Genomic DNA, 115,343 nt, shown 5'->3' on the forward strand with positions numbered 1-115,343 from the left:
CGTGGTGCAAAAGGGCAGCAACTGGTATCTGACCAGCTTTATTCCTGCTCCGCCGGATCCGGAAGAGCCGGACCCTGTCGATCCGGACCCGGTTGACCCTATTGACCCAGATCCCGTTGACCCGGACCCGGTTGACCCTATTGACCCTATTGACCCAGGTCCTGTTGACCCGGACCCGGTCGATCCTGTCGACCCGATTATCCCTGAGCCGGAAGAACCTGTTGAGCCCCCTGTCACTGAGCAGCAGTACCGCCCGGAAGCAGGCAGTTATCTGGCGAACAACTACGCTGCTAACACGCTGTTCATGACCCGACTCCACGATCGTCTGGGGGAAACGCAGTACGTCGATATGCTGACGGGCGAGAAAAAAGTCACCAGTCTGTGGATGCGTAACGTCGGGGCACATACCCGCTTCAAAGACGGTAGCGGGCAGTTGAAAACCCAAAGCAACAGCTATGTCCTGCAGTTAGGCGGTGACCTGGCGCAGTGGAGTAGCGATGGTCTCGACCGCTGGCACCTCGGCGCGATGGCTGGTTATGCCAACAGCCAGAACCGCACGCAGTCCAGTCTGACCGGCTACCATTCACGTGGTCAGGTCACCGGTTACAGCGTGGGGCTGTACGGCACCTGGTATGCCAATGACGCTGACAAGACCGGCACTTATGTAGACACCTGGATGCTGTACAACTGGTTTGATAACAAGGTGATGGGCCAGGAGCAGGCGACGGAGAAATATAAATCCAGCGGGATCACCGCTTCTGTTGAAGCCGGTTACAGCTTCAAACTGGGTGAAAATGAGCGCAACAGCTATTGGCTGCAACCGAAAGCTCAGGTGGTGTGGATGGACGTGCAGGCTGACAGCCACCGGGAAGCGAACGGTACCCGCGTGAAGGACAACACCGATGGCAACCTGATGACCCGTCTGGGGGTAAAAGCCTTTATCAACGGTCACAACGCCATCGACGACGGTAAATCTCGTGAGTTCCAGCCGTTTGTTGAAGCCAACTGGATCCACAACACGCAGACCGCCAGCGTGAAGATGGACGATGTGAGCAACGACATGCGTGGCACCAAGAACATTGGCGAGCTGAAAGTCGGCGTTGAAGGTCAAATCACTCCGCGCCTCAACGTGTGGAGCAACGTGGCCCAACAGGTTGGTGACAAAGGCTACAGCGATACTCGCGGTATGCTGGGCGTGAAATATAACTTCTGACGTAACTGCAGGTGACAGAAAGCCGCTGATTAACCGATCGGCGGCTTTATTTTTTGTGGGGGGGAGGCCGGATAAAGATTTCAGCAATCCCCCCACCTGTTGCGCCAAAGCCGTTTTTTTCTGTGGAGTTCCTTAAAGATATAGAAGAATAATTTAAGGAAAATGGTATGTATAAATCATCAGGACTATTTTTTTACTTTCAAAGCAAACTGCTTCGGTGTAATGCCAAAGAACTCTTTAAAGTTACGAATAAAATAAGATGTACTGGTGTAGCCCACTTCATTGGCGATTCTATTAATATGCTTCTCGGTAGTGGTGATGAGTTTTGCCGCCTGATGCATGCGAATATCCAGCACTAGCGTATTAAAATTATTACTCTCTTTCTCCAGCTTTTTACGAATCGACACCTCCGACATATGTAAAATGCTCGCCAGATCTGCCAGCTTCCAAGATTTAGAGAGATCAGCTTCAATGATTGACTTCAGCCGCTCAGTAAAGGTGGTATCCGTTGATACTGACAAGGAATAAACTAACGATTCTATATCCCTCATTTTAGAAAGAAGATAAGTTATTTTATAAACTTGTCGGTGTTGTGGGACATCGCTTCCAGTTAATCGTTTGAAAATTTTTGTATCTGTTTCATCAACAGGACAAGTAAATATTTTACGTCGCATCTGGTTAACGCTTTGCGGATCCAACAGAAGCGGTTCCATCACTTTACAGATACAACTCAATACATCACTGTCAACTTGATAGAGCTCATAGGGAACACCTTTGCCTAACACTTTTAATGTAATATCAATCACGGTGTTTTTTTCGACGTAACAAAGTGATTCAGGGGGAACATTAAAGGACTGCCCATCTTTTGTTTTTATAAGCAGTTGCGCATCCCGCAGATAGATAATCGCACAGTTATAAAAACGGATTTTTTTCAGCACCAACAGATTGTTGTGTGCAAAATTTTCCTTAGCCGGGAAAATAAGGTTACTTAAAGCACTTTGGCTATTCATACAGTCACCCCCATGCTTTGCATGCATATAATTTCATGGGTTATCAGCCATGTAAACTCGGAATTTTTTAATAATAGGAAAAATGTATAATTCTAATTATTTGTTTTTTAACTATGTATTTCTTTAAAATACAAAGAGTTACCCAGTGGCTTTGGTGAGATAATTAACAATTTTAATATTTTCAATGAGAAATAGTGCGAAAATATGGCAATCACACATTCGGTGCAAGAAAAAAATTCTTAAGCAATATCGGAAGCTTTCGGCTGGATTCTGCCCCCAGTTTGCGTTTAATAGATTGTATTTTATAATAAATACTGCTCTCTTTTAGCTGCGTTAGCGTCGCGATTTCTCCGATTCTCTTCCTCTTAAAAAAATACAGATAGACTATTTTTCGTTCATCATCCGTCAAGCCATTGAACACTGAAGCAGGCGAAGGTGTTCGGCTTGAGAACACACGCAGCTTCTCATTCTGGTATGATACCTGCTTAAAGCAGAGGCAGGTTACCGGGAATTTTTCCATCAAAAAGCAGTAAGATAAGTAATCATCCCTGTCACAAACCAAATAGACTTTTTTATATTTATTCAGTATTTCATGAGCAGAATAAAAATTCCTGTACTCGTAACATTTAATATCTGAATTGTCATTGGCGAGCAATGATAATCCGTAATTGAAAAAAGCATTTTTACTTGCCAATAAAAAAGCAATGGACATAAGAACTCTTCGCTATCAAATGTATTAGACACCTTAACTAAAAGTGACTATAAGGTATGAAAAGTACAAAAACCACCCTAAAAAATAGTCCATTGCGATAAAATTATGTACCACAACTTATAGTGTAAATGGATTTAATTATCACTTGCAATTAATCCATAAAAAAACCTGAACTATCGATTCAGGCTTTTACTTGCTCAAAATTTAAAATCAAAATGAATAACGAATATTGGCGTTAATTGCCTTATCAATATCGTAATGACCAAACGCCGAACGCTCAAAATTAAGACTAATCCTGGTGTTTTCTTTTATTTCAGCATTGACACCGAAATTAAAGTTTACCCGGCTATCTTTACCATTTCTGATGGACGTTTTCCCGGCAAAATCACGAATGACCGTCTTCGCAGGATTAAACAGGTCATACTGATAATGAACGCCCGTCAGCGCGGTCAACTTCCAGTCTTTACCTGTGAAGGTTTTACCGATATCAACGCCGGTACGACCTATCAATGGATTATCCTGCTTACGCTGCATACGGATGTCTGAGCCTGCAGACTGCCAGTCAAACCGGTTTCCTGACACCGAGCCATAAACCAATTCCGTCTGCGGCTGAATAAAGGTTTCGTCAGGTAACGAGAAGCGCCAGCCGGTTTCTGTGCCCAGATACCAGGAATGTGAGCGGTAATCCTGCTCCGGCATTTCGATTTCGCTTGCCGAATAGTGGTTATCGTGGCGGACATATTTACCGATTGCATCCACATACAGCCCGGAGTCAAACATCGCGGAAGCATAGAAACCGATACCGGTTGATTTTGTCTGACCGGACCAGCCATCACCATGGCTGCTATTGTGAGTGAACGTTGCCGTCACACCGGTAAACAGATCACCGCCGTCAAACGCGTGCTTTCTGTCGGCTCCAATCTGCAGATGTGTCCAGCTGTTGGAATTGCCCGCCTCAGCGGAACCCGTACCGCTGAAGATTCGCGCCCACGCCCCGGTTTCACCGTGGGTGTTGTGCAGATCGCCCATGCGGTAGTTCAGGTTGTTCATCTCTGTCAGGAAGTTTTTATATCCCGCATTCATAACTGATTTGCTGGCCTGCAGCGCCGCGTTGTCCTGCTGCACGTCAAATCCTTCCAGCCGCCATTGTTTACTGTTTTCGCTCTCCACGATGCCCAATTGCGGCGTGAAGGTATGAATACCCGCGCGCAGTGTCACTGGTTTGAGCGTGAACACATCGGCAGCCGTCGTTTTCGGTGCTGTGACTAACGCTACGGATGACATTCCCTGGCTCACTGAAGCCACAGACGGGACAACAACCAGCGCATTGTTTTTACCGGACAGCGACTGCTTAACCGTTACCGTATCTGCCGTTTTACCGTCAGTGTTCAAGATGAACTGGCTGTTGCTGGCCGTCAGAGTGTTCACCGTCAGAGAACCCGCTGCGCCGGTATTGCCAAAGCGCACCTGTGAACCTTTCAGGTCGAGAGATTTCACCACGGACTGCCCGTTCGCCTGCCAGAGGGTATTCGTCATCACCGCGCCTGCCAGTGGCGCACTCAGGTTGCCACCATAAGCCGTGAACAGATTCTCACTGGCTTCCTCTGCTGTACCAAAATTCAGGCTGGCAGTATCATTCGCCTGAATATTTCCCGTTATTACGCTACCCGTGCCGACATACAGCGTGGTGCCTTGGCCGTTAAAGCGCCAGCGCTCAGCCGAGTACTGTCCGGACAACAGCGAAAGTGTCGATCCCGCACCGGCAGCCACTTCACTGTCAGAAATCAGACCCAAGGTTGCCGTCAGCTTCGCGCCATCCGCCAGCGACAGCGATGAGTGGCTGAAGCTGCTTTTCTGGTTGAGAACGGCATCGGTGGACGCCACCGTCACCGAGCTGTCTGCGCTGTCAATCCCGCCGGTAAAATGCTCATTAATGTTAAGAGTAGAACCGTTATTCAGCTGTACGCGGCCGGTGAAACGGCTCCGATCGGCGTCGTTTGTAGCTTTTGACTGCCCGAATGACGGCGTGGTTTTCACACCGTTACCGTCATTGAGATCGATATAGAGATCTTCACTACCCAGCGTCACGGCAGAATGGTCTGCAAAAAGCGTTGTATTGAGGCTGGCATTCCTCGCCAGACTGAAATCAGTATTGTAAAGATTAAGCTGTTTCAGGCTGAACTGGCGGGTCTCCCAGTCACTTTGGGTAAAGTAAACCGGCTGAGTGAGGACAGAATTGTCGCCAAGCGCCTTCAGCTTATCCGCGACAGCCTGAGTACTGACGGCATGTACAACCGGATGCCCCTGAATAAACAGGCGGCCATTATGCTGGGTGAAGTTTCCCTCCGTGTTCATCCCACCATCCATGACAAAGTCGTTCTGCGTTCCGGGCGTCATGGTATTTTTAACATCAACATTACCGGTAAAATGGCCGTGCCAGATGTTGGCAACCGCCGTCGTGGCATCTGGCTTGTTGAAATCCAGGTTAACGGAGGCCTGACTTCCGCTGTTGGTCAGAATCGCCCCATCGTCGGCGCCGTTCAACTGATGGAAGGTGAGGCTGTTACCGTTGATATCGAGCTTACCGCCGCGATAGCCCCATTTGATATTATCGGGATTAACCTGTTTGTCATCGCTTAAAACAACGGTTGGGCGACCGCTTACAATACTGACATTATTAAAGGCCTGAACATTACCATCGCTATCCGGCCGTTGTGCCAGGACGACAGTTCCTTCGCCAACATTCAGCCCTCCGGGGTTGATTCCCGTGCCGTTAACTTTTAATGTCCCGACACCAAGTTTGTGCAGGTTATCGCCCTGAACACCATTAACTTGCCAGTCAACGCTATGATCGCCGTTGATAATGATCCCACCACCTTCCCAGGTCTGAGAGTCGAGTGGTTTGACCGTATAATCGTCATCAAAAGTCAGCGTTCCTGCACCTTGGTTAACGGCATGTTCTAATACAACGGTGCCACCGCCCTGGAAGGTGAGATCTTTACCGCTGTTTAATGAGGTTGGCGCAGTAGGGCCGAAATTGCCATGCATTGACCATGAGGCTGCACCTTGGGTTAATGTGCCAACGCCTGTGTTATCATCATATGACCAGCGAATATCTCCCTCATTTTGTTGTGATTTAATGGGAGCATCAGCGTCCTGTTTCATGGTATCAGCCACATCTCCGACAGGGATGATCGTATACCAGTTAGTTTTTCCATTCACACCCGCGTAAGAATTGAGCACGGCAGTGACAACCCATTTGTTTTGCTGAGCATCCCAGGCAAAAAGTGGGGAACCACTGTCGCCAGGTGTGCCATAGGTGGAAAGTGGCGTATTTGTTGTATTAGTGACAAAACTCCAGTCCGAAATAAACGGATGATTTACGATCCCCCCGGTTTTATACGAGTATGCCCCTGACAGCTTAGTCAGTTTACCGCTCTCATCTTTTACATATTGCGTTCCCGTACCGACCCGATAGAAAACGGGGAACCGCTCCTGATTCTGATATGTGCCTTTGGCCGTTCCCGCGTCAGTCATATCCAGAGCGCTAACCTCTGTCACAATTTTGTTTAGTCGGGGGGTATGGAAGTCTCGATTGTGGTTATTTCTGTCAACCAGGGTGTAGGTAGTATCGTCGTTGTAACCAAACTTCACCTTTTTATAGCCCACATTGTGCTTAACGCTGACGATATATTGTGGCGCAACTAATGTAGCAACTCCAGTCCTGTCATTAGAACTGAAATCTATCATGGGCGCTTTATTTAACGTGGTGACGACATTTCCATTTTTATCATATAGCGGGATGTTTTCTGCATCTGGTTTAAACGAGCCTTTATTTTCAGCGAAATCGCGATATGTTTGATAATTAACCCCACTGCTGACAACAGAAGCATTTGATGCAGCAGAACATAATATCCCCAACATACTCACTAGCAGTACGCTTATTGATACTCGTGGAGTGATGTTCTTCCTTATACCTTCACTGACTTCTGAAACGACAACCGCCTCACCTTTAATGTTCTTTTTTATCGCGTATATCTTATTCACGTTTCCCCCAGTCACTATCCGCTTAAATAAATGACATTTAAATGAAAATCAGATCCAGTCAATAAAAAAAAGCGTCTTTTTATTTTTTTATCCTGAAAGAGCATTGTAATGAGGAATTTACTGCCACCTTTTTCTATTTTTATCATCTCTATTGAAAATAAAAGAGTTGGTTATAAAAATTGAAATAATAAAACTGACCTAATCGCAAATAAAAAAAACCGATAAAAAAGTAATGATTACTATTTTTGGGTTTGCCAGCGAGTTTTTAGATCAATATATTCCGTTTCGCTCATTAAGATTGTTATGAGCTGAATTATGAATTAAGCCTATTAATGGAGTATAAAATGAAAAAGCTGATTTTAGGTTCGGCAATTGTGGCAGTTCTGGGTGTAGCGTCTAATGCTATGGCTGCGCCAAACAGCGGTACTGTAAACTTTACGGGTAGTGTTTCGACTGCTACCTGTGATCTTTCTTTGAAAGATAATGCTGGTGGGGATATTTCAAATGTTAATTTAGGTGTTCTTTCAAATACAGCAACGCAAAATGGTACCCCTGTCCAATTTAAGTTGGTACCTCAAGATGCGACTTGCCTTGCTAAAACTTCTGCTAATGTAGCCTGGACATCCTCCACGCTGGCTGCGGCAGGTATTAATAACGCCGCTACTGGGGGTACTAACGCTTATTTGTTGGTTGCAGCAACCAACGCCACCCAGACAGGTACTAATTCTTATATCAAACAAGGGCAAACCTCTTTTGATTATACTGCTGCGGGAGGTGTTAAATCTTTTGATTATAGTGCAGTACTTGCAAAACCGACCGCAGCTCTGACTGCAGGCCCATTCAATGCATCTGCAAGCTATGTCGTAACCTATAAATAATTATCTTTTGATTAAAAGGGAGTTACCGCTCCCTTCTTAAATAAGATACATGTCGGCAAGGTTTTAAAATGAAGATAAAAGTATTATGTGTCGCTATCATTTTTCATTTATGGTCGAATGAAATTCTTGCCGACGATTTTAACTACAGTTTTATCCGTGGTGGCAGTAAAGATGTACCTGAGGTGTTGAAGAATACCGGGCAAAACATACCCGGAAACTATGTTGTCGATTTACTATTTAATGGCTCCAAGACAGCGGCCTCTGTAGAATTAGCTATCAGCAATGATGATGCTGAGCATATTTGCCTTTCTGATAAATGGTTACAGGAACAAAATATTCATATTAATAAAGAATTCTATAAACAGTATCTTAATCCCGCACGCAACTGCTATCTTATCGATAAAGAAAAGAACAGTCGGGTAAAATTTGATCCTTCCTTGCAGGAGTTATCAATCGATATGCCTCAGGCTGGCTTTATAGATTCAAAAAAGGAAGGCGGCACCTGGGATTATGGCAGTACCGGTTTCAAACTCGCCTATGATCTTAATACGTCAAAATCTACTGACCAGGATCGGACAACATACGGTAATATCGAAGGCCAGATCAATATCGGCGAATGGGTCCTGTTGGGTAGGGGATATGCATATCAGGGAGAAAAGTTTGAGAGCAATAACCTGCTGTTAACACATGCGATAAAATCGATTAAATCAGATATTCTTATCGGTAAAACCCAGTCCTACAATACCCTGAACGATGGTTTTACCTTTTATGGCGCGCAGTTAAAGTCTAATCAGGATATGTATCCCTGGGACTCGCAGTCTTATGCTCCGGTCATTAATGGTATTGCCAGAACACATGCCCGTGTCACTGTCGAACAAGGCGGATACACATTAAAGTCGTTCGTGGTTCCACCGGGTCCTTTTGTGATTAACGATCTGACCGGCGTATATTCTGGCGACATTATCTTAAAAATTTATGAAGAGGATGGTTCGGTAAAAGAACAGCGATTCCCCGTCGCCGTGCTGCCAAATTTATTAAAACCCGGAAATTATAATTACAATATCGCGGTGGGGAGTAAAGTTGACCAATACAGTAACAAGCGTGATGATGACAGCTTATTCGCGCAAATCACTTATGATTACGGTTTTGAGCCCTTTACGCTCAATACCTCTGCACTGGTCGATAAAAACTATAACAACATTGGTCTGGGTCTTATCCGCTCTTTCGGCTGGTTTGGCGCCGTGGCAATGAGTGGCAATCTGTCACAGGCAAAATACCATAATGGTAAAGCCATGAACGGCTTTAGCGCATCGGTGAAATATGCCCGCACCTTAGGGGAAAACGCAAATTTACAGTTGATTGGTTATCGTTTTAACTCAGAAAACTATATTGATTACACGGATTTTAACTATCGCTATTACAGCCTGTTAAACAACAGGCCTAAACAGCGATACGAATCGATTATCACCTATCAGCTTCCGGAAATGAATGTGTTCTTCAACATGTCGGCCTGGAAGGAAGACTATTGGGACAGTTCCAGTGAGGTAGGTGCAAACCTGAATCTCAGTAAGAGCTTTAATAATATTTCTGTCTCTCTGAATGCCGGGTATTCCCGACTGCAGGGGATGGATAACGATTATAACACCGGTATTTCACTGAGCGTGCCCTTTAGCGTGTTTGATAAATCGCACTATAGCTTCTCTGGCATAAATTACGATCGCCGTAATGGTACGAATTTCAATACCGGTGTTTCGGGAAGCATTAATTCTCGCCTGAGTTATAACGCATCCATCAGTCAGTCACGCAACAACACGGGAAGCGCGATTTCAGCTTCTTATCTGTTTGATGAGGTTCAAACCTCGGCCAGCTATTCGCAAACGGGGAGCTCGTCCAGCTCTTCCTTCCAGGTTGGCGGAAGTGTTATCGGACTGCCAGATGCAGGTATTCTTTTTACGCCAGTGAAAAATGATGAAATTGCCGTTGTACAAATGGAAGATGTTCCAGGCGTCAGATTTAATGGTTCCATGCCTGGCGATAAAAAAGGGCGCGCTGTCATACCGTTAACCGCGTATAACAATAATACCATCACCGTCAATGCGGATAACTTGCCACAGAGCGTTGAGTTAACAGAAAACGCAATCAATGTGACGCCGACGGAAAACGCGATTATCTATAAGAAAGTGAAATACAGAAAAATTAACACGTATATCGTAAAAGTCATCAGCAGTAATGGTTTTGTTATTCCAATGGGAAGCATCGCTAAAAATGCAGAAAATCAGGAAATTGGTTACGTCAACAACGGCGGGATTCTGTTAATGAATCTTGAAGATAAAGATGAAGGGATCATTTCTGTTGGTGATTGCAAATTCGATTCACGATCGCTGCAGAAAGATATGGGTAAAGTACAGGAGATTAAGTGTGGCTAAGAACAATAAACTGAGAAAGTTTTTCATTTCTGCATCACTGTTGTTATTTACAGCATCAAGTCATGCGGCGTTTGTCCTTAACAGCACACGTTATGTGTTTGATGAAAAAAGAGAGAATATCTCTGTACAGGTTGATAACCAGTCTACTCAGGAATATGGCGGACAGATATGGATTGAAAACCAGGACCAAAACGACAAGAACGTCTATTTTGTACCCAGCCCGACGTTCTTTAAAGTGGCCGATCAGCACAAACAGATCCTGCGTATCCTGAAAATTAATGATGCGCTACCAAAAGATAAAGAATCGCTTTTCTGGATCAACATCCAAGAGATACCCAAAGCACCAAAAGACGGCGTGAATGCATTGTCTATCGCCCTTCACACTCAGGTGAAAATGATATATCGACCTGATATATTGAAGGACAAAAGAGAAAATGCAGAAAAGAACATAAAACTTATTAATGATGAAAGCAGTACGGTGTTGTTCAATGACTCTCCATATTATTTTGCGCTAATCAATGTTAAGCAAAATGGAAAAAATGTAAATCTGGGAGATGATGTTAAAAATAAAATAGCTGTATTTTCTCCTTTTGAGAAAATATCACTCAACAAAAAACTAACTGGAAATATTAGTTTCGTTGCTTTTGATGATTACGGTGTTGATAGAGAATATAATATTTCTCAACATTAATTAGTAGATGGAATATCTATATGCTTAAAATTTTTTTATATCTCCTGATACCATTTTCATTATTGATACATCCTGCCAGTGCAAAAAATTGTGGGACAGGACTCGGCATCGTATGGAATTTAGGAAGTGCAGGTTCAGAATATTTAGCATCAGGTTATTATACCTCCGTGGATAGTTACTATGCAGGGGAGCTTATAGCTACCATTAATGGTGATATGTATTGTGACGCCGATTACATGGATGGAGTTACAGGGATTAGCCGAATGATAATGAGGTTAAATGATGGGCTACAATGTAAGGATAGTAGTACCATCTCAATAGATGGAGTGACCGGCGCGGAATGGAAATTAACTGGAATGGTCTGCGAGAATAATAAGATACGCTCGACCACGACAAAGAGTACACCTTGGGATCAAAAAGCTAAGTGGCCTAATGGAACAACTATTGGATCAGCTAAATTACTTATAGGTTCAGCATATTGGAAAAACTATCATGTAGATGATCATCGAAGTGTAATGATACCCTCTCCAAGTTTCGGGTTGGGAGTTTTAGACAATAGCCCAACTATCAATGTTGGTTCCGTTATTGAAAAGGGGAGACAAATGAATATATATAATCAAGGTACCTGTACGATGTCTTTATCTACTGAGAACTTAAACTTTGGACGCTTATCCCCGCCAGATATTAATAACGGAAATATTAAAAAGGATTTCTACTTAGATTATTCCTGTAAAAATAAAGGTGCAGTAAATGGTGTATATATCAAGTATGAACCAGAACACACAATAGATGCTTCCCAAGGCACGTTTAGTGCCAAAGACAAGAGTGGGAATAATTTAATTTTTAAAATAAGCACACCTTCTTATTCCAATCGCACTATTCCTCTTAACACATTATGGCCAATGGTTTCCCCATCGGCCTCAGATACATCTGGTAGAGTCTATTATGACGTACAAGTTATGCCTTCTACGCCACTACCTTCCGGTGCTGTATCTACTTATTTAAATGTTTCTCTTGTTTATAGATAATTGGTGGCTGTATGCAAAGGTGGTGTTTATATCTGTTCTTGATAATGCTCCCTTGTTGTAAAGGATTTGCAGTAACAATACCGAAGAAAGTAACTATTAATGCAGAAATAGCATTAAATACATGCGCGGTAACACTATCACCTGCAAATATTAATTTTCAGCAAGTGAGTGTAAGCCAACTTGAAAACAACGCAACTACACCACAGGCAGTTGATTTGAATATTGCTTGCAGTTGGCCCGCAACCGGGATCTCACTAAAATTCTCGCCTGCTGCTGGCGTTTCCAAGAGCAGCACTAACCTGATGAATACGGGGTTATCCGGCGTTGGGCTTGCGTTGTCATGGAAAGATCCAGCCGGCAAAGATTTTAAGTCGCTAGAATTAAATAAGCCTTTTGCGCTCCCAACTGCATCAAGTAACAAAAATGAAACGCTTGGTCAGTTTCAGCTGTTGCCTAAACAAATTCCGGGTGAAACGCTCCAGGCAGGGAATATTTCCACCAGTCTGACTGTCGAGGTGACCTATGATTGACAGGAGATGTCTTTTTTTCCCATTGCTGGCGGGACTGTTAAGCACATTAACGGCGTTTAATAACCAGGCCGCACAAAAGGCAAGCGTAAGTCTCCCCATTGCAATGCAGGTCACTAATCCTCAGTGCCAAATCAATAAAGGGCTTGGCCTGCCTGAAACCGTGCAACTTCCGCTGATCACAACTTCAGGTGCCTTATTAGGTGATAGTAACGTTGAAGTTCCCATTGTGATTGACTGTGCCAGTGATATCACCAAATTTGAAGTTACCCTGGCAGGGGGCAGTAATTCGAAACTCAGCACGTCAAATAATAAGGTTGATATCACCTTGTCATGGAAGAAAGGTGGAGGATCCGTAGAATTCGGGAAGCCGGTCGAGCTGAGTAAAGCACCGTTTCTTGTGAGCCAAAAGCAATTTGATGGCTCCTTATTGGCCAGAGTGTCTCCACATACAGGGACCATACCGGCAGGTAATTACACAGCCAGTTTACCGGTGACGTTTACTTATTATTGAGATAGCATAACAAAAGCTGGGGAAATTCCCCGGCTTGTTAATCAATTAATCAAACACGCCATTGAAAATTGCGGTCACTACTGAGGTGCTCAGTGCAATAAGAACGAAATCATTCCTTACTATTTTCCATTCATAGCCAGGATAATAAGGTCGTTGCCCCAACATCGATGCCGGAACCGTTTTTTTCGCAATGCCTGGTGGTAAGGAGCCACACCCCTTCAGGCCATAATTCACCGCCAAATGTCGGGCAGCCGAAAAACTGATATCAGAATCGACATGATCCGGTTTGCCATAGTTTTTACGGTGATCGGATGATGCGTTATTTTTCTGACCCGCATTACCTTTCTGCACATTCCCTTTATTTCCGTAATTATCACTATTATTGCCATGGTTGCCACTATTACCATTGCCGTTCCCATTGCCTGTTCATCACCCGTGCTGAGTGGCAGGTGCAGCGCTGAATCATCCAGTTTTCGGGTCGCCACCAGCAACACCCGGAATCCTTGCGCGTTGTAATCTTTCGTTTTCGCCAGCAGTAACTCACGACGGTTTCATTCAGCGTGACCACCTTGTCACCATCAGCATCTCTTCCACTGCGCCTTTGCAAATCAGACTATTATCACCGTTACGTACATCCTCTACCGACGCAGATACTAGGGTTATTTCTCTTTTTTTATCAGGTATTACAGGGGTTTTGTTGACTTCGAGGGAGCTCAGGAGAGGCATTTTGGCGGAGATCACAGGAGTCGTATTTGATACTTAACTCATTGATTTAAAATTGATATTTTGTGTTGGATAAATGAGTAACCCCCATAAGCACCCCCAAATGATTTTGCTTGTGGAGAGCAGAGGCATCCAGAGCTACTTTTTGGCCTGTAGTAAAGTGGCAATATCCTTTTCGCCTCCGGCTTCTGTTTAACGCCGAGTTGTTTGGTAAAACCGAACAACTGAAGTTTCGCATATTCAGTTTGCCAGCGTCTGGCGATGCTCTCCCTGCTGAACTTGTAAATTAGACTTACAGGTTACGTAGTAGCCTGTTGAGAGTTCTTGGCCGCAATGATTATGCCAGAAACCCATAATCTACTCAGGTTATCTTGCAGGTAGCGCTCCAGGAAAATGTTTTGCCACGATATCATTCATCCTCTCCACCAGATCAAGGCGTTTAAATGTGATATGTCCGCTGCCTTTCTGAAAATAACGAATGCTAAAGAAATCATCCTCGAAGACCTGTTGATGTGGATTATCGCGAACAAAATCCATGAACCGAATGGAGATATCGTGCCGGTTATCAGGGATGGTTTTACCATCCAGCAAATACAGCATACGTTCCAGATCGGCTAACTGATCGCGCCGCCAGCCCCAGTTCAGGCTGTAGCCCCATCGGTCATGCTTCACCAGATTGTTGACGATAATCTTCTTGCCAAAACAGCAAGGATTGTTGGTTTTGTAGTCCCAGCTTAGCCCTTTAAATACGTTGATAATTCCACGTTCGAAAACATCCTGTTTATTGTGGTGGAGTTGTTCAAAGGTGCTCAGGATGTTGGCTTCACTGATTGCCGGGAGATCACCCTCTTCGAGGTTCTTCGCCCACTGACTACGCGCCTCTGCGTCCATTAACGTCAGCATCCCGGACTTCAACATTAGATCGCGCCAGATGCTGCGATCGATATTGTGGGCGATCACCGGCATTGCCCTGTCTACAGGTTGTACCAGCCAACAGTCAAAGGAATGCCCTTGTCTCATTGCCCAGTGATCTGCCACGTCACCGCCAATGCTGGAGGTCAATCGGGAAATATCATCAAGCTGGCGGATTAGCGCCTCTATTTGTTTTAGCGCAGCATCACGTCCTGTGACGATACGTTCAATACTGGTCGAGCAAATTAGCTCATTATGATCGGTTAAAACTTCAGCTTCAGTTTGCATTATTTTTGTCCGTATAAAAGCAAACGCGCCTGCCGGGAATGGCAGGCGCATTATGCAATGAGTGAATAAGGAATAAAGATCGGGAATGTAAATCGGGAGGTTGTACGCAATATTCACCGTACTGCGTTGTTACGGCTTTGTCGCAACAGGCCAGTTGCCTGTCTTGCCCGTAAAATATCTACAGCCCGAAGATAAGGCGATTGTTCCTGCCAGCTAAATCCCTTCCTGTCGATACGCACCAGTTCGTATTTCTCCACCAGAAAATTCACAGCATCGGCCAGCATGATCCCGGCATCAATGTGTTCCTGAATAACGGTTTCATCACTAAATGGCGTGTCGTTCAGTGTCAGGCCATAGTGCTGCTCCAGCAGGCGTGTCAGTAGCATTTGCCACACCGCCACTGGCGACAGATATAGCTCAGCCGCCCGCGAAGTTGTTGCAGGTTGAGGTTTCATGTTTGCTCTCGTGAAATTAGTTAGCGTTGAGTGGAATAGACGACTACATATACGTAGGCGCAACTGCCAAGGGTATCGGCTTCGCAGGTGAAACCGTTGTGGTAAATGGTGATGCAGTGGGCATGACGGGGATTCAATTCACCAGTGGTCAGCATAGACTCGATCCGGCTGATAAAATGTGGAAATACCACATCCAGCTTAAGACATTCGTCGTCACTAAACTTACCGGTGATACTGGCCCGGTCAGCCAGATAGTGCAGCCGGTTACCCTCCTGCACCAGACGTGCTCCCATGCACGGCGTGATATCCCGCTGCAGGCCCCATGTGATGTTACTTCTCATCAGGCTTCTCCTTTATCGTCATTTCAGGGTAATACTCATCAGGCAGGCATAGGGCCCGTTGCGGTCCTGGCGGCGTTCGGCGTATACCGCCAGCACGCCGGGAATGTCAGGAACTACCTTACCGGTGTAATGACAGACGCTACCGTGCCACTGATATTTGCCGGTGCAGTAGCGAAAGATTCGGGACTCAGGATGCTGGCGGTATATCGTCATTGCCCGGCGTTTACTGATAATTTTCATGTCAATACCTCACAGCAGACCGTGTTCTGCGAACGAATAGATTTGCCTGCCGCCGACAATCAGATGGTCAGGTACGCGGATATCCACCAGTTGAAGTACCTGAACCAGCCGCTGCGTGAGGGCTTTATCAGCCTGGCTGGGCGTCGTCTCGCCGGAAGGATGGTTATGCGCCAGTATCACCGCCGCCGCATTGAAATACAGAGCACGTTTGACTACTTCCCGGGGATGGACCTCGGTGCGGTTAATCGTGCCGCTAAAGAGCGTCTCATGGGCAATAAGCTGATTCTGGTTGTCCAGATACAACACCCGGAACTCTTCCCGCTCAAGTGCGGCCATATGCAGTCGTAACCATTCCCGAACGGCATGAGTGGAGGTGAAGGCTACCCCGGGCTCATGCAGATGCCGGTCCAGAATCCTGAGGGCACGCTGGATGAGACGCCGGTCCTGTGGCGTTATCTCGCCGGGCAAAAAGGAAAGCTGTTTCATTCGTTGTACCTCCGGTCAGTCGATGATGCGCAGAATGGCGTGAGCTTCAGGATGCTGCAGGGCATAGTCCCGCAGGCGATAATAGTGTGCGGTCATAGCGTCACATTCTGTACGACAGGCGTGATGGCTGTATTCAATAAGGCAGACAGCGATACCTGCAGCTTTTGCGCTCATTTCCGCACCATTGCCGTTCATGCCGTTGAGCAGATGCCATTTATCGTCACCGTCTGCATCAGGGGCCATAAACGCGCCGCCATTGCTGAGCGTGTAAAAGGACCAGATACCACCGCTGTACTCATCACAGAAGCGGTCCATCCAGGCGAAAATACGGGGTTCCAGCGATATCCACTGCGGGATAGCGCCAAAGTACAGCGGCCAGAAATCGAGACGCTGTTCGTCAGGTACGGGTGTTGCAGTAAGGTCAAATTGAGGTTCATTAGCGGACATCAATTCGCATTGCGTTTGTGTCGTCATGGATATTCTCCGTGAATAAAAACGCCAGCGACGATGGCTGGCGTATGGGAAGGACATACAGGGATGATGAATGGGTGTAGTCAGCAGGAGGATGCTCTGAGGATGCCTGACTTGCGGATATAGCGGTTAAGTCCTTCACCGGCATCCGTTTCAAAGCTCCATGCCCGCCAGACCATTCGACCTTCGGAGTCACAAACTACCAGGCGAAAGTGACTGCACTGGTCATCTTCTATAGCGACGTTTTGATACCGGCTGGTAATAGCGTCGGCCTGCTGTCGGGTGAAAGGGTCCGACGGCAGTAATTGAGATTCAGGCATTCGGTGCACCTTAAAAGCAAAAACCCCTGACGCAGATGCGTCAGGGGTTTTGAGAGAGTGTTGTTATGCGGATTCAGTCAGAACCCCGTCTGTACCTTATACAGGCGCAAAGTTTTGCTGCCCCGGACAATCTTCACATACAGGGCATTATCTTTTGTGCCACGCACAAATCCGGCCTTTACATCTCCCTTGCAGTCACCACCGTCATAAGAGATGTTAAGTCCAGTGTTAAATACCAGGTCAATAACCCCGAAGCTTAAATCTTCACAGGCTGGACCAGGCAGGTCCTGAATCAGGGCAAACTTACGGTCATCGCTGACATCGGTCAACGAGCAGATGGTAGTGTTGATGTCGTTCCCCTGGCACCAGTATTCCTGGCCGGGGTTGTCTTTGTCCATCAGACTTTCCGGAAGCTGCGCGGCACTGGCACTGAAGGCAGTAAGTGAGAGAATGAAAGCAGGGATAACAGCGATTATTATTTTTAGCATGATCTTCCTAATAAATGGGAACTGGATTGCGCCAGATATGCATGTAAACCATCTGGCGTGGTTTAAAACATCTGTAATCAGATCCTCAACAGTTACCGGTTCGGCGGCAGAGTTCAGCCATACTCTGCTTTGCCACCCATTGCTGCAGCTCCCTGTCTTTTTGAGAACGCTTAGCCTCCAGCGCGGCCTGTTGTTTGGGATTGACGCAGTTATCAGGCACGACCATCAGGGTGTTTGGTTTAAATTTTATCCGGGCTACTCGCACTGTCTCTGCCGGGTCATCAGTTCCACTCGCTCGCTGCTGTGCCTCGTCAAGCAATGCCGCCTGCGTATCAATCAGAACGAAACCACATGCCTTTCCCTCACCCTGGTAGACAGATGTCAAATCTGAGGAAGAACCACTGGCTGTTTTAAGCGACAGTTTGCGTACCGTTTTAGTATTTTTATCGGCTATAAAATAACCTCCATTGTATCCCTGACGTAGCAGGAATTGCCGAGTCCAGGGATAATTATCGATCACTCTGGCACCATACAGCGCATTGCTAAGGGTATGGTTGTCCAGACCATCAGCTGATTTCCAGCCGTCTGCCTGCATGTATTGCCAGGCCTTAACAGTACCCACAACATTTTCAGCGGCTACTGGCAAAATTGTTCCGACGCACAGACTGAGCGCCAGTGTGGTTGCAGTGAGTAATTTCATCTTTGCTCCTTATAGGGTGAAAAACCGTCGTCGCCGACAACGAGAAGTGAATGGAAAGTTTGAAAGTGAGGTAAAACCCGAAGAAAATCGGGATGTGACAACAGATTACGTACCTGTGTATCCGGGACAAAAAGCGCAGGATTGAATGTCACCGTGTGAATATCACCCAGTGTGAAAACCGATATATGTCCTTCATGTTCACCGGTCAGGTACCAGCAGCCGTCGCTGCACACCAGTCGATAGGGGGCCAGACCTGTGCAACGATGACCTTCTGCCAGTAGCGTAACCCGACGGTGTTCAGTGATGGCGCGGATAAGTCGCGTAAAAACTTCAGTCCGTGCCTGTGTTCTGGAGTTGGTGCTGTGCCAGATAAGGCAGGGAGACTCGCTGGCACTCAATAGTGAGTTGATCAGTTGGTTGTCAATATCCGGAAAAAGAGCCTCCACACCGGACTGACGGACAAAGGTCTGCACCGTCAGCTCCCTCTGACGGCTGCCGGACAGTAGACGACATTGCCCGTTACGGAACTCCAGGTCGAGATAGGCCAGACGCTCGCGAAAATCCCGACGCAATGTGCGCACTGACACGCCAAATTCGACGGCCAGTGTCTGTATGGCCAGCGTTTCCCCCGCCACAAGACGGCTGATAATCAGCGACAGGCGAACCGCAAGGCGCTCATGGCGGCGCTCAGACTGAGACATGAGAGGCGTTCCCCACTCTGTTAATGGACTGAAAATTAAGTGATTAGTGTAACGAGAGTGCCGGACAGGATACGGACAGCTGAAGCGGTATTTTTTCTGCAGGATGAATGCAATCAGAATGCGGCTTCATAGTCTTTTGAGGAAAAGCTGCCTGGAAATTAATCAGCAAACGGACAGGAGGTGTCCGCATACTGCCGGAGTTAACATCTGTTTGCCTCAAATCCGGAGAGCATCGCTTCCGCCATCACCCACAGTGCACGGTTAAGCTTCACATCACCGTCAATACCGCGCACCGAACGGGTATGCGTTCCTCCGCCTTTCGCACTCCTTCCACTGAGCCCGCCCTTAATCAGGTTCTCCTGAATACGTTGGTATGTGGTCCACAGATCATTGCTCTCATCCTGCCAGCGGCGTGGGGAGAGTATCTGAGGTGCTGTCACCGGCTGGTGGTCCTCACCGAAACGGTACGTCAGTGCAGCCTGTGCCAGAGCCTGTTGTGCAGGTGGCGGCAAAATCAGCGACTGCATGGCATCCCGTTTCTCTTCCACACGGTCAAAAATCCCCAGCACTTCATACGCCCCCTCTATCACCTGAGTCACCACATCTCCTTTGTGCGGCACCCGCACCTCGCCAAACGACTCACCGCAGACGAGTCCGTTCTGGCATACGGCACGGAATAATCCCGGCAACATCTGATACGAGCTGGAGCCATCATGAGAGTTGAGCAGAATAATTTCCGGGACCTGTTTGCCGGTAATTTGCCCCTCCCTACGCAGGCGCAGCATGTGCTTTGTATGCTCGCGACGCCCAGGGTCACGAACACGGGTCTGGCAGGCAAAGAAAGGCTGAAAGCCCTCACGCTGCAGATTTTCAAGAACGGTAATGGTTGGTATCCAGGTATACCGAGCGCTGCGTGACGCATGCTTCTCCTCACTGAAAACGCTGGGTACCACACGAAACAGCTCTTCGCGGGTTAACGGACGGTCACGACGAATAAGGTTTGCTGCGCCAAAGCGCGAAGCCAGACGGGTCATAAGAGACTCCTCATGATGGAAAAAGAAAGACAAAAAAGCCCTGACGCACAATCGCGACACGGCTCAGAGAACAACGATGTAAGGGGCTAAATATTCAGAAGAAGAAATTCCAGACGGCACGGGCGACAGATACCACGGTGTCGCGTGCAACCTGAATGATTGCCCGTATTGGGGGCGGTATCAGTGGCATGGAACTTATTGTGTCCAGTACCGAGCCTACCGTTTCACCAAAATCATCACGGGCTTTTTTATTAACGGTATCGGTACGAAGCGGCGTACTGAGATGTACCGCCACCGGGCTACTAGCCTCACGCGGAAGGCAACGAATCATCCGTTCAGCCATCACCCGCAGCCCCCACTGCAAACGTACCGATACCGCACAGACAGGGTTTACCGGCTGGAACAGTTCATGTAACAGGCAGATTTTGCGGCTGATATTCTGTTTCTGCTCTGTAGACAGCTTTTCACCACCGCTGGTGGGTTCGGCCTTATCCGACTGACTGATAACAAACAACACCTTATGCCGGTATGCCTCACCAATCACCTCCCGGTAAAAATGTTCATCCACTGCCAGCGCCCGGTCATCGGCCTTAATCAACCACAGCACCAGGTCCAGCCGGGGAAGCTGTTCGCTGTAAAGCGCAGCATATTCTTCATCGTGCCTTTCACTTTCACCGACACCGGGCAGATCCACGATGGTCATAAAGTGCTCACCCACCTGAAAACGGAAGCGTAGCGGTTTACGGGTACAGGCTGCAACATCACTGACCGGCGAAACGTTCCCGGCAAAAAGCGCATTACACAGGCTGGATTTTCCGGCTCCGGTCTTACCCATAATGCCGATCACTGGCTCATAATCCGCAAGCCTGCTAATATTCGAAAGTATTTGTTTTCTAATAAAATCAGGAAGAACAGCCACAGACTGCGTGATATCTTGCAAACCTTCATGTATCTTCATCAAATAACCTCAGACAAATAAAAGAAACTCGCCTTAATGTCTATAATTCAGGCGAGCTTTCGGGGATGATCATTGTGATAATATCTGTCTGAAATATTTTTAAATGCTTCTGATATTCTTCGGAAGTTTTAAATATGCAGAATTAATGCATAACTCTAACATCTCTTGCCGGGTCATTTCACTGGCTTGTGATAAATCAGACAATTTTTTTTGTAATTCAGGCGTCAAAATGGCAAGAACCGTATTCTTGACTTTGTCTTTTTTATTTTTCCCAGATAATTTGAAATTCCTCTGAGCATATGCATTCTTTATCTTTTTACTAAAATTAATAATGGTTTCATCAAGTAAAACAGTGGAAGTACACCATATATCAAATGCTGCATTGACAGCCAGATAAACGTCATGTGGGTTATCCATTATGGGCGTAATGTATTCACCAATCATTTTTCTTTCACTAAGATAATTCCATGCCCACAGACAATCATCTTTTTTCTTGGGCGACAGAAATGATAGTGCGTTTTTTTTACAAGTAATCTGTCTGTAAGAATTTCTCATTTCATTTAAAAATCTACGTTTGCCTTGAGGGTTAATCCATCGATCAAAAAAATTCACAATATTAAAGAATCGTGCCCTGCTATTTCCAGGGAGGGGATCACAGCCCAAAAAAATATAAGGAGTTACGCCTGGTTTCTTAATAGGTGGTGAAAAAAAGAGCGCAGGCATTGTGTAAATGTTACACCACATCCAGTAACAAGCCCGGTCACTGTCCTCAATCCAAGAGAAATCACTGAATTTATATACATTTTCTAATGCGGAACTAACTATGTTATCCAGTAATAATTTTGTTTGTTCAACATCAATGTCGGTATTAATTTCGGGTATTTCTTTATGTAGAAACCTTATCCAATTGTCCACCCCTGATTTCATTAAATGGCTCGTGAATGTAATGGACTGGCTTTTCAACGCCTGACTGATGTAGCCGCATAAGCGACTATCGTAATCTGAATCTGAGCTAAATCGTCCTTTCATCGTACCTTCTACACACTCATCATTGAAGTAATTAAAGGATAATAAAACAGTAACCAAATGATAATCAATAGGTAATAAAATGGTAATGAAAAAATCCAGGAAAGGCTTGTCCGTAGCTGTTAAAAAATCCTATCACATGCTTACAGTTTAAGAAATTGATGAATCATGTACCCTGCATCATCGTCTGCACATACCAGTGGCTATCTACACCCAATCGATTTAGAGTTACAGGACGATGACCAGCCCGCGAGTCCCCAGGAGCATAGATAACTATGTGACTGGAGCGGGTGGGCGCAACCAACGCACCTGTATAGTTATTATCGGAATGGTCCAGTAGGTTACCTCTTATTATACAAGGGAGAATAGAGTACGGAGGATGATAAAAAGTCTTAATAGCCAAGAGTAAGTTCATAAAATTAATAATTAAGGTTAATTGGTATTATAGAGAGTAGATCCCAATTGATAGACATCTAACATCCCAACCTCGGGATGATACATATCCGTCATAAGTGATTGAACCCTGCTTGACAGAAAAAACAGATGCACTAGTTCCTTTGAATTCATCCAAAGGAACAGAGCAATGCAAAGACATTACCCACATTTAAAGAAAATAATCCCTAACGACTTCCTGCTGAATTTGATTAATCACCATCTCAATCAGATCCTGGCATGTCACGCCAAGATACTGGCGTTTCGAATGGATTTTGATTATCAGCGTGGTACGAATCGATTCATTCGTAACTCCTCGATAGAAATACAAGATGACCTCAGAGAGCTTACTCAGGCAATGATCAGCCTTCCTGGCGTTATCGGTAGCTTCTGGGTACTGGAATGGACATCAGAAGGGGCAGTTCATGCCCATGCTATTTTTTATCTTAATGGCCGGGAACATCAGAAATCATTCCCATTCATTTCACAGGCAGGAGAACTGTGGCATCAAATTACTTATGGCGAGGGAAAATACCAGCGATGCAAACCAAAGGAATATCATCAGGACAACATTAACAATGTTGTTGAATATCACAATAACGAAGCCATAAACAGTCTCAGACGTATAGCCAGTTATCTAACAAAAGAAGACCAAAAATATGGTTATCTAATTTGGGGATGTAATGAGGTTCCCTCGCCTGCAAGGCAGGGTAGACCAAGAAAGTTTTGTTAGTTTTTAACAGCAGCACCGGTTGCTATGCCGGAGCGGGCAGCAGAATAACCCCGACTTCGGTTTCCATTTAGCTACCGGAGAATCAAATCATGACAGTTAAACCAACCCTACTTGAAGATCGCTTTGTTGATATGGCTTTTATCACACGTCTGACCGGGTTAACCGATAAGTGGTTTTACAAGCTCATCAAAGACGGTGAGTTTCCTAAACCGATCAAACTTGGGCGAAGCTCACGATGGCTACAGAGTGAGGTGGAAGCCTGGCTTCAGGAACGTATTAACCAGTCCCGTATGTAATTCACCCTACCCGCGTTAACTAAACCGACAGCATAAAAATGATTATCCGGTTGCTCCGGAGGTTTTCTGCTGTCTGCAATTTAAGCCAGAAGAAATATGGACCATGAAAGATTACAAACCTCGTTACAAAGAGCTTTATAAGTATTACCAGGTCTGGTTGACCGATTTTACGAAGCTGACGGTAAGATCGGGTATGTGCCACCAGAATATCTACCACCATCATACCCTGACGGTTGGCAGCCTTAAGTTTCCGGGAGAGGAAGAGGTTATTGCTATTGTCCCCCAGTGCCTGCACCGGATTATTTATGGCAGAGCAGCAGCATCGCTGGCGGTCAATGATGATCTGAGCGTCAGCTTATTTACCCAGGAACATCTGCTGGCTCACCATCCCATGCTGGAAGGTATTCTGCTGTCTGAGTGCGTGCGTTTAAAACAGCGTCCTCTGGCAAACAGGCTCATCAGTTTGTTCCGCCAGTTCAGCGGTAGCGAGCTGCGTCTGAAGCTGGTCTGGCTGTGCTGGTACGATTTGATGCTTGGTAATTGCCTTGATGACTGGACCGACAATCTCAGGTTCAAAAAAGACAAAGAGATGGATAGCTGGGTCAATGACCGACAGGCAGAAAACCCTGTACTGACCAGTCTGATGGACGAGTACGTCTGCTTTGCATGGCGGACGACTGCCGAACCACTGAATCAGGTCTGATGCCTTGCCCTGCAAGGGTTCTGAAGGCAATAGTGAGTGTGAATATTAATATCGGTTATTAGTATTATTAATAGGCATTCCTTCTTAATCCTTCACCCTGATTAATCCCACCATTACCAAATCTTTCAAAAGCCCTGTCAGTAACTGCGTCATGCCTTCCCCTACGGAGGCTTCCTCACATCTGCTGATCTTTGTCAGCACGAAGGAATCTGTTCTATGCAAAATAAACCGCAATGGGAGCCAGACTGGTATCTGGAATCTCTCCTTAACATCCATATTTGCGAAATGGTTGATCGCTATGCCTGCCTGCGGGCACTCCGAGTCGACTTGTTCTATCAGCATCACACCGCTAAGTACTACCTGCAAAGTCACCATCATCTTGAGAGGGATCTCCGGTTACTCATGGATCACATGATGCAAATAGGCGCAGTCGTGGGTTATTTCTGGGTTATCGAATGGACAGAAGACCATCACTACCATGCGCACGTAGTCTTCTGGGTAGATGGCAACCGTAGTCGGAATGTTTATCCCTGGGCTGAGAAAGCCCGTGAGTTCTGGACGTTAATTACCGAAGGTGAAGGGGGCTTACATCGCAGTGAATACAAAAAACATTACAGAGCCAATATCAATATCCCGGTGCGTTACAGCGAACCAGACAGTATCGACAACATCCGACAGGTGTTGGCGTATATGACCAAAATTCAGCAGAAACATGGCCTGCTGCTGTTCGGCTGCAACGATGTCCCTGAACGACCAGCAACCGGGCGACCACGCAAGACTGACTTCTGAGTAAGGCAGTTTTTTACGCCAGCAATTCATAGTGTGACTACCACACCGTTATTTACCTCGCAACACCTTTAAACCTTCCAACCGCATGGCTTCTGTCTGCCCTTCAGGGACGGCTTATGCCTGCGTGTTGGCTGGCTGGATCTAGAATATGTTTGCCAAATCCTTTCTCGCTCTCGAAGGTAACGGTGGTCTGAGCGATGCCCTTACAGCCCCTTATGATCGCTACACCTGCAAGTGTGCAGCAATATCCGTGGTAATTTATATTGCGCCTCTGAAGCGGAAAAATCACGCTGGTCGATAGCAAAGGCAAAATGTGTTTTGTCATAAGGCCATATGTTCCAATTTCGCGTATCATAACGGAGTTTTTAAACCCTGACCGTGGAGCCATTATGACCGCCAAAGAATATCTGGGTGACATCATTGGTGGCAGCCTGATGTTGCGTGAGAGCAGAGTCATCGCGGAGCTGCTGATATCCTCACCAAATGATGATCAATGGCTTAATGCTATTGTAAATGACAATGTGCTGCAGAAGACCTCAGTGCACAGTGTTAAACGCATGGCTTCAACCCTGCGTAAAAGAATTCAACCGATGGGTGAGGCATTCTGGACTGAGCTACTAAAGGCCCCTGATGATGCAGCCAGACAAATGTTGCTAATGGCGACAATGTGCCAATCCCCAGTGCTGACCGATTTCATGGCAACGACACTGTCTGATGCCCGACAGATGTTTCGTGAATCATTGCGCAGCGAAGACTGGCAGGAATTTATTCTATCCCGCCAGCGTGCCATTGTCGGCTTGGATCAATATTCCGAAAGCTCAATCCAGAAAATGGGCAACAATGTATTTAAAATCCTCGCAGATAGCGGGTATCTGGAATCAGGCCGCAGTAAAAAGCTGAAAAATGTCTTCCTACTACCCCAGATAAGAGAGTGGGCAAACAGTCTCGACTGCCAAAAAGTCTACGATGTGATGGAGTCAGTCAGATGAGAGCGAAACTGGACAGTAAGCCGCAATTGTCAGCTCGTCTGGAACAAATCGAAGACCGGCTTAAAAGTGAAGGCTTCCTGAAGAACCAAGAGCTCGGTGGTGAGATCGGTTTTTATATCTTTGATTACCCACCTCAATTTGAACTTACCGTACGGGAATATCTGAGATTGACTCTGCCTCGCCTAGCTCGGCAGGGGCTGAATTTCGCTCATCTCAATCTGTTCGAAGAGGTACTGGCAATTTTGCAAGAGCGTAAATTGTTAGATAAAGCTTTTGATCTGGAACGCAAAAAAGGTACCGATGAGCTAGCCAAAGCACTTAAAGGACCTCTTGAACAAGGTCGAATTGCTAAGCATCTGATAGATAAAGTGCTTCCGGCCTCGCCTCAATTTGTATTGTTATCAGGTCTTGGCCAATGCTGGCCATTGCTACGTGGTCATAGTTTGCTTAATGCATTACATGCCCATATGGGGGCGATACCATTGGTATTGTTTTATCCGGGCAGTTACAACGGCCTCGAACTTTATCCTTTTGATCTGGACAGCGCAGAAGTGGCAACAGCCAACTACTACCGAGCTTTCCAACTGGTGCCTCACGCATCTAAGTACTGAAATTTAAACTGCTGCCGAAGCTTGTTTTTTGAGAGAATTCAAACCACTAACTTGGCCGCGAAAGAGTCATCACGTTATAGCGAGCAGAAGCGTCTCGCTGTATGATAGAGACGGAATTTTTAATGCAGATAAGAGAGCTGTTTACCAAACAACTGGATCGCCCAATCAATGGTGTGGTGAAAGCCGAGCAGCTGGATGAGCAAATCATCTGGACTGAGCTTGACGAGTATGTGGTGACCCGTGAACTTGACCGCCACCTTCGTCACTTTTTTGAGACCTACCTGCCTGGTGTCAGCCATCCAGATGATCCTAGTGTGGCGGGTAAAATTGGGATTTGGGTATCGGGTTATTTCGGTTCCGGTAAATCTCACTTTATAAAGATCCTCTCTTACCTGCTCGGTAACAAGAAAGCTGTTAACAATGGCCAAACAAAAGCTGCCATCGAGTTTTTCAAAGAGAAAATCAGCGATCCCCTTCTTTACGGTGATATCCACGCTGCAGTTAACCGCAATACTGAAGTAATTCTCTTTAATATCGACAGCCGCGCAGATACTGAAGACAAAGAAGATGCCATTCTCAAAGTTTTCTTGCGCGTCTTCAATGAGCGCCTGGGATATTGCGCTGACCATCCTCATATCGCACATCTGGAACGTGAGTTAGATTCCCGTGGCCAATACGAGCCATTCAAAGCAAAATTTGCTGAACTCACGGGCTCAAGCTGGGAAGAACAGCGTGATGCCTATGGTTTCTGTCGTGATGAAATGGCAAAAGCCTGGGCCTATGCTACCGGCCAGTCAGATGCCTCATCGGTGCAGAGTATGGAAAATCTCGAATCCATGTTTACTCTCGACATTGCCAACTTCTGTAAATGGGTGCGGGAGTATCTCGATCGTAGCGATCCATCTGGTGACAGTAAACGCATGGTCTTTCTGGTAGATGAGGTCGGACAGTTTATCGGCAACAACACCCAGATGATGCTCAAACTGCAGACGATAACAGAAAATATCGGTACCGCTTGTGGAGGCAGAGCTTGGGTAATCGTCACTTCACAAGAAGATATCGATGCCGTACTAGGAGATCTTAGCGCTAAAAAAGGCCAGGACTTCTCCAAGATCCAAGGGCGTTTTCACACAAGGATTTCCCTCTCCTCGTCCAATACCAATGAGGTAATACAGAAACGTCTGCTCGAAAAAAGTGAAGACGCTAAAAACTGCCTGGCAGAATTGTTCAGTCAAAAAGGCGACATTCTTCGCAACCAGTTGACCTTTGATACCAGCACTACAGCTGAGCTTGCTAACTACAGTGATAATGTTGAGTTTGTTGATCACTACCCTTTCATTCCCTATCAGTATCTGCTGGTACAAAAGGTCTTCGAAGCAATCCGCAAAGTGGGGGCTACCGGTAAACATCTCTCCCGTGGTGAACGTTCTCTGCTGGATGCATTCCAGAATGCCGCACGCCAGCAGATGAACAAAGATATCGGTGTATTGGTGCCTTTCCATGCCTTTTATCCGGCAATCGAATCTTTCCTCGATACCAACGTTAAACGCATCTTCGAACAAGCGGCTGAGAAAGCAAGCCTCGATCCTTACGACATTAATATTCTTAAATCGCTGTTTTTAATCCGCTATGTCGATCTGATCAAATCCACCATTGATAATCTGGTCACACTCTCTATTGAAGAAATAGATACCGATAAAGTGGCACTGAAAAGCCGAATCGAAGCCAGTCTACAGCGTCTTGAAAACCAGCTATTGATTGTCAGAAATGGCGATGAATACGTATTCCTGACTAACGAAGAAAAAGAAGTCGAGCAGGAGATCAAACACACTCAGGTTGAAGCAACTGAAGAGAACCGGCAACTGGCCCGGTTGGTGTTTGAAGAGGTAATGGGCAATCGCCGTCAGTATCGCTATCCGGTAAACAAGCAGGATTACCCTCTGACTCGCTTTTGTAACGGTCACTCTATAGACGGCAGCCAACAAACAGATCTGGTGCTCAAAGTCATTTCCCCACTGGATGCCAATTTTGACAGTTATAACGAACAATCCTACAAGGCACTGAGCCAAGAAGGGAATGGTTGTATTCTGGTACGCCTGTCGAGTGAGAAGCGGATCTGGGCTGAATTTGATACTTGGTTGAAAACCGAGAAGTTCCTGGCAGGGATACGAGGTAAACGACCTGAGCAAGAGAAATTGCTGGCAGAAAAAGCACTCGAAAACACCCAGCGTCGCAGCCGTCTGAAATTACTATTCGATGATCTGGTGAAACAAGCACAGATATTCGCACTAGGTAATGAGCTGCAAAGTAAATCGGCTAGTGTCAGCAATATGCTTGATGAAGCTTGTGCCTACGTAATCGAAAACTCATTCCAAAAGCTCTCTTTACTACAAAGCTGTGGTAACAACCCGGTGCAAGAGCTGAAGTCGGTGATCATGGCCGATGACATGGCACAGCTAAATATAAATCTCGGTGAACAAGACCCCAATGCTGCTGCAAAAAAGGAGATTGAACTCTTTTTAAATGTCGCAGATGAAAAAAATCAGCCGGTCTACCTTAAAGAATTGTTAGAGCGATTCAGTGCTCGTCCCTTCGGCTGGAACCGTGACGAAGTAATGCTACAGGTGACTCATCTGGTCTTGCTTGGTAAGGCTGCGCTATCTACACCGAATGGTGATTTGCCCCTCAAACGCAGCTACGAACATTTTACCTCGGTACGTAGCCACAGCACACTGCGTATTCGTCGAGTACGTCAGCATACAGAACAGCAAGTAGCTAAAGCGGCTAAACTGGCGAAAGATATTTTTAATAAACCCTTCGAGAGCAGCGAAAAAGAGCTGGCGAATAAGCTTCTTGACGTACTAGGCGAGTGGCAGCGATTAATTAAAGAATTTGATTTTAAAGCTAAAGATGGGAATTGCCCTGGCAAAAGCACCCTGCTTACCGGCAGTCGATTGATCGCCAGCCTGCTTGAGCTGGGCAACAACAGTTATGCCCTAATCGATGGACTCTGCCAGCAGAGCAACGAATGGCAGGATTTTGCCGAAGATTTTGAAGAAGTCGAGGAGTTTTTCACTCGTCAGTTTGATATCTGGCAACAGTTGCGTCGAGCCCTCAACGATCAATTCAAATCCAATCGCCATGCACTGGAGCAAAACCCAGAAGCGGCTAAAGCATTATCTGCACTGCAGGCTATCTACGATGATAAATCCCCGTATAGCAAACTGCGCCAGGTGGGATCGTTAATTGATCAACTCATCGCCATTAACCTGCAACTGGTAGAACAGAAACGTGCCGCGGCTTTGGAAGCGATCAATGCAACCCAGCAAGGTGTTGCACCGCTGGTTACTGACTTACCAGCTGAGTTACAAAACCAGGCAATGCGTCCCTTTAATCTGTTAAAAGAACGGGTCAGTAACAGCTTATCCTTACATGAGATTGTTAGCCTGCAACAAGAGGCTGATGATGAAGAAGATAAGGTCTTAGAACTGATCAACCGCTACAGCGCCGAACTTCAAGCTCGTCTGGAAGCGGAGCAAGCCGCAGCACGGAAAAAAGCGGCTGAACCGCCTAATAGCGATGCGGGTACTTTGCGAGAACCGGATCCATCAGGCTCGCCAACTACTATTGCGAATAACTCTGCTGCGACAGTGGTTAGCCACAAACCAATACCTAAACCTATCGAACTGGTTTCACCCGCAGAATTACTCGGTGCCAGCCATATCTTTATAGAAACGGAGCAGGATATCGACACCTATCTCGCGACACTTCGCAGCCGTTTACAACAGGCAATAGGTCAGGGTAAAAGAGTGCGGATCAAATAGTGTTGCGCCCAAAAGCAAGGATGTAAAACGCTCGGCCCCTTTTCTCATCAAAAGGGGCGTAAAGAGTGCTTCGAACACAACCATACGGGAAGAGATAAAACATGTACCAAACCGGTGGCACCATCGAAACGCTGCTGAACAAAGTTGAACAGCATGAATATATTTTGCCTGCAATCCAGAGAGAATTTGTCTGGCGGCCAGATCAAATCTGCCAGCTGTTTGACTCTCTACTACAAGGCTACCCGTTTGGTACCTTCCTGTTTTGGAAAATTAAAACTGAGAATCTGCGTCAGTATCAATTTTATGATTTTATGCGTGACTACCACCAGCGTGATCAAGTCCACTGTAAAAAACTAGATATCATCGGTGAAAATGATCGCATCGCGGTTCTAGATGGCCAGCAGCGAATGACAGCACTAAACATCGGGTTACGCGGTTCCTATAGTTGGAAAACTCAGGGTAAATGGTGGTCCAGTGCAGACGCCTTTATCGAACGTCGCCTCTATCTCAATCTTTTTGAATGCACAGACCCTGACAGCGGAACTCGTTATGAGTTCGAGTTCTTGAATGAGGATGAGGCAAGCCACAACGATGAACAACACCATTGGTTTTTAGTCTCCCGTATTCTCGGTATGAATGCCTATGACGTAATGATGTCAGTCATGGAAATGAAAATGCCAGATGAACGCAAACCAGCAGCAGGTAAAGTGATTTCCCGTTTTCATGACATCATTCACAATAAACCTTTGATCAGTTACTACCTGGAAGAAGGTCAGGAGCTATCCAAGGTTCTCAATATCTTTATCCGTATGAATAGTGGCGGAACAACACTCTCCTATTCAGATCTACTGCTCTCCATCGCCGTAACGCAATGGAGCACGCTGGATGCGCGTGATGAGATTCACAAGCTAGTAGATGAAATGAACCAAATAGGTAATGGTTTTTCCTTTAGCAAGGACCTGGTGCTCAAAGCAGGTCTGATGCTGAGTGATATCGGCAGCGTTGGGTTTAAAGTCGAGAACTTTAGCAAAGAGAACATGCGCAAGCTGGAAGATAATTGGGAATGCATCCGTAAAGCTTTACTTCTTGCAGTCAATTTACTCAGCAGTTTCGGCTTCAACAGTTACAATCTGGGAGCAGACAGTGCCCTACTCCCCATAGCCTATTACCTCTACCATCGAGATCTGGATAACCGCTACCTATCCCGTAGCGAGTATGCTGCTGATAGGCAGGGGATCAGAGGTTGGCTAATTCGCTCTATCCTTAAACAATCCGGTATTTGGGGAAGTGGTCTTGATACGCTTCTGGCTAGCTTGCGAAGCAAGATCAAGGAACATGGTCAGCAAGAGTTTCCTTTGATAGAAATATCGATTGCAATGACAGAACGTGGCAAGAGCTTACGCTTTGATGAAGAAGAGCTACAGTCGTTGGTTGAACTCGACTATGGTAACCGTCGAACTTTTGCCTTGCTATCTCTGCTCTTTCCGGGACATGACTTCTCCCATCACTTCCATGTTGATCACATATTCCCTAGAGCCCGCTTTACCAAAAGCCAACTGAAAAAGATAGGGATGACCGATGAAACACAGATTGAAGAGTGGATGATCATGGCTAACCGGCTACCTAACCTACAGTTGTTAGAAGGGGGCCAGAACAATGAAAAACGTGAGAAGTTACCGCATGAATGGTACGAAGTGATGTGGCCGGAGCCAGCTGCCCGTGCCAATCATCTTCACTTACAGGCAATCGACTCACTTCCAGAGACTTTGGCTGGATTTGAGGCGTTCTATCATAAGCGTCGTGAAATATTATTGGCGCGTTTACGTCACCTTCTTAGTGAACCTCTTACGGCATAATTTCTTTTTCAGGTGAGTTACAACTCATCCAACATTGTATTCTGAATGGTGGGATACCGCCCGGATAAACCAATTTGTGAGCCTTAATGAACACTGCCAATTTAAAAAAAATAGCCCCTCGGGCTCGTACAGCATTTATCACAGCGATCAAAGCACGCGCTGCTGAATTTGGAATCACTGCCAAGGGCCATATTGAGCCGGTAATTAGCGGTGAAGTTTTGCAAGTTGCTGGATTTACCCATCCAGCCAGTTGTGCCTCTGCCCTTAAGCGCCTGCAACAACAGCTTGCAAACGATAGTTATGAGACTTTAATAGAGCATGTCGCATACACTTGGTTTAACCGCTTCTGTGCCATCCGCTTTATGGAGCTGAAAAGCGAAGAGGGATATTTAGAACACGGTGTACGTCTGCTATCACACCCTTCTCAGCCACAGGGTTTTGAAGTGTTGGATCGCGCCCCTGAGGTGATCGATTCCCTGATAACAGAAGGTGTGGCTTTGGATAAGCCCGCTCTGTTGGACTTGTTACTGGCAGGTAATGAGCAGGAGACTCTCTTCCGTGAGCTACTTCTCGGCCAATGTCACCGACTGCATCAGGCAATGCCATTTTTGTTTGAAGCCATTGATGATGAAACAGAACTCCTGTTGCCTACAGGCCTTACCCGCACTGATGCCTTCTGGCGCGAACTGGTAGATGAGATCCCAGAACTTGACTGGCAGCAAGTAGAGGTTATCGGCTGGCTTTACCAATTTTACATTAGTGAGAAAAAAGAGCAGGTCATTGGTAAGGTGGTCAAATCCGCAGATATTCCTGCCGCTACTCAGCTGTTCACGCCTAACTGGATAGTACAATATCTGGTGCAAAACTCGGTGGGACGTTACTGGCTGCAAACCTATCCTGAGTCCACACTCAAAAGCACGATGCCCTACTATATCGACCAAGGCGAGCAGGCTTCCGAGGTAGTGGCACAACTGGTTGAACTTACAACCGCCAGCATCGAACCTGAATCAATACGCGTACTCGATCCAGCCTGTGGGTCCGGCCATATTCTGGTGGAAGCCTATAATGTGCTCTATCGAATTTATGAAGAACGCGGTTATCGGAGCCGCGAGATCCCAGTGCTAATACTTAAGAATAACCTCTTTGGACTCGATATCGACGACCGCGCTGCACAGCTGGCGGGTTTTGCTTTGCTAATGCGTGCCCGTCAGGATGATCGTCGTCTGTTTTCTCGTAACAATGGTTGTGATATAGACCTGAATATTTACGCCCTACAGGAAAGTCGACACCTCAACATTCAGAAACTTTGGCAAGCACTTAATCTCAATGCTGATGCGCAGCATGGCCAGACTCAAGATCTACTTACAGTAGTCCAAGCTACAGATGACCCCCGTCTGACGCTTCTAAAAGACCTGCATCAGCGTTTTCTTAATGCCAAAACACTGGGTTCCTTAATTAGTATATCTACTGAACAAGCCTCAGCTATTGAGGAGCTCTATTCCACGATTCAGGAACTCAGCAAAAATGGCGATAATATGCAACGACCTGAATCTAAAAAACTATTACCGCTACTAGCACAAGCTCGCCTACTAGCTAAACGCTATGATGCGGTGATCGCAAATCCACCGTACATGGGCAGTAAGGGGATGAATGCGGATCTGAAAGAGTTCGCTAAGAAGCAGTTCCCTAATAGCAAGTCAGACCTGTTTGCCATTTTTATCGAACGAAATCTGGATTTAACCAAAGAGTCAGGTGTGGTAGCGATGATCACCATGCAAAGCTGGATGTTCCTTTCTTCATACGAGTCATTGCGTACCCGAATTTTGAATCAACACACTATCCTGAGTATGACCCATCTTGGGGCAAGAGGATTTGATAGTATTGGTGGAGAAGTCGTCTCAACTACTGCATTCGTATTAGGAAATTTTCACCTTTCAAGCTATCAGGGCACTTATCTCCGTTTAGTGGATGGAAACTCTGAAGCAGAAAAAGCAGCCATGTTTAAAGCAGCTATTGCTTAAAGAAATAGGGCTTAAGCAGATAATGTCAAACTCTAACCTCCACAAATTGACTCGCGCCGAGTTAGCCGACATCTATGAAAAATTGGTGCTCTATTACGAGCAGCACCAGGGGCTAACATCTGAACTGTTATCAACCCAGGTTAAAGGATATCGCAAGTTAAAGAGTGGACTTAGTCTACAAATCCAGCCTTTCTCGACTGAAAAAGAGCTGGCGACATCAACCCTACCTACTGCAGATAACAAGCAAAATCTGATCTGGTTCCATAACGCGAAGAGTAACATTTTAAAGAGTATTTTTTACCATCTGCGAAATGCAGCTGCTCATGCCGATATTGAACGAGTTGCAGGAAATCCAATCCGGTATCACATTGAACATCGTTATAAAGGCCAGCTAAAACTCTTCTGTCAAATGAAAAAAGACTGACTTCTGGTGCTTTGTTGATACAGCTAAAAATCTGAAAAAAAAGCAGTAGCAAAACGAAAATAGGGAAAGGAGACACGATATGGGTTTTACATTAGAAGATTTAGGGCTCGCTTATCGTAGGGCTAAAGTAGACCTCTATTACTCGACAACTCCGTCGCTATTTGCCATTGCTGACTACGAGGATAAGCTGCAGATTAACCTCACCGATTTGCAAGAACGAATCAATGGAGAAGCTCAAGATTGGATACACACCCCAGATTTTCTAGGGGGTTGGTCTCTGGTCCCAAAAGCCATTAAAACGGAGAAAACAGATGACAGCACAGGACTAATTTTCGCATCACCTGATGATGAATGGCAGAAGATAATAGAAGCTGGAAAAGAAGTCACAGCAGAATTTCGTTTGATGGCCTGCTGCAGTTTGGACTTCCATGTCCTTTCAGCTCTTTGGATGCTCAAGGTGGGTTCGCTTTTTGATAAAAAACTCAGTAGCAATGTCTATGGCAGCCGATTACGCCGTAATCGCCATGATCAAATTAACGAACTAGCACTGGGATCATTTACCCCTTACCTCAAACCTTTTCGCGACTGGCGTGATGGCGGCATCAACGCTATGCGTTCAGCACTGCAAGATAAAAAAGAGGTCTTAGCCCTTACAGCTGATGTGAGCAGTTTTTTCCATGAACTAAATCCTGGCTTTATGCAAGAGCCTGCCTTTTTACAACTGATCGGCGTCGAATTGGATCAGAGTCAGACGAAACTGCACCAATTGTTTATTACTGCACTGGAAATCTGGGCAAAATTGACACCTCTCGGAAAAGGCTTACCCGTTGGTTTGCCAGCCTCTGCTATTGTTGCCAATGCAGCACTCTTTAAGCTCGATCAGTTTATCGAACAGCAGCTTGTTCCACTCTACTATGGGCGCTATGTGGATGACATCCTGTTGGTGATGGAAAATACCAGTAAGATAAAAAATACGCATCAGTTCTGGGATTGGATCTTTAATCGGGATGGCGGTAAAGAGTTATTTAAGTGGGAACATTCTGATAACTCAAAAGAACAGGCTATTCTTTTCAAGCCTGATTACCTTGAAACATACTTCAGTCGTATCGTGTTTACAAACAACAAAAATAAATTATTCGTTCTTTCTGGCGCGGCTGGTATCGCTTTAGTCAATGCTATTACTGAGCAAATTAATCAACGAGCAAGCGAATGGCGCTCGTTACCTAACCTTCCTGATTCAGCTGACTCAGTGGCAACCGATCTGCTTAAAGCAACCAGTCATATTGGTGAACAAGCCGATAATCTGCGTAAAACTGATGCTTTGACACTGCATCGCGCCAGCTTCGCTCTCAATCTGCGTGATTATGAAGCTTATGAGCGCGATCTTCCGCCTGATTCCTGGAAAGAACACCGCCATGCTTTTTTTGATGCGGTAACAGGTCATTTGCTTACGCCGATAAAATTCTTCGAACTGGCTCAATACCTGCCACGTATCATTCGCATGGCTGTCGCATGTGAAGATTTTAGCTATCTTGGGAAAATGATTAAGGCTCTTAATAAGCTAACGGAAACGGTCAAAGATCATTGTACTATATCGATTAAGGCTCTGCAGTCTTCTCTTCAATATCAAGAATATGAGTGGTGGAAAACACTTTTCGATGCTGTTGCTGAAAGCATTATTTCATCTTTTCCACACAAGCTATGTGCTGAAGGAAAGAATGCCTGGGATGAATTCCGTAATACTTTGCAGTTTAAAAAACACTTAGAATATAGTCTGTTAAAACTTGTCAGCCACAGTGGTCTACAGGGAGCTCATACCCGACTATTCAGTTACGATCTAGCGCATATTCCACTTCGCTTCATCGGCCTGCCCAAAGAGATGGTGAGTCAGCGAGGTATCATTGCACGCAGCAAATTAATCACCTCAGATGCACATGAGTTACTTCATGGTGACATAGTGGAAGGTATCCGTATTCTCGTCCAGTGGCTCAAATTTAAAAGAGGGATTCCAGCAGGTTTAATTTTTGCTACTCGCCCTTTTAGCCTTAATGAGTTGTATTTGATAGCACCAGACCCGTTTAATTCGCTTCACTGCGCTAAGCTGAGCCAGGTGATGCAGGCTCTACGCGGTTTTGAGCTGACTGAGCACAAAATGCCGCATTGGAATAAAGGTAAGAAAATACTTCAGATCCCTGATGGCGAACCTAAACCTAAGCATACAATCGCGGTATCTAGCTGGGAAACTAGTGGGACGAGTTTTGTCGCAGCGGTGATGGACAAACCCGACCCTGATAGTCGTCGCCGTTATCAGCGACTTAGTCGTCTGATCAATGAACTGATCTCCAGACCTGATAATAGTGGATATCTCATTTTACCGGAGCTGGCTTTACCGCCGCAGTGGTTTATCCGCATAGCCCACAAACTTAAGGGACGTGGTATTTCATTTATCAGTGGTGTGGAATATCTGCATGCTCCGAAAAAGCGCGTACGCAATCAGGTTTGGGCCTCGCTGAGTCATGATGGTCTGGGCTTCCCGTCTCTGATGCTCTACCGACAAGATAAGCAGCGACCTGCATTACATGAAGAACAGGAACTCTTCCGCCTTGCAGGTCTTGAATTAAGCCCTGCCACACAATGGACACAACCCCCGATTGTGCAACATGGCGATTTTCGTTTTGCATTGATGATCTGCAGCGAATTGACCAATATTCGTTATCGGGCAGATCTGCGCGGTAAAATCGATGCGTTATTTGTACCAGAATGGAACCCTGATACCGACACGTTTAATGCATTGGTAGAATCCGCTGCACTTGATATCCATGCCTACATCATCCAGTGTAATAATCGCCTTTATGGGGATAGCCGTATTCGTGCACCATACAAAGAACGCTACCAACGCGACTTAATGCGCGTGAAAGGTGGTAATCACGATTACTGTGTCACCGGTGAAATTGACATCACGGCCTTGCGCCAGTTCCAGTCCAGCCACCGTTCACCAGGAAAACCCTTTAAGCCTGTTCCGGATGGATTTTCTCAGGATATGGCCCATAGCAGAATAGAATTACCGAAAGGAGACTCATAATGAGCCTAAAAGAAAAAAACACTGTTAACAAGTGTTTTTATCGTGCATCTTCGAAGGATTTTAAAATAATCCCAGGGAGTCCTATTACATATTGGATTAGTAAAGAAATATCTAAAACATTTGAAGGAAAAACACTTTCTGACTTGGTAATAACCGAGGGGCAAAATAAAACCGCCAATAATGATAAATATGTCCGTTTTTTTTGGGAAGTAGACACAACCACAATTGGAAAAGGGCTACACTGGTTACCTTATGCTAAAGGTGGTGAGTATCGAAAGTGGTATGGAAATATCCAACACATCGTTGATTGGACTGACTTGGCAAGAAATCACTTCCGGAAAGATAGTTCTTGCAGGATTATCGCGGAGGCTTTCTGGTACAAAGAAGGGATTACATGGACCGATATTACATCAGGGGGAGCGGCATTTAGATTTCTTCCTGGAGGAACTACATTTGACATGTCTGGCCCTACAGCCTTTTTCGAAAATCATGATGAAATTTATAAATGTATAGCTTTGCTTAACTCTTGTTATACTGAGTACTTGCTTCCAGTGCTGAATCCAACACTTCATGCCCAGCTTAGAGATATCAAATCAATCCCTGAGTTGGCTTTAGCAAAAAATAATACTCGTTGTAGTATTGTTAGCAAAAAATGTATTCAAATTGCAAAAGACGATTGGGACTCCTTCGAGACATCTCTAGAATTTAAAGGGTTAAGCATTCTCAAAAAAATATCCCTTGGAGCAAAAATCATTACCACTTTCCAGAATACATACGCTCATTGGATCAAGATAACAAACGAACTAAAACAGTTAGAAGAAGAAAACAATCATATATTTATTGATACCTATTGCTTACAAGATGAACTAGTAGCGGAGGTTCCGCTTCACAAAATAACGCTCACCTGTAACCCGTACTATCGCTATGGCAGTAATCTGACCGAAGAAGAACGGAAAGCCAGACTTCAATCGGATACCATCGCAGAACTTATCTCTTACATCATCGGTTGTATGATGGGACGCTATTCACTGGATCGCGAAGGAGTGGTTTATGCCAATGGAAGAAACGAAGGTTTTAAAACACTAACCGAAGAAGGTGCTTATACCCGTTTCCCTGCAGACGTCGATGGTATTCTGCCGCTAACTACCGAAGCTTGGTTTGAAGATGATATTGCCGCTCGAGTTGTAGAGTTTGTCCGCACAGTCTGGGGTGTTGAGCATCTAGAAGAAAACCTGCAATTTATTGCCGATAGCTTGTGCTTAGCTGCGATCAAGCCAGTGAAAAAAGGAGGAGAAACCTCACGCGAGACTATTCGGCGCTATCTCTCGACCCAATTCTTTAAAGACCACCTGAAGACCTATAAAAAACGCCCGATCTACTGGCTATTTAGTTCAGGTAAAGAGAAAGCCTTTGAATGTCTGGTCTACTTGCATCGCTATAATGAAACTACCCTCCCGCGCATGCGTACCGAGTATGTCACGCCTCTGCTCGGCCAAATGGATAGCCGTATTGACCGCCTACGTCTGCAACAGAATGAAGCAGAAACAGCCGAAGCCAAACGCATCGGTAAAGAGATCGATAGCCTGACCAAACAGATTACCGAGCTGCGTTCTTTTGACGACCAGCTCAAACACTATGCTGATATGAAGATCCAGCTCGATCTCGACGATGGCGTTAAAATCAACTACGCCAAGTTCGGTACTTTATTAGCTGAAGCGAAAGCTATTACTGGCGATAAAGCCGAGTAATTTCAAAAGGATAAAGCGGGTTCGCTTATGTCTCCGCTTTATCACTTTGTTCTCAATATTCCCCTGTACAAATCAGTTAGATTAGATATTGAATCTTTAGCATGTGGGATTCAGTCACTCACCAACGTTCAGAGTTGGTATAATCATCTTCAACATTACACGCTACCGCCGATTCACAGCCATGGTGCTGATGGCTTAATTATTCCGAGACGTACTGATGGATATCACTCAGCTTCAAACCGGGCTTAACAACAAATTCACCGCAGATCGGATTGTTTTCTGGCACGACCCAGAACAGAGCTTTACTGCACAGCTTACAGAGCTCACCATACTGTGGAACGGGTTGCCAGTAACAGTGCTCAATATGGCAGAGCAGTCACAGCTTCAAACTCGCAAACGCATTGAAATCGATGAACCCATGCAGGGGTTCCTTCTCTACTGGCCCAGTTCAGAACCATCACCAGCTAAAGACTGGTTGCTCGATATACGTCGTTATAGCACCACTTTTTATGCTGATGCAGCCTCAATTCTGCTTAATGACCTCGGTCTCGCCAATATGGCGCTCCGCGACCACATCGCGTCACGTAAAAGCTTTTTCGCCAACAAAGAGCGTACTGCTGCCTTTAAACGTCGCCTGGACGGCCGTGGCGGTATAGAAGATCCGCTATCACTTGATATGAAGATGATAAGTGTCGTGCTGGCCTGTCATGCTCAGATTGCCGAAATAATGAAAAGCATTGGCGATCGGTTACTTGAGAATGCTGAAACCGCTCTTGCTCCGCTAGAACAGCATGGATTGCTGCCTGGATTTTGGCATTTAATGAACCTTGAATATGGATACCATACAGCTGAAGGGACAGAACCGTCACTACGCGAACTGATTCGTAAGTTACTAGTGAGTGAATGCTACGAACAGCTTGATACCAAAGAGCGCCCTGTCTGGCTACAGTCACAACTATTAGCCACTCCCACCGGACGTGCGAATGCTATGGCTCTGCTATCTGGTTGGCGTGATTCTAACCAGTACAGCAGCAATTTTGCCGACATATCTGCACAGGTAGCGGATCAGCTCGAACTTGCTTCACGCCTGACAGCGCAAGATATCTGGCTCTGGGGAGAAGTCGAAGGCTTTGAAGCGGTCGAACAAGGTTTGATCCGTGAGCTGATTTCTGGATTAAATAACGGTGACTTGAAACTGAATCGAGTAGAGTTTGCCCAACTAATCTCTCGTCGTCGACATGGATTCTGGGCCAGAACTGTACCTAAATATGCATATATTTACCAGGCGCTGCAACAAGCTGAATTGTTGCTAGAACTACGCCGTTCGAAACCGGATGGTTTTCATTACACTTCAGCGCAAGAAATGTATCTTGCCTATGAAGCTGAATTGTTCCAGTTTGATGCAGCCTATCGCCTGTTTAATGAAGCGCTATTACATCTGCAAGGACAGTCGGTAGAAGTGCTGGCAGTACTGGCCAGTAAAATCGAAGATTTGTATGTGAACTGGTATCTGTACCAACTGGGACTGACATGGGATGGCTTGCTAGTTAAAGAGCAGTTGCTTGATAACTGGCAACTTGGCCTCCCTTCTCAGCATCGCTTCTATGATACAGTCATAAAACAACGCTTTGCCCAAAGCGGCGTCAAGCGCCAGTTTGTTATTATCAGTGATGCCTTGCGCTATGAAGTTGCTCATGAGCTCCAGGGACAGATAAATGAAGCCAAGCGCTTCACTGCGCAGCTCAAGAGCCAGCTCGGGGTACTACCTACCTACACGCAACTTGGCATGGCCGCCTTACTCCCACATCAGCAACTAGACTATGCCGCTACCAACTCAACAGTATTAGTAGATGGACAGAGCAGCGCGGGTTTAGAAAATCGCAGCACTATTTTAAGTAAGGTAGGTGGTATAGCGATTTCGGCCAAAAGTCTGCTGAGCTGGACCCGGGCAGAAGCTAACGAGGCGGTTGGTGACGCAAAGGTAATCTACGTCTATCACGATGTCATCGATGCTCAGAGTGAATCTCAGAAAAGTGAGCTCAAGACATTCATTCATGCCCGCCAGGCTATAGACGAACTGAATGGACTCATCAACAGAATTATCAATGGGTTTGGCGTTACTCGCGTAGTTATCACAGCCGATCATGGATTCTTATTCCAACAGGCCTCAGTTGAAAACGGGGTAAAATCGCCTCTGAAACACGAACCATCTGGAACTCTGGAAGCTTCAAAACGCTATCTCCTTGGTCGCAATTTACCAACAAACGAAGATGTCTGGCATGGGCAATTGCGTAATGTTGTTGGTGGTAACTCTGATGTGGAATTCTGGCTTCCGAAAGGAGTGAGTCGTTTCCATTTTGTTGGTGGAGCCCGCTTCGTCCATGGTGGTGCAATGTTGCAAGAGGTCTGTGTTCCAATACTTGAAGTACAAGAGCTGCGTGGCAAGAAACAAACTCTGCATGAAAAAACCAAAGTCGACATAGTTCCGGCATACCAACCCATTAAGCTGGTAAATGTGATCGATAAAATCCGCTTCCTGCAGACCGATGCCGTCGATGAACGTCATAAATCAAGAATGGTTCGTTTCTCGGTGGTAGATAGTTCAGAACAAACCGTGTCAGCTATTGAGAAGCTACTCTTTGAAGCGACCTCAAGTAATCTGGATCAGCGCCAGCAAGACGTGCGTTTAAAACTGACCGGTGCTCAATTTGACCGCAAGGCGCAGTACCAATTGCTGCTCGTTGATGATGAGGATGGTATTGAAATGGCACGCTATCCAGTCACTATTGATTTGGCAATCCAGGATGAATTCGGTTTTTAATGGCTCGCAAAATAGCGATCCTGCGGATGTGAACAGTAAATTCTAATGTTGGGTACCAGCTAATCAGTACCCGGGAGCAATACCAGATGCCACATGATGAGATAAATCCTACTGAAGGTGAGTTTGTAGGAAAGGAAACCGCGCAAGAGCCAGCGGTGAATGTCACACATATCACGAACAATGTAGTCATCCAGCAGATGGACGTTTACACGGAGAAGCTTGCCCAGCCGAGCGGAACTACTGTTGATGAGGCTTCTATGCTCAGCATTGACGATGAGTTATCTCAGCATGCCAGCATGGATCTTGATGCCCGTCTGAATCGTTACTTTAAGGGTAAAGTTGTCCGTAAGGATTTGACCAAACAGCTAAAAGAAGGGGCTAATGTCCCTGTCTATGTACTGGAATATCTGCTCGGTATGTACTGTGCTTCAGACGATGATGAAGTGGTACGCGAAGGTCTGGAAAACGTCAAAAAAATCCTCGCTGAGAACTATGTTCGCCCGGATGAGGCTGAGAAAGTAAAATCTCTGATTCGTGAGCGTGGTAGCTTTAAAGTGATCGATAAGATCGGAGTAAAACTCAACCAGAAGAAAGATGTCTACGAGGCTCAGCTTTCGAACCTCGGTATCAAAGATGCCGTGATCCCCGCCAACATTGTTAAAGCTAACGAGAAGCTGCTCACCGGGGGGATCTGGTGTATTGTTACTCTTAACTATTTTTATGAAGAAGGGCAAAGAATTTCGCCCTTCTCAATTTTCAACCTTAAACCTATCCAGATGCCCTCTATGGATATGGAAGAGCTTTTTGCCGCCCGGGCTAATTTCTCAACAGAGCAATGGCTGGATACCCTGATCCGCTCTATCGGCATGGAGCCAACCAATCTGAAGCAACGGGTGAAATGGCACCTGTTGACGCGGATGATCCCCTTCGTTGAGAACAACTATAACGTCTGCGAACTCGGCCCACGTGGTACCGGTAAAAGCCACGTCTATAAAGAGTGCTCGCCTAATTCATTACTAGTCTCAGGTGGCCAGACGACAGTCGCCAATCTGTTTTACAACATGAGTTCCCGGCAGGTTGGGCTGGTAGGCATGTGGGATGTGGTAGCTTTTGACGAAGTGGCTGGTATTACCTTCAAGGATAAAGATGGCGTCCAGATCATGAAGGATTACATGGCATCGGGCTCTTTCTCCCGTGGTCGTGATTCTATCGAAGCCAAAGCTTCTATGGTGTTTGTCGGCAACATCAACCAAAGCGTCGAAACGTTAGTCAAAACCAGCCACCTGCTGGCTCCTTTCCCAGAAGCGATGATCGATACCGCCTTCTTTGACCGCTTTCATGCCTATATCCCAGGCTGGGATATTCCGAAGATGCGACCTGAGTTTTTTACCAATAGCTACGGTCTGATTACCGACTACCTGGCCGAGTATATGCGTGAAATGCGCAAGCGTAGTTTCTCTGATGCTATTGACCGCTTCTTCAAACTCGGGAACAACCTCAACCAGCGTGATGTGATCGCAGTACGTCGCACCGTGTCTGGGTTGCTCAAGCTGCTCTACCCTCATGGTGTGTTTGGTAAAGAGGAGGTGCGCCCTTGCCTTACCTACGCACTGGAACTTCGCCGTCGAATCAAAGAGCAGTTGAAAAAACTGGGTGGTATGGAGTTTTTCGATGTGCATTTCAGCTACCTCGACAACGAAACTCTGGAAGAGTTTTTCGTCAATGTACCAGAGCAAGGCGGAAGCCAGTTAATCCCTGAAGGTCTGGGTAAACCAGGAGTTGTACATATGGTTACCAAGGGTGGAACTGGCCAACTGGGCTTGTATCGCTTCGAGACTCAGATGACACCCGGTAATGGTAAACACTCGACATCTGGCCTGGGCTCCAATACACCAGCCAAAGAAGCCATCCGCGTAGGTTTTGATTACTTCAAAGGTAATCTGAACCGTATCAGTGCTACCGCCAAATTTTCCGAGCATGAATACCATCTGCATGCCGTTGAGTTGCATAACTCCGGACCTAGTACTAAAACTAGCATGGCAGCCCTGATAGCGTTCTGTTCCATTTTGATGGGTAAGTCAGTGCAGGAACAGATGGTAGTATTAGGAGATATGACACTGGGAGGTGTAGTGAATCCAGTTGAAGATCTGGCGGGAAGCTTGCAGTTAGCAATGGACAGTGGTGGTAAACGTGTATTGCTACCGATGGCATCTGCTTCTGACATTCCGACTGTACCGGCAGAGATTTTCTCTAAGTTCCAGATCAGCTTCTATGCCGATCCCGTGGATGCGGTTTATAAGGCATTGGGTGTTCACTAACGAACTGAAAATCATATGTATTAGCTCAGATTCGAGCTGACACTGTTACGGCGCTGGGCAAATCTGACAAGGCAGATCGGTGTCAGGAGCGGACGTAGCTAAAACTAGTCTGGGGGCTGATCAGGGGGAATTGCGGGTAATACCGCTACATTTTTCCGAGCCCCCTCATGGCATGTCGGTCACATTGGTCGGTATCTAGTATGGGTAAGAATGCGGAGAACATTGAATATAAGGGTTACTATTCAGAAAAATAACAGTGGTGAGTCCGCTGACCATCAATAAAAAGCCGCCAGAGACTGCCCTGAGCGGCTCTAAGCATGAGCAGTTTTCCTGTTCACACCAGACGGAGGGAGGCCCTTGAACGTGAGGTTCCGCTACTGCCGCCGCTGATTGGTGCCACACCGTAAAGCAGACTACTCAATTCATCAAGTGGCACGTTAAGCTCTTCACTCATCTGAGTCAGATTAATACCGTTGCCCGCCAGAGCAGCCATCATTTTTTCAATAATGAGCGATCTTTCACGTTCAATTCCTCCAGGCTCACCGGTCCGATAACCCTTTGCAGTCGCATCGCGCATCAGGCTGTTATACTGCCATTCCGTCAACACGTTCAGATTGCGCATTCTGACAATCAGAGCCATCGCCGAGACTTTCCAGAGCGATTTCAACTGCACAATTTTATCAAACGTCGGAAACGCCATATTCACGCGCTAAGGCACTGACACTGGTTCCATTATTCTTTTTCTCGATAATCGCTCTACGGGCTTCTGGGGCGATTTTCGACGGTCTTCCCAGCTTCTTACCTTCAGCTTTTGCCCGCGACAAACCCGCCTGCGTCCGCTCAATCAGTAGATCACGTTCCATCTCCGCAACCGCTGCCAGCATCGACAACAGAAGCTTACCCGCTGCGGAGGTGAGATCAGTCGTGCCAAGCTGGTGGACAATAACCTTGATATTACGGTCAGCCAGCGCCCTTACCGTTTGCAGGACGTCAATCGCATCACGCCCCAGACGGTCTAGTTTTGCAACTACCAACGTTTCACCATCGCGGATTTTATTGAGCATTTCAGAAAATGCTTTACGTTGCATTGCCGGAACCTTCCCGCTAACAACATCGGTAAACCAGTAATCAATTTGCCACCCAGCCTGCCCAAGCTCCAGCCGTTGGTTCTCAGTATCCTGCTGCGATGTCGAAACACGTCCGTAGCCAAAAATCGCCATAGTCATCTCCTCATCCGGCCCCCGCCAGAAAACGAGGCCAACATTAGGATGGCCTGCCAGAAAAGCCAAGGCTATTTTTCCAACAGTGTGAAAGCGTGCGATTGGGAGGTGTCAGAAAACGGTCGTTTGTTGGCAGCAACTTTTTGAAGAATCGAAAATACTTAGCCTGAATGCGAGATAATGGCGGTATCATTAATAAACCCAAGCGCCTGAACTACTTGTCGTCAGAGTATTTATCCTGCCATTCCGATAGCCAAATAGTGCGTTCTCTCATCCAGCTAAACAGTCTCATACAAACAAATACCCCGCACAATCCGCCTACAACTAACGCAGCGCCATTGATGGTGTAGTAAAGTAATGGTGAAGTGAAAAAATATGGATTGAATGGTTCAACAACTGAAACAAACAAAAGTGCGAACATAACGGGGAAAATCCATCCCTTCTCCCTGACAAATAAAGTCAAAGAATACTTAAACCTTACTGGTCTACGTTTTTTGTCGTTTCGATATAATTCCGGGAAAGCGTTCATATGTGCACCAATACCAAAAAGCAAGGAGGCAATTCCAAGAACACCAAACATCAGGAATCCCGATATCTGCAAAAGAAAGCAAGAAAATGAATGCTCCCACGCCCTATCAACCCAGTCCAAAAACTCACAGCGGGCCCTATAGAACTTCTTATGTGTTTGGATGCTTATCCAGCGTTTATGGTTCATACGCCCCCTCAATGCCTGCCTGATCATTATGTCACTATACTGGTGAAGAATACGCGGCGAAGTATGCTCATTTCGACAGATCTCTCCAGACTCATTGAGATAGTGCCACAAATTTCGAGCCAGTAAATCCACTACCCCTGATAAAAAACACGCCACAGGGCTTCCCAGCGCGTTGAATGCGCATGTCACCGCATTTGCAACACTATGTGCTTTACCTTGAAAGTTACAGGGGAATCGAAGCACACCCTTTCCATGTAAAAATCACCTTGTTTTTATATACTTACCATGCACATAGCGACTGCGTTCAGAATACGAACGCAGTTATCTGATATATAACTTTTCTTGAAAAAAACGGTGTGTTAGCTTGTCTCCCGACACCTACCACATACGGTAAACCGGTCCGGGTTGGTGGAGCTTTACCGCGCATCTGCGGATAACGTTAGGACGGGAACTCTGCAAAACGTTGATTGTGGTAGGTAGGGCGCGAAAGCGTTTGATGCAGCCAAGCAGAGGGTGAAAGTAGCTATCGGCGGATTCTTGAGTAGCTACTTTTGCGCATAATGCATCTTTCAAGAAAGGTCGTCACACCACGAGGAAGACTTGATCTTCATCTGGCAAGGGGAACCGAGCAAACCTACAGGCTATCTTCTCAGATGGCCTTAGGGTTGATATGTCCGGCTTCCCCCCCCGAGGAAGGGTTAAACATATAAAAACAAGTTGTGTTTTAACATCTTTAAAAATTGTGGTTTTCTATGCTTTAAACCTTTCCCTTCAAAAGTAAACATGTCTCTTCTATCTCACCTTCGAGACAAACAAATCCGAACCGAACGTTGTTAACGCACAAAGTGCTCGCGGTGTAAATGCAGCCGGATAAGTTGGGCGCGGGAAAGTCGATCTCCTAGATCGGCAAGCGTCCCTCTATGGCGTTGCGTTCAAAAACTTCGGCAGAGGCAGAATCATCCTTATAGAGGCAAACAGCCTCCAAAGTTGAGTTGCGCGGCAAAGCTAAAGCTCGCCCAGATTTCTCATTGATTGCTCGATCTCCGCAACCCATTTATCAGGGCAAGGATAAACCCGGCTTTCGATGCTGATCCGATTAGGTGATACGCGACGGGTTAGCCCATGCAATGACTTAACATGCGCTATCCAGCATGTTTTGACTGTTCTCCCTGTTCGGGATTTAACATCATCAGCAATCTGCCGGTAAGTCGCCATAAACGTCCGTGCTCCTTTGGTTGATATCTTTTCTACACGATAGCAAGTGGCTATATGCTAAAAGTTACTTTTAGTGTATTGTTCAATATAGGTGTTAAACATATCCACCTTACTGTTTATCAAGATTATACAACTCACATTGTGCATCAACGGCTTGCTGTAATGCTTTAATTGTTTCGCTCGATAAATTCGGAGATAAAGCCAATGTGTTTATTGCAACCTTTTCTCCATACTCTTGGCATTGAAGAACAAAAGAATCCCCAAAACTAATCCCAGAATTCGTAATCGTAGACGTAATCAAAGAGAGATCTTCTGTCGATACATCTGGCGCACTCTTTAAAAACTGCAACGCCTGTTGCTTGCGGTTAATGGCATCAATACGTAAAGAAGCATAGGCCTGAGACTGTTGTATATCCAGTTCGCTGGGTTTTGTTATATAGCTAACTAGCTTGGCACTACCATAAATTGCAACCATCACGACCAGAATTACCAAGGAATTTCTGATAACACTTTTACGACTTTTTTCTTTTTCCCTATCCTTTTCATCCATTGCGATCGATAGATCTAGGTAGCGATCCGAAAGATAAATAAAGAAATCATTATGTGAGAAACGAACATGTTCAATGTTAACCTCAATCAATTTATATACTTCAATAACTTCATCGTCGGTCAGCGATTTTCCATCCTCAACCGAAAATTTAAGAACCTTCTCCAATTCCACTTTATCCTCCACAACATTAAGTTTATTTATTTTCAATAAACATCTGACAGACGGTTATTGTCAGCTTATAGCAGAACAACATAAACCATCAATTACTCAATATCGTTTTACTTCAAAAACCTCCTCACTTATATTACAGATCCAAGTGGAATGAAAGAGTAATACACCAGCGCCACGGGATCGACATTGTTTCGTTTGGCAACTCGCTTCATGACCCGGATTGCTACTACCCGATTCGCGGCTTTGATAGCGCCGAAAGCATGGCAATGGTTCTCGGTTCTTTCTACGCAAGCGCCGACTGGCGCAACGGCCCACGCCAAGACATCGTTGGCAGCATAGAAACCAGCATGAAAACAGTGATCAGCCTACCATCAGAAAGCGTGGAAGGGCTGCGAGTGCAATCATAGGTCATATGGCTTCACCAGACGCGTTTTGAGCGTCTCCAAATGATGAAACTTTTTTATTAAATGGTTGGGAGTTGAAAGATTTAAAAGACATAGCATTTATCCAAACTGGACCATTTGGAACCCAGCTTCATAAGGAAGATTATGTTGAAAATGGTATACCACTAATTAACCCTACAAATATTAAAAATGGTATTATCATTCCCAACTTTAAACTATGCGTAGATCGCCACAAATATGACAAACTAAAAGAATATCATTTAAAAAAAGGTGACATTATAATGGGCCGAAGAGGAGAAATGGGTCGTTGTGCACTGATTAATGATAAAGAGGATGGATGGTTTTGCGGCACAGGAAGCCTTTTTATTAGATTAAAAACGCCAAATGAAATACTTTCTTTTTATTTGAACGAATATTTATCTAGCGATTCGATTAAGAACTTTTTACAGAAAGAGTCTCGTGGGGTTACGATGGCGAACCTGAATAAAGATATAGTTGGGAAGATTAAAATAAACATCCCCCCAGAAAACGTACTGACTTCTTTTATGAAGATAAAATTAAAAGTCGATAGCATTAAGAAAAAAATAAACCATAACGATTTGGAAGAATTACTGTCATCATTAAGGAAGGTGCGAATAAGTACCCTCCGCAACGAAAATGAAACTTTTAGTCAATTAAATTCAATCACTTACATAGGCGTTTTTTTGCGTTTGGTGACTTATTCGCACCTTCCCTAATTGTCCTTCTTTAGTATCCCACCATTTCTCAGCGTATGCCGACACTAATAATTGTGCATATTCGGGTAAGTCACCATTAGATTTTGTTTTTAATTTTATATGATTTTCCCCAATCGCCTCAGCAAAATGCTTCAAAAGGTCTTGCCAACATGGCACACCAAGGTAACGACGAGACACTCCGGAGCCAACAAATAACACAGGGGATGCCTCAAACTGCTTAAAATGCTCTTCGAGTTTTTTCTTGAAATTCATATTGGTATTCCCTATCAAAAATCCTCAACTGAGACAACGGTAAGACATTGCGGTTGCCATCTCCAGTGCATGATTAAAAAATTTTGCACCTTTAAAATTCATTTATCTGTTCTGGCAATTTGGCCCATTATCTATAGATCTGTGGCCAGTATCCGCTACACAGTGCCTGCGTTATGATACGGTGGTGCAGTAATCTTGCCCCTTTACTTCAGGATAAACAATGCCTTTAGATTTAAGTAACACCTTAGTTATTGGCATCAGTGCAACTGCGCTTTTTGACATGAGTGAATGCGATCGCATGTTTCGGGAAACCTATGCGACCGATCCTGATAGCGCCATTGAAAAGTATCGCGCCTACATGCTGGAACACGAAAACCAACCTTTGCAGCCTGGTACAGGTTACCCCTTGGTCAAAGCGCTTCTGGGTCTGAACCAGTATCGTCAACCGGATGATCAATCACCGTTGGTTGAAGTCGTTGTTATGTCGCGTAACAGTCCTGATACAGGTATCCGTGTTCTAAATACCATTCGCCATGACAAACTCGATATTACACGTTCAGCTTTTACCGCAGGCGAAACCGTTGCCGATTACCTTGATGCCTTTGATGTGGATCTGTTTTTAACAACTAACGTTGAAGATGCGCAAAAGGTGATTGATTCCCGATTCTGCGCCGCTGCAATCCTCAAAGATCCTCCCTCCGACGCCTCAAATATCCCGGAAGGGCAGGTCCGCATTGCGTTTGACGGTGATGCCGTGCTTTTCTCTGATGAAAGTGAGTTAGTTTATAAGACTCAAGGCATGGCTGCTTTTCATGCGCTGGAGGATGCACAACAAGATATCCCAATGGCTGAGGGTCCATATGCCACTTTGCTAAAAAAAGTAGCCAGGCTTCAGGAGCGACTACCGACAAGAGTTGAGTATTCCCCTGTCCGTATTGCACTGGTGACCGCCAGAAACAGCCCATCGGAAATGCGCGTCATTAAAACACTGAGAAGCTGGGGGGTGTATGTCGATGAAGCTTTTTTTCTTGGCGGTGTAGAGAAAACAAAAGTTTTGAAGGCATTTAAACCGCACATTTTCTTTGACGATCAGGATGTGCATTTGAATACTGCTGCAAAGGTGGTTCCTTCCGGGAAAGTACCTTACGCCAGCAATTCAGAGCTTTTTGAAAACAAAGCGTCATGAAACCTTAAATAAATAGCCATCTTTACTGCTAGAAGGCTATTTATTAATTTATGCCGTCTTCCCAAACATCCCTTCTACCACGGCCCCAGCTCTCCCTAACTCATCGATATAATCCGCATACCACTGCATCATTTCCCTACGCCCATCAAGATACTGAGCATGGTTATACGTCCCGCGAATCGCGTTCTTATCGACGTGTGCAAGCTGCGTTTCAATCCACGCGGAGTTAAACCCCTGCTCATGCAGAATGGTGCTCATCGTGTGGCGGAAACCGTGCCCCGTCAGCCTGCCTTTATATCCCAGCAATTCTATAACCTGATTAATGCTTTCCTTGCTGATCGGCTTGCGAGGATCATTCCTGCCGATAAAAACCAGCGGGTGATGCCTTGAGATCGGTTCAAGCTGTGCAAACAGCGCAATGACCTGCTCTGAGAGCGGCACAATATGAGGCCGTTTCATCTTCATCACTTCTGCCGGGATTTCCCACAATTTCTTCTCAAAATCGATATCTTCCCAGCGAGCGAAACGCAGCTCTTGTGTACGCACGCCGGTTAACATGATGATCTGTGTGGCTGTTTTGGTGATAATACTACCGGTGTATCCGGCCAGATCTTTAAGGAAGTGTGGTAACTCTTCGACTGTGAGGAACGGGAAATGTGTTTTCTTAGGCGTTGCCAGCGCTGTAGCAAGATCTGACACGGGATTATATTCAGCTCTCCCGGTAACGATAGCGTAACGGTAGACTTCATTACAACGCTGGCGGACTTTGCGCATTTTCTCTAAAGCGCCGCGCTTTTCAAGGCGACGAAGGATCTCAAGCCAGTCCATCGGCTTAATATCGACGATAGGGCGTCTTCCCGTATGAGGGAAGATATCCTTCTCGAAGGTGTCGATGATTTCATCGCGGTAGCGTAATGACCAGCGATCGGCTTTCGTCTGATGCCATTCGCGGGCAATGGCCTCGAACGTATTCTTTTGGCTCATTTGCTGGGCGATTTTTTCTTCTTTCTTTACTTCACCCGGATCTCCTCCAGCGGAGAGAATTTTTCTGGCCTCACTGCGCTTTTCGCGTGCGTCAGCCAGGGAAACATCAGGGTATACGCCAATGGAAAGCATCTTTTCTTTACCGGCGAAGCGGTACTTCATACGCCAGTATTTGGAACCATTAGCGTTAATCAGTAGATACATGCCGCCGCCATCGGTCAGCTTATAGGGCTTTTCTTTTGGCTTTGCGGTTTTCACTTTTACATCGGTTAGCGCCATTACATCCTCCGGCTTTTGATGAATCCATCCTCCAGGGGACTTCCGCTAATGATTAACCTGATACCCCCATGTACCCCTTATATAACAAAGATGTCTTTGAAACCTGTTGTTATATATCACATTTTTACCATTATGGGGGTGCTGATATTTTAAAGGAAAATAACACCCCCTAATGTACCCCCAAAAAGGACTTGATGCCGATTACCTTCAGGCGACAATGGTGGGGTTATTTCTCTTGTTTTATCAGGTATTACAGGGGTTTTGTTGACTTCGAGGGAGTTCAGGAGAGGCAAATTGGCGGAAGATCACAGGAGTCGAACCTGCCCGGGAACGCTGGCGTCCCCAACTGGATTTGAAGTCCAGCCACCTCACCGGAGATGACGATCTTCCGCGCCTCGATTGCTACATGGAGGCGGGGCGCATTATAGCTACTTCCAAACGTTTCCACACCCCCTCACTCACTTTTTTAACTTCCGTTTCTCTATACCATGACCAGTTTCAAATAAATCCCCGCAAAATCCATTACTTACACTTAGACACATTTTTAGACGCTACGCTGATCACAGAAAACAAGAATCGTAATTTGATAACGAGATATCGGAATACCCGCGCTCACAGGGATGGTTTACAAGAACTGTAACCGGTATCAGGGCGTGTGAAAGTGCTAACAAGGATGCGTAATGAAAAGTGAAATTCTGTCTGTTAAAGAGAAGATTGGCTACGGAATGGGCGATGCGGCTAGCCACATTATCTTCGATAACGTCATGTTATATATGATGTTCTTCTATACCGATATTTTTGGTATCCCAGCCGGATTTGTCGGCACCATGTTCTTACTGGCCCGCGCGCTGGATGCCATCTCAGACCCTTGCATGGGGCTGCTGGCCGACCGTACCCGTTCGCGCTGGGGGAAATTCCGTCCGTGGGTGCTGTTCGGCGCACTGCCGTTTGGTCTGGTTTGCGTGCTGGCCTACAGCACGCCGGATCTCAGCCTGAACGGCAAAATGATTTATGCCGCAATCACCTACACGCTGCTGACCCTGCTTTATACCGTGGTCAATATTCCCTACTGCGCGCTGGGCGGCGTGATCACTAATGACCCAACGCAGCGTATCTCCCTGCAATCATGGCGCTTTGTGCTGGCGACGGCGGGCGGCATGCTCTCCACCGTGCTGATGATGCCGCTGGTGAATCTGATTGGTGGCGAGGATAAAGCGTTCGGCTTTCAAGGTGGGATTGCGGTGCTCTCCGTGGTGGCGTTCCTGATGCTGGCGTTCTGCTTCTTCACTACCAAAGAACGCGTGGAAGCGCCGCCGAGCACCACCTCTATGCGTGAAGACCTGCGCGACATCTGGCAAAACGACCAATGGCGCATCGTCGGCCTGCTGACCATCCTCAATATTCTGGCTGTCTGCGTTCGTGGCGGGGCGATGATGTATTACGTCACCTGGATTTTGGGTAAGCCGGAGGTGTTTGTCGCCTTTCTCACCGCCTATTGCGTCGGCAACCTGATCGGCTCTGCGCTGGCAAAACCGCTGACCGACTGGAAATGCAAAGTCAGCGTCTTCTGGTGGACCAACGCTGCGCTGGCGGTGGCGAGCCTGGCGATGTTCTTTGTGCCGATGCACGCCAGCATCACCATGTTTATCTTTATTTTTGTCATTGGTGTACTGCACCAGCTCGTTACGCCAATCCAGTGGGTAATGATGTCCGACACCGTTGATTACGGCGAATGGTGCAACGGTAAACGCCTGACGGGGATCAGCTTTGCGGGCACGTTGTTCGTGCTCAAGCTGGGTCTGGCGCTCGGCGGGGCGCTGATCGGCTGGATGCTGGCGGGCGGGGGCTACGACGCCGCCGCGAAAACCCAGAACAGCGCCACCATTAGCATCATCATCGCCCTGTTCACCATTGTCCCGGCGATTTGTTACCTGCTGAGTGCCGTGATTGCCAAACGCTTCTATACCCTGAAAACGCCGTATCTGACGGAAATTATGAGTCAGTTGGCTCAGGGCGCGCGCCGCAACCAGCAGGATTTCACGACGAAAGAATTACAGAACTAAGGAACTGACGATGAAAATTAGCGATGGAAACTGGCTGACTCAACCTGGACTGAATTTAATACACCCAATTCAGGTGTTCGACGTTGAACAGCAGGGTAATGAGATGATTGTCTACGTTGCGCCGCGCGATGTGCGTGAACGTACCTGGCAACTGGATACCCCACTCTTCACCCTACGCTTTTTCTCGCCGCAGGAAGGCGTGGTTGGCGTGCGTATGGAACACTTCCAGGGCGCGCTGGATACCGGCCCGCATTACCCGCTGAACGTGTTGCAGGACGTCAATGTTGAGATGCGAAACACCGCTGAATTTGCCGAACTGAAGAGCGGCAATCTGAGCGTTCGGGTGACCAAAGGTGAGTTCTGGTTGCTGGATTTCCTACGTAATGGTGAACGTATTACCGGCAGTCAGCTAAAGAATAGCGGTTACGTGCAGGATACCCACAGCGGGCGTAACTATATGTTTGAGCGTCTGGATTTGGGCGTGGGGGAAACGGTGTACGGGCTGGGCGAGCGTTTTACCGCGTTGGTACGTAACGGCCAGACGGTGGAAACCTGGAACCGCGATGGCGGTACCAGTACCGAGCAGTCTTACAAGAACATCCCGTTTTATCTCACCAACCGCGGCTACGGCGTGCTGGTGAACCATCCGCAGTGCGTGTCGTTTGAAATCGGCTCTGAGAAAGTGTCGAAAGTGCAGTTCAGCGTTGAAAGCGAGTATCTGGAATATTTCGTCATCGACGGCCCAACGCCGAAGGCGGTGCTGGATCGCTATACCCGCTTTACCGGCCGTCCGGCGTTGCCGCCAGCCTGGTCGTTCGGTCTGTGGCTGACCACGTCATTCACCACCAATTACGACGAAGCGACGGTGAACAGCTTTATCGACGGCATGGCCGAGCGCAATCTGCCGCTGCACGTCTTTCACTTCGACTGTTTCTGGATGAAGGCCTTCCAGTGGTGCGACTTTGAGTGGGACCCGGTGACCTTCCCGGACCCGGAAGGTATGATCCGCCGCCTGAAAGAGAAAGGGCTGAAGGTGTGCGTATGGATAAACCCCTACATCGGTCAGAAATCCCCGCTGTTCAATGAACTGAAAGCGAAAGGGTATCTGCTCAAGCGCCCGGACGGTTCCCTGTGGCAATGGGATAAATGGCAGCCGGGCCTGGCGATTTATGACTTCACTAATCCACAAGCCTGCGAGTGGTATGCCAACAAGCTGAAAGGTCTGGTGGATATCGGCGTTGACTGCTTCAAAACTGACTTTGGCGAACGCATCCCCACGGATGTGCAGTGGTTTGACGGTGCCGATCCGCAGAAGATGCACAACCATTATGCGTACATCTACAACGAACTGGTGTGGAACGTGCTGAAAGAAACCGTTGGTGAAGAAGAGGCTGTCCTGTTTGCTCGTTCGGCCTCCGTGGGCGCACAGCAGTTTCCGGTGCACTGGGGCGGCGACTGCTACGCCAACTATGAATCGATGGCGGAAAGCCTGCGCGGTGGTTTGTCTATTGGCCTGTCCGGCTTTGGCTTCTGGAGCCACGATATCGGCGGCTTTGAGAATACCGCTCCGGCGCACGTCTACAAGCGCTGGTGTGCGTTTGGGCTGCTCTCCAGCCACAGCCGCCTGCATGGCAGTAAATCCTACCGTGTGCCATGGGCGTACGATGACGAATCCTGCGATGTGGTGCGCTACTTCACCGAACAGAAATGCCGCATGATGCCGTACCTGTATCGTGAAGCAGCGCGCGCTAATGCGCAGGGCACCCCGATGATGCGCGCGATGATGCTGGAGTTCCCGGACGATCCGGCGTGTGATTATCTCGACCGCCAGTACATGCTGGGCGATAGCGTGATGGTCGCGCCGGTGTTTAGCGAGGCGGGCGATGTGCAGTTCTACCTGCCGGAAGGACGCTGGACGCATCTGTGGCGTAATGATGAGGTGTCTGGTAGCCGCTGGCATAAGCAGCAGCATGACTTCCTGAGTCTGCCGGTTTATGTGCGTGAGAACACCCTGCTGGCGTTGGGCAGCAATAACCAGAAGCCGGACTACGCCTGGCACGAAGGGACAGCGTTCCAGCTGTTCCATCTGCAGGAGGGGCGGGAAGCAATCTGTGAAGTTCCGGCTGCTGACGGCTCGGTTATCTTCACGCTGAAGGCGACGCGCACGGGTAATACCATCACCGTGCAAGGTAGTGGAGATGCGCGTAACTGGATGCTGTGCCTTCGAAATATTCAGAAAATTGGCGGCATTAAATGCGGTTCGCATATGGGCAGCGAGCTGGGTGTAGTTATTACTCCACAGGGCAGTGAGCTGACGATTACCTTGTAAGCATGTGTCGACGTGGTGCCGGATGCGTCTTATCCGGCCCACGCCGCGAGCAGCGTTCCAGATCTAAAAATCAAAAACATCCCGACTTAAATTTTTACCTCCCCATATTTGCGAGCGCTATCACTCTAATTCCCGCGAAAAATGTGATCTGCGCCGTAAATATTCACTATTTCCTCTTTTTGTCTTATTTCTGTCCGGAATACAGGACACGATTTAGTATTGTTGGCGCATCGTAGTCCTCTTATATTTATCATCACGGATTACACGTGGAGCATAAACGCTTCTTTATAACCTAAATAATTCGAGTTGCAGGAAGGCGGCGACGCAGCGAATCCCCTGAGCGTACATAAGTACGTGACAGGGGTGAGCGAGGAAAGCCAACGCACATGCAGCTTGAAGTATGACGGGTATAGATATTTAATCTGGTATGTAATAAGGGTAAATAATGCAAATGATTACCTCGCGACAAAACAGATTATTAAAGTTTCTTCTGTCCCGGAAGGAATATGTTACGCTGCTAAAAATTGCCGAGTATTTATCTGTTTCAGAGAAAACCGTCCAGCGCGATCTGCGGTTACTGGAACAATGGTTATCGGAATGGAAAATATCCATCGATAAACGTGCCGGTGCGGGCGTGATATTAAGTGCCGATAACATTACTGACCTTTTATATCTGGATCAGTTATTAGGGGCGGAGGGTGATGATGCTGACGGCATGATGAATAATTCACGGCGGGTTAAGATAGCCTCGCAATTATTAAGTGAAACGCCGCATGAAACATCGATCAATAAATTATCCGAACGTTATTTTATTAGTAGTGCATCGATTGTTAACGATCTGAAAGTGATTGAATCCTGGATTACCCCGCTGGGTCTGTCACTGATTCGCAGCCAGAGTGGTACACACATTGAAGGCAGCGAGAGCGGGGTGCGCCAGGCGATGGCGTCGCTAATTAACGGTGTGATTAACCATAATGAACCTGGAAGCGTGATTTATTCACGACTTGATCCGGGCAGTTATAAAGCGTTAGTGCATTACTTCGGCGAAGAAGACGTTTTATTTGTCCAGACGCTGTTGCAGGAAATGGAGAACGATCTGTGCTGGTCGCTGGGCGAGCCTTATTACGTCAATATCTTTACTCATATTCTGATCATGATGTACCGCATTACGCGAGGCAATGCGCTACCGAGAAAAGAAGAAAGCATCACGTCATGTGATGAGAACATCTTTTCCATTGCCAGTCGCATGATTCAGCATATCGAAAAACGCATTGCCCACCCGCTGCCGGAAGACGAAGTCTGGTTTATTTATCAATATATTATCTCCTCCGGTATGGTGATTGAAGAGCATAACGATGTGAGCGTAATTGGCCATATGCACTCCAGCGACGAAGCACGCTTGATCACCCATCGGCTGATTGCCACCTTCGCCGAAATGGTTGACTGCGATCTTAGCCAGGACACTGCGCTGTATGACGGATTGCTGATCCATATTAAGCCGCTGATTAACCGCCTCAACTACCAGATCCGCATTCGTAATCCGCTGCTGGAGGACATTAAAGGCGAGTTGCAGGACGTCTGGCGTCTGACTCAGTGCGCGGTGAATCGGGTGTTTAGCGGCTGGGGCGAACGGGCCGTGTCGGATGATGAGGTGGGATATTTAACCGTGCATTTTCAGGCCGCGATGGAGCGTCAGATAGCGCGTAAACGTGTGCTGCTGGTTTGCTCAACCGGTATCGGCACCTCTCACTTACTCAAAAGCCGCATTCTGCGCGCCTTTCCGGACTGGACCATCGTCGGCGTGGTGTCGGCAGGCAGCTTGCCCTCCGTCCTGACGGACGATATTGAACTGGTGGTATCGACGATCAATTTACCTGCCGTTGCCATTCCGGTTGTGTATGTCACCGCCTTCTTCAATGATGCGGATATTAAGCGGGTAACAGAAACGGTTATTACGGAAAAATTACATCGGGCGACGTCGCTGGTCGTTGAAAATTAATGTCTGAACTCCATGAGGTATGATTTATGGACATCACGAAAATACTCAATACAAATCGCGTTATTTTGGACATGAAGGCCACAAACAAAACGGAGGTTATTGAGGAACTGACGGATATTCTGCAAAAAGATGGGGCAATTAGCTGCCGGGAAACGTTTATTCAGGATGTCTGGCAGCGTGAATCAGAAGGCTCGACCGGCTTCGAAAATCATATTGCGATTCCGCACGGGAAATCCTCGGCGGTGGTCAATACCACGCTGGCGATTGGGCGTACCCGCCAGGATATTCCCTGGGAAACCCTGGACGGCAGCAACGTGCGCTGCATCATTCTGTTTGCCGTACGCCTTGAAGATCAAAACACCACCCATATTCGTCTGCTTTCGCAGGTTGCCGGCGCGTTGGCGGATGACGACATTATTGAACAACTGTTAGTCGAAAGCAGTCCACAGAAAATTATTGAGCTTTTTAGCCAATATGCTGAATCCAATGTCTGCTAAATAATACGTGGAGCATGTTATGAATATTGTTTGTGTTGCCGCCTGTACGGCGGGTATTGCGCACACCTATATTGCCCGTGAGAAGTTAATTAAAGGTGCTAAAGCGCTTGGTCATAATATAAGAGTCGAAACCCAGGGGACTATCGGCACGGAAAACGAACTGCTGACAGAGGACATTTCTGCTGCTGATGTCGTGATTCTTGCTGTGGATGTGAAAATAAAAGGGGAGGAACGATTTTTAAATAAACGTATTGTGCGAGTGAAAACTGAAATTGTCATAAAGTCGCCCATTCAGTTTCTTGAAAAGGTCGAAAAATCATTAGTTAATAATAACCAGTAGCGATCCCCATTCTGGAGGGATTTCACATGAGTGAAAATAAAATTCCGCTATCTCAGGAAATAAAAAGACATTTATTAACGGGGATTTCGTGGATGATCCCGTTAATTGTTGCCGCCGGGATCTGTATTGCTCTCGGGCAAATACTTGGCGGCACTAACGTGGGTGAAAAAACAGGAACCATACCCTGGATGCTCAACCAGATTGGCGGTTGGGGGATGGGGTTAATCGTACCGCTGATTAGTGCGGCGATTGCGTACTCCATTGCTGACCGCCCCGGATTCGCGCCGGGTCTGATTGTCGGCTTTGTCTGCGGTGAAATTCATACCGGTTTTATCGGCGGGATGCTGGGCGGTTTTCTGGTCGGTTATACCGTCCTGCTGCTCAAGCGCTATATCCGTTTGCCGCAGTCGATGCAGGGGTTGATGCCCATCATGGTGCTGCCGGTACTGAGTACCATCATTGGCGGCCTGTTGATGATGACGCTAATTGGCAAACCGATAGCCTGGCTGCAGGACGCGTTGATTCATCTGCTGGAGTCCATGCAGGGCGGGTCACGCTTTTTAATGGGGGCCATCCTTGGCGCAATGGCGACATTCGACTTTGGCGGACCGGTGAATAAAACCATGTCGCTATTTGCTGACGGCATGTTGGTCAGCGGCGTGTACGGTCCGGAAGCGGTGAAGTTTGTCGGTTCGATAATCCCTCCGTTCGGCATTACGCTCTCCTTTTTGCTGACGCGTCACAAGTACACCCGTGCGGAGCGCGAGGCGCTGAAAGCGGCATTCCCGATGGGGATCTGCATGATTACCGAAGGGGTCATTCCCATTGCGGCGCGCGACCTGCTGCGCGTGGTGGGGTCCTGCGTGGTGGCCTCGGCGATAGCGGGCGGTCTGATTATGGTGTGGGGCGTCGAAAGCCCGGTACCGCACGGCGGCATGTTCGTGGTCCCGCTCTTTACACATCCGCTACTGTTTTGCCTGGCGCTGGGGATCGGCACGGTGATTTGCGGCGTCATGCTGTCGTTGTGGAAGAAACCGGTGACCGAACGTGACGAAGAGTTTGATGAACTTAGCGATCAAAAGCTGAAAGACGAAGAGATCACCTTCACCCTGGAATAACCGGAGGCCGTATGTTTGCCGATATGAAAAGCATGGTGACGAAAGCCTGGCGCGAGCAGTACGCGCTGCTGGCTATCAACTGTATGAACCTGGAAAGCGCCCGTGCGGCGGTGCGGGTGGCTGAGAAACACCGTGCGCCCATCATTCTGAATCTGTATCAGGGGCATCTGGGCCATTTTCCTGCACCGATAGCGGTGGCGGTCGTCAAAACGCTGGCAGAGGAAGCGTCGGTACCGGTCGCGCTGGCGCTGGATCATGGAAAGGACCCAGTACGCATTCGCCAGGCTTTTCGCGCCGGATTCAGCGGGTTAATGATCGACGCCTCCGCCTTTGCGCTGGAGGAGAACATTCGCCAGACCCGGGCGGTGGTCGAGCTCGCGACCAGCGTTTCTCTGTGCGTGGAAGGTGAGCTGGGGCATCTGGCCGACGCCCCGCGCTATGATCACGCAGCTAACGCTGATTTGATGACCCAGGCCGCCGATGTGGAGCCCTTTATCCAACAGACCGGGATCGATTTACTGGCGGTCTCGGTCGGCACGGCACATGGCATGTACGCGCCCGGTGTCATACCCGCCATTGATTTCCAGCGACTGGAGGAAATTGCCCGTTTATCAACGGTGCCGCTGGCGCTGCATGGCGGCAGCGGGACGCCGTTTGACCAGCTACTGCGCTGCCCGACGTTTGGCGTCGCCAAGATAAACGTTGGCGCGGCGGTTTTCGAAGCCGGAAAGGCTGCACTACTGCATACCCTGTGTCGCGACACATCCGGTGAACTCGTTGATGCCCTGGCCCTGATGGAGCAGGCCTGCGAGGAAGCCATTATTCCGTACCTGCAGGCCAGCGGCGCTATCGACAAAGCCTGATTCGTTTTCTGTAACGCCTTCTATGCCTCTGCGACGACGCACTGGCAGGGCTTTCTACACCCTGAAACTGGAGAATTAACATGTTAGTTTCGATGAACGAATTACTGCAACCTACCCGTCAGCACGGTTTTGCCATCGGCGCATTCAACGTGGCGGACAGCTGCTTTGTACGTGCAGTAGTGGAAGAAGCGGAAGCAACCAATACCCCGGCGATTATCTCCATTCACCCCAGCGAACATGATTTTGTAGGCGATGCGTTTTTTAGCTACGTCCGTGATATCACTCTGCGCAGCCCGGTTCCCTTTACTCTGCATCTGGACCACGGCGCTTCGGTCGAGCATGTCCTGCGGGCGATTCAGTGTGGGTTTACCTCGGTGATGATTGATGGCTCGCTGTTGCCGTATGAAGAGAACGTGGCGCTGACCCGCGAAGTGGTCAAGCTGGCGCATGTGGTAGGCGTTTCGGTGGAAGGGGAACTGGGTACGATTGGTCAAACCGGGACGTCAGTGGAAGGCGGTGTATCGAAGGTCACTTATACCGATCCTGATCAGGCACAGGATTTTATCGCCCGTACCGGCGCGGATACGCTGGCGGTGGCGATTGGAACTGCACACGGCATCTACCCGAAAGGGATGCAGCCAGAGCTGCAAATGCACATCCTGCGCGAGATTGCCGGGCGAGTAGACATTCCGCTGGTGCTGCACGGAGGTTCCGCGAACCCGGATGCGGAAATTGCCGAATCCGTTACGCTGGGCGTTGGCAAAATCAACATTTCCAGCGATATGAAATACGCTTACTTCCAGAAAGTCCGCGAAATCCTGGCGAAAGAAACCTGGTGGGACCCGAACGTTATTTACCCGGAAGCCATTAGCGCCGCGCGGGATGTGATCCGTCACAAAATGAAACTGTTCGGCTCAACCGGCAAAGCGTCACTTTACTAACCGCATACAGGCGGGGTGACCCGCCTTTTTCGCAACAAGGAAAAGTGGAATGAAGCGTTCACACATTAATTATGCCGTCGATAAAGCGCATGCCATCGCCGAGACTTTTCGGGTTTGCCTGCCTGACTTTGCGTATTTTACGGCTGATGCCTGGCGGCAACAGGATCACACTCTGTGGCGTGAAGTGCTCGATCTCCAACTGGGCTGGGATATAACCGACTTTGGGCGCGGAGATTTTGCGCAAACGGGGCTGATGTTACTGACGTTGCGCAATGGTCAGTTAGGGTCAGCCAGCTACCCCAAACCGTACGCCGAAAAGATGCTGCAGATTCAGCAGGATCAGCAGACGCCATGGCATTTTCATCGCCATAAAATGGAAGATATCGTTAACCGTGGCGGCGGCGATTTATGTATGCAGTTGGCGTGGGCTACGCCTGATGACGGGTATGATGCCCGGCGCATTGTTGAGGTTAGCGTCGATGGTCAGCGGCGTTCCGTTGACGCTGGCGAGACGCTGGTATTGAAACCGGGGCAGGGGGTATGCCTGCCGCCGCGGTTGTATCATCGCTTTTGGGCGGAGAAAGCGTTCGTGCTGGGCTGGGAGATCTCGATGGTCAATGACGACCTGCATGACAATCACTTCCTTGAGCCAGGTGGTCGCTTCCCGGCGATAGAAGAGGATGAGCCGGTGAAGTGGCTGTTGTGCAGTGAATATGCGCGCTTACAGCGATAAACGGCGACCCGGTCGGCAAATCGCCGCCGGGCCGTCAGATTTTACTGCGCAGCGGGTGGGGCGGTAACTTCACTACCGGATACCACGCCCGCCTGCATGGTTTGCGTTACCTGCTGTTTCTCCACGTTCACCGCATGCAACTGGCCGCTGACCGTTGGCTTGAGTGGCGCATCGGCTTGAATATTGCCGCTGGCGGTAAGCTGGATGTTACCGTCGCCGGAAAGCGGCAGTGCGGGCCATCCCCACTGCTGCAGAATCGTCATTGGCACGCCGCGCCCGTTCAGGCTGACCTGAGTTTGACGCTGAGGCAACTGTGAAATACTGGCTGTGGCCTCCAGCAACCCTTTTTCCGTATAGGCGCTTAGTTCGCTGATATTGATGGTGCTGCTGTTCGCCGTCAGCGCCAGCGAAGGACGACGCACGTCGGTGCGGTTAAAGGTGCCGGCAGCGGCGTTGAGGTTAGCGCTCCCGCTCCAGATCCCCCACTGATTGTTCTGCACCAGCCCGAGGTTAGCACCGTAGCCGTCCAGCGCGGTGAGCTGCCATGGGAAGCTCGGGTCGATATCGATCACCAGATTACGGCTGGCGCTGAATTTCTTCAGCGTCAGGCTGGCTAGCCAGGCTGGTAGAGGTTTCATCCACAGCTGTTTCCAGTTTTCCGGCAGCGTGTACTCCAGACCGGCAATGGCGGCATCATCGAGGACCAGCGCTTTGTTGTTGCGCTGCCAGTTTCCGGATGTTCTGACCATTCCCCCTTCCCAGCGGGTGGTGAACTGGCGCAGCGCAATGCCCTGCGGCGAGAACTCGGCGTTCATAATCGGATCGAAAAAGTGCAGAGAGCCGTAGATAAACTCGCTGGCGTTCATCGACAGTTTTCCTTCCTGAGTTTGCCAGTCGTCCTTGCTGAAGGTCATGTTGCGCAAGCTCAGATCGAGATCCGTCACCGCCCAGTCAGGGCCTTGCAGACGGGCATCTGTTACTTCCAGACGACCAATTTGCAGGGAAGGAATAGTGCTTAGCGGAGCAAAAAACTCGGCCAGCGATTTGTCGCTTTGCAGCCGAATATCGTTCAGGCGCAGATTCTCTACTACCCAACTACCGTCGGCATTGCGTTGCGCCACGCCGGTTAATGCGCCTCGCGCCACGTCTGCGCCAATATTGCTCAGCGTCACACGGTCATGGTCAATACTGCCTTCAATCAATACGTTGGTCGTGGGGACGTCGTTCAGCGTCAACGAACTGGCGCTGAGCTGAATTTGCGCTTTACTCCCGAGAATTTTACCCGCCTCAGGACTCCAGGGAATGACTCCGCCGTTAACGCGCTGCGCGCTCAGGGTCCACTCGCTACCGGGACTGTTAAGCGCCATATCTTGCAATTGCAGGCGATCGGCCTGGAACGGCAGCGGCGCAGTTTGCTGGGAAAGATTCAGCGTGCCGTTTTGCAAAAGAATGGTGTCTACGTGCAGCGGGTCGGTGATTTGGCGGCTGCTCAGTCCAATATCGACCGTTTTGGCGACCAGCGTTGCGGGCTGACCATCCCGGCCAAAGGTGACGTTTTCCAGCAGAATATGGGAAGGAGAAGAAAACCGGTGATCGATGGCATCAAATGCCAGATGGTAGCTGCTGTTCTGCGAAACCCAGGCGCTGACGTGCTCTGCGCCCCAGCGGGTTTGCAGTAGAAAATATAAGCCGAGGATCGCCACTGCAAGGGCGATCAGCACGTAAAGAAGCAGCTTTCCAATAAATTTCATGGTCTTCCATCCCGCGAAGTGCACATAGTCAAGTTATGCACGATTTAGGCGCAATGCTCAAGGCGGGAATGGTGAAAGAGCGTTACAGCGGCGTTGATTCAGAATCAACGCCGCATTTTGCTTATTGCTTCTCTGGTGGGAACACCAGATTCAGAACGATAGCGGTAATACCGCCTGCGGCAATGCCGGAAGAGAGCAGGTTTTTCACCCAGTCCGGAGCGAACTGCAGGATCAGCGGCTGCTGGGAAACGCCGAGGCCGACGGCCAGCGACAGCGCGATAATCAGAATTGCGCGGCGGTTCAGCGGTTCGCGGGATACGATACGCACGCCGGATGCCGCGATAGTACCGAACATCACCAGCGTAGCACCGCCGAGTACTGGCTCAGGAATATGCTGTACAAAACCGCTGACCGCCGGGAACAGGCCCAACGCGATCAGCATCAGCGCAACCACAAAACCAACGTAGCGGCTGGCAACACCTGTTAACTGAATAACCCCGTTGTTTTGTCCAAAACAGGAGTTCGGGAAGGTGTTGAATACGGCTGAAACAAACGAGTTCAGACCGTTCGCCAGTACGCCGCCTTTCAGGCGTTTCATATACAGCGGACCAGAAACGGGCTGCTCGGAGACATCGGAGGTAGCCGTAATATCACCGATGGTTTCCAGCGAGGTAATCATAAACACCAGCATCAGCGGCAGCAGTAAGCTCCAGTCGATACCCAGGCCATAATACAACGGCGTTGGCACCATCAGCAGGTCCTGACTTACCGGCGCGGTATTTTGCGGCAGCATATCCATAAACCACGCCAACAGGTAACCTGCCGCCATCGCAATCACCAGTGACGCAACGCGCAGGTACGGGTTGCGCTGGCGGTTAAGCAGGATAATCAGCGCCAGCACGACGCCAGCCAGCAGTAAATTCTTTGGCGCGCCAAAGGTGTTGTCGCTCATTGCCGCATAGCCGCCGCCAATCGACGTCAGACCTACCTGAATCAGTGACAGGCCGATAATCATCACCACCACGCCTGAGACCAGCGGGGTAATGATACGACGCGCCAGATGCAGTACGCGTGAGATAACCATCTCAGTGCAGCTTGCCAGCATCAGTGTACCGAACAGCGCCGCCATCATGGTTGGGACATCTGCACCACCGGTTTTTAGCGCTGTACCGCCCATAATCAGTGGCGCAACAAAGTTAAAGCTGGTGCCCTGAATGGATAATAGCCCTGAGCCGACCGGCCCCCAGGCTTTGATCTGAATGATAGAAGCCACGCCGGAAGCGAACAGCGACATACTGATAATGTGTTGAGTATCCTGAGCCGGTAAACCGAGCGCCTGACAAATTAACAGCGCTGGGGTGATTACCGCGACGAACATGGCCAGCAGGTGCTGACAGGCGGCAAACAGGGTCTGGGCTAGCGGGGGGCGATCTTCAAGACGGTAAATCAGTTCACTGTTGTGAGTCTGCGCAACCGGTTGCGCATTTGTTGACTCTACGGCGTTAACGGACATCAGAGGCAATCCCATGGTGGAAAAGCGGTGATTTTATCTGACCATGGCGGAAATGCAAACGTTTGCTACCAGGTGTTCTTAATATTTAAAACGGATAAACAAACATTTTTATATAACTTTTCATGATTTTCTGCTTAAAATCCACACCGAAAACTCAATAAGAGCTAAAAATCGGTCTGGAATGCATCGTGCGTGATTGTGCTAAACGCACTAATGGAGTTGTAAATGTTTTATCTCGATACGTTATCAACGCTGGTTGCGGCAACCCTTGTGTTGCTGCTGGGACGTAAGCTCGTCCAGTCTGTTTCCTTCCTGAAAAAATACACCATTCCCGAACCTGTAGCTGGCGGATTGCTGGTGGCGATTGCGCTGCTGGTGCTGAAAAAAAGCATGGGTTGGGAAGTGAACTTCGATATGACCCTGCGCGATCCGCTGATGCTGGCATTCTTCGCCACTATCGGCCTGAACGCCAATATCGCCAGCCTGCGCGCGGGTGGCCGTGTGGTGGGTATCTTTCTGATTGTGGTTGTTGGCCTGCTGCTGATGCAAAACGCCATCGGTATTGGTATGGCGACTCTGCTGGGTCTGGATCCGCTGATGGGGCTGATCGCCGGTTCGATAACCCTCTCTGGTGGGCATGGAACCGGGGCCGCATGGAGCAAACTGTTTATTGAGCGCTATGGTTTCGCTAATGCGACTGAAGTGGCGATGGCTTGCGCAACGTTTGGCCTGGTGCTGGGCGGATTGATTGGCGGCCCGGTGGCCCGCTATCTGGTCAAACACTCTACCACGCCAGACGGCATGCCGGACGATCAGGCTGTGCCTACCGCATTTGAAAAGCCGGATGTCGGACGCATAATCACTTCGCTGGTGCTGATTGAAACCATTGCGCTGATCGCCATCTGTCTGACGGTGGGTAAAATCGTTGCACAAATGTTGGTCGGAACGGTGCTGGAACTGCCGACTTTCGTCTGCGTGCTGTTTGTTGGGGTAATCCTCAGTAACGGCCTGGCGTTAATGGGGTTTTATCGGGTGTTCGAGCGCGCGGTTTCGGTGTTGGGTAACGTTAGCCTGTCGCTGTTCCTGGCGATGGCGCTAATGAGTCTGAAGCTGTGGGAGCTGGCTTCTCTGGCCCTGCCGATGCTGGCAATCCTGGTTGTGCAGACCATTTTCATGGCGCTGTACGCGATATTCGTCACCTGGCGCATGATGGGTAAGAACTACGATGCCGCCGTGCTGGCAGCCGGACACTGCGGTTTTGGCCTCGGTGCGACACCCACGGCGATTGCCAACATGCAGGCAATTACAGAACGTTTTGGACCATCCCATATGGCGTTTCTGGTGGTGCCGATGGTGGGGGCGTTCTTTATCGATATCGTCAATGCGCTGGTGATTAAGCTGTATCTGCTGCTGCCGATTTTTGCGCAATAATGTCTGTGCGGCGGAGTCACATCCGCCGCCACTATGAATCTACTATGCGTTGGAGTAGCGCTCGGTTTCCGGCATCCAGCGTTCAATCAGCGCCACAGCCTGTTGCGGGTAACGTTCGTGAATATGACGGGCAATGCGCTGAACTTCCGGGATAATCGCCTGATCGCGCAGCAAATCTGCGACTTTAAATTCTGCCGTTCCGGTCTGGCGCGTACCCAACAGCTCGCCGGGCCCGCGGATCTCTAAATCTTTTTGCGCGATCACGAATCCGTCGTTGCTGTCGCGCAGAACCTGCAGGCGTTTTTGCGCGGTTTTTGACAGCGGCGATTTGTAGAGCAGGACGCAGTGGGAGGCCACCGCGCCACGACCTACGCGACCACGTAGCTGGTGCAACTGCGCCAGGCCCAAGCGCTCCGGGTTTTCAATAATCATCAGGCTGGCGTTAGGTACGTCTACGCCCACTTCAATCACCGTGGTGGCAACCAGCAGCTGCAATTCGCCCTGCTTAAAGGCCGCCATTACCGACTGCTTCTCTGCGGGCTTCATACGGCCGTGTACCAGGCCAATATTCAGCTCTGGCAGCACCAGTTTAAGCTCTTCCCACGTGGCTTCAGCGGCCTGAGCTTCTAACAAATCAGACTCCTCAATCAGCGTACAGACCCAGTACGCCTGGCGCCCTTCATGGGTACAAGCGTTGCGCACGCGGTCAATAATATCGCTGCGGCGGGTATCCGGAATTGCCACCGTGGTGACCGGCGTACGCCCCGGAGGGAGTTCGTCAATGACCGACGTGTCGAGATCGGCATAGGCGGTCATCGCCAGCGTACGCGGGATTGGGGTGGCGGTCATGATTAGCTGGTGTGGATGGAAACCCTGCTGCTGACCTTTCTCCCACAGCGCCAGGCGCTGATGTACGCCAAAACGGTGCTGTTCGTCGATGATAACCAGCGCCAGTCCGTTGAACTGCACCTGTTCCTGGAAAATTGCGTGCGTGCCGACAATCATCTGCACCTCACCGCTGGCGATAGCTTCCTGCTGTGCCAGGCGCGCTTTGCCTTTCTGTTTACCTGCCAGCCAGCCAACTTCAATACCCAGTGGCGCGAACCAGTTGCGGAAGTTATTGGCGTGCTGTTCAGCCAATAGTTCGGTGGGGGCCATCAGCGCAACTTGCTTACCATGTGCGATGGCACGTAGGGCGGCCAGCGCCGCAACCAGCGTTTTGCCGGAGCCGACATCGCCCTGCACCAGACGCATCATAGGGACATCCAGTGCCATATCGCGTTCGATCTCAGCGGTAACGCGGGCCTGGGCGCCGGTGGGTTTAAACGGTAGAGCCGCCAGCAGCTTATCTTTCAGCGCGTTGTTTGCGATCAGCGGCTGGGCGTGGAAACGTTGCGCCCCGGCGCGTAGTGCCAGCATGCTGAGGTTATGCGCCAGCAATTCTTCCAGAATCAGACGTCGCTGTGCTGGATGCTGACCGGTTTCCAGATCGCTCAACTGCAGTGACGGCGGTGGACGGTGCAATGTGCGCAGAGCTTCCGGCAGGCTCATCATACCTTGCAACAACTCTGGCGGCAGCAGTTCGGCAATGGCGCAGGTATCGAGCAGGTCCAGCGCTTGATCGGTCAGTTTGCGCAGCGTGGCCTGCTTCACGCCTTCGGTGGTTGGATACACCGGCGTGAGCGTTTCCTGCAATTCCGGCGTGCTGAGATCGCCCTGCACGCGATACTCCGGGTGGATCATCTCTGCGCCGTATTTTCCGCGTTTGGCTTCGCCATAGGCCAGCACCCGGCGACCGGTGGCGAGACTGTTTTTCATTGCGGCGCTAAAGTTGAAAAAGCGCATGGTGAGAATGCCGGAGCCATCACTGATCTGACAGGTCATCATCCGGCGTCCGCCGAAGGTGATATTGCAGTTAAGCACTTCGCCTTCTACGGTGGCGTAAACGCCCGGCAGCAGTTCGCCAATCGGGTACAGGTGCGTGCGGTCTTCGTAACGCAGAGGGAGGTGGAGCAGAAGATCCTGCACGGTGTGCAGGCCAATTTTCGCCAGTTTACTGCTTTGCGCTGCGCCAACGCCGGTCAGAGAATTGAGTGGGATGGCATCCAGTAAACGGCCTTTCATCGCGTTTATCTCGCAGATTGCATAGTGGCCCACCACGTTGCATCGGCTTCAATTTCGCCCTGCGTGTTTACGTGGGGGTAGGGAAGACCTTTGCGCTTAGCGACATTCGCCAGCACCGGATAACCGCCTTCAAACAGCAAACGCTGCTGCTCATCTTGCGCCAGCATGCTGTTTTCTCGTTGGTACATGCCGGCGTTTTGCCGCTGGCGCTGTGCTTCGTACAGAATCAGCGCGGAGGCGACCGAAACGTTCAGCGATTGCACCATGCCAGTCATGGGAATGATGATGTCCTGATCCGCCAGATCCAACGCTTCCTGAGTGATGCCGGTTTTCTCCTGGCCCATCAGGATGCAGGTGGGGCGCGTGTAATCAATCTCGCGAAAATCCACGGCTTTATCTGACAGATGTGTTGCCAGAACCTGCATGCCCTGGCTTTTTAAATGTGTGACCGCATCGCCAATAGTGCGGTGAGTCTTCACCTGTACCCAACTGTTGCTGCCTGCGGCAGAAGAGGCCATGGTGCGCATACGGCTACCAGGCCAGACGGCGTGGACTTCATGCACGCCGACCGCGTCTGCAGTACGAATGATTGCAGAAACGTTATGAGGTTTGTGGACCTGCTCCATGCAGACGGTCAGATCGGGCTGACGACGTGCGAGCATCTCGCAAATACGTGCATAACGTTGAGTATTCATAAAACGTGTTCTAGTTACGGTTACGGGTGACTTTTATCACGTCTGGCATGACGCGGATTTTGCGCATGATATTCGCCAGGTGCACGCGATCGCGAGCGGTCAGGCGAATAAAGGCGCTATAGACGCGGCCATCTTTCTCTTCCGTATTCAGACTTTGAATGTTGGAGGTGGTCGTGTTGATTGCCGCCGTCAGGTTTGCCAGAGCACCCTGGTGGTTAAACATATCCACCTTAATCTCGGTGATGAACTCCTGTTCTGTCTCTTTATCCCATTCCACCGCCATAAACTTCTCTGGCTCTTTTTGATAGCCACGAATGTTACGGCAGGATTCATGGTGAATCACCAGACCTTTACCCGGACTGACGTGGGCAATGATTGGATCGCCAGGAATCGGACGACAGCATTTCGCGAAGGTGATCAGCACGCCATCTGCGCCTTTGATCGGCAGATGACCGTGACCAGATTGCGCTGGCACGTTTGCCGTTGCTTCGCCCTGCTGGAGGTTTTTCGCTACTACCACGCTCATGGCGTTACCCAGACCGATTTCCGCGAGCAGATCGTCAAGCGTGGCGAGCTTCATGCGCTCAAGCTCACGCTGGATGCTCTCTGGCGGGATCTCAGCCAGTTTACGGCTACCGCCTAAGGCATGGTTGAGCAGTCGACGACCCAGACTGACGGAATCATCGCGCTTGAGGTTTTTCAGCAGTTGGCGAATTTTGGCGCGCGCTTTCGAACTGACGACGAAGTTGAGCCACGCTGCATTCGGACGGGCGCCCGGAGCGGTAATAATCTCAACGGTCTGGCCGCTAAAGAGCGGCTGCGAAAGCGGGTAAGGTTGTCTGTCGACGCGTGCGCCGACGCAGGCGTGACCGATATCGGTATGCACGGCGTAGGCGAAGTCGACAGGCGTTGCACCGGCAGGCAGTTCGACAATGCGCCCTTCCGGTGTGAAAACATAAATCTCATCCGGGAAGAGATCAGATTTGACGCTTTCAATAAATTCAAACGAGCTACCGGCGCTCTGCTGCAGTTCCAGCAGACTTTGCATCCAGCGTTGAGCGCGGATTTGTGCGGTGGTGCTGCTTTCGCCGCCGTGCTCTTTGTAAGCCCAGTGCGCTGCTACACCCATCTCTGCCATCTGGTCCATGTCTTCGGTACGAATCTGTACTTCAACCGGGACGCCGTGAGGGCCGATCATTGAGGTGTGCAAAGACTGATATCCGTTCGCTTTCGGAATGGCGATATAGTCTTTCACGCGACCAGGACGAGGTTTGTACAGGCTGTGCATCTGGCCGAGTACGCGATAACAGGTATCGGAATCATGAACGATAACGCGAAAAGCGTAGATATCCATGATGGAGTGAAAACGCTGCTCTTTGAGCACCATTTTGCAGTAAATAGAGTACAGGTGCTTCTCGCGGCCACTTACGCGACACGGAATACCTGCTTCCTGTAAACGCCCTTCGATTTCCGAGAGGATTTTTTGAATCATCTCTTTGCGGTTGCCACGAGCGGCTTTAACCACTTCTTTAATCACGCGATAGCGGTTCGGGTACAGCGCTTCAAAACCCAGCTCTTCCAGCTCGGTTTTAATGTGATGAATACCTAAACGGTGTGCCAGCGGGCTATAGATTTCGAGGGTTTCACGGGCGATGCGGCGACGCTTGTCCGGGCGTAATGAGCCCAGCGTGCGCATATTGTGGGTACGGTCAGCGAGTTTGATGAGAATGACGCGGATATCCTGCACCATCGCCATAATCATCTTGCGAAAGTTTTCAGCTTGCGCCTCTTTCTTATCGCGAAACTTAAGCTTATCAAGTTTCGACACCCCTTCTACCAGTTCAGCAACGCTTTTACCAAAAAGCTGTTCCATGTCCTGGTAGGTGGCTGGGGTATCTTCAATCACGTCATGCAGCAGCGCAGCCATCAGCGTTTCATAGTCGAGTTTCATCTCGGCCAGAATGCAGGCTACCGCTACCGGGTGCGTGATATAGGGTTCACCGCTTGAACGTGTCTGGCCCTCGTGAGCGTCACGTGCAACGAGATACGCCTGCCGAAGACGCTTAATCTGGTCTTCCGGCAGGTAGTTTTGAATCAGTTGATTCAGGCTTTCAAACAGATACAAGGGCGACCCGCTTTGTGATTAACGACGACCTTCAGCAATAGCGGTAACGGCTTGTAATTCAGCGGCTTCCTGCTCTTGCTGTTCCTGGCGCTCACGCACGTCGAGGATCTGGTTGTTGATCAGACCTTCTTCGATTTCGCGCAGCGCGATAACGGTAGTTTTATCGTTTTCTTCCGGTACGAGCGGATCCTTTCCGCCTACCTGCATCTGACGAGCGCGACGCGCGGCGACCAGTACCAGGTCAAAACGGTTACCAATTTTCTCTACAGCGTCCTGAACAGTTACGCGTGCCATACTTAAAATGCTCCACAGGTGAAGAAATGACTGGGCATGATACTGAATGTGGGTTCAGTCTGCCAACAGTTTGCTGATTAAAGCGTCATGACGCTGCTTTTGGCGGCTCATGCGCAGACGTTCGGCGCGAATGATAGTTTTCAAATCGCCCAGGGCGGTATCGAAATCATCATTCACAATAAGATAATCATATTCGGCGTAATGGCTCATTTCTGCAACAGCTTGCGCCATACGTTTTGCGATCACGTCTTCGCTATCCTGACCGCGGCCACGAAGACGGCGATCCAGCTCAATCTTAGATGGTGGCAAAATAAAAATACTGCGCGCATGCGGCATTTTTTGACGAATTTGCTGCGCACCTTGCCAGTCGATATCTAAAAAGACGTCTACGCCGGATGCTAACACTTGCTCAATGGCCTCACGCGAGGTGCCGTAGTAATTCCCGAAAACCTCAGCGTGTTCCAGGAACGCGTCTCTGCCAATCATGGTTCTGAATTCGTCATGGTTCACGAAAAAATAGTGTTCACCGTGCACTTCCCCCGGGCGCGGTGCGCGCGTGGTGTGCGAAACAGAAACCTGGGTGTCATACAACGGTTGGGTCTTTAATAAAGCCTGAATCAGGCTGGATTTACCCGCGCCACTGGGGGCAGAAACAATATAAAGCGTGCCTTGAGCCATGAGTATCTTAATGTATGTGATTGTCGAAAGAGAGCCTACATACGGGCTTATTATACACGTAGCCGCTATGTGACGTAGCCCTTGTCACACTTTTTGCGCATGTTTATTGCGTTTTGCGTACCAGTTTCCTGTTTTATCCGCGGTTTGCAGCAATTCGTGCAAATGTCAGGAACGTTGCTCGCAGGATGATTTTTTGCCTCTCTGTTTCCATTTCAATTCGCGTTATATCTGCCGGGAAACGTACTGTTCAGCGGAGATAGCATGGGATTATGGAAATGCATAGGGCTGGTTTTGCTAATGTGGTATCTACCCTCATGGGCGGTATGCCCCGTCTGGTCGCCTGCCAGGGCACAAGAGGAAATTTCACGACTACAGCAGCAGATAACACAGTGGAATGACAGTTACTGGAAACAGGGAGAAAGTGTCGTAGACGACGCCGTTTATGACCAGCTCAATGCGCAACTCATCCAATGGCAGCGCTGTTTTGGCGATGAAGCCCCACCAGATCTATCTGCGCCCCCAATAAGTGGAACAATCTCGCACCCCGTTCCCCACACGGGAGTTCGAAAACTTGCCGATAAGCAAGCGCTACAGCAATGGATGCATGCTCGTAGCGATCTCTGGGTGCAGCCGAAGGTGGATGGCGTGGCGGTCACGCTGGTTTATCGCAATGGAAATCTGATACGGGCGATTAGCCGTGGTAACGGTCTGAAAGGCGAAGACTGGACGCAAAAGGTTCTTCAGATCCCTTCCGTTCCACGTACTACCACCGGGCCGCTCTCTAACAGTACGTTGCAGGGGGAGATATTTTTGCAGCAACAAGGGCATATTCAGCAGCAGAGAGGGGGAATGAACGCCCGCTCAAAGGTTGCTGGAATGATGATGCGCCAGAGCAACCCGGAAATGTTACGCTCGCTGGCTATTTTTATCTGGGCCTGGCCTGATGGTCCAGTTGCTATGTCGGAAAGACTTGAGCTACTCACTGCTGCCGGGTTCAGTTTCACGCAACGATATACTCAGGCCGTGAAGAGTGTGGATGACGTCGAGCAGGCGCGCGCCAGGTGGTGGACTTCAGCGCTACCTTTTGTGACGGATGGTGTGGTGGTGCGAACGGGAAAAGAACCGCGGGCGCAATACTGGCTACCCGGACAGGGAGACTGGCTGGCAGCGTGGAAATATCCTCCCGTGGCCAGGGTATCTGAGGTGACGGGTATTCAGTTCTCCGTTGGCAAAAGCGGGAAAATTGCGGTGGTTGCATTGCTGGTCCCTGTCATGCTGGATGATAAGCGGGTGCAGCGCGTCAATATTGGCTCAATCCGGCGCTGGAATGAATGGGATATTGCGCCTGGCGATCAGATTCTGATAAGTCTGGCCGGACAGGGGATTCCCCGTATTGATGAGGTGGTCTGGCGCAGCACCCAGCGTAATAAGCCAGCACCACCTGAGGGGCGCTTCAATTCACTAACTTGTTTTTATGCCACAGCGGAGTGTCAGGAACAGTTTGTTGCCAGGCTCGTCTGGCTGGGGGCCAAAGATGTGTTAGGGCTGGAGGGTATGGGCGAGGCGGGATGGCGGGAGCTACATCAGACGTATCGCTTTGAACATATCTTTTCCTGGCTTGGATTAACACAGGAGCAGCTACAGTCCACATTTGGCGTGAACAAAGGGGGGAAGCTGTGGCATCAGTTCAATCTGTCACGCCATCTTCCATTTAAGCGCTGGGTGATTGCCATGGGAATACCGTTAACACAGGCAACGTTGAATGCCAGTCGGGATGGTTCGTGGCAGCAGTTACGGGATCGCAGTGAACAAAGCTGGCGGCAATTTCCTTTCATGGGAGAGCGACGGGCACGACAGGTTATTCAGTGGCTGGAGGATAAAGAGATCACAGCGCTGAGCAACTGGTTAGCTGCTCAGCGGATCACGGGCTTTATGCCTTAATGGCCTTCATGGCGATAGTAAAATACCGGCAGCCCCAACTTCAGGCGCAGGGCCAGTAGTCGGGCGGTAAAGCCGAAGAGCAGGGTAGAGATCACCACCACATCGTGGCTGGAGACATAATGTTGTAGCACGATATACAGCACAGCAGCGGCAAATGAAACGCCGGCATACAGTTCTTTCTGGAATACTAACGGGATGCGTTTGCAGAACATGTCACGTAATACACCACCAAAGACCCCGGTAGTGACCGCAGCGACTACGGCAATAATCGGTCCATGACCCATATCCAGTGCCACCTGGGCACCAATAATAGAAAAGACCACTAGGCCCAGCGCATCTAGGACGAGGAATATTTTACGCAGATAGGGCATTACGGGGGCAATAATGGTGGTGAGTACCGCAGCGGTCGCCACGATAATGACGTATTCAGGGTGCTTTACCCAGCCGAGTGGATAGTGGCCGAGAAGGATGTCGCGTACCGAGCCGCCGCCAATGGCCGTCGCGGTGGCAATGATAATGACGCCAAATGTATCCATACGGCGACGCCCAGCCGCAAGCGCACCGGTCATGGCTTCGGCAGTAATACCAATTAAATATAAAACGTGTAACAGCATGTCTTCCCCCTGATTTGCTGGGGCTAAGGTTAACGATTTGTGCGCATTGTCACGATTGAGATTTTCTAAGGTGAAGCAATTTTAATAACTACAGCTAATGTGAGTTTGCTGTAAATGCGTTATGGCATGCGCTTTACTTTATGAATGGTGACAATAAATGATGAGAAAATATAATTCGAAGTGGATGGGTCACAACCGAAGTGTTGGGAAAAACACGTAGCCCCGTCGTTTATGGGTGGGCTACGTGGAATGGAGTTTACTCGATATTCTGAATTTGCTCGCGCATTTGCTCGATCAATACCTTCAGTTCAATTGCGGAATTAGTCACCTCGGCATTGATAGACTTGGATGCAAGAGTGTTCGACTCACGGTTGAATTCCTGCATCATGAAGTCCAGACGACGGCCAACAGCCTCTTTTTTCTTCAGAATGTTGTAGGTTTCTTTGACGTGGGCTTCCAGACGATCTAACTCTTCTGCTACATCGATGCGCTGCGCCATCAGCACCAGTTCTTGCTCAAGGCGGTTATTCTCCAGTTGCACTTGGGCGTCTTCCAGTTTGGCTACCAGACGCTCACGCTGCCATTGCAGAATTTCCGGCATATGTGCACGCACTTTAGCGACTTCAGTGCTGACGCCTTCCAGACGCTGCTCGATCAGCGCTTTCAGCGCCTGACCTTCGGTTTCACGCGCGACGATGAAGTCATCCAGCGTACCGTCAAGCGCGGCGAGGATTTCAGCGGCAATGGCGTCCAGATCTTGTTCCTGGGCAGCCATCACGCCTGGCCAGCGCAGGATATCAACTGGGTTAATTTCACCTTCATCACTCTGCATTTTGACCCAGTTAGCAGCGCTAACGAGCTGTTTAGCGAGCTTTTCATTTAGAATCAGCTCGCCCTGGGCGCTGGCATCAGGCTCAAAACGCAGCGTACACTCGACTTTACCGCGCGTCAGACGCGTGCGAATACGTTCGCGAACAACGGGTTCAAGACTACGGAACTGTTCCGGCAGGCGAAAATAAGTTTCCAGATAACGCTGGTTTACCGAGCGCATTTCCCAGGTAGCGCTACCCCATTCACCCTTGATTTCACGCCGGGCGTAGGCGGTCATGCTGCGGATCATAGACGTTCCTGTTTTTAAAGATGAGATGGGAGGATTATAGCCATCCACGTCTTGTCAGGATAGGAATAACAGTCGGAAGTCCGTATAATGCGCAGCCACATTCGTTTCAAGCCGGAGATTTTATCATGCGTTCAGCAGGTCGTAGTGCCAACCAGGTGCGTCCCGTCACCCTGACCCGTAATTATACAAAACACGCTGAAGGCTCCGTGCTGGTCGAATTTGGTGATACCAAAGTGCTGTGTACCGCCTCTATTGATGAAGGCGTACCGCGTTTTCTGAAAGGTCAGGGCCAGGGCTGGATCACCGCAGAATATGGCATGCTGCCACGCGCCACGCACACCCGTAACGCCCGTGAAGCGGCGAAAGGTAAGCAGGGCGGTCGTACCATGGAAATCCAGCGTCTGATCGCTCGTGCGCTGCGCGCCGCCGTTGATCTGAAGACGCTCGGTGAATTCACTATTACGCTGGACTGCGATGTTATTCAGGCAGATGGCGGTACGCGCACTGCATCAATTACCGGCGCATGTGTGGCGTTGGCTGATGCGCTGAACAAGCTGGTTGCTAGCGGTAAACTGAAAACTAACCCGATGAAAGGGATGGTCGCCGCGGTTTCCGTGGGCATTGTGAACGGTGAAGCGCTCTGTGACCTCGAATATGTTGAAGACTCTGCCGCAGAAACCGACATGAACGTGGTGATGACTGAAGACGGCCGCATTATAGAGGTGCAGGGCACGGCAGAAGGCGAGCCGTTCAGCCATGAAGAACTTCTCACCCTACTGGCGTTAGCCCGAGGGGGAATCGAATCCATTGTAACGACGCAGAAGGCGGCGTTAGAAAATTGATTTTAAAGGCGACTGATGAGTCGCCTTTTTTTTGTCTGTAATAAAGTGAGATGAGGAGCGAATCCATGAAACCGTATCAGCGCCAGTTTATTGAGTTTGCGCTTAGCAAGCAGGTACTAAAGTTTGGCGAGTTTACGCTGAAATCCGGGCGTAAAAGCCCCTATTTCTTCAACGCCGGGCTGTTTAATACCGGGCGCTGCCTGGCACTGTTAGGCCGTTTTTATGCCGAAGCGCTGATGGATTCCGGTATTGAGTTCGATTTGCTGTTTGGTCCGGCCTACAAAGGTATCCCGATTGCGACCACCACGGCTGTTGCGCTGGCGGAACACCACGATAAAGATTTGCCGTACTGCTTTAACCGTAAAGAGGCGAAGACCCACGGTGAAGGCGGTAATCTGGTAGGTAGCGCACTTGAGGGGCGTGTAATGCTGGTGGATGATGTTATCACTGCAGGTACGGCTATTCGTGAGTCGATGGAAATTATTCAGGCTAACGGCGCTACGCTGGCGGGGGTACTGATTTCTCTCGATCGTCAGGAACGCGGTCGCGGCGAGATTTCAGCGATTCAGGAAGTGGAACACGATTATGGCTGCAAGGTGATTTCTATCATTACCCTGAAAGATCTGATTGCGTATCTGGAAGAAAAACCAGAAATGGCAGAACACCTGGCCGCAGTACGGGCGTATCGCGAAGCGTACGGCGTATAAGAACTGCCGGATGGCGCTGCGCTTATCCAGCCTACGCACCGCAGGGTTCGTAGGCAAAATAGGCGAGGTCGCCATCCAACAACGGTGTTACTGCAATTGAGCGGCAACCAACGGCCAGCGGATGTCGAAATCATCCGTTGGGCGGTATTTAAATTCGCTACGTACAAACCGGGACAGCATACCTTCGCAGAAAGCCAGTAGCTGGCTGGCCAGCAGCGTTTCATCCACGGTGTAGCCTTCACCTTCACGCATTCTTTTTTCTCGCAGAACCTGGCGTAACTGCGCCTCAATTCGCTCAAAAAGCTGGTTAATACGGCCTTGCAGACGGTCTTGCTCGAACATCAATGCGTGTCCGGTCAGAATTCGCGTCAGGCCAGGATTACGTTCACCGAACCCTAAAATCAGCAGTACGATCAGACGCAATCGCGCGTTAGTGTCTTTTTCATCTTTCAAAATCAGATTGATACGGGTAATCAGACTATCTTCGATAAACTCAATCAGGCTATCGAACATGCGGGTCTTGCTGGGAAAATGGCGATACAAGGCCGCTTCGGAAACGCCCACAGAGGCCGCCAGTTTAGCTGTCGTGATGCGTTGGCTACCATCGCTGGACTCAAGCATCAGTGCCAGAGACTGAAGTATTTCTTCGCGACGATTCCTTTTCGCAGTTTGCTTTTCTACCATGTTACAAAATACCCCTGAAAATAAGCTCTTGCCAGGCAGGCATCCACACAGCGACCGCAAACTGGTGTTTGCGGTGTGTTATTGCGTTATTACGCTGTGAGATACTTTTCTGCGGGTTACTTGCGCCCGGAATGGCCGAAGCCACCTTCGCCACGATCGGTGGCTTCAAACTCTTCCACCAAATTAAATTCAGCCTGGACGACCGGTACAAATACCATCTGCGCGATACGTTCGCCCGGTTCAATAGTAAAGTTGTCCTGACCACGGTTCCAGATTGAAACCATCAGCTGGCCCTGGTAGTCGGAATCAATCAAACCGACCAGATTGCCCAGTACGATCCCGTGCTTATGGCCCAGCCCGGAGCGCGGGAGCATCACCGCCGCAAGAGAAGGATCGGCAATGTGGATAGCTAACCCGGTTGGCACCAGCGTTGTTGCGCCAGGCGCCAGTTCTACGGCGTCATCAAGACAGGCACGCAGGTCAAGTCCGGCAGAACCAGAAGTGGCGTACGTCGGGAGCGGAAATTGTTGCCCTACGCGCGGGTCCAGAATCTTAACGTCGATTTTTTTCATCATAACGGGTCACGATCTCGTCGAGTAATAATTGGCCCAGGAGTTCTTTGCGCTCAAGCGGTAAGACTTTATCTCCATCCTGCCAAAAAAGGTGTAATGCGTTGCTGTCGCTGTTAAATCCTTGAGTGGACAGCGAAACGTCGTTCGCACAGATCACATCAAGGTTTTTGCGGATGCGTTTTTGCCGGGCATATTCTTCCACATTATTTGTTTCGGCGGCAAACCCAACGACAAAAGGACGATTAGCATCCAGTGCGGCAACACCAGCGATGATGTCCGGGTTTTTGACCATTTTTACTGTTAATTCATCACCCTGCGTTGCCTGTTTTTTGATTTTTTCACTGGCGACAGTTTCAGCGCGATAATCAGCGACTGCGGCGCAGCCGATAAAAATATGCTGTTGTTGCACCGCAGATTGCACGGCGGCTTCCATTTCCAGCGCGGTCATCACATCAATGCGCTGGACAAAAGGCGGTGTAGGTAACGAAACCGGACCTGATACCAGCGTGACGTTTGCCCCGCGTTTTGCGGCAGCGGCCGCGATAGCAAATCCCATTTTCCCGGAGCTGTGGTTGGAAATATAACGCACGGGATCAAGCGGTTCACGCGTCGGGCCTGCTGTAATCATGATGTTGAGATGTTGCAGATCTTTGACAGGTGAAAAATGTTCTGCCGCCATATCCACAATTGTTAACGGATCCAGCATACGTCCAGGACCGACATCACCACATGCCTGACTACCGCTGTCAGGACCCCAAATGAGCAAACCGCGCGAGGCAAGAATGCCCAGATTGTGTTGGGTAGCGGCGGCGCGGTACATCTGCTGGTTCATAGCCGGCAGCACGGCAACAGGCGCTGGCGTTGCCAGACAGATCGTAGACACCAGATCGTTGGCCATACCTGCGGCAACGCGGGCAATCAGGTCTGCCGTCGCTGGGGCCAGTATAACCAAATCGGCCCATTTCCCCAGTTCAATATGGCCCATCGCGGCTTCGGCTGCGGGGTCAAGCAGGCTGTCGGAAACGGGATAGCCCGAAACCGCCTGTAAGCTCAGAGGAGTAATAAACGCTTTTGCTGCTTCGGTCATCGCCACGCGGACGTCTGCGCCGCGTTCCCGTAAACGACGCACCAGCTCAGGGGTTTTGTACGCAGCAATCCCGCCACTGACGCCAAGTACGATTTTTTTACCGGCCAGGCTCATCATGATCTTTCCTGTTGGGTTTCACCAGAAGGCGGATATTTTATCACAATCCGCAATGTGTCGTGCTTTTGCCCGCGCTCCAGTTTGCGAGGCTCTACGAAGAAGTGAAAACAGAGCGTCGATTCGCCGCTGGCGTTATGCCACTATGCGGACGCGAAAGGAGGGGAAAAGCATGGAAAATACAGGACGTATAATGCCTAGGGAAAAGCTGTTGGCGCAGGGGGCCAGTTCGCTGACCGACGTAGAGCTACTGGCTCTTTTTCTACGCACCGGGATACTGGGTAAAGATGTGCTTACGCTGGCGAAAGAGATGCTTCAGCATTTTGATTCGTTGTATGGCCTGTTGTCTGCTGATTACATGGATTTCAGCTATGTTCAGGGCATCGGTATCGCGAAGTACGCACAGTTGAAGGGAATAGTGGAGCTGGCAAGGCGCTACTACAACGTACAGGTGATAGAGGAGCGTGCGATACTTAGCCCGGAAATGGCGCGTGAATTTCTGCAAAGCCAGCTTTCGCAAGAGGAACGCGAGATCTTCTATGTGATCTTTATGGATTCTCAACATCGCGTGATTAAACACCGTAAACTTTTTTCCGGAACGCTAAGCCACGTTGAAGTGCATCCGCGAGAAATTGTCCGCGAAGCGATAAAAATGAATGCTTCTGCGGTGATCCTTGCACATAATCACCCTTCGGGGTGTGCAGAGCCGAGCAAAGCAGATAAACTCATCACCGAGCGTGTTGTGAAATGCTGTCAGTTCATGGATATCCGGGTGCTTGATCATCTGGTCATTGGGCGCGGAGAGTACGTTTCTTTTGCGGAACGCGGTTGGATTTAACGCACTTTACGCGATCCATCGGGATCTTTGTCTGTTCGGGACTTGAGCACATCGCTGACTCAGCGTATACTACGCCACCTTTGAGAATCTCGGGTTTGGCATTTGGGCCTGGCAATCGAGAGTTCGCAAATACGCAAAATCATTCTTGTTGCGTCCAATGACGAGGCAACGATGAAAGATTTAGTGTATTGAACTGCGATAACCGGGCTGAGAAGCCTGACGAGGCGCCAATACCCCATACGAAGCTCGAGCTAATTTGATTTTTGGAGAATAGACATGTCCCGAGTCTGCCAAGTTACTGGCAAGCGTCCGGTGACCGGTAACAACCGTTCCCACGCACTGAACGCGACTAAACGCCGTTTCCTGCCTAACCTGCACTCTCACCGTTTTTGGGTTGAGAGCGAGAAGCGTTTTGTCACCCTGCGTGTATCTGCTAAAGGTATGCGTGTTATTGATAAGAAAGGCATCGAAACAGTTCTGTCTGAACTGCGTGCCCGTGGCGAAAAGTACTAAGTACTAAGAGGAAATAAATCATGGCTAAAGGTATTCGTGAGAAAATCAAGCTGGTTTCTTCTGCTGGTACTGGTCACTTCTATACCACCACGAAGAACAAACGTACTAAGCCGGAAAAACTGGAGCTGAAAAAGTTCGATCCAGTTGTTCGTCAGCACGTTTTATACAAAGAAGCGAAAATCAAATAATTTCCGCTTTGATGTAAAGAAAAACCCTGCCTCGGCGGGGTTTTTTGTTTTCTGGCCGTCCCCATATTAATGAAATCTGATACACCGCCGGAGATACTATGCCTGAATTACCTGAAGTCGAAACCAGCCGCCGCGGTATTGAGCCGCATCTGGTGGGGGCAACGATTATGCACGCGACTGTGCGTAACGGTCGTTTGCGTTGGCCAGTATCAGAGGAAATCTATCGTCTGAGTGATAAACCTGTCCTGAGCGTACAGCGGCGCGCGAAATACCTGCTGCTGGAGCTATCAGATGGCTGGGTAATCATTCACCTGGGGATGTCGGGTAGTTTGCGTATCCTTTCTGAAGAGCTTCCGGCAGAAAAACATGACCACGTCGACTTAGTGATGAGTAACGGCAAAGTCCTGCGCTATACCGATCCGCGTCGTTTTGGCGCCTGGCTGTGGACTAAAGAGCTGGATGGGCATAATGTCCTCGCCCATCTTGGCCCTGAGCCGCTGAGCGACGATTTCAATGCTGGTTATCTGCAGCAGAAATGTGCGAAGAAGAAAACTGCGATTAAACCCTGGCTGATGGATAACAAGCTGGTCGTGGGGGTGGGAAACATCTATGCCAGCGAGTCGCTGTTTGCGGCTGGTATCCATCCTGACCGTCTGGCGTCATCTTTGTCGCAGGATGAGTGCGAACTGCTGGTGCGCGTTATCAAGGCGGTTTTGCTGCGTTCTATCGAGCAGGGCGGGACCACGCTGAAGGACTTTCTGCAAAGTGACGGTAAGCCGGGCTATTTTGCCCAGGAGCTGCAGGTCTATGGGAGAGAAGGTGAACCCTGTCGCGTATGCGGCGCGCCAATCATTGCGACAAAACACGCTCAGCGCACAACGTTTTATTGCCGCCGCTGTCAGAAATAACACCATTATCGGCCGGACGTAGCGTATGCCTCATCCGGCCAGACGCATTACTTCAGTTTACTCAATAATGCCTGATGAACGTTTTCCGGCAGAAAGTGCGCTACGTCACCCTGGTGGCGGGCAACTTCTTTCACCAGTGACGATGAGATAAATGACCACTCTTTAGACGGCATCAGAAAGACGCTTTCCAGTTGTGGCATCAGATGACGGTTCATATGGGCCAGCTGCATTTCATACTCAAAATCGGCTACCGCACGCAGGCCACGGATCAGAATGTTAGCCTGATTATCGCGGGCAAAGTTTGCCATCAGATCGCTGAATCCCAGAACCTCCACATTACCGAGATGCGCCGTTGCCTGTTGTGCCAGCTCAACGCGCTCTTCCAGAGTAAACATCGGTTTTTTACTGGGACTTGCGGCAATCGCCAGGATTACGTGATCGAACATGCTTGTCGCTCGTGTCACGATATCGAGGTGGCCGTTAGTAATGGGATCAAAGGTTCCTGGATAAATCGCCCGTTTTTGCATGACTTGCCTCAATGCGTTTTGGGTGGCAGATAAGGTTCCAGCAGCTGCAGCAGACGCTGAAGCGCGCCCTGATTTTGATACAGAACTTCAACTGCGTGACGGCCATAAAAATTACGATAATCTGCATCGGTCAGTAAAGAAGAGACCTCTTTCACCAGCGTAGTTGCGTCGGTGACGGTGATCAATCCGCTTGCCTGTTCGAGGCGGGCGCAAATATCTTTAAAATTAAAAGTATGTGGCCCCATCAGTACCGGAATGGCGTGCGCCGCGGCTTCCAGTGGGTTGTGTCCACCGCGTTCAACCAGCGAACCGCCAACAAAAGCAAGGTCAGCAATGCCGTAAAGCAACATCAACTCGCCCATAGTGTCGCCGATTACGACCTGGGTTCCTGATGACGGAACTTCGCCCGAAGAACGTGTCGTATAGCTTAGCCCAGCCTGGCGTACGAGGTTAATGGCATCCGGGAACCGTTCAGGATGTCTGGGTACCAGAATCAGTAAAAGATTAGGGAACTGGTTTAATAACGCCTGATGGGCGGCAATGATAATGCTTTCTTCGCCGTCGTGCGTGCTGGTTGCAATCCATACCGGGCGGTGAGGTGCCCATTGACGACGCAATGTAATCGCTTTTGCGGCCAACTGCGGCGTGACGGAAATATCAAACTTCAGGCTACCGGTAACGGTGACCTGATTGCTTCTGGCACCAAGCGTGATAAAACGAGCGCCATCTTCTTCGTTCTGGGCGGCAATCAACGTAATTCGACGCAGTAGCCTGCCAACAAATTTACCTAATTTAGCGTAGCCAGCAGCTGAGCGAGCGGAAAGACGTGCATTGGCAATGACCAGCGGAATATGGCGCTTATGCAGTGCCGCGATCAGATTCGGCCACAGCTCGGTTTCCATAATTAGCACCAGCTTGGGGTCAACTTTATTCAGGAAACGGTTTAGGGCATCCGGTAAGTCGTACGGCAGATAAATATGCTGAACGTCAGGGCCAAAAGCGGATTGTACGCGCTCGGAACCGGTTGGCGTCATGGTGGTGACCGTGATCGGCAAGTCGGGGTAACGATGTCGCAGAGCGCGGACTAATGGGATAGCTGCCAGCGTTTCGCCCACGGAAACCGAATGAAGCATGATGCCGCCTGGTTTTAGCGGACGGCGGTAAAAGCCGTAGCGTTCACCCCAGCGTTTACGGTAGGCCGGAGCCTTACGTCCGCGCACCCAAAGCCGTACCCAGATCAAAGGCTGAATAAGGTAGAAAAGGGCGGTGTAAAGCAATTCGAGCATAATGGTAGCTGACTTATGAATGTGCTGGGGATTCTATGTATTTAGCTGTGGCTTTACCATCATTTTTATCCAGGTTGTCTCAAAACGATGGAATTCGTGAGGCATTGTTTTAACCGGTAGCTATTTCAAAAATGTCTATTGGTACATTTACATGACTTAACGTCTTGTGCGGCGTGAATTTTCTCGTGAATTGCTTCATTTTATATCTTAATGTTTTTAATAGGTTATTTTAAAGTTTGTTCAAAAAATATTCATTTCGGAATGCGTGATAATAAATGATATACTACTGCGCAATTTCAGGTAGCTAGCAGGCAGAAACCTTTCGAAAACATGGGAAGTAATCTTTGGTCGGTTCATGCAAGGATTACATGACTCTGATGTCGCGGATCGGGTATGTCTGGCGACGCGATGCGGATATTAATGCATGAATATTGCTTTTTGTTTGTACAAATATTTTCCCTATGGCGGGTTACAGCGTGATTTCTTGCGGGTAGCGCTTACGGTTGCTGCTCGTGGTCATCATGTCCAGGTGTTTACCCAGTCATGGCAGGGCGAGCGTCCGGAAGGACTGGAAATTATACTCGTCCCCGTCACATCCAGAACGAATCATGGGAAAAACGAGCAATATTATCAGTGGGTTCAGGCTTATTTAAGTCAGCATCCCGTCGATCGTGTCGTCGGGTTTAACAAAATGCCTGGGTTGGATGTGTATTACGCAGCCGACGTTTGCTACGCGGAGAAAGTTGCCCGTGAGAAAGGCTTTTTCTACAAGTTGACGCGTCGGTACCGGCATTACGCTGCATTTGAAAAAGCCGCATTTCAGCAAGGTGCTGGCACCATGCTGTTGATGTTAACCGATAAACAAATTGGTGACTTCAAACATCATTACCAAACTGAGAGCCAGCGTTTTCGTATTCTGCCACCAGGCATCTACCCTGACAGAAAGTATAGTCAGCAACCTGAAAACAGCAGGCAGATTGTCAGAGAAAAAAACGGTATTGGTTTCGATCAGTTCCTGCTCCTGCAGGTGGGTTCTGATTTCAAACGTAAAGGCGTGCCAAGAACATTACAGGCATTGGCTTCGCTACCTGAGGTTATACGTCACCGTACGCGATTGATGGTTGTTGGTCAGGATAAGGCCGATCGTTACCGTTCTCTGGCTTGTCAATTGGGTATCGAAGAACAAGTACAGTTCTTCTCGGGGCGAGATGATGTCGCTGAATTGATGTCTGCTGCTGATTTATTGCTTCATCCTGCTGTTCAGGAAGCTGCTGGTATTGTCTTGTTGGAGGCAGTAGTCGCCGGGCTGCCAGTATTAACTACAGAAGTATGCGGCTATGCGGGTTATATTAATGCCGCCCGATGCGGAGTCGTGATTCCTGAACCTTTTGAGCAGGTAAATCTGAATACAGCACTTTTCGATGCGCTGCAAAATAATGAGCAGAGAAGTCGTTGGGCCGAGAATGCTCGGCATTTTGCTGATACAGAAGATCTCTACAGCCTGGCGGATAAGGCTGCTGATATCATTTTAGGCCTTGATAATGATTGAGTTAAAAGAACCATTTGCCACGCAATGGCAAGGAAAAGACCCGTTTACGGAAGTTACAAAGCTGGATGGGGAAGTTTTTCGCGCGCTGGAAACACGGCGTACCCTGCGTTTTGAGATGATGGGTAAGGGTTATTTTCTTAAATATCATCATGGAACCACACTTAAAGAAGTGGTGAAAAACCTTATTTCTTTACGTATGCCAGTACTGGGTGCAGATCGGGAGTGGCTGGCAATTCATCGCTTACAAGAACTCAATGTTGACACAATGACTGGTGTTGCATTTGGGCAGAAAGGACTGAATCCGTTAGCGCGAACCTCATTTATCATCACTGAAGATCTCTCTCCTGCCATCAGTCTTGAAGATTTTTGTGCAAGGTGGGGAGTTGAGCGTCCTGATTTTGTATTAAAACGGACCATTATTACCCGCGTGGCTGAAATGGTGGGTAAAATGCATCGGGGCGGAGTAAATCATCGGGATTGCTATATTTGCCATTTCCTACTCCAACAGCCAATGCCGGCAGATGTTGCGGATATCAAACTCTCTGTGATTGATTTGCATCGTGCACAAATACGTCAGCATGTACCGCGACGCTGGCGGGATAAGGATTTGATCGGACTCTATTTCTCTTCACTGGAGATCGGTTTGACGTCCAGAGATATCTACCGTTTTTTACGTGTCTATTTTTCGATGCCACTGCGCGAAATCTTTCGTCAGGAAGTCCGGTTGTTTGAACAGGCTGTCACAAAAGCGCAAAAAATAAGACAAAGAACAATAAGAAAAGCGCTATAAATACCATATGAAGTTTGAGGCTATTTTATTATGAACATTGATTTCCAGAAGCTAATCATTCAAAAACACGTTATCGACAGCTCTGCGCATGAGAAGACTAAAAAACTAAGTGTTGCGTATGGTGTCGATCGTAATTTTTTATTTGGATCCGGCATTTCTATGACCTCAGTATTAGTGAATAATCCTGATATTGATATTCACTTTTATATAGCAACAGACTATATAGATGATGATTATCTGGAGAGCGTAAAACGCCTGACACAAATGTACAGTACGACGGTGACTGTTCTTGTGTTCGATAATGCGGCATTTCGTGAGTTGCCGAGTACGAAAGCATGGACTTATGCAATGTATTATCGTTATTTCGCATTTGAATATTTAAGTACCGAGTTAAATTCTGTACTGTATCTTGATGCTGATGTCATTTGCAAAGGTTCTCTACGCGAACTTACCGAGGTTAATTTCTGTGGGGAATATGCTGCTGTTATCAATGATATTGATGAAGTGCGTATTAAGTCCGGTAACAGGCTTGGTATTCCTGAACTGAGTAACGGTTATTTTAATTCTGGTGTGGTATTTGCGAATCTTGGAGTTTGGCGTGAACAGCAGTTGTTGACGAAGGCATTTTCTATCTTAGATAAACGCCAAAAGGAACTTCTGTATTTTGATCAGGATGTTCTAAATATATTATTTGTCGGTAATGTGATTTTCCTGAGACGGGATTTTAACTGCATTTATGGTGTGGATCAGGAACTAAAAAATAAAAACGATAAAATTTACCAGGATTATATTACAGATGATACTGTTTTAATACATTATGTCGGTGTCACTAAGCCATGGCATACTTGGGCAAAATATCCGGTGGCTAAATTCTTCATCGACGCATATAAAAAATCTGCATGGGCGGGAAAGTCTTTATTAAATGCAAACACTGCAAAATTGTATAAGCGCAAATCCCGGCATGAAAGAGTGCAGCGTAAATATATCCGCTCGGTACTTAGTCATGTTATGTATATAAAGAACAAACTACATAATGCACGGTCTCATTAGTTAATAGAAGTGCAAATAATTTCCAGATAGCATATTAAAAAGGTGTAGTACATGAATTTTGATTGTAATCAGTCTATTAAAGACCTCATTGAGGTTTTTGGGGCTCCAGAGACTCAAACCCCACAACTCAATATTGCATGGGGGGTTGATCAAAACTTTATGTTTGGAGCGGCAGTTTCGATGTCGTCCGTTTTACTACATAACAAAGATATCAGCATACATTTTCATCTTTTTACTGATTATCTTGATTCAGATTACCGCAAAAGATTAGAAAAACTAGCAAAGCAGTTTTCGACCAATATAACTGTATATGTGATGGATGCAGAAGGATTAAAGATCCTTCCGTGTGGGAATGCATGGTCACATGCGACTTACTTTAGATTTATCGCGTTTGAGTATCTTAGCGAAAATATTGATAATCTTCTCTATATTGACGCTGATGTTGTATGTAAAGGGTCACTTGTTGAGTTAACACAAATTACCCTGGAAAATCATGTTGCAGCGGTTATTCAGGATGTTGAATATAGTCGGGTGTATGCCGCGCAGAGGCTTAATACTCCGGAATTTAACGAACAATACTTCAATGCTGGTGTTATATATGCAAATTTAAAGGAATGGAAAAAACAAAAGTTCTTTGCTAAAGCATTTTCGATCCTCCTGGATAAGACCAGGAAATTCGCTTTTCTGGATCAGGATGTCTTAAATATAATGTTTTTTGGGAAGACGATTTTTTTACCAAGAATTTATGATGCAATTTACGGAATTAAACAAGAACTTAAAAGTAAGGACACATCAAGTTATAAAGAATATATAACTGATGATACGATCCTTATCCATTATGTTGGCGTAACTAAACCCTGGAATTCATGGGCAAATTACCCTTCAGCACAGTTTTTTGTTGATGCCTGGAAAGCTTCACCTTGGACGGATGTTCCATTGCTGCCAGCTAGAACGCCAAAACAGTATAAAAAGAAATCACGTCATGAAAGATTACAAGGGAAGTATTTCAACTCGATAATTAGCTATATTGGTTATTTGCGGGAAAAGTTAAAGAGTAAGTAAAAAAAACTCCCGTAAGGGAGTTTTTTATTAACGTAATTTAGTCTTAAGGTATTTCATATACCATTTGAGTGAAGCGTAGTAATTTCCCTTTTTGGCTTCCTGGCGCGAGTAAACCCGGTAATCAGTAGGCCTCATACGCGGAGCGTAAGAGCGCATTTCAGCGTCTCGCCATGGTGTGAAGTGATGGTAGAAAAGAAAAAGTTGCTGTGAAAGCCCAGTATGTTCTTTATACCAAGGTTTTCTTCCACCAGTGAAATGAATGATGCGAGGCAAGATATCTTTTTGATAAAAAAAGGTGTCTTTTTGCTGATCTGTGAACCAGTTAAATAAGAAATTCCATCGTTTATCAATAAACTTAACGTTGCCGTCAATTGCGATATTCAGAGCATCTTGGTCAAAATAAGGCAAGGATTTACCTTGTTCAAATAACACTGTATTTGCTTTATTTTCAATATCAAACTTGATCCAATTTTCAATGTTAATATATAAAAAGCCAGCATTAAAATAATGATCAGTACTAAGGCCCAAGCGTTTAGCATTTTTTGTATCATGAATATCGAGGGAGTCGTGGCTGACTGCGCAAATGACGTTGCTGATATCAATGCTGTTAATATCATTGAGCTTATCAAAACATAGTGTATCAGCATCTAAATAGATAAAATGCTCTATTTTATCTTTTAGTAAGCGCGGTACGGCCAGACGCATATAGGTAGAGCGGTTTAGGTGTTTGATTGCAAAGTCATTATTATACTTTTCAATCTCTTCTTTATCGATATTGATAACCTGAATTTTATCACTGGTTGAACGTAGTTTATTGATTTCTTCGTCAGTAACATCATAGACAAAGACGAAAAATGACAGGTCTTGCTCTGGGTTGTTCATTATGACCGACATAATGGACACTGCTACATATTCCAGATAATTGGCATCTGTACAGTAAGCAATATTAATAACGTTATTTTTGCTGTCCATTTATGCTTTCTCATTACCTTTAACATTGTCACTATCATGAAGTACCGTATCGATAGCGTCAATCACGACCTGTTCCGGAATCCAAGTTAGATATTTTTTTGACCGATCGAGTTCATCTCGCGAAGGCATCGGATGGTACTCGCCAGCCCAAATCAATACGGCTTTATCAGACCACGGCTTCCATTGTCGGTAATTGGTGGCGCCAAACAGGCATACCTGCGGTGTCCTTAGCGCTGCGGCCATATGCATAGGTGCAGAATCGACACCAATGTACAAAACAGCATGGTCAATCAACGCGGCCAGTTGCAGAAAGGTCGTTTTACCTGCCAGCGTCAGGTCAGGAGACGATTGACACAGTGCAGCAATACGCTGGACCTGTTGCTGCTCACTCAATGCAGGCCCACAGGTAAGGTAAACATGTAAACCACGCTGATGCAGATGGTCTATAACATGAGCGAATTTCTCATCATCCCACCATTTAAACTCTTGTCTGGCAGTGGGTTGAATAACGACATATTTTTGCGCAGGCAGTGTAGGCAACAGAGATACCAGATGTTGATAATCCTCCTGAAGATAACTCAGTGACATCTCTTTCTTGAGTTCTGCTTCGCTAAACCCAATGCCTTTTAGAATAGATAGGTTTTGTTCAACAATATGCGTCCCAACGGATGGCGTTACTCGCGTAAAAAGTCGGTTCCACTGCTCTTTATCGCGCTTAAAGGCAATTGAAGGAAGGCGTAAAGAGGCGATAAGTGCTCCAATTGGCCATTGTTCTGTGAGGTTAATAATCAAGTCATAGTGATTTTTCTTCAGTTGTTGACGCACTGAAAGATAATTTTTTACTGTTGCCAACAGGCCTTGTTTTTTCTCAATGAGATAAAAATTATTGATATCTTTATGGGCGGCCAGAATTGCTTTGGTATCTTTATAGAGGAGCAGATCGATCTTAGCCTGTGGATAACGAGCCCGAATGCTGGCAATGACGGGCGTGATTAACAGAACATCCCCATAAAACTTGAGCTTGCAAATAAGCACATGGTCAATTTTTTCAAACATGTTAAATTCCTTTTCGAAAAAATAAGCTCTTGCAAGCAGATAATACCTTATATCTCATTTCTGAAATGGAGCGGTCAATATGGGGATATTTCATCTTAAGAAGTATTTTTTTATTAACAATTTTTGTGTCACAGGATGCAAGCGCATTATGAATATCATTCAGCATACTTTCACTATAACGATAATAACCTTTTTTCTTGCGTAATAGTTTGCGTCCTTCCAGAAAACAGTTGATGATCATTAGTGTGGCAACAGTACGTTTTGCGTTATTTTTATTTATATAATTATACATTTTCCGCATAGCAAAAAAGATACTGTCCGCATCGCTATCAATAATATTCTCGGTAATGCTCTTATCATTTAACCGGTAAAAATATAGTTTATTCTCAATCTTTAATATTTTATGGCATTTAAAGTATTGGAAAGGGCAGAAAATCATGTCTTCATACCGACGATGTTCTTCGAATCGATCGTTACCAATAACGTTACGATGGAAGATTTTTGTCATGAGATGCCATTGTCCTGCCCGGAATATTGGAAGTAGAGGGGTAAAATCATCATCCGATAATATAATTTCATGCTGATTAATATCATTTTTTATACCAGATGAATTCTGATACAGATTGTTCATATCTCTGGTCAGATTAAATTCGAGAATATCATATTTTTCGTCTCTCAATTTAGGGAGAAGGATAGTGAAATAATCTATGCAGACAATATCGTCACTGTCAATAAACCCAATATATTTCCCTGTCGCATGGGTAAGGCCAACGTTACGAGTGATTGCAACGCCTTGATTTTTTTGGCTGATATACTTAACGTTGTGGCATTTCTGCTCACGATAAAATGCCTTGATACGTTCTTCAGTTAAATCTGTTGAGCCATCATTAACAATTATTATCTCCACATCATCAGTGATGCTCTGATGGATCGACGCCAACGTCGCCGTGATGAGTTCAGCATTATTGTATGTAGGTATAATAATGCTCAGTAAATAACCTGAAGCGCTATTCATAGCATGATTCTCTCGTTGGATTCGAGCTCAGCACTGCTGCAATACATAACGCCAGCATGCTGCTCAAGGCTTCACCTTTGGCATACAATAATAAATCACTCAAGCCATAGATAGCGATAGCGCCTGAGATGACGAACAATAGAGGACTACGTTGCCAGTAAGCTCTTAAAAACATAGCGGTATAGAGCAAGAGTAGCACAATAACCCCAGAGATGCCCTTTAGCGAAAAGGTATCAATAATTTCGTTATGCAAATGTACGTTAATGAACTCAAGCGCCCCTTGTAGGGAAGTATCCTGGACGGCAAGTCGCTGAATTTCCGCCCCACGTTGTTCAAGTGACTGCCCCCAGTGATGACCTTTCCCAGCTTCAATTCCTGCCCGTTGCATCGCAAGTCGCGCACCAATAGAGGTATTGCTGTTGTTTTGATTATAAGAGTGCAGATCGATCAGGAAGTTCTGGTAGCGGCTTTCAATGACTGGTTTTAAGGGGATCGCAGCAATCCCGACCAGTATTACAAAACCCAGTAGCGCCCTTAACAGTATGTTGTAGTTGTGGCGGTAGTGGATGAAAAATAGTCCGATACTCAGGAGCGGATATACCAAAATCGCAGCCCGAGTTTGTGTGGTGATGATGACCGCCAGTGAGATCAAAAAATGTAACAAGTACAGTGAAACCGTATGTCTCAGGCGCAGATTAATGATCGCTTGCGAGGCTAATAATGCAATTAGTGTCAGAGAGTAAGCCGTGCCGGTTTGATGTTCAAAACCAAGAGCAACGCGGTATCTTAAAGGGTTTTGTGCTCCACTAAGTTGATAACCCGCGAAAAGATACAAACCGATTGCCGTAAGAATCACCCAGATACTGGTCAAGCGGATTTTATTAGCACTTGGTGCTTGTGATGTTAGTATGGTCATCACCAGCGCGGCAAAAATCATCACTTTGCCACTGTTCTGGTATGAACGGTAGGCGCCGGTAAAAGCTGAACCCGGTTGTTTAAATATTTCTACCCATATAATCTGGAGTAACCCGAAGAGCAGCAACATAAAAGGCAAAACCAGGTTTTGTTTGTTACTGCACACATGCTTTATGTTTTTTCCTATAAGCGGCAGAGACAGAGCTGTGGAGAAAATAAATACCTTCAGCGCTTCATCTGGATTGACCAGCACCATCGCAAGGGTTGCCAGGATCCCGGCATAAAATAAGAAGTATATAAAATCGAATGGATTGTTTTTTATACTACAAATAAAGCGAGAAAACATGTGTTGGCGAAGCATGGTTCATCTCTTAAAGTTAAAGCAAATTATTATCAACCAGCGATACGTTGACTAAGCTAGCGTCCAGATCCTGCAATTTTCCGGAATGGCTCAGCTGTGTGTATTGATTCTTCCCATACCCACCAATCAATCCTGGGTCCGTTGGACCGTACAACGTAATATTAGGGCGATCCAGCGCAGCGGTTAAATGACTCAGGCCTGTATCAACCGACACCACAAATTTTGCCCCCGCCAGTACGCGAGCGACCTCTCCCAAAGTCATCCGTGGAAGAACATCAACATAAGAAAAACCATTTGCCAGCCTACGGGCTCGTGCTTCTTCATGAGGAGCACCCCATGGCAGTTTAATACGTATGCCAGCGTTATTTAACAGGCCAATTAGCTCCCGCCAGTTGGCTTCTGGCCAGTGCTTATCATCACGCGTTGTGGCATGCAGAAATACGGCATACTGGCCCGCATCAGCATTACGTTCTTTCAGAAAATGCTGAGCGATAGCGTAATCACCCTGCGACCGGGGCCTGGAATATCCCAGACTTCTGGCGAACAATTCACGCGTACGTTCTACCGCGTGCTGCTGTTTGGCAATGTGATGTTTGCGATTATAAAACAGGCTCGCCAATGGTTCGCGCGCCGTGCTCCAGTCCATACCATGCTTGATGCCACGTGCCAGACGCGTAACCAACGCCGCGCTTTTAACCAGACCCTGCGCATCAATTATCGCGTCATACTGATGTAAACGCACCGCATCACGAAAGGCTTTACGCTCGGCTTTAATCGGCGCTGAAAACCAGGCTTTACGCCAGCGGCGGATCGCCACTGGAATAACCCGGTCAACGGCTGCATGCCAGGATGGGATCTGCGCGAAGCCTTCTTCCACTACCCAATCAAATTGAATATCCGGCATGACCTGCTGCGCATCGGTTAATGCCGGTAACGTATGCAGTACATCGCCCATAGACGATGTTTTAACGATCAATACCCGCATCCGTCAGGCTTCCTCTTGTAACAACAGGTCGTTAAGTTCTTCCAGCACGCGCTGGGGTGTGATGTCAATCAGGCTCTGATGATAGCCTTCTGCTGCATCTCCCTTGCGTACTTTGTGATAGCCCGTAATCAAGCGAATTACGCGCGCCTTGTGTGAAAGCGGCGGAGTAAAATCCGGGCTGCTGGGGCCATACAACGCTACCAGAGGTCGATTCAACGCTGCGGCAACGTGCATTAATCCAGAGTCGTTGGTGACCACCGCTTTGCAGGCGGCGAGAAGAATGACGGCCTGCTCCAGCTGTGTTTCGCCCGCCAGATTACGGCACCAAGGCTGCTGATCAACGCTCAGAGTCGCCAGGATCTCATTTCCGGCTTCATGGTCTTTTGCAGAGCCAAAAAGCACAATCTGATGGCCTTCATCGATCAGCTGCTTCGCCAGATCTGCGTAGTGGTAATGTGGCCAGCGTTTCGCTGGACCAAATTCCGCTCCAGGGCAAAAGCCAATGATGGGGCGTTCGGCAGAAAGGGAAAACTGGCGACAGGTCAGGGACTTTTCACCTTCGCTTACCTGCAACTGCGGCCATAGCAGAGGCTGCGGCAAATCTTTAGCTGACAGCATTACGCCTTTATCATAGGCCAGGGCTACATAGCGTTCGACCATCAGCGGCCAGGCATCTTTATCCAGCACGCGCGCATCGTTTAGCAGGCCGTAGCGCATTTCACCACGCCAACCGGTACGATGGGGAATGCCAGCAAAGAACGGCACCAGAGCGGATTTAAACGAGTTAGGCAGCACATAGGCGCGGTCATAGCGTTTTTCACGCAGGCTATGGCCGAGTTTACGCCGCTCGCCGATCTCCAGCGCGCCGTGTCCCAGCGGCATGGCGATAGCTTCGTTAACTTCAGGCATGCGCGACAATAACGGACGGCACCATGCAGGTGCCATCACGTCGATTATCGCCTGGGGATAGCGCGCCTTAAGCGTGCGATAGAGACTTTGCGACATCATCATGTCGCCCACCCAGGACGGGCCTACCACCAAAATTTTCATACTTACGCGTCGCGGTTCAGCCAGGCCATATATTCCGTTACACCTTCAGCAACGGTTTTAAACGGCTTGTCATAGCCCGCAGCGCGCAGATTAGTTAGATCGGCCTGGGTAAACGCCTGATAGCGACCTTTCAGTTTTTCCGGGAATGGGATGTACTCAATGCTGCCTTTTTTGTGGTACGCAAGCGTTGCATCGGCAACAGCCTGGAAAGATTCCGCACGACCGGTACCAAGGTTAAAGATGCCGGAAATCCCGTTTTCCAGGAACCACAGGTTCACCGCAGCCACATCGCCTACGTAAACGAAATCACGCTTGAAGTTTTCACTACCTTCGAACAGTTTTGGTGTTTCGCCATTGTTGAGCTGGGTGTTGAGGTGGAAAGCGACGCTCGCCATGCTGCCTTTATGGCCTTCACGCGGTCCGTAGACGTTGAAATAGCGGAAGCCAACAATCTGAGAATTGGCTTCTGGCAGGATCTGACGAACGTACTCGTCGAACAGGAATTTTGAGTAGCCGTAAACGTTCAGCGGTTTCTCATATTCACGGGATTCGATGAAATCAGAAGTACGACCGCCGTAGGTGGCGGCAGAGGACGCATACAGGAACGGAATTTCACGCTCCAGGCAGTAGTGCAACAGCTCTTTGGAGTATTGATAGTTGTTATCCATCATATACTTGCCGTCCCACTCGGTAGTGGAGGAGCATGCGCCTTCGTGGAAAATCGCTTCGATATCGCCGAAATCTTCTCCGGCCATAATCTGGATCAGGAAGTCTTCCTTGTCCATGTAGTCAGCAATATTCAGATCCACCAGGTTAACAAACTTGGTGCCATCTTTAAGGTTGTCCACCACCAGGATGTCGGTGATGCCTTTATCATTCAATGACTTGACGATATTGCTGCCGATAAAGCCCGCGCCGCCGGTAACGATGATCATAAATGTAACCTTCGAATTTTGGAGTCAGAGACAATCTCAGACACGAATACTTTCTATCATATCACTACATGGCTCTGGCTTCAGCCATTCACCGATAAGCCGTACGGGTACACGTGATTTATGCTTCATTTTGAAGAAGTGATGATGCGTCATCTCGTATCAGCGTATAGCTTTGGGTAATATGTGCTGAAATTTGCCCAGTCTGGAGAATTGAAATGCGTGGGGATTTTTACAAACAGTTAACGAACGATCTCGAAACCGCACGTGCGGAAGGATTGTTTAAAGAAGAGCGCATTATTACGTCTGCCCAGCAGGCGGATATCACCGTGGCGGACGGAAGCCACGTTATTAACTTTTGTGCGAACAACTATCTGGGGCTGGCTAACCACCCGGAACTGATTGCAGCTGCAAAAGCAGGTATGGATTCTCACGGATTTGGTATGGCTTCGGTCCGCTTTATTTGCGGTACCCAGGACAGCCATAAGCAACTTGAGCAAAAACTGGCGGCATTCCTCGGTATGGAAGATGCCATCCTTTACTCTTCCTGCTTTGACGCCAACGGCGGCCTGTTTGAAACGCTGCTGGGCGCAGAAGATGCGATTATTTCAGATGCGCTCAACCACGCTTCTATCATTGACGGTGTTCGCTTGTGTAAAGCAAAGCGTTTCCGTTACGCCAACAACGACATGGTCGAGCTGGAAGCGCGCCTGAAAGAAGCGCGTGAAGCGGGAGCCCGTCATATCCTGATCGCCACCGATGGCGTGTTCTCTATGGATGGTGTGATCGCTAACCTGAAAGGCGTTTGTGACCTGGCGGATAAATACGACGCGCTGGTCATGGTTGATGATTCCCATGCTGTCGGCTTTGTCGGCGAAAATGGTCGTGGCTCACATGAATACTGTGACGTGATGGGGCGTGTGGACATCATCACTGGTACGCTGGGTAAAGCGCTCGGCGGCGCATCTGGCGGTTATACCGCAGCGCGCAAAGAGGTTGTTGAGTGGCTGCGTCAGCGTTCCCGTCCGTATCTGTTCTCCAACTCATTGGCTCCTGCAATTGTTTCTGCCTCCATTAAAGTGCTGGAGATGGTCGAAGCAGGCAGCGAGCTGCGCGATCGCCTGTGGGCGAACGCACGTCAGTTCCGCGAGCAAATGTCTGCCGCAGGCTTTACGTTAGCGGGAGCGGATCACGCAATTATCCCGGTCATGTTGGGGGATGCGGTAGTGGCGCAAGAGTTCGCCCGCGAGCTGCAAAAAGAGGGGATTTACGTTACTGGATTCTTCTATCCAGTGGTTCCAAAAGGTCAGGCGCGTATTCGTACCCAGATGTCTGCGGCGCATACCCCTGAGCAGATTACGCGTGCTGTTGAGGCGTTCACACGCATTGGTAAACAACTGGGCGTTATTGCCTGAGGATGTGAAATGAAAGCGTTATCCAAACTGAAAGCGGAAGAGGGCATTTGGATGACCGACGTTCCTGAACCGGAAGTCGGCCATAACGATTTGCTGATTAAAATCCGTAAAACAGCCATCTGCGGGACTGACGTTCACATTTATAACTGGGATGAATGGTCGCAAAAAACCATCCCGGTACCGATGGTCGTTGGACATGAATATGTCGGCGAAGTTGTTGGCATCGGCCAGGAAGTTAAAGGCTTTAAAATCGGCGATCGCGTTTCAGGCGAAGGTCATATCACCTGCGGGCATTGCCGTAACTGCCGCGGTGGACGTACTCACCTGTGCCGCAATACGACCGGTGTTGGCGTAAACCGTCCTGGCTGCTTTGCAGAGTACCTGGTGATCCCGGCATTTAACGCGTTTAAAATTCCGGACAACATCTCTGACGACCTGGCGTCTATCTTCGATCCGTTCGGTAATGCGGTGCATACGGCGCTGTCGTTCGATCTGGTTGGGGAAGATGTGCTGGTTTCCGGCGCGGGTCCAATCGGTATTATGGCGGCAGCGGTTGCCAGGCACGTTGGCGCACGCCACGTGGTGATTACCGATGTTAATGAGTATCGCCTTGAACTGGCGCGTAAAATGGGCATCACTCGCGCGGTCAACGTGTCGAAAGAGAGTCTGACCGACGTGATGGCTGAACTGGGCATGACCGAAGGGTTTGATGTCGGTCTGGAGATGTCCGGCGCGCCGCCAGCGTTTCGCGCCATGCTGGACACCATGAACCACGGTGGCCGTATTGCTATGCTGGGTATTCCACCATCAGACATGTCCATCGACTGGACTAAAGTTATCTTTAAAGGATTGTTTATTAAAGGTATCTACGGTCGTGAGATGTTTGAGACTTGGTACAAGATGGCCGCATTGATTCAGTCTGGTCTGGATTTGTCGCCGATCATCACCCATCGATTCTCCATAGATGAATTCCAGCAGGGCTTTGACGCGATGCGCTCGGGCCAGTCAGGGAAAGTGATCCTGAGCTGGGATTAACCCTATCCAATCAGTAGATTCTGCGTATGTCCCTGGGTGTTGATTATCATTACCATCCGGGGCTTTTTTATGCTTGCACGCTCGCTCCTGCCTGGCGCATTTTCTGCTAAAGAATTAATAATTTTTTCTGAAAATCTACCGCTTAATATGCTAAAAAGTGCCGATAACTCTATTGTTTGGCTGGATTTGATATGACCTATATCCCTGGTCTCCTGAGCGTCATTATGCCACTTTACAACACGGGTGAACCGTTCATTGCGTGTATGGATTCGCTGATTGCGCAAACCTGGAAGAACCTGGAGATCATCATTGTTAATGATGGTTCTACGGATAACTCAGCGGACCTTGCTCAGTCTTATGCGGATCGTTACCCGCACGTTCACCTGTTGCACCAGCCCAATGGAGGGGTATCCGCGGCGCGCAATACCGGTATGGAAGTTGCCAGGGGGGAGTACATCGCGTACGTAGACGGCGATGATATTGCCTATCCGGAAATGTATGAGACGCTGATGACTATGGCGCTGAAGGATAATCTGGATGTTGCGCAGTGCAACGCTGATTGGTGTATTGCGGAGACAGGCCACACCTGGGCATCCATTCCTACCAATCGAATTCGTTCTACCGGCGTGATGACCGGGCCAGACTGGTTACGCAAAGCGTTAGCCAGTCGCCGTTGGCGGCACGTTGTCTGGATGGGCGTTTACCGCCATCAGACCATCCGCGACGCAGGACTGACCTTCCTGTCCGGTCTGCACCACCAGGATATTATCTGGACGACAGAGTTTATGTTTAATGCGAAACGCGCGCGTTACACGGAAGTGCCGTTGTATAAATACTTCCTGCACGGCGCGTCCGTCAGCCGCCTGCCACGCACCGGGCTGAAAAATCTCGCCTATCAACGCCACTATATCAAAATTACCCGTCTGCTGGATAAGATGAATCACGACTATGCTGGACGCATTCCAATTTATCCGGAGTTCAAACAGCAGGTGATTTACGAAGCGCTACGCGTTTGTCATTGCATACGTAAAGAGCCGGACGAGAAAATCCGCCAACGGATGATTGCTGAAGTATTCGTATCGGGTATGTTTAAGCGCATGGTGAGCAATATCTGCAGCGTTAAGCTGGGATATCAGGTGCTATTGTGGGCCATACGCTTTAGTCAGTGGCGCGATAAATCACTGACGCCGCGCCGCCTGGCCCATTTAACGCTGGATATTAAAGAGTAATTATTGCCAGCCCTGCCATTGCAGGCGCATGTACTGCACCAGCGTGCTTTGGGTGATGCTTTCACTGAGCACGCTGAAGAAGCGGCTGGCGTAAACCGGCTCTAACGGCTGCTTCGGTTTGCATAATCTCACCCCGCGGAAAGGATTACGTGGCGCATCAGGTTTACCATTCTTCGGCGGTGTAAGGTTTGGTCTGGAGGTGTCTACCTGTGGTTCATTGAGCAGGCTGCTTGGGCGAACCAGCGTAATGTCCGCAGGCAGGTTATAAAGCATCTGCTGCAGGACGCGAACCGTCGAAGGGTGAGGATGCCCAATGGCAATTGCTGAACCGTTGCGGCGCGCAAGCTCAACGGCACGATTAAACTGACGGCGAATATCGGCTTCGTTTTGCGTGTCATCCAGGAAGACTTTGCGTTTGATAACCTTCACGCCGGTTCCTGATGCTGCGCGCATTGCCTGACTGTTGCCGATGGTCATACTGTCCAGGAAGTAGAGATCGTAGCGTTCCAGCGCCTGCATCACCTTCTGCATGCCGAACAGGCTGGAGGTCATCGCGCTGCCCATATGGTTGTTCAGCCCGACCGCATTCGGTACTTTGCTTACCGCGTCGCGAATAATCCGCTCAATCTCTTCGCTGCTCATTTCCGGGCGCAAAGTATCTTTCTCTAACGGCTGTTTGCTCAGCGGCGCCATCGGCAGATGGATTAAAACTTCATGCCCGCTGTTATGCGCTTTAATCGCCATTTCACGCGCGTGTGGGGCATTAGGCAGAACGGCAACGGAGAGGGTGGAAGGCATCGCCAGAACCTGATTTTCGGTGTGTGGACGATAGCCGAAATCATCAATAACGATGGCGAGTTTGCCAGCAAAAACAGGTGTTGCGAAGGCCAGCACGCTGGCGAGAGAGAATAATAGACGACGAAATTGAGGCAAAACTTATCTTCCCAACCACGGCTGTGGATTGACCGCCTGACCCTGGCGACGAATTTCGAAATAGAGTGCCGGCCTGCCCTGTCCGCCGCTGCTACCCACAAGTGCAATAGGCTGCCCGGCGCGAACCTGCGTACCGACGCTGACCAGCGCGCTCTGGTTATAACCGTAAAGGCTCATATCGCCTTTACCGTGCTCAACGACGACCACCAGACCGTAGCCCTGCAACCAGTCCGCCAGAATGACGCGACCATCGGCAATGGCTTTAACTTCGGTGCCTTCGGATGCGCCAATAACCATCCCCTTCCAACGTAGCTCACCTTGCAACTGTTCGCCATAACGATGTAGCGTTGGGCCACGAACGGGCCAGAATGCCTGGCCGCGTGGGGAACCTAAACCGCCGGTACGGGACATCAGTGATTTTTCGCTTTCGGTTGGCTTGTAGGTTGAGCCTTTCCGTGACGCATCCTTCTGTTTGTCACGTACGGCCTGCGCCTCGCGAGCTTCACGTTCCGCGCGTGCTTTGGCTGCGGCTTCGGCACGAGCAATGCTGTTGCGCAGGCGTGATTCGTTGGCGCGCATTTCGCCCAGTTGCTGCTGACCCTGCTGAATCGATGACTCCAGACCCGAGAGCGTCTTCTTGCGTTCATTACGCGCCTGCTCCAGCTTAGCCTGCTGAGCGCGCTGTTCGTACAGCAACGTCTGCTGTTCGCTCTGCTTATCTTCCAGCTCGGCTTTTTGCGAGTCGACTTCTTCGCGGGTTTGTTTCAACTGCGCGATGGTTTCCTGCCGCGCCTGGTTCAGATAGCCGAAATAGGCCTGCAAGCGTTGCCCGCGCTGGCTCTCTTCCCCGCTCAGAATGAGCTGAATACCGGTGTGTTCGCCCTGGCGAAACGCTGCGTCAAGTTGGGCTGCCAGGCTACGCTCTTGCGCAGCCCGCTGTTTTTCCAGCTTCGCGAGGGCGGCATTCATTTCAGTGATTTGCGCATTCAGCTGCGCCAGCGAGTTTTGCGTTTCGCGTAGTTGCCTGGCGGCAACGGCGATGGCCTGTTCCTGAGCTTTAAGTTGAGCGAGGAGAGTGGAGCGTTGTTGTTGTTGTTGGCGTACCGCGCGTTCTTTTGCCGCGATATCAGCCTGAATAGATTTGAGCTGATCGCGCTCGTCCGCGTGGGCGGAAAAGGCGCACAGCAATACGCCAGCGCTAAGCGCGCTGGCGTAGAACAAGGGCCTGACTGAAAGCTTTCGCAGTTTCACGGCCCAAGTGATGGTATTAATCGCCTTTCCCCTCATGGGGAGGGATTATTCCACGATGAACAGCGGCTTACCAGTCATCTCTTGCGGGATTTCCATACCCATCAGCGTCAGCATCGTCGGGGCGATATCAGAAAGTTTGCCGCCTTCAACTGCTTTGACGTTTTTACCACCGACATAAATCAGCGGAACGGGCAGGTTGGTGTGTGCTGTATGCGCCTGACCGGTGGACGGATCGCGCATTTGCTCTGCGTTACCGTGGTCCGCGGTGATCAGCAGTTGGCCGCCAACGGATTCAACCGCTTTAGTCACCTGCTCAACGCAGTGATCCAGCGCTTCAACCGCTTTAACCGCAGCTTCCATCACCCCGGTGTGACCAACCATGTCGCCGTTCGGGTAGTTACAAATGATGGTGTCGTATTTTCCGCTCTGAATCGCAGCAACCAGCTTCTCGGTCAGCTCAGCAGAGCTCATTTCCGGCTGCAGATCGTAGGTCGCGACTTTCGGCGAGTTGATCAGGATGCGATCTTCGCCTTTGAACGGTTCTTCTACGCCGCCGTTAAAGAAGAAGGTCACGTGGGCATATTTTTCAGTTTCGGAAATACGCAGCTGCGTTTTGTCATTCTTCGCCATCCACTCGCCAAGGGTGTTGGCCAGAGACGCTGGTGGGTAAGCAACAGCAGTTTTGATGTCGGCTGCGTATTCGGTCAGCATCACAAAGTTGAGGTTAACGACTTTCTTACGGGCGAAGCCGTCGAAGTCAGCGTTAACAAACGCACGGGTGATTTCACGCGCACGGTCAGCACGGAAGTTCATGAAAATCAGCGTATCGCCGTCTTCCATGGCGGCTTCAGCCTGGCCTTCAGCACGGATCACGGTCGCTTTCACGAATTCGTCGTTTTCGTCGCGGGCATAAGCAGCCTGCAGGCCTTCAACAGCCGTAGAGAACTGGAACTCGCCTTTTGCCAGCGTCATCAGGTCATAAGCCTGTTCAACGCGATCCCAACGGTTGTCGCGGTCCATGGCGTAGTAACGACCGATGATGGACGCTACGCGGCCTTTGCCCAGCGCGGCAAATTTCTCTTCGAATTTCTGCAGCGAATGTTCAGCGCTGCGCGGCGGGGTATCACGGCCATCAAGGAAAGCGTGCAGATAGATTTTCTCAGCACCGCGTTCAGCTGCCATTTCGACCATCGCCATGATGTGATCTTCGTGGCTGTGAACGCCGCCAGCAGAGAGCAGGCCCATGATGTGAACCGCTTTGCCGCTATTTTTTGCCTGGTCGACCGCATCGGTCAGCACTGGGTTAGCGAAGAAAGTCCGTTCTTTAATTTCAACATCCAGACGGGTCAGGTCCTGATACACGATGCGGCCCGCGCCCAGGTTGACATGACCCACTTCGGAGTTGCCCATCTGGCGATCGGGCAGGCCGACTTCCAGGCCAGAGGCATCAATCAGGGTATGCGGACGTTTTGCCCACAGAGCATCCATTACCGGGGTTTTGGCATTAAAGATGGCGTTATCCTGGCTGTCTTCACGATAGCCATAGCCATCCAGAATCACCAGTACCATAGGTTTTTTAGAAACCGACATTGCGACAACCTCACACTCAATAGACAAAAATAATTGCGTAATTTTACTACAGCTGAATCGATAAAATAGCCCCAGAAGATCAAATAATCGACCAGAGCGTGTCGCAGAGGGCGCGGATTTACGTTTTTTTTTCCGTAGCGCCCCGCAAAAATGCAATCCAATGCACGCTCTGGCTGTATTTGCGCCAACGCGCAGGTATACTCCTTTCCTGGTTTTTTAATCACTAAGTCGGGAGTTGTTACCCCCCATGCAAGAAATTATGCAATTTGTTAGTCGCCACCCTGTATTGAGTATCGCCTGGATTGCGTTACTGGCGGCTGTATTATTTACCACGTTTAAGAGCCTGACTTCGAAAGTGAAGGTAATTACGCGCGGAGAAGCCACTCGTCTTATCAACAAAGAAGATGCGGTGATTGTGGATTTACGTCAGCGCGACGACTTCCGCAAAGGCCATATCGCGGGCTCCACGAACCTGCTGCCGAGCGAAATCAAAGCCAACAATTTTGGCGAGCTGGAAAAACACAAAAACAAACCTGTTATTGTGGTTGATGGCTCTGGTATGCAGTGCCAGGATTCAGCAACTGCGCTGATTAAAGCCGGTTTTGAGCAGGTATCTGTACTGAAAGACGGCGTAGCGGGCTGGAGTGGCGAGAATCTGCCACTGGTTCGCGGCAAGTAATTTACCCGTCTTCTATCATGCCTCAGGGTAAAAGAACACTGGAGATAAGTCATGGCCAATATTGAGATCTATACCAAAGCGACCTGCCCGTTTTGCCATCGCGCAAAGGCGCTGTTGAACAGCAAGGGTGTGAGTTTCCAGGAACTTCCGATTGACGGCGATGCCGTGAAGCGTGAAGAGATGATCAAGCGCAGTGGCCGTACAACGGTTCCGCAGATTTTTATTGATGCACAGCACATTGGTGGTTGTGACGACTTGTATGCGTTGGATGCACGTGGTGGACTGGATCCACTGCTGCGTTAAGGCGTACCGAAGTATTTAAAGGACAACACTAAAGGGTTTTCTCAACATGTCAGAACAAAATAACACTGAAATGGCTTTCCAGATCCAACGTATTTATACCAAGGATGTGTCTTTCGAAGCGCCAAATGCACCACATGTTTTCCAGAAAGATTGGCAGCCAGAGGTTAAACTGGATCTTGATACCGCATCTACCCAACTGGCAGATGATGTGTATGAAGTAGTGCTGCGTGTCACCGTAACGGCTTCTCTGGGTGAAGAAACTGCGTTCCTGTGTGAAGTTCAGCAGGGCGGTATTTTCTCCATCAGTGGTATTGAAGGGACTCAGATGGCGCATTGCCTTGGTGCATACTGCCCGAACATTCTGTTCCCGTATGCCCGCGAATGCATCACCAGCCTGGTTTCCCGCGGTACATTCCCGCAACTGAACCTTGCGCCGGTCAACTTTGATGCGCTGTTCATGAACTATTTACAGCAGCAGGCTGGCGAAGGTACTGAAGAACATCAGGATGCCTGATGAACCAAAGTAATGCTTCAATGACTGTGATTGGTGCCGGCTCGTACGGCACCGCTCTTGCCATCACCCTGGCAAGAAATGGCCATCAGGTTGTCCTGTGGGGCCATGATCCGAAACATATCGCGACCCTCGAGCACGATCGCTGCAACGTCGCGTTCCTCCCTGATGTGCCTTTTCCCGAAACGCTGCGCCTGGAAAGTGATTTAGCCACTGCGCTGGCCGCCAGTCGTAATATTCTGGTGGTGGTGCCTAGCCACGTCTTTGGCGAAGTGCTGCGCAACATCAAACCGCTGATGCGTCCTGACGCGCGTCTGGTCTGGGCGACAAAGGGTCTGGAAGCGGAAACGGGACGCCTGCTGCAGGACGTCGCGCGTGAAGCGCTGGGGAATTCTATTCCACTGGCGGTTATCTCCGGTCCGACGTTCGCCAAAGAGCTGGCGGCGGGCATGCCGACGGCGATTTCTCTGGCCTCGACGGACGACACCTTTGCTGACGATCTCCAGCAGTTGCTGCACTGCGGCAAGAGCTTCCGCGTTTACAGCAATCCGGATTTCATTGGCGTGCAGCTTGGCGGCGCGGTGAAAAACGTCATTGCGATTGGCGCGGGGATGTCTGACGGCATCGGTTTCGGCGCGAATGCGCGAACCGCATTGATCACCCGTGGACTGACCGAAATGTCTCGTCTTGGCGCGGCGCTGGGTGCCGATCCTGCCACCTTTATGGGGATGGCGGGTTTAGGCGATCTGGTGCTGACCTGTACCGACAACCAGTCGCGAAACCGTCGTTTTGGCATGATGCTCGGCCAGGGGATGGACGTGCAGGGGGCGCAGGATAAGATTGGTCAGGTGGTTGAAGGCTACCGCAATACGAAAGAAGTTCGTGAATTGGCGCACCGTTTTGGTGTTGAGATGCCAATAACCGAGGAAATTTATCAAGTATTGTATTGCGGAAAAAACGCGCGCGAGGCAGCATTGACGTTATTAGGCCGTGCACGCAGGGACGAGCTGAGTCGCCACTAGCTGTAAGGAACTGTTGAATATAACGACCCGACCCGCGAAGAACGGGTCGGTCGTTTTGCTACCTTCTGGAGTACGCAATGCCGTGTGAAGAACTGGATATCGTCTGGAAAAACATTAAAGCGGAAGCCCGGGCACTGGCGGAATGTGAACCAATGCTGGCCAGTTTTTACCACGCAACGCTGCTCAAGCATGAAAACCTCGGCAGTGCGCTGAGCTATATGCTGGCGAATAAACTCGCTTCTCCGATCATGCCCGCCATTGCCATTCGCGAAGTCGTGGAAGAGGCCTACGCGGCCGATCCTGAAATGATTGCCTCAGCGGCCTGTGATATTCAGGCGGTACGCACGCGTGATCCAGCTGTCGATAAATATTCCACCCCACTTCTGTATCTGAAGGGCTTTCATGCGCTTCAGGCCTACCGTATCGGTCACTGGCTGTGGCATCAGGGGCGTCAGGCGCTGGCGATCTTCCTGCAAAATCAGGTGTCAGTTAGCTTCCAGGTAGACATTCACCCGGCGGCAAAAATTGGCCGTGGGATTATGCTCGATCACGCCACCGGTATTGTGGTCGGTGAAACTGCCGTGATTGAAAACGACGTCTCTATTTTGCAATCCGTCACGCTGGGCGGGACCGGTAAAGCCGGCGGTGACCGCCATCCGAAAATTCGTGAAGGCGTGATGATTGGCGCGGGAGCAAAAATTCTCGGCAACATTGAAGTCGGGCGCGGCGCGAAGATTGGCGCAGGTTCCGTCGTTTTACAGCCGGTACCCCCGCATACCACTGCAGCAGGCGTTCCGGCACGCATCGTCGGTAAGCCTGACAGCGATAAGCCGTCCATGGATATGGATCAGCATTTCAACGGGATACATCATACTTTTGAGTATGGAGATGGTATCTGATTTCGAGCTATCTTACCTGGCAGATTGAACCTGAGCTGTGCTCGTCATCCTCACGTATTGCGTGTACGCTCCGGTGACTGTGCGCAGTCCGTGTTCAATCTGTCTGCGCCGATAACGCTCGAAATGAATTTCATCAAATTAATGTAGGTCGGATCAGGCGCTAGCCGCCATCCAACAATCATCAGCTACGCAGTACCGCGCCCGGATACCCTAGCTGGCGCCAGGCCTCATACACCACCACCGACACCGCATTTGACAGGTTCATGCTGCGACTGTCTGGCATCATTGGAATACGAATTTTTTGTTCGGCCGGCAGCGCGTCAAGGATGCTGGCTGGCAGACCGCGTGTTTCCGGACCAAACATCAGATAATCCCCGTCCTGATAGCATACCGCGCTATGCGCTGGCGTACCTTTGGTGGTCAGAGCAAACAGGCGCTGCGGATGTTCTGCGGCGACGAAGGCGGCGTAATCAGAGTGGCGCAGCACGGCGGTAAATTCATGGTAATCCAGCCCCGCGCGACGCAGGCGCTTGTCGTCCCAGGTAAAGCCCATTGGCTCTATAATATGCAGACGAAAGCCGGTGTTGGCGCAAAGACGGATAATATTGCCGGTATTTGGCGGGATTTCTGGTTCGAATAAAACGATGTTAAGCATACTGCCCCCTTGATAACGGGGGGCAGAATAGCAGAAAGAGCGGGTACTATGCGACGGTCAGCGCGTGCGGTTTATAGCGCTGCAGCTTGTAAATTGTCGCGGCAGCAGCGACCAGGGCCGGAAGGCTGAGGAACATTAAGATACTATCTGCCTGCCATTGCAGGGAAAGCAATTGGGCGCTCATCATCGTTCCGGCTACGCCGCCGAAGCGGCCCACGCCCTGCATCCAGGCAATGCCCGTCGCACGGCAGTGGGTTGGATAAAACGTGGCGGCCAGCGTCTGCAGCCCGGACTGCGCGCCGTTCATGGTAATCCCCATCAGGAAGATCAGTGCGCCGAACAAGATGATGTGGTTATGTTCAAACCCGAGAGCGAGGGCAAACAGCATCGTCAGAATGAAGCCGAGTGAGACCACTTTATGGGCTTCCCTGCGGTCCATTAACCAACCGGCCAGCAGGATCCCCGCCGTACCGCCAAAGGTAAACAGCGATGTCAGCCAGGCAGATTCGGCCAGCGGATAGCCCATTCCCAGCATCAGCGTTGGCATCCAGCTCAGCAGCACGTAATAGATAACCAGCCCCATAAAGTAGGTCATCCAGAGCATCAGCGTACCCGGCAGCCAGGGCATACTAAATAACTGTGCCACGCTGCTTTTTTTGACCGTGATACGGTCTTCATCCAGATAAAACTGGGTAACCTGTTCCAGACTTCCCGACATAAAACGTTGAGCAATGCGTTTAATCTGTGCAACCCCTTTACCGCGGTGAACCAGATACTTAACCGACTCCGGCAGGAACAGCACCAACAGTACGGTGAGGACCAGTGGGGCGATCGCACCAGCAAGCAGAACACTGTGCCAGCCGTAGTTGGGGATCAGCCAGGAGGAGATCACGCCGCCGCCCGCAGCCCCTAACGGAAAGCCACAGTACATGGTGTTAATCGCCATTGAACGACAGCGTTTCGGGGCGAATTCTGACACCAGGGTGATGGCATTGGGCATTGCCGCGCCAAGCCCAAGCCCGGTGAGAAAGCGCCAAAACGTGAGCATATTCAGCGTCTGGGCATAGGCGGTTCCCAGACTGGCGAGGCCAAAGAACAGACAGGAAAAGACCAGGACGCGCTTACGACCCATACGATCGGAAATCGGTCCGGCCAGCAGGGCACCAAATGAGAGGCCCAATAGCGCGGCGCTTAACACCGGTCCGAGATCTTGTTTCTTGATACCCCAGTCGGCTGAGAGCGTGGGGGCAATATAGCCCATCGCCGCTGTATCGAAGCCGTCAATGGCTAAAACCAGAAAACCCAGGACAATAATGACCCAGTGGAAGCGCGAAAAAGCACTGTCATCTATCGCCTGCTGGATATTCACTTTTCCGGAATAAGCCATGTCACCCTCGCCCGTTATGATGGTTGTTATATGTATAAAATGCTGTTGTATTAGCTTGTCTATACATTTGGCAGGTGGATAAAAAGTTGTCAAATATATTGGTTGTAAATGTTAACTAGTCGTTATTTTTGGATAAAAAATGGTCGGGCTGAAAACAGACCGACCATTCAGAAAATGGGGTTTACGGGGATGTTGTTAGGCTGCGCTACCCTGGACCAGAGGTGCCAGCGCGGCAGGCAGGCTCTTACCCAGTTCCTGTACCAGCGAATCACGGCTGATTTCGCTAATCGACTTCGCACCGGTCAGGGTCATCGCCACCTTCATCTCTTTCTCGATCAGGTTCAGCAGATTCGCCACACCGGCCTGGCCGTGGGTCGCCAGCGCGTACAGATAAGCACGCCCCAGCAGCACGCTATCCGCGCCCAGCGCTATCATGCGTACAACGTCCAGACCATTGCGGATCCCGCTATCAGCCAGAATGGTAATATCGCCTTTCACCGCATCGGCAATGGCGGGCAGCGCACGAGCTGAAGACAGCACGCCATCTAACTGACGGCCACCGTGGTTAGAGACAACGATACCATCCGCGCCAAAGCGTACGGCGTCGCGGGCATCTTCAGGATCGAGGATCCCTTTGATCACCATCGGACCATCCCAGAATTCGCGGATCCACTCGAGGTCTTTCCAGGAAATCGACGGATCGAAGTTATTCGCCAGCCAGCCGATGTAATCTTCAAGGCCGGTGGGTTTGCCCAGATAAGTCGAAATATTGCCTAAATCATGCGGGCGACCGTTCAGACCAACGTCCCATGCCCACTGTGGATGAGTGACTGCTTGCCAGTAGCGGCGCAGTGCCGCATTTGGGCCGCTCATACCGGAATGGGCATCACGGTAGCGTGCGCCAGGCGTTGGCATATCGACGGTAAAGACCAGCGTGGAGCAACCCGCCGCTTTGGCGCGCTCCAGTGCGTTACGCATAAAACCGCGATCGCGCAGCACATACAGCTGGAACCACATCGGACGCTTGATGGTCGGGGCGACTTCTTCAATCGGACATACGGACACTGTGGAAAGCGTAAATGGAATGCCTTTGGCATCAGCGGCGGCGGCGGCCTGAACCTCGCCCCGGCGTGCGTACATGCCGCACAAACCGACAGGCGCGAGGGCTACCGGCATGGAGAGTGTTTCGTTGAACAGCTTGGTTTCCAGGCTCAGGTCAGACATATTCTTCAGTACGCGCTGGCGCAGCGCCACCTCTGACAGGTCTGCCACGTTACGGCGCAAGGTGTGCTCGGCATACGCCCCGCCGTCAATATAGTGAAACAAGAAGGGGGGCAGGATGCGCTGGGCTGCGGCGCGATAGTCGCTGGCTGCTGAAATAATCATGTGTTGTTCTCCCTGCTATTCTCACCAGGATCACCGGGCAGGCGAGTAATACGCGCCTGCCGGGCCTGATCTTCATCAAATCGTTTAATTGTGGTGTGGACAAAACTGAGGTGCGCCATCATGGCCTTACGCGCCCCGTCGGCATCCCCGGCAACAATGGCGTCCAGCACGGTCTGATGCTGCGCCGTCAGTTGAGAAAATACCGGCGGTACCAGGTACATACGTTGGCGGCTCTGTTTTACCGAAGACTGCAGGACGTCGAAGAAACCGCGCATGGTCTGCAACAGCACCACGTTGTGTGAGGCTTCCGCAATGGCGAGATGAAAGCGAACGTCAGCCTGCGAGGCGAGATCCGGATCTTCGCTTTGCGTGGCCTCGAAACAGAGCCTGATTTTCTCTTTATCCGCGGCGGTGGCCCGCATGGCAGCGTGCCAGGCGGTACTGGCTTCGATGGCGTGGCGGGCCTCCAGAATATCGAAACTGTAATCAGGATCGTCCGCCAGCAGTGTTTTCAGCGGCTGAACGATGTTTTGTTCAGACCAGGCCTCATGCTGCCAGCGGATAAACGTCCCGCCACCACGACGGCTAATCAGTACGCCTTCACTGACCAGCTTTGCTAACGCCTCGCGCAGCGAGTTACGCGATACGCCGAGCTGTACGGCCAGTTGGCGCTCAGCGGGCAACTTCATGCCCGCCTCCAGCTGTTGTTCTTCAATCAGCGCCCGCACACGAGATGCGACTTCGTCTGACAGGCGTCTGGGCATCACTATCATGGAATCATCCAGGTTAAGACATAGGCCTGCAGCGTGGTAATCACACCCACCATGCAGGTGAAAATCAGGCTGTGTTTCACGGTAAAGCGGAACAGGTCAGACTCTTTCCCCACTAATCCCACTGCCGCACAGGCGATAGCGATAGATTGCGGCGAGATCATCTTGCCGGTCACGCCGCCGGTGGTATTTGCCGCAACCATCAGCACATCCGAAACGCCGATTTGCTGAGCAGCCGTAGCCTGCAGGGCGGCAAACAGTGCGTTTGATGAGGTGTCGGACCCGGTCAGAAATACCCCCAGCCAGCCGAGGAACGGTGAGAAGAAGGTAAACGCGCTGCCGGTGTGTGCCAGGGCCAACGCCAGGGTTGATGAAAGCCCGGAGTAGTTTGAGATAAACGCGAATGCCAGCACCATTCCGATGGAGTAAATAGGTAATGCCAGATCTTTCAGCGTGCTGCCAAAAGTCTGCAGCGCTGCGGACGGCTTCATCTTCAACCAGACGATAGACAGCAGGGCGGCAAACAAAATCGCGGTACCGGTTGCGGAGAACCAGTCAAATTTATACACCGCCGCGTAGGCTGTGGCTTCATGTACGACCGGCGGCATACGGGCAACCAGCTTATCGAGGTACGGAACCGGAATATTGACCACCCAGTGGTACATTGCGCCGCCTGGCGCAAACAGCGCTTTAAACGGCGGTACGCTCCACAGCGTGACGGTGGCGGTCAGGAACAGGAACGGAGACCAGGCGCGGACCACCTGTCCAGCGGTATAGTGGGTGCGAGCCAGCGTCTGATCGACCTGTGAAGCGCCCATATCGCCAAAGCGGAAGATGCGTACCGGCTGCCAGCGTTTCAGGAACAGCGTCAGGCAGACCAGCGAAACCAGAGACGAGATAATGTCTGGCAGTTCCGGCCCGATAAAGTTAGAGCTGAGGTACTGCGCGATAGCAAACGAGCCGCCAGCGACCATCACCGCAGGCCAGGTCTCTTTTACGCCGCGCCAGCCATCCATAATCGCCATAATCCAGAACAACACGATAATGGTCAGGAACGGTAACTGACGGCCCACCATCTGACCAATCTCGAAGCTATCCAGCCCGGTAACCTGACCGGCAACCAGAATCGGAATGCCCATTGCGCCAAAAGCGACCGGAGCGGTGTTTACGATCAGGCACAAACCTGCCGCGTACAGAGGATTAAAGCCCAGACCAACCAGCAGTGCGGCGGTAATCGCTACCGGAGCGCCAAATCCTGCCGCCCCTTCGAGGAATGCGCCAAAGGAGAAACCGACAATCAGCATTTGCAGACGTTGGTCCGGGGTAATCGAGAGTATTGAGGAGCGGATGATGTCGAACTGCCCGGTTTTCACCGAGATTTTATAGACGAATACCGCGGCGATAATGATCCAGGCAATTGGCCACAAACCATAGAAGAAGCCGTACACCACGGAAGCCAGAGCGTGATCGACCGGCATTTTGTAAAACAGCAGGGCGACCGTCAGAGCGATCACCACCGTCCATGACGCCGCAACATAGCCTTTCAGCTTGAGCTTAATCAGGGCGAAGAAAAAGAACAGGATAGGGAGCGATGCGATCAGACTGGAAAGCCAGATGTTACCGGCCGGGTCGTAGTTCTGTTGCCAGAGATTCATTGCAGGTCTCCTGGGGGCCGCCGACATAATGGAATGAGTCTGTGCTCATCTCCTGGTCACATTATGTGTAAAAGTGGCCCTGCCAATATTGTTGTGTAGGGGTAATGACAATGAATGGTTAATTAAATGTTATTTATTGGCAACGGTATTGTATGCACATTTTAATGAAATGTGAGGTGCTGGTAGGATCTGGCTAAAATTGGTAGGGCCAATTGCAGGTGAGGACAACAAAGAGAAGTGAAAAGGCAATGGCATGATGCCATTGCCTTTGATGTCGGGAGTATTGTTACTTCATTACCACTGGAAGCCAGCACCAATGGCTGCAGAGTAATCGCCCTGGCTGTTACTGGTTCCTTGCAATTTATAAACCCAGCCCCCGCTTTCACTCACCATAGACACGCCGAGTGCGACGGCACTTTCACCATTAAACGTACCCCCAGCAATCGAGGTCATGTTGGCTCCCGGTGCGTAAGCTTGTGGAAGACCGGCCATGGCCATTGCTGAGGCAATACCGCCGCTCATCTTGTTTTCTACTCCTTTGATTTTACTGTTCATTTCACCCATTTTTTGATCGGTATAGGTGTTTGCTTCTTCTACGCTGCGTTTCAATTGCGCATAGTTCACCGCATCTGTATCGTTCACCGCCGCTGAAACATTGCCGATCCGAGTGGTACCGCCACTCCCGTCTCCCAGGTTGAGTACACTGTAGTTAACGGAGCCATCGGTATTGGTTTCATAACGAACGGAACCTGCTTCTGAGGCTTTCAGTTGCGCCACATTAACCGCGTCAGTGTTGTTCACCCCTGCGGCAACATTGGTAATACGACGTTGTTGAGTAGAAGAGCCGACAGACACCGTATTAGCTTCATCTGCGACGGAATTTGTGCCTAGCGCCACGCTGT

General features: G+C 49.0%; 105 protein-coding genes, 1 tRNA gene and 3 pseudogenes (2 of these 109 only partly in view). 54 read left to right on the forward strand and 55 right to left on the reverse strand.

All coding sequences use genetic code 11. The features are described from left to right. Window positions 1–1,213, forward strand: partial view of an intestinal colonization autotransporter adhesin MisL gene (misL, locus tag HV314_RS00275; RefSeq protein ID WP_181547050.1) — the 3' end only. It extends 1,631 nt beyond the left edge of the window; 1,213 of the gene's 2,844 nt are visible here — the last part of the coding sequence; the start codon falls outside the window, past its left edge; it ends in the stop codon at window positions 1,211–1,213. 185 nt (window positions 1,214–1,398) lie between these two features. Here misL and HV314_RS00280 read toward each other — a convergent pair whose 3' ends face one another. From HV314_RS00280 to HV314_RS00290, 3 genes are all read right to left on the reverse strand, one after another. Then, on the reverse strand, window positions 1,399–2,223 hold the full coding sequence (locus HV314_RS00280) for an AraC family transcriptional regulator (protein ID WP_049282827.1): 825 nt from the start codon (window positions 2,221–2,223) through the stop codon (window positions 1,399–1,401). 211 nt (window positions 2,224–2,434) lie between these two features. Further along, window positions 2,435–2,935 carry a helix-turn-helix transcriptional regulator gene (locus tag HV314_RS00285; RefSeq protein ID WP_049282826.1) on the reverse strand — a complete coding sequence of 167 codons (501 nt, stop codon included), beginning with the start codon at window positions 2,933–2,935 and terminating at the stop codon, window positions 2,435–2,437. 210 nt (window positions 2,936–3,145) lie between these two features. Then, window positions 3,146–6,982 carry a S6 family peptidase gene (locus tag HV314_RS00290; RefSeq protein WP_181547052.1) on the reverse strand — a complete coding sequence of 1,279 codons (3,837 nt, stop codon included), beginning with the start codon at window positions 6,980–6,982 and terminating at the stop codon, window positions 3,146–3,148. Window positions 6,983–7,326: 344 nt separating this feature from the next. Between HV314_RS00290 and HV314_RS00295 the strand changes: the two genes are divergently transcribed. The 6 genes from HV314_RS00295 to HV314_RS00320 all read left to right on the forward strand — a co-directional run bounded on the left by HV314_RS00295 (window position 7,327) and on the right by HV314_RS00320 (window position 13,046). Continuing rightward, window positions 7,327–7,860 carry a fimbrial protein gene (locus HV314_RS00295; protein WP_181547054.1) on the forward strand — a complete coding sequence of 178 codons (534 nt, stop codon included), beginning with the start codon at window positions 7,327–7,329 and terminating at the stop codon, window positions 7,858–7,860. A gap of 68 nt (window positions 7,861–7,928) precedes the next feature. Beyond that, the gene (gene pefC, locus HV314_RS00300) at window positions 7,929–10,286 is read left to right on the forward strand and encodes a PefC/AfrB family outer membrane usher protein (RefSeq protein WP_151222211.1); all 2,358 of its coding nucleotides are present in this window, start codon (window positions 7,929–7,931) and stop codon (window positions 10,284–10,286) included. After that, window positions 10,279–10,977 carry a fimbrial chaperone gene (locus tag HV314_RS00305; RefSeq protein WP_223949792.1) on the forward strand — a complete coding sequence of 233 codons (699 nt, stop codon included), beginning with the start codon at window positions 10,279–10,281 and terminating at the stop codon, window positions 10,975–10,977. Before pefC ends, HV314_RS00305 begins: the two co-directional genes overlap by 8 nt. A gap of 20 nt (window positions 10,978–10,997) precedes the next feature. Next, complete coding sequence (locus HV314_RS00310) at window positions 10,998–12,005, forward strand: fimbrial protein (protein WP_151222213.1); 1,008 nt, start codon at window positions 10,998–11,000, stop codon at window positions 12,003–12,005. 11 nt (window positions 12,006–12,016) lie between these two features. Further along, the gene (locus HV314_RS00315; RefSeq protein ID WP_181547056.1) at window positions 12,017–12,535 is read left to right on the forward strand and encodes a fimbrial protein; all 519 of its coding nucleotides are present in this window, start codon (window positions 12,017–12,019) and stop codon (window positions 12,533–12,535) included. Then, window positions 12,528–13,046, forward strand: a complete 519-nt coding sequence (locus HV314_RS00320; RefSeq protein WP_181547058.1) for a fimbrial protein — start codon at window positions 12,528–12,530, stop codon at window positions 13,044–13,046. Before HV314_RS00315 ends, HV314_RS00320 begins: the two co-directional genes overlap by 8 nt. A 45-nt stretch (window positions 13,047–13,091) precedes the next feature. Here the strand turns inward: HV314_RS00320 and HV314_RS00325 are convergent. The 15 genes and pseudogenes from HV314_RS00325 to HV314_RS00390 all read right to left on the reverse strand — a co-directional run. Beyond that, window positions 13,092–13,457 (reverse strand): annotated as a pseudogene (locus tag HV314_RS00325) (anti-virulence regulator CigR family protein); the annotation flags it as partial. A gap of 14 nt (window positions 13,458–13,471) precedes the next feature. Continuing rightward, window positions 13,472–13,700, reverse strand: a pseudogene (locus HV314_RS27225) (hypothetical protein); the annotation flags it as partial. Window positions 13,701–14,135: 435 nt separating this feature from the next. Continuing rightward, window positions 14,136–14,969, reverse strand: coding sequence for a DUF4942 domain-containing protein (locus HV314_RS00330; protein WP_099530882.1), 834 nt, complete (start codon window positions 14,967–14,969; stop codon window positions 14,136–14,138). A 113-nt stretch (window positions 14,970–15,082) separates the two neighbouring features. After that, complete coding sequence (locus HV314_RS00335) at window positions 15,083–15,424, reverse strand: TA system toxin CbtA family protein (protein WP_108168483.1); 342 nt, start codon at window positions 15,422–15,424, stop codon at window positions 15,083–15,085. 20 nt (window positions 15,425–15,444) lie between these two features. Beyond that, window positions 15,445–15,765: a type IV toxin-antitoxin system YeeU family antitoxin gene (locus HV314_RS00340; RefSeq protein WP_108168484.1), complete on the reverse strand. Its 321-nt coding sequence runs from the start codon at window positions 15,763–15,765 to the stop codon at window positions 15,445–15,447. A gap of 18 nt (window positions 15,766–15,783) precedes the next feature. Next, window positions 15,784–16,005: a DUF987 domain-containing protein gene (locus tag HV314_RS00345; RefSeq protein WP_108168485.1), complete on the reverse strand. Its 222-nt coding sequence runs from the start codon at window positions 16,003–16,005 to the stop codon at window positions 15,784–15,786. Between the two features lie 9 nt (window positions 16,006–16,014). After that, complete coding sequence (locus tag HV314_RS00350; protein WP_108168486.1) at window positions 16,015–16,491, reverse strand: JAB domain-containing protein; 477 nt, start codon at window positions 16,489–16,491, stop codon at window positions 16,015–16,017. A 15-nt stretch (window positions 16,492–16,506) separates the two neighbouring features. After that, on the reverse strand, window positions 16,507–16,965 hold the full coding sequence (locus tag HV314_RS00355; protein WP_108168487.1) for an antirestriction protein: 459 nt from the start codon (window positions 16,963–16,965) through the stop codon (window positions 16,507–16,509). Window positions 16,966–17,045: 80 nt separating this feature from the next. After that, complete coding sequence (locus HV314_RS00360; protein WP_108168488.1) at window positions 17,046–17,282, reverse strand: DUF905 domain-containing protein; 237 nt, start codon at window positions 17,280–17,282, stop codon at window positions 17,046–17,048. Between the two features lie 77 nt (window positions 17,283–17,359). After that, the gene (locus tag HV314_RS00365) at window positions 17,360–17,770 is read right to left on the reverse strand and encodes a hypothetical protein (protein ID WP_043082399.1); all 411 of its coding nucleotides are present in this window, start codon (window positions 17,768–17,770) and stop codon (window positions 17,360–17,362) included. 85 nt (window positions 17,771–17,855) lie between these two features. Then, entirely contained in the window at window positions 17,856–18,470 is a 615-nt protein-coding gene (locus HV314_RS00370) for a hypothetical protein (RefSeq protein WP_108168489.1), read from the reverse strand. Further along, window positions 18,467–19,171, reverse strand: a complete 705-nt coding sequence (locus HV314_RS00375) for a WYL domain-containing protein (RefSeq protein WP_108168490.1) — start codon at window positions 19,169–19,171, stop codon at window positions 18,467–18,469. Before HV314_RS00375 ends, HV314_RS00370 begins: the two co-directional genes overlap by 4 nt. A gap of 200 nt (window positions 19,172–19,371) precedes the next feature. After that, a complete protein-coding gene (locus HV314_RS00380; protein WP_108168491.1) occupies window positions 19,372–20,205 on the reverse strand; it encodes a DUF932 domain-containing protein in 834 nt (277 codons plus the stop codon). 94 nt (window positions 20,206–20,299) lie between these two features. Next, entirely contained in the window at window positions 20,300–21,163 is an 864-nt protein-coding gene (locus tag HV314_RS00385; protein WP_108168492.1) for a GTPase family protein, read from the reverse strand. 99 nt (window positions 21,164–21,262) lie between these two features. Continuing rightward, complete coding sequence (locus HV314_RS00390; protein ID WP_073528237.1) at window positions 21,263–22,192, reverse strand: hypothetical protein; 930 nt, start codon at window positions 22,190–22,192, stop codon at window positions 21,263–21,265. Between the two features lie 580 nt (window positions 22,193–22,772). On the opposite strand from HV314_RS00390, the gene HV314_RS00395 reads away from it, so the two are divergent. The 15 genes and pseudogenes from HV314_RS00395 (at window position 22,773) to brxL (ending at window position 44,836) form a co-directional block, all read left to right on the forward strand. Further along, window positions 22,773–23,354 carry a rolling circle replication-associated protein gene (locus HV314_RS00395; RefSeq protein WP_039026316.1) on the forward strand — a complete coding sequence of 194 codons (582 nt, stop codon included), beginning with the start codon at window positions 22,773–22,775 and terminating at the stop codon, window positions 23,352–23,354. A gap of 89 nt (window positions 23,355–23,443) precedes the next feature. Further along, window positions 23,444–23,650, forward strand: coding sequence for a helix-turn-helix transcriptional regulator (locus tag HV314_RS00400; protein ID WP_108168494.1), 207 nt, complete (start codon window positions 23,444–23,446; stop codon window positions 23,648–23,650). A gap of 103 nt (window positions 23,651–23,753) precedes the next feature. Further along, window positions 23,754–24,353: a hypothetical protein gene (locus HV314_RS00405; RefSeq protein ID WP_038879447.1), complete on the forward strand. Its 600-nt coding sequence runs from the start codon at window positions 23,754–23,756 to the stop codon at window positions 24,351–24,353. Between the two features lie 216 nt (window positions 24,354–24,569). Next, the gene (locus tag HV314_RS00410) at window positions 24,570–25,142 is read left to right on the forward strand and encodes an inovirus-type Gp2 protein (protein ID WP_038879444.1); all 573 of its coding nucleotides are present in this window, start codon (window positions 24,570–24,572) and stop codon (window positions 25,140–25,142) included. Between the two features lie 148 nt (window positions 25,143–25,290). Next, a pseudogene (locus tag HV314_RS27520) lies at window positions 25,291–25,374 on the forward strand (putative zinc ribbon protein); the annotation flags it as partial. A gap of 157 nt (window positions 25,375–25,531) precedes the next feature. Next, window positions 25,532–26,131: a DUF1819 family protein gene (locus HV314_RS00415; RefSeq protein WP_108168496.1), complete on the forward strand. Its 600-nt coding sequence runs from the start codon at window positions 25,532–25,534 to the stop codon at window positions 26,129–26,131. Beyond that, entirely contained in the window at window positions 26,128–26,742 is a 615-nt protein-coding gene (locus HV314_RS00420) for a DUF1788 domain-containing protein (protein WP_001201808.1), read from the forward strand. The genes HV314_RS00415 and HV314_RS00420 overlap by 4 nt, the downstream gene beginning before the upstream one ends. 101 nt (window positions 26,743–26,843) lie before the next feature. Continuing rightward, window positions 26,844–30,566: a BREX system P-loop protein BrxC gene (gene brxC / locus HV314_RS00425; protein ID WP_223374968.1), complete on the forward strand. Its 3,723-nt coding sequence runs from the start codon at window positions 26,844–26,846 to the stop codon at window positions 30,564–30,566. Between the two features lie 101 nt (window positions 30,567–30,667). Then, window positions 30,668–32,422, forward strand: coding sequence for a DUF262 domain-containing protein (locus HV314_RS00430; protein ID WP_079805578.1), 1,755 nt, complete (start codon window positions 30,668–30,670; stop codon window positions 32,420–32,422). A gap of 86 nt (window positions 32,423–32,508) precedes the next feature. Further along, the gene (gene pglX, locus HV314_RS00435; RefSeq protein ID WP_131380339.1) at window positions 32,509–34,443 is read left to right on the forward strand and encodes a BREX-1 system adenine-specific DNA-methyltransferase PglX; all 1,935 of its coding nucleotides are present in this window, start codon (window positions 32,509–32,511) and stop codon (window positions 34,441–34,443) included. 22 nt (window positions 34,444–34,465) lie between these two features. Then, entirely contained in the window at window positions 34,466–34,867 is a 402-nt protein-coding gene (locus HV314_RS00440; RefSeq protein WP_139818375.1) for a hypothetical protein, read from the forward strand. A 79-nt stretch (window positions 34,868–34,946) separates the two neighbouring features. Continuing rightward, window positions 34,947–37,949 carry a reverse transcriptase domain-containing protein gene (locus tag HV314_RS00445; protein ID WP_131380335.1) on the forward strand — a complete coding sequence of 1,001 codons (3,003 nt, stop codon included), beginning with the start codon at window positions 34,947–34,949 and terminating at the stop codon, window positions 37,947–37,949. After that, on the forward strand, window positions 37,949–39,697 hold the full coding sequence (gene pglX, locus HV314_RS00450; protein ID WP_131380333.1) for a BREX-1 system adenine-specific DNA-methyltransferase PglX: 1,749 nt from the start codon (window positions 37,949–37,951) through the stop codon (window positions 39,695–39,697). The genes HV314_RS00445 and pglX (HV314_RS00450) overlap by 1 nt, the downstream gene beginning before the upstream one ends. 217 nt (window positions 39,698–39,914) lie before the next feature. Further along, window positions 39,915–42,518, forward strand: a complete 2,604-nt coding sequence (gene pglZ / locus HV314_RS00455) for a BREX-1 system phosphatase PglZ type A (RefSeq protein WP_131380331.1) — start codon at window positions 39,915–39,917, stop codon at window positions 42,516–42,518. A gap of 257 nt (window positions 42,519–42,775) precedes the next feature. Beyond that, window positions 42,776–44,836, forward strand: a complete 2,061-nt coding sequence (gene brxL / locus HV314_RS00460; RefSeq protein ID WP_108168775.1) for a protease Lon-related BREX system protein BrxL — start codon at window positions 42,776–42,778, stop codon at window positions 44,834–44,836. Window positions 44,837–45,170: 334 nt separating this feature from the next. On the opposite strand, the gene HV314_RS00465 is transcribed toward brxL, so the two are convergent. The 4 genes from HV314_RS00465 to HV314_RS00480 form a co-directional block, all read right to left on the reverse strand. Further along, window positions 45,171–45,536: a hypothetical protein gene (locus HV314_RS00465; RefSeq protein ID WP_232051961.1), complete on the reverse strand. Its 366-nt coding sequence runs from the start codon at window positions 45,534–45,536 to the stop codon at window positions 45,171–45,173. Next, window positions 45,517–46,056 carry a recombinase family protein gene (locus tag HV314_RS00470; protein ID WP_131380329.1) on the reverse strand — a complete coding sequence of 180 codons (540 nt, stop codon included), beginning with the start codon at window positions 46,054–46,056 and terminating at the stop codon, window positions 45,517–45,519. Before HV314_RS00470 ends, HV314_RS00465 begins: the two co-directional genes overlap by 20 nt. Before the next feature lie 214 nt (window positions 46,057–46,270). Further along, the gene (locus HV314_RS00475) at window positions 46,271–46,771 is read right to left on the reverse strand and encodes a hypothetical protein (protein ID WP_108168502.1); all 501 of its coding nucleotides are present in this window, start codon (window positions 46,769–46,771) and stop codon (window positions 46,271–46,273) included. A gap of 1,324 nt (window positions 46,772–48,095) precedes the next feature. Continuing rightward, on the reverse strand, window positions 48,096–48,707 hold the full coding sequence (locus tag HV314_RS00480; RefSeq protein WP_057523672.1) for a hypothetical protein: 612 nt from the start codon (window positions 48,705–48,707) through the stop codon (window positions 48,096–48,098). A 101-nt stretch (window positions 48,708–48,808) separates the two neighbouring features. Here HV314_RS00480 and HV314_RS00485 point away from each other — a divergent pair, with 101 nt between their 5' ends. Together HV314_RS00485 and HV314_RS00490 are read left to right on the forward strand one after the other, a co-directional pair. Continuing rightward, on the forward strand, window positions 48,809–49,114 hold the full coding sequence (locus HV314_RS00485; RefSeq protein ID WP_071934064.1) for an NIPSNAP family protein: 306 nt from the start codon (window positions 48,809–48,811) through the stop codon (window positions 49,112–49,114). Window positions 49,115–49,185: 71 nt separating this feature from the next. Continuing rightward, window positions 49,186–49,848: a restriction endonuclease subunit S gene (locus HV314_RS00490; RefSeq protein WP_108168504.1), complete on the forward strand. Its 663-nt coding sequence runs from the start codon at window positions 49,186–49,188 to the stop codon at window positions 49,846–49,848. Here the strand turns inward: HV314_RS00490 and HV314_RS00495 are convergent. Beyond that, a complete protein-coding gene (locus tag HV314_RS00495) occupies window positions 49,792–50,100 on the reverse strand; it encodes a hypothetical protein (RefSeq protein ID WP_242672717.1) in 309 nt (102 codons plus the stop codon). The two genes, HV314_RS00490 and HV314_RS00495, sit on opposite strands and share 57 nt — an antisense overlap. Window positions 50,101–50,320: 220 nt before the next feature. On the opposite strand from HV314_RS00495, the gene HV314_RS00500 reads away from it, so the two are divergent. Next, window positions 50,321–51,286, forward strand: a complete 966-nt coding sequence (locus HV314_RS00500; protein WP_108168505.1) for a 5'-nucleotidase — start codon at window positions 50,321–50,323, stop codon at window positions 51,284–51,286. A 48-nt stretch (window positions 51,287–51,334) separates the two neighbouring features. On the opposite strand, the gene HV314_RS00505 is transcribed toward HV314_RS00500, so the two are convergent. Both HV314_RS00505 and HV314_RS00510 read right to left on the reverse strand, forming a co-directional pair. Continuing rightward, complete coding sequence (locus HV314_RS00505; RefSeq protein ID WP_039026320.1) at window positions 51,335–52,549, reverse strand: tyrosine-type recombinase/integrase; 1,215 nt, start codon at window positions 52,547–52,549, stop codon at window positions 51,335–51,337. Between the two features lie 295 nt (window positions 52,550–52,844). Beyond that, a tRNA-Sec gene (locus tag HV314_RS00510) sits at window positions 52,845–52,939 on the reverse strand. A 290-nt stretch (window positions 52,940–53,229) separates the two neighbouring features. Between HV314_RS00510 and HV314_RS00515 the strand changes: the two genes are divergently transcribed. The 9 genes from HV314_RS00515 to HV314_RS00555 all read left to right on the forward strand — a co-directional run bounded on the left by HV314_RS00515 (window position 53,230) and on the right by HV314_RS00555 (window position 63,432). Beyond that, on the forward strand, window positions 53,230–54,612 hold the full coding sequence (locus HV314_RS00515) for a glycoside-pentoside-hexuronide family transporter (RefSeq protein ID WP_016155017.1): 1,383 nt from the start codon (window positions 53,230–53,232) through the stop codon (window positions 54,610–54,612). Window positions 54,613–54,622: 10 nt separating this feature from the next. Continuing rightward, complete coding sequence (gene yicI / locus HV314_RS00520; RefSeq protein ID WP_181547060.1) at window positions 54,623–56,941, forward strand: alpha-xylosidase; 2,319 nt, start codon at window positions 54,623–54,625, stop codon at window positions 56,939–56,941. Window positions 56,942–57,386: 445 nt separating this feature from the next. Continuing rightward, window positions 57,387–58,940, forward strand: a complete 1,554-nt coding sequence (locus HV314_RS00525) for a BglG family transcription antiterminator (protein WP_181547062.1) — start codon at window positions 57,387–57,389, stop codon at window positions 58,938–58,940. 26 nt (window positions 58,941–58,966) lie between these two features. After that, the gene (locus tag HV314_RS00530; protein ID WP_003842172.1) at window positions 58,967–59,437 is read left to right on the forward strand and encodes a PTS sugar transporter subunit IIA; all 471 of its coding nucleotides are present in this window, start codon (window positions 58,967–58,969) and stop codon (window positions 59,435–59,437) included. A 19-nt stretch (window positions 59,438–59,456) separates the two neighbouring features. After that, window positions 59,457–59,777 (forward strand): PTS fructose transporter subunit IIB, encoded by a 321-nt coding sequence (locus HV314_RS00535; protein ID WP_016155014.1) that lies wholly within the window; start codon window positions 59,457–59,459, stop codon window positions 59,775–59,777. A gap of 26 nt (window positions 59,778–59,803) precedes the next feature. After that, window positions 59,804–60,895 carry a PTS fructose transporter subunit IIC gene (locus tag HV314_RS00540; RefSeq protein WP_181547064.1) on the forward strand — a complete coding sequence of 364 codons (1,092 nt, stop codon included), beginning with the start codon at window positions 59,804–59,806 and terminating at the stop codon, window positions 60,893–60,895. 11 nt (window positions 60,896–60,906) lie between these two features. Further along, window positions 60,907–61,758 (forward strand): class II fructose-bisphosphate aldolase, encoded by an 852-nt coding sequence (locus HV314_RS00545; RefSeq protein ID WP_181547066.1) that lies wholly within the window; start codon window positions 60,907–60,909, stop codon window positions 61,756–61,758. An 80-nt stretch (window positions 61,759–61,838) separates the two neighbouring features. Beyond that, window positions 61,839–62,699, forward strand: a complete 861-nt coding sequence (locus tag HV314_RS00550; RefSeq protein ID WP_181547068.1) for a ketose-bisphosphate aldolase — start codon at window positions 61,839–61,841, stop codon at window positions 62,697–62,699. 49 nt (window positions 62,700–62,748) lie between these two features. After that, window positions 62,749–63,432: a D-lyxose/D-mannose family sugar isomerase gene (locus HV314_RS00555; RefSeq protein WP_181547070.1), complete on the forward strand. Its 684-nt coding sequence runs from the start codon at window positions 62,749–62,751 to the stop codon at window positions 63,430–63,432. A gap of 41 nt (window positions 63,433–63,473) precedes the next feature. On the opposite strand, the gene HV314_RS00560 is transcribed toward HV314_RS00555, so the two are convergent. Both HV314_RS00560 and xanP read right to left on the reverse strand, forming a co-directional pair. Further along, window positions 63,474–65,183 carry an AsmA family protein gene (locus tag HV314_RS00560; RefSeq protein ID WP_016155010.1) on the reverse strand — a complete coding sequence of 570 codons (1,710 nt, stop codon included), beginning with the start codon at window positions 65,181–65,183 and terminating at the stop codon, window positions 63,474–63,476. A 121-nt stretch (window positions 65,184–65,304) separates the two neighbouring features. Then, window positions 65,305–66,696: a xanthine/proton symporter XanP gene (gene xanP / locus HV314_RS00565; protein WP_003024026.1), complete on the reverse strand. Its 1,392-nt coding sequence runs from the start codon at window positions 66,694–66,696 to the stop codon at window positions 65,305–65,307. Window positions 66,697–66,921: 225 nt separating this feature from the next. Here xanP and gltS point away from each other — a divergent pair, with 225 nt between their 5' ends. Beyond that, a complete protein-coding gene (gene gltS, locus HV314_RS00570) occupies window positions 66,922–68,127 on the forward strand; it encodes a sodium/glutamate symporter (RefSeq protein ID WP_016155009.1) in 1,206 nt (401 codons plus the stop codon). 42 nt (window positions 68,128–68,169) lie between these two features. Here the strand turns inward: gltS and recG are convergent, their stop codons facing one another. From recG to gmk, 5 genes are read right to left on the reverse strand one after another with little or no spacing between them, the layout of a single operon-like run. Then, window positions 68,170–70,251: an ATP-dependent DNA helicase RecG gene (gene recG, locus HV314_RS00575; RefSeq protein WP_016155008.1), complete on the reverse strand. Its 2,082-nt coding sequence runs from the start codon at window positions 70,249–70,251 to the stop codon at window positions 68,170–68,172. Between the two features lie 5 nt (window positions 70,252–70,256). Then, complete coding sequence (gene trmH, locus HV314_RS00580) at window positions 70,257–70,946, reverse strand: tRNA (guanosine(18)-2'-O)-methyltransferase TrmH (protein ID WP_047415767.1); 690 nt, start codon at window positions 70,944–70,946, stop codon at window positions 70,257–70,259. Between the two features lie 10 nt (window positions 70,947–70,956). Beyond that, entirely contained in the window at window positions 70,957–73,071 is a 2,115-nt protein-coding gene (spoT, locus tag HV314_RS00585) for a bifunctional GTP diphosphokinase/guanosine-3',5'-bis pyrophosphate 3'-pyrophosphohydrolase (RefSeq protein ID WP_003024038.1), read from the reverse strand. 18 nt (window positions 73,072–73,089) lie between these two features. Beyond that, complete coding sequence (rpoZ, locus tag HV314_RS00590) at window positions 73,090–73,365, reverse strand: DNA-directed RNA polymerase subunit omega (RefSeq protein ID WP_000135058.1); 276 nt, start codon at window positions 73,363–73,365, stop codon at window positions 73,090–73,092. 54 nt (window positions 73,366–73,419) lie between these two features. After that, entirely contained in the window at window positions 73,420–74,043 is a 624-nt protein-coding gene (gene gmk, locus HV314_RS00595) for a guanylate kinase (RefSeq protein WP_016155006.1), read from the reverse strand. A gap of 261 nt (window positions 74,044–74,304) precedes the next feature. On the opposite strand from gmk, the gene ligB reads away from it, so the two are divergent. Continuing rightward, window positions 74,305–75,984: an NAD-dependent DNA ligase LigB gene (gene ligB, locus HV314_RS00600; protein WP_181547072.1), complete on the forward strand. Its 1,680-nt coding sequence runs from the start codon at window positions 74,305–74,307 to the stop codon at window positions 75,982–75,984. Here ligB and HV314_RS00605 read toward each other — a convergent pair. Then, on the reverse strand, window positions 75,981–76,598 hold the full coding sequence (locus tag HV314_RS00605) for a trimeric intracellular cation channel family protein (RefSeq protein WP_003024049.1): 618 nt from the start codon (window positions 76,596–76,598) through the stop codon (window positions 75,981–75,983). The genes ligB and HV314_RS00605 overlap by 4 nt on opposite strands. A 256-nt stretch (window positions 76,599–76,854) precedes the next feature. Next, the gene (locus HV314_RS00610) at window positions 76,855–77,718 is read right to left on the reverse strand and encodes a YicC/YloC family endoribonuclease (protein ID WP_019078038.1); all 864 of its coding nucleotides are present in this window, start codon (window positions 77,716–77,718) and stop codon (window positions 76,855–76,857) included. A gap of 125 nt (window positions 77,719–77,843) precedes the next feature. Between HV314_RS00610 and rph the strand changes: the two genes are divergently transcribed. Further along, on the forward strand, window positions 77,844–78,560 hold the full coding sequence (gene rph, locus HV314_RS00615) for a ribonuclease PH (protein WP_181547074.1): 717 nt from the start codon (window positions 77,844–77,846) through the stop codon (window positions 78,558–78,560). Window positions 78,561–78,625: 65 nt separating this feature from the next. Beyond that, complete coding sequence (gene pyrE / locus HV314_RS00620; protein ID WP_181547076.1) at window positions 78,626–79,267, forward strand: orotate phosphoribosyltransferase; 642 nt, start codon at window positions 78,626–78,628, stop codon at window positions 79,265–79,267. A gap of 87 nt (window positions 79,268–79,354) precedes the next feature. Here the strand turns inward: pyrE and slmA are convergent, their stop codons facing one another. From slmA to coaBC, 3 genes are all read right to left on the reverse strand, one after another. Next, complete coding sequence (gene slmA / locus HV314_RS00625; RefSeq protein WP_016154989.1) at window positions 79,355–79,951, reverse strand: nucleoid occlusion factor SlmA; 597 nt, start codon at window positions 79,949–79,951, stop codon at window positions 79,355–79,357. 116 nt (window positions 79,952–80,067) lie between these two features. Next, window positions 80,068–80,526, reverse strand: coding sequence for a dUTP diphosphatase (gene dut / locus HV314_RS00630; protein ID WP_016154988.1), 459 nt, complete (start codon window positions 80,524–80,526; stop codon window positions 80,068–80,070). Continuing rightward, window positions 80,504–81,724: a bifunctional phosphopantothenoylcysteine decarboxylase/phosphopantothenate--cysteine ligase CoaBC gene (gene coaBC / locus HV314_RS00635; protein WP_088583168.1), complete on the reverse strand. Its 1,221-nt coding sequence runs from the start codon at window positions 81,722–81,724 to the stop codon at window positions 80,504–80,506. The genes dut and coaBC overlap by 23 nt, the downstream gene beginning before the upstream one ends. Before the next feature lie 172 nt (window positions 81,725–81,896). On the opposite strand from coaBC, the gene radC reads away from it, so the two are divergent. The 4 genes from radC (at window position 81,897) to mutM (ending at window position 84,171) form a co-directional block, all read left to right on the forward strand. After that, window positions 81,897–82,562 (forward strand): RadC family protein, encoded by a 666-nt coding sequence (gene radC, locus HV314_RS00640; RefSeq protein WP_016154986.1) that lies wholly within the window; start codon window positions 81,897–81,899, stop codon window positions 82,560–82,562. A gap of 276 nt (window positions 82,563–82,838) precedes the next feature. Continuing rightward, window positions 82,839–83,075, forward strand: a complete 237-nt coding sequence (rpmB, locus tag HV314_RS00645) for a 50S ribosomal protein L28 (protein WP_003024071.1) — start codon at window positions 82,839–82,841, stop codon at window positions 83,073–83,075. A 20-nt stretch (window positions 83,076–83,095) separates the two neighbouring features. Next, entirely contained in the window at window positions 83,096–83,263 is a 168-nt protein-coding gene (gene rpmG, locus HV314_RS00650; RefSeq protein WP_003024094.1) for a 50S ribosomal protein L33, read from the forward strand. A gap of 98 nt (window positions 83,264–83,361) precedes the next feature. Then, entirely contained in the window at window positions 83,362–84,171 is an 810-nt protein-coding gene (gene mutM, locus HV314_RS00655; RefSeq protein ID WP_019078041.1) for a bifunctional DNA-formamidopyrimidine glycosylase/DNA-(apurinic or apyrimidinic site) lyase, read from the forward strand. Window positions 84,172–84,218: 47 nt separating this feature from the next. On the opposite strand, the gene coaD is transcribed toward mutM, so the two are convergent. Beyond that, window positions 84,219–84,698 (reverse strand): pantetheine-phosphate adenylyltransferase, encoded by a 480-nt coding sequence (coaD, locus tag HV314_RS00660; protein ID WP_016154984.1) that lies wholly within the window; start codon window positions 84,696–84,698, stop codon window positions 84,219–84,221. Window positions 84,699–84,706: 8 nt separating this feature from the next. Beyond that, window positions 84,707–85,984, reverse strand: coding sequence for a lipid IV(A) 3-deoxy-D-manno-octulosonic acid transferase (gene waaA, locus HV314_RS00665; RefSeq protein ID WP_016154983.1), 1,278 nt, complete (start codon window positions 85,982–85,984; stop codon window positions 84,707–84,709). A gap of 424 nt (window positions 85,985–86,408) precedes the next feature. Here waaA and HV314_RS00670 point away from each other — a divergent pair, with 424 nt between their 5' ends. The 4 genes from HV314_RS00670 to HV314_RS00685 are packed head-to-tail and all read left to right on the forward strand — an operon-like array spanning window position 86,409 to window position 90,435. Beyond that, a complete protein-coding gene (locus tag HV314_RS00670) occupies window positions 86,409–87,533 on the forward strand; it encodes a glycosyltransferase family 4 protein (RefSeq protein WP_046275763.1) in 1,125 nt (374 codons plus the stop codon). After that, window positions 87,526–88,323 carry a lipopolysaccharide core heptose(I) kinase RfaP gene (gene rfaP / locus HV314_RS00675; RefSeq protein WP_080859275.1) on the forward strand — a complete coding sequence of 266 codons (798 nt, stop codon included), beginning with the start codon at window positions 87,526–87,528 and terminating at the stop codon, window positions 88,321–88,323. Before HV314_RS00670 ends, rfaP begins: the two co-directional genes overlap by 8 nt. Window positions 88,324–88,353: 30 nt before the next feature. Then, window positions 88,354–89,373 (forward strand): glycosyltransferase family 8 protein, encoded by a 1,020-nt coding sequence (locus HV314_RS00680; protein ID WP_181547078.1) that lies wholly within the window; start codon window positions 88,354–88,356, stop codon window positions 89,371–89,373. A 51-nt stretch (window positions 89,374–89,424) separates the two neighbouring features. Then, a complete protein-coding gene (locus HV314_RS00685; protein WP_181547080.1) occupies window positions 89,425–90,435 on the forward strand; it encodes a glycosyltransferase family 8 protein in 1,011 nt (336 codons plus the stop codon). Between the two features lie 27 nt (window positions 90,436–90,462). Here HV314_RS00685 and HV314_RS00690 read toward each other — a convergent pair whose 3' ends face one another. The 7 genes from HV314_RS00690 to rfaD are packed head-to-tail and all read right to left on the reverse strand — an operon-like array spanning window position 90,463 to window position 97,724. Beyond that, the gene (locus HV314_RS00690; RefSeq protein ID WP_181546673.1) at window positions 90,463–91,407 is read right to left on the reverse strand and encodes a glycosyltransferase family 8 protein; all 945 of its coding nucleotides are present in this window, start codon (window positions 91,405–91,407) and stop codon (window positions 90,463–90,465) included. Beyond that, the gene (gene rfaQ / locus HV314_RS00695) at window positions 91,408–92,463 is read right to left on the reverse strand and encodes a lipopolysaccharide core heptosyltransferase RfaQ (RefSeq protein WP_181547082.1); all 1,056 of its coding nucleotides are present in this window, start codon (window positions 92,461–92,463) and stop codon (window positions 91,408–91,410) included. 1 nt (window position 92,464) lies between these two features. Further along, window positions 92,465–93,478 (reverse strand): glycosyltransferase family 2 protein, encoded by a 1,014-nt coding sequence (locus HV314_RS00700; protein WP_151222224.1) that lies wholly within the window; start codon window positions 93,476–93,478, stop codon window positions 92,465–92,467. Continuing rightward, window positions 93,471–94,754 carry an O-antigen ligase family protein gene (locus HV314_RS00705; protein ID WP_181547084.1) on the reverse strand — a complete coding sequence of 428 codons (1,284 nt, stop codon included), beginning with the start codon at window positions 94,752–94,754 and terminating at the stop codon, window positions 93,471–93,473. Before HV314_RS00705 ends, HV314_RS00700 begins: the two co-directional genes overlap by 8 nt. A gap of 16 nt (window positions 94,755–94,770) precedes the next feature. Next, the gene (gene rfaC / locus HV314_RS00710; protein WP_181547086.1) at window positions 94,771–95,739 is read right to left on the reverse strand and encodes a lipopolysaccharide heptosyltransferase RfaC; all 969 of its coding nucleotides are present in this window, start codon (window positions 95,737–95,739) and stop codon (window positions 94,771–94,773) included. Window positions 95,740–95,742: 3 nt separating this feature from the next. Further along, window positions 95,743–96,789, reverse strand: coding sequence for an ADP-heptose--LPS heptosyltransferase RfaF (gene rfaF, locus HV314_RS00715; RefSeq protein WP_046275755.1), 1,047 nt, complete (start codon window positions 96,787–96,789; stop codon window positions 95,743–95,745). A 2-nt stretch (window positions 96,790–96,791) separates the two neighbouring features. Then, the gene (gene rfaD / locus HV314_RS00720; RefSeq protein ID WP_181547088.1) at window positions 96,792–97,724 is read right to left on the reverse strand and encodes an ADP-glyceromanno-heptose 6-epimerase; all 933 of its coding nucleotides are present in this window, start codon (window positions 97,722–97,724) and stop codon (window positions 96,792–96,794) included. Between the two features lie 215 nt (window positions 97,725–97,939). Between rfaD and kbl the strand changes: the two genes are divergently transcribed. The 3 genes from kbl to HV314_RS00735 all read left to right on the forward strand — a co-directional run bounded on the left by kbl (window position 97,940) and on the right by HV314_RS00735 (window position 101,400). Next, on the forward strand, window positions 97,940–99,136 hold the full coding sequence (gene kbl / locus HV314_RS00725; RefSeq protein WP_046275754.1) for a glycine C-acetyltransferase: 1,197 nt from the start codon (window positions 97,940–97,942) through the stop codon (window positions 99,134–99,136). Between the two features lie 9 nt (window positions 99,137–99,145). Next, complete coding sequence (gene tdh / locus HV314_RS00730; RefSeq protein ID WP_016154972.1) at window positions 99,146–100,171, forward strand: L-threonine 3-dehydrogenase; 1,026 nt, start codon at window positions 99,146–99,148, stop codon at window positions 100,169–100,171. A gap of 191 nt (window positions 100,172–100,362) precedes the next feature. Beyond that, on the forward strand, window positions 100,363–101,400 hold the full coding sequence (locus tag HV314_RS00735; protein ID WP_181546679.1) for a glycosyltransferase: 1,038 nt from the start codon (window positions 100,363–100,365) through the stop codon (window positions 101,398–101,400). Here the strand turns inward: HV314_RS00735 and HV314_RS00740 are convergent, their stop codons facing one another. From HV314_RS00740 to gpmM, 3 genes are read right to left on the reverse strand one after another with little or no spacing between them, the layout of a single operon-like run. Then, window positions 101,401–102,333: a divergent polysaccharide deacetylase family protein gene (locus HV314_RS00740; protein WP_181547090.1), complete on the reverse strand. Its 933-nt coding sequence runs from the start codon at window positions 102,331–102,333 to the stop codon at window positions 101,401–101,403. A 3-nt stretch (window positions 102,334–102,336) separates the two neighbouring features. Then, window positions 102,337–103,596, reverse strand: coding sequence for a murein hydrolase activator EnvC (gene envC, locus HV314_RS00745; RefSeq protein ID WP_231390992.1), 1,260 nt, complete (start codon window positions 103,594–103,596; stop codon window positions 102,337–102,339). A gap of 33 nt (window positions 103,597–103,629) precedes the next feature. After that, window positions 103,630–105,174, reverse strand: a complete 1,545-nt coding sequence (gene gpmM, locus HV314_RS00750) for a 2,3-bisphosphoglycerate-independent phosphoglycerate mutase (RefSeq protein ID WP_019078057.1) — start codon at window positions 105,172–105,174, stop codon at window positions 103,630–103,632. Window positions 105,175–105,421: 247 nt separating this feature from the next. Here gpmM and HV314_RS00755 point away from each other — a divergent pair, with 247 nt between their 5' ends. From HV314_RS00755 to cysE, 5 genes are all read left to right on the forward strand, one after another. After that, window positions 105,422–105,853: a rhodanese-like domain-containing protein gene (locus HV314_RS00755; RefSeq protein ID WP_005120473.1), complete on the forward strand. Its 432-nt coding sequence runs from the start codon at window positions 105,422–105,424 to the stop codon at window positions 105,851–105,853. A 51-nt stretch (window positions 105,854–105,904) separates the two neighbouring features. Continuing rightward, window positions 105,905–106,156, forward strand: coding sequence for a glutaredoxin 3 (gene grxC, locus HV314_RS00760; RefSeq protein ID WP_003024152.1), 252 nt, complete (start codon window positions 105,905–105,907; stop codon window positions 106,154–106,156). A 46-nt stretch (window positions 106,157–106,202) separates the two neighbouring features. After that, window positions 106,203–106,670 carry a protein-export chaperone SecB gene (secB, locus tag HV314_RS00765; protein ID WP_003024155.1) on the forward strand — a complete coding sequence of 156 codons (468 nt, stop codon included), beginning with the start codon at window positions 106,203–106,205 and terminating at the stop codon, window positions 106,668–106,670. After that, window positions 106,670–107,689, forward strand: a complete 1,020-nt coding sequence (gene gpsA, locus HV314_RS00770) for an NAD(P)H-dependent glycerol-3-phosphate dehydrogenase (protein ID WP_016154966.1) — start codon at window positions 106,670–106,672, stop codon at window positions 107,687–107,689. The genes secB and gpsA overlap by 1 nt, the downstream gene beginning before the upstream one ends. 77 nt (window positions 107,690–107,766) lie before the next feature. Then, window positions 107,767–108,588 carry a serine O-acetyltransferase gene (gene cysE, locus HV314_RS00775; protein WP_016154965.1) on the forward strand — a complete coding sequence of 274 codons (822 nt, stop codon included), beginning with the start codon at window positions 107,767–107,769 and terminating at the stop codon, window positions 108,586–108,588. A gap of 181 nt (window positions 108,589–108,769) precedes the next feature. Here cysE and trmL read toward each other — a convergent pair whose 3' ends face one another. The 6 genes from trmL to sadA form a co-directional block, all read right to left on the reverse strand. Beyond that, entirely contained in the window at window positions 108,770–109,243 is a 474-nt protein-coding gene (gene trmL, locus HV314_RS00780) for a tRNA (uridine(34)/cytosine(34)/5-carboxymethylaminomethyluridine(34)-2'-O)-methyltransferase TrmL (protein WP_049042808.1), read from the reverse strand. A 46-nt stretch (window positions 109,244–109,289) separates the two neighbouring features. Then, complete coding sequence (locus HV314_RS00785) at window positions 109,290–110,630, reverse strand: MFS transporter (RefSeq protein ID WP_181220976.1); 1,341 nt, start codon at window positions 110,628–110,630, stop codon at window positions 109,290–109,292. A 195-nt stretch (window positions 110,631–110,825) separates the two neighbouring features. Beyond that, entirely contained in the window at window positions 110,826–112,016 is a 1,191-nt protein-coding gene (gene lldD, locus HV314_RS00790; protein WP_016154962.1) for an FMN-dependent L-lactate dehydrogenase LldD, read from the reverse strand. After that, window positions 112,013–112,789, reverse strand: a complete 777-nt coding sequence (gene lldR, locus HV314_RS00795; RefSeq protein WP_181547092.1) for a transcriptional regulator LldR — start codon at window positions 112,787–112,789, stop codon at window positions 112,013–112,015. The genes lldD and lldR overlap by 4 nt, the downstream gene beginning before the upstream one ends. Then, entirely contained in the window at window positions 112,786–114,441 is a 1,656-nt protein-coding gene (gene lldP, locus HV314_RS00800) for an L-lactate permease (RefSeq protein WP_016154960.1), read from the reverse strand. The genes lldR and lldP overlap by 4 nt, the downstream gene beginning before the upstream one ends. 294 nt (window positions 114,442–114,735) lie before the next feature. Next, window positions 114,736–115,343, reverse strand: the final stretch of a protein-coding gene (sadA, locus tag HV314_RS00805) for a trimeric autotransporter adhesin SadA (RefSeq protein WP_181547094.1). 3,730 nt of this gene lie beyond the right edge of the window; the window shows 608 of its 4,338 coding nt (coding positions 3,731–4,338); its start codon lies off the right edge, out of view — the gene reads right to left on this strand; it ends in the stop codon at window positions 114,736–114,738.

This window comes from Citrobacter sp. RHBSTW-00887 (genome assembly GCF_013728095.1).
GTDB lineage: Bacteria > Pseudomonadota > Gammaproteobacteria > Enterobacterales > Enterobacteriaceae > Citrobacter > Citrobacter braakii.

Excerpts from the sequence above, each read along its gene's own strand:
- HV314_RS00280 (WP_049282827.1), bottom strand. The coding sequence starts at position 2,223 with ATGAATAGCCAAAGTGCTTTAAGTAACCTTATTTTCCCGGCTAAGGAA.
- HV314_RS00285 (WP_049282826.1), bottom strand. The coding sequence starts at position 2,935 with ATGTCCATTGCTTTTTTATTGGCAAGTAAAAATGCTTTTTTCAATTAC.
- HV314_RS00295 (WP_181547054.1), top strand. The coding sequence starts at position 7,327 with ATGAAAAAGCTGATTTTAGGTTCGGCAATTGTGGCAGTTCTGGGTGTA.
- pefC (WP_151222211.1), top strand. The coding sequence starts at position 7,929 with ATGAAGATAAAAGTATTATGTGTCGCTATCATTTTTCATTTATGGTCG.
- HV314_RS00310 (WP_151222213.1), top strand. The coding sequence starts at position 10,998 with ATGCTTAAAATTTTTTTATATCTCCTGATACCATTTTCATTATTGATA.
- HV314_RS00315 (WP_181547056.1), top strand. The coding sequence starts at position 12,017 with ATGCAAAGGTGGTGTTTATATCTGTTCTTGATAATGCTCCCTTGTTGT.
- HV314_RS00320 (WP_181547058.1), top strand. The coding sequence starts at position 12,528 with ATGATTGACAGGAGATGTCTTTTTTTCCCATTGCTGGCGGGACTGTTA.
- HV314_RS00330 (WP_099530882.1), bottom strand. The coding sequence starts at position 14,969 with ATGCAAACTGAAGCTGAAGTTTTAACCGATCATAATGAGCTAATTTGC.
- HV314_RS00335 (WP_108168483.1), bottom strand. The coding sequence starts at position 15,424 with ATGAAACCTCAACCTGCAACAACTTCGCGGGCGGCTGAGCTATATCTG.
- HV314_RS00340 (WP_108168484.1), bottom strand. The coding sequence starts at position 15,765 with ATGAGAAGTAACATCACATGGGGCCTGCAGCGGGATATCACGCCGTGC.
- HV314_RS00345 (WP_108168485.1), bottom strand. The coding sequence starts at position 16,005 with ATGAAAATTATCAGTAAACGCCGGGCAATGACGATATACCGCCAGCAT.
- HV314_RS00350 (WP_108168486.1), bottom strand. The coding sequence starts at position 16,491 with ATGAAACAGCTTTCCTTTTTGCCCGGCGAGATAACGCCACAGGACCGG.
- HV314_RS00355 (WP_108168487.1), bottom strand. The coding sequence starts at position 16,965 with ATGACGACACAAACGCAATGCGAATTGATGTCCGCTAATGAACCTCAA.
- HV314_RS00360 (WP_108168488.1), bottom strand. The coding sequence starts at position 17,282 with ATGCCTGAATCTCAATTACTGCCGTCGGACCCTTTCACCCGACAGCAG.
- HV314_RS00365 (WP_043082399.1), bottom strand. The coding sequence starts at position 17,770 with ATGCTAAAAATAATAATCGCTGTTATCCCTGCTTTCATTCTCTCACTT.
- HV314_RS00370 (WP_108168489.1), bottom strand. The coding sequence starts at position 18,470 with ATGAAATTACTCACTGCAACCACACTGGCGCTCAGTCTGTGCGTCGGA.
- HV314_RS00375 (WP_108168490.1), bottom strand. The coding sequence starts at position 19,171 with ATGTCTCAGTCTGAGCGCCGCCATGAGCGCCTTGCGGTTCGCCTGTCG.
- HV314_RS00380 (WP_108168491.1), bottom strand. The coding sequence starts at position 20,205 with ATGACCCGTCTGGCTTCGCGCTTTGGCGCAGCAAACCTTATTCGTCGT.
- HV314_RS00385 (WP_108168492.1), bottom strand. The coding sequence starts at position 21,163 with ATGAAGATACATGAAGGTTTGCAAGATATCACGCAGTCTGTGGCTGTT.
- HV314_RS00390 (WP_073528237.1), bottom strand. The coding sequence starts at position 22,192 with ATGAAAGGACGATTTAGCTCAGATTCAGATTACGATAGTCGCTTATGC.
- HV314_RS00395 (WP_039026316.1), top strand. The coding sequence starts at position 22,773 with ATGCAAAGACATTACCCACATTTAAAGAAAATAATCCCTAACGACTTC.
- HV314_RS00400 (WP_108168494.1), top strand. The coding sequence starts at position 23,444 with ATGACAGTTAAACCAACCCTACTTGAAGATCGCTTTGTTGATATGGCT.
- HV314_RS00405 (WP_038879447.1), top strand. The coding sequence starts at position 23,754 with ATGAAAGATTACAAACCTCGTTACAAAGAGCTTTATAAGTATTACCAG.
- HV314_RS00410 (WP_038879444.1), top strand. The coding sequence starts at position 24,570 with ATGCAAAATAAACCGCAATGGGAGCCAGACTGGTATCTGGAATCTCTC.
- HV314_RS00415 (WP_108168496.1), top strand. The coding sequence starts at position 25,532 with ATGACCGCCAAAGAATATCTGGGTGACATCATTGGTGGCAGCCTGATG.
- HV314_RS00420 (WP_001201808.1), top strand. The coding sequence starts at position 26,128 with ATGAGAGCGAAACTGGACAGTAAGCCGCAATTGTCAGCTCGTCTGGAA.
- brxC (WP_223374968.1), top strand. The coding sequence starts at position 26,844 with ATGATAGAGACGGAATTTTTAATGCAGATAAGAGAGCTGTTTACCAAA.
- HV314_RS00430 (WP_079805578.1), top strand. The coding sequence starts at position 30,668 with ATGTACCAAACCGGTGGCACCATCGAAACGCTGCTGAACAAAGTTGAA.
- pglX (WP_131380339.1), top strand. The coding sequence starts at position 32,509 with ATGAACACTGCCAATTTAAAAAAAATAGCCCCTCGGGCTCGTACAGCA.
- HV314_RS00440 (WP_139818375.1), top strand. The coding sequence starts at position 34,466 with ATGTCAAACTCTAACCTCCACAAATTGACTCGCGCCGAGTTAGCCGAC.
- HV314_RS00445 (WP_131380335.1), top strand. The coding sequence starts at position 34,947 with ATGGGTTTTACATTAGAAGATTTAGGGCTCGCTTATCGTAGGGCTAAA.
- pglX (WP_131380333.1), top strand. The coding sequence starts at position 37,949 with ATGAGCCTAAAAGAAAAAAACACTGTTAACAAGTGTTTTTATCGTGCA.
- pglZ (WP_131380331.1), top strand. The coding sequence starts at position 39,915 with ATGGATATCACTCAGCTTCAAACCGGGCTTAACAACAAATTCACCGCA.
- brxL (WP_108168775.1), top strand. The coding sequence starts at position 42,776 with ATGCTCAGCATTGACGATGAGTTATCTCAGCATGCCAGCATGGATCTT.
- HV314_RS00465 (WP_232051961.1), bottom strand. The coding sequence starts at position 45,536 with ATGGCGTTTCCGACGTTTGATAAAATTGTGCAGTTGAAATCGCTCTGG.
- HV314_RS00470 (WP_131380329.1), bottom strand. The coding sequence starts at position 46,056 with ATGGCGATTTTTGGCTACGGACGTGTTTCGACATCGCAGCAGGATACT.
- HV314_RS00475 (WP_108168502.1), bottom strand. The coding sequence starts at position 46,771 with ATGAACCATAAACGCTGGATAAGCATCCAAACACATAAGAAGTTCTAT.
- HV314_RS00495 (WP_242672717.1), bottom strand. The coding sequence starts at position 50,100 with ATGAATTTCAAGAAAAAACTCGAAGAGCATTTTAAGCAGTTTGAGGCA.
- HV314_RS00500 (WP_108168505.1), top strand. The coding sequence starts at position 50,321 with ATGCCTTTAGATTTAAGTAACACCTTAGTTATTGGCATCAGTGCAACT.
- HV314_RS00505 (WP_039026320.1), bottom strand. The coding sequence starts at position 52,549 with ATGGCGCTAACCGATGTAAAAGTGAAAACCGCAAAGCCAAAAGAAAAG.
- HV314_RS00515 (WP_016155017.1), top strand. The coding sequence starts at position 53,230 with ATGAAAAGTGAAATTCTGTCTGTTAAAGAGAAGATTGGCTACGGAATG.
- yicI (WP_181547060.1), top strand. The coding sequence starts at position 54,623 with ATGAAAATTAGCGATGGAAACTGGCTGACTCAACCTGGACTGAATTTA.
- HV314_RS00525 (WP_181547062.1), top strand. The coding sequence starts at position 57,387 with ATGCAAATGATTACCTCGCGACAAAACAGATTATTAAAGTTTCTTCTG.
- HV314_RS00530 (WP_003842172.1), top strand. The coding sequence starts at position 58,967 with ATGGACATCACGAAAATACTCAATACAAATCGCGTTATTTTGGACATG.
- HV314_RS00535 (WP_016155014.1), top strand. The coding sequence starts at position 59,457 with ATGAATATTGTTTGTGTTGCCGCCTGTACGGCGGGTATTGCGCACACC.
- HV314_RS00540 (WP_181547064.1), top strand. The coding sequence starts at position 59,804 with ATGAGTGAAAATAAAATTCCGCTATCTCAGGAAATAAAAAGACATTTA.
- HV314_RS00545 (WP_181547066.1), top strand. The coding sequence starts at position 60,907 with ATGTTTGCCGATATGAAAAGCATGGTGACGAAAGCCTGGCGCGAGCAG.
- HV314_RS00550 (WP_181547068.1), top strand. The coding sequence starts at position 61,839 with ATGTTAGTTTCGATGAACGAATTACTGCAACCTACCCGTCAGCACGGT.
- HV314_RS00555 (WP_181547070.1), top strand. The coding sequence starts at position 62,749 with ATGAAGCGTTCACACATTAATTATGCCGTCGATAAAGCGCATGCCATC.
- HV314_RS00560 (WP_016155010.1), bottom strand. The coding sequence starts at position 65,183 with ATGAAATTTATTGGAAAGCTGCTTCTTTACGTGCTGATCGCCCTTGCA.
- xanP (WP_003024026.1), bottom strand. The coding sequence starts at position 66,696 with ATGTCCGTTAACGCCGTAGAGTCAACAAATGCGCAACCGGTTGCGCAG.
- gltS (WP_016155009.1), top strand. The coding sequence starts at position 66,922 with ATGTTTTATCTCGATACGTTATCAACGCTGGTTGCGGCAACCCTTGTG.
- recG (WP_016155008.1), bottom strand. The coding sequence starts at position 70,251 with ATGAAAGGCCGTTTACTGGATGCCATCCCACTCAATTCTCTGACCGGC.
- trmH (WP_047415767.1), bottom strand. The coding sequence starts at position 70,946 with ATGAATACTCAACGTTATGCACGTATTTGCGAGATGCTCGCACGTCGT.
- rpoZ (WP_000135058.1), bottom strand. The coding sequence starts at position 73,365 with ATGGCACGCGTAACTGTTCAGGACGCTGTAGAGAAAATTGGTAACCGT.
- gmk (WP_016155006.1), bottom strand. The coding sequence starts at position 74,043 with ATGGCTCAAGGCACGCTTTATATTGTTTCTGCCCCCAGTGGCGCGGGT.
- ligB (WP_181547072.1), top strand. The coding sequence starts at position 74,305 with ATGGGATTATGGAAATGCATAGGGCTGGTTTTGCTAATGTGGTATCTA.
- HV314_RS00605 (WP_003024049.1), bottom strand. The coding sequence starts at position 76,598 with ATGCTGTTACACGTTTTATATTTAATTGGTATTACTGCCGAAGCCATG.
- HV314_RS00610 (WP_019078038.1), bottom strand. The coding sequence starts at position 77,718 with ATGATCCGCAGCATGACCGCCTACGCCCGGCGTGAAATCAAGGGTGAA.
- rph (WP_181547074.1), top strand. The coding sequence starts at position 77,844 with ATGCGTTCAGCAGGTCGTAGTGCCAACCAGGTGCGTCCCGTCACCCTG.
- pyrE (WP_181547076.1), top strand. The coding sequence starts at position 78,626 with ATGAAACCGTATCAGCGCCAGTTTATTGAGTTTGCGCTTAGCAAGCAG.
- slmA (WP_016154989.1), bottom strand. The coding sequence starts at position 79,951 with ATGGTAGAAAAGCAAACTGCGAAAAGGAATCGTCGCGAAGAAATACTT.
- dut (WP_016154988.1), bottom strand. The coding sequence starts at position 80,526 with ATGATGAAAAAAATCGACGTTAAGATTCTGGACCCGCGCGTAGGGCAA.
- coaBC (WP_088583168.1), bottom strand. The coding sequence starts at position 81,724 with ATGAGCCTGGCCGGTAAAAAAATCGTACTTGGCGTCAGTGGCGGGATT.
- radC (WP_016154986.1), top strand. The coding sequence starts at position 81,897 with ATGGAAAATACAGGACGTATAATGCCTAGGGAAAAGCTGTTGGCGCAG.
- rpmB (WP_003024071.1), top strand. The coding sequence starts at position 82,839 with ATGTCCCGAGTCTGCCAAGTTACTGGCAAGCGTCCGGTGACCGGTAAC.
- rpmG (WP_003024094.1), top strand. The coding sequence starts at position 83,096 with ATGGCTAAAGGTATTCGTGAGAAAATCAAGCTGGTTTCTTCTGCTGGT.
- mutM (WP_019078041.1), top strand. The coding sequence starts at position 83,362 with ATGCCTGAATTACCTGAAGTCGAAACCAGCCGCCGCGGTATTGAGCCG.
- coaD (WP_016154984.1), bottom strand. The coding sequence starts at position 84,698 with ATGCAAAAACGGGCGATTTATCCAGGAACCTTTGATCCCATTACTAAC.
- waaA (WP_016154983.1), bottom strand. The coding sequence starts at position 85,984 with ATGCTCGAATTGCTTTACACCGCCCTTTTCTACCTTATTCAGCCTTTG.
- HV314_RS00670 (WP_046275763.1), top strand. The coding sequence starts at position 86,409 with ATGAATATTGCTTTTTGTTTGTACAAATATTTTCCCTATGGCGGGTTA.
- rfaP (WP_080859275.1), top strand. The coding sequence starts at position 87,526 with ATGATTGAGTTAAAAGAACCATTTGCCACGCAATGGCAAGGAAAAGAC.
- HV314_RS00680 (WP_181547078.1), top strand. The coding sequence starts at position 88,354 with ATGAACATTGATTTCCAGAAGCTAATCATTCAAAAACACGTTATCGAC.
- HV314_RS00685 (WP_181547080.1), top strand. The coding sequence starts at position 89,425 with ATGAATTTTGATTGTAATCAGTCTATTAAAGACCTCATTGAGGTTTTT.
- HV314_RS00690 (WP_181546673.1), bottom strand. The coding sequence starts at position 91,407 with ATGGACAGCAAAAATAACGTTATTAATATTGCTTACTGTACAGATGCC.
- rfaQ (WP_181547082.1), bottom strand. The coding sequence starts at position 92,463 with ATGTTTGAAAAAATTGACCATGTGCTTATTTGCAAGCTCAAGTTTTAT.
- HV314_RS00700 (WP_151222224.1), bottom strand. The coding sequence starts at position 93,478 with ATGAATAGCGCTTCAGGTTATTTACTGAGCATTATTATACCTACATAC.
- HV314_RS00705 (WP_181547084.1), bottom strand. The coding sequence starts at position 94,754 with ATGCTTCGCCAACACATGTTTTCTCGCTTTATTTGTAGTATAAAAAAC.
- rfaC (WP_181547086.1), bottom strand. The coding sequence starts at position 95,739 with ATGCGGGTATTGATCGTTAAAACATCGTCTATGGGCGATGTACTGCAT.
- rfaF (WP_046275755.1), bottom strand. The coding sequence starts at position 96,789 with ATGAAAATTTTGGTGGTAGGCCCGTCCTGGGTGGGCGACATGATGATG.
- rfaD (WP_181547088.1), bottom strand. The coding sequence starts at position 97,724 with ATGATCATCGTTACCGGCGGCGCGGGCTTTATCGGCAGCAATATCGTC.
- kbl (WP_046275754.1), top strand. The coding sequence starts at position 97,940 with ATGCGTGGGGATTTTTACAAACAGTTAACGAACGATCTCGAAACCGCA.
- tdh (WP_016154972.1), top strand. The coding sequence starts at position 99,146 with ATGAAAGCGTTATCCAAACTGAAAGCGGAAGAGGGCATTTGGATGACC.
- HV314_RS00735 (WP_181546679.1), top strand. The coding sequence starts at position 100,363 with ATGACCTATATCCCTGGTCTCCTGAGCGTCATTATGCCACTTTACAAC.
- gpmM (WP_019078057.1), bottom strand. The coding sequence starts at position 105,174 with ATGTCGGTTTCTAAAAAACCTATGGTACTGGTGATTCTGGATGGCTAT.
- HV314_RS00755 (WP_005120473.1), top strand. The coding sequence starts at position 105,422 with ATGCAAGAAATTATGCAATTTGTTAGTCGCCACCCTGTATTGAGTATC.
- grxC (WP_003024152.1), top strand. The coding sequence starts at position 105,905 with ATGGCCAATATTGAGATCTATACCAAAGCGACCTGCCCGTTTTGCCAT.
- secB (WP_003024155.1), top strand. The coding sequence starts at position 106,203 with ATGTCAGAACAAAATAACACTGAAATGGCTTTCCAGATCCAACGTATT.
- gpsA (WP_016154966.1), top strand. The coding sequence starts at position 106,670 with ATGAACCAAAGTAATGCTTCAATGACTGTGATTGGTGCCGGCTCGTAC.
- cysE (WP_016154965.1), top strand. The coding sequence starts at position 107,767 with ATGCCGTGTGAAGAACTGGATATCGTCTGGAAAAACATTAAAGCGGAA.
- trmL (WP_049042808.1), bottom strand. The coding sequence starts at position 109,243 with ATGCTTAACATCGTTTTATTCGAACCAGAAATCCCGCCAAATACCGGC.
- HV314_RS00785 (WP_181220976.1), bottom strand. The coding sequence starts at position 110,630 with ATGGCTTATTCCGGAAAAGTGAATATCCAGCAGGCGATAGATGACAGT.
- lldD (WP_016154962.1), bottom strand. The coding sequence starts at position 112,016 with ATGATTATTTCAGCAGCCAGCGACTATCGCGCCGCAGCCCAGCGCATC.
- lldR (WP_181547092.1), bottom strand. The coding sequence starts at position 112,789 with ATGATAGTGATGCCCAGACGCCTGTCAGACGAAGTCGCATCTCGTGTG.
- lldP (WP_016154960.1), bottom strand. The coding sequence starts at position 114,441 with ATGAATCTCTGGCAACAGAACTACGACCCGGCCGGTAACATCTGGCTT.